The following is a 111250-nucleotide window of genomic DNA, read 5'->3' on the forward strand; positions in this document are numbered from 1 at the left end:
CGCTCACGGATCAGCGTCAGCGCAAACTCACGCACCGCGGGATCGATCCGGTTGTTGGACGGACGTCCGCGGGCCTTGTGCCGGATCGCTGCCGGACCATCGGCCTGGAACGTCTTCAGAAGCCGGTGAACCTGCCTTCGGCTCAGGCCCAAGACCGAGGCTGCCGCCACCGCAGACATCCGGCCTTGCACCACATCACTCAGGACTTCGATCCGGTTCAGCTCGCGCTCGCTCATGACCACCAATCCCACGGCCGCACTCCAATCCTGCCCATTCAGGGGAGTGTGACACTTCAGCTTTGCTCATGTGGGACATTCTAACTTGGCGCTTACAGACAGATTTCCCATAAGGTTGATTATGTAATATATAAGTGCGCCCGCCGGTCAGCTTTGCGCACGGCGCGCCGAATGGCTCTTGCGCAGCAATCCGTAGACCGCGCGCACCATCACGCTGCCCCAGAGCGCCAGCGTCAGCACCCCCAGCACCGCCGAACCCGGCCGGTCGAAGAAGGCCAGCAGGTCTCCCTGCGTGCTGATCAGCGACTGCATCAGGTTCTGCTCGACGATCTTGCCCATGACAATGCCCAGCACCGTCGGCGCGAGCGGCAGCCCGGAGGCGTTCATAATCGCCGCCAGCACGCCGAGCCCGATCATCACCAGCAGCCCCGACATGTCGTTGTTGATGGCGAAGGCGCCGAGACAGGCAAGGATCAGCAGCGTCGGTGCGATCACCGTGGTTGGCACCCGCAGCACCAGACCCGCCATGCGGATGCCGAGCCAGCCGAAGGGAATGAGCATGAGATTGGCAAGGAAGAACACGAGGAATACCGCGTAGACCATCTGGCCGTTCTCGAGGAACACCATCGGCCCCGGGTTCACGCCCTTGAGATAGAGCACCCCGATGGCGATGGCCGTGATGGTATCGCCGGGAATGGCGAAGACCAGCGCCGGGATCCATGCGCCCGCAAGCGCGGCGTTGTTGGCCGAGCCCCCCGCCACGATGGGCTCGATGTGGCCCTTGCCCCATTTCTCGGGCTCCCGCGTCGCGCGCCGTGTCACCGCGACGGAAATCCACGCCGCGATGTCCGCACCGGCGCCGGGCAGCGAGCCGATGGCCGTGCCCATGACCGAGCCGCGCAGCGAGGGCCACCAGTAGCGGCGCCCTGCCCGCCCGATCTTGGACAGCGCCGAGCCCGGCGCGCCCTCGGGCAGCTTGCGCACCGTGGCCTCCTGCGACAGCAGGCGCAGGATCTCGGGCAGAGCGAACATCCCGATCAGCGCCGGGATGAAGGAGATGCCTTCGAGCAGCGCCCAGGACCCGAAGGTGAAGCGGGGGAAGCCGGTGGTGTAATCCATGCCGACGCAGGCGATCAGCAGGCCGATCATCAGCGAAGCCATGCCCTTGAGCAGGTCGTCACCTGCCACCAGCACCGCGCAGCTGAGGCCGAGGCAGCCCAGCCAGAAGAACTCGAAGCTCGAGAAGGTCAGCGCGAAATTGGCCAGCAGCGGTGAGGCGGCGATCAGGATCACCGTGCCGATGATGCCGCCGATGGTGCCGAAGACCGCGGAGGCGCCGATCACGAACCCCGCCTCGCCCTTCTCTACCAGCGCGTTGGCGTCGGTCATGTAGGCGGCCGACGCGGGCGTGCCGGGAATGCGCAGCAACGCGCCGGGGATGTCGCCTGCGAAGATCGACATGGCCGCCGCCGAGACGATCGAGGCGATGGCCGCGATCGGCGACAGCAGGAAGGTGATCGGGATCAGCAGCGCCACCGCCATCGTGGCGGTGAGGCCGGGCAAGGCGCCGACCACGAAGCCGAAGAACGAGGCGACGACGATGGACAGCAGCGTGTCGGGGCTCGCCACCAGTACGGCGGCGCTTATCAGGTCCGAGAACATCACAGCACTCCCGTCAGCAGGCCCGAGGGCACCGGCACGCGCAGGAGCATCCGGAAAATCAGGTCGAAGGCGACCGTCAGCCCCACCGCCAGCGCCAGCGACATCACCGGGCGCCGGAACGCCGCCAGAAGGCCCACCAAGAGGATGACGAAGACAAGGATCTGGATGCCCACCGTCTCGCCGAAGAGCACGATGGCGAAGACCGAGGCGAGGATGTAGAGCGCCGCAAGCGTGCCGCGCCGCAGGGTGACGGCGTCGGGCATGGTCAGGAGTTTCGGCGCGCCCTCGGCCGTGCGCACGCCGCGCAGCACCAGCCCGCCGCCGAAGATCACCAGCCCGATGCCGGTGAGCCGCGGGAAGAGGTCGGGGCCGTAGCTCTGGCCCGCGACCTGCGGGAAGCTGCCCACGTGCCAGATCACTGCGACCCCGAGCAGCGCCAGCAGCGCTCCGATGGCCGTGTCATGGATTTGCATGGGTCAGCCTCCTTTTCAGTCGTCGCGATCCGCCCGCGTCACTTCTCGAGCTGGTCGAAGATCACCTGCATCTTGTCGAGATCCTCGGCCATGAAGGCCTCGAATTCGGCACCGGGGCGCCAGACGTGCTTGAACCCGCGCTCCTGCAGCGTCGCGACGAAGCTCTCGCTGTTTGCGGCGGCCTCGACGGCCTTGCTCAGCACCTCGAGCGCCTCGGGGTCGAGGTCCTTCGGCCCGGTCACCCCGTGCCAGAGACCGTAGGTATAGTCGATCCCCTGCTCCCGCAGCGTGGGCACCTCGGGGAAGATATCGACGCGCTCGGCGGCCATGGTGGCGAGCGGGCGCAGCTTGCCGCCCTCGACCAGCGCGCGGGCCTCGACCAGCGAGGCGGTGGAGAAATCGCTGTTGCCGGCGGCCACGTCGAGATGACCCTTGGTGCCGCCCTGCGTCGGTACCCAGATCACGTCGTCGGGCGACAGACCCAGCGCGAACATGAGCCCGAGGAAGCCCGCGTGCCAGCTTGCGCCCGGCGCGGCACCGGTGCCCTTGATGGTGCCGGGGTTTGCCTTGATCGCGGCGACCAGCTCTTCCATCGATTGGTAGGGCGAGTCCACGCTCACCGTCACGCTGCCGGGCAGTTCGTTGGTCTGGCCGATGGCGGTCATGTCCGCGTAGGTCAGCGGCGCCAGCCCCTGCGGCTTGTAGAGCGAAATGTCCGAGGCGATGAGCCCGATGGTGTAGCCGTCGGGACGCGCGCGCGCGATGGCGGTCTGGCCCGGAATGCCGCCGCCGCCGTCGCGGTTGACGACCGACACCGGCTGGCCGAGCTCCTTCTCGAGCTCCACCGCCAGCGTGCGCGCGACGATGTCGGTGCCGCCGCCCGCCGGGTACGGCACGATCAGCTGGACCGGACGCTCGGGGTATTCGGCGAAGGCGGCGCCTGCGACCATGGTGAAGCCGGCGATCAGCGCGGCGGCCCTGCGGCGGGTGGTGGTGAACATGGTGTGATCCTCCCTGTGATCTCTGGTCAGGACAATGTCAGCCCGTAGGTGTCGGCGGCCGTCCCGGCGAAGAACGCCCGGCGGTCGCGCTCCGGCAGTACCGAGGTGATCTCGATGAAATCCTCGATGAGCCGGGGAAAGCTGCGGAACATGCCGTCCACTGGCATGTTGCTCGCGAACATGGCGCGGTCGGCGCCGAAGAGGTCGATGCAGGTCAGGATGACCTCGCGCTGCGCCTCGGTGGTCCAGTCCTCGCCTCGCACGCCGAGCCCGCTTACCTTGATGCGGACATTGGGCGGGGCGGCGGCGGTGGCGAGCGCCTCGGACCAGGCCCTCAGAACGGCGGGCTCTCGGCTGCCGGGCACGCCCGCGTGGTTGATGATGATGAGCGTGTCGGGGAAGTCGCGGGCCAGGTCCGCCGCGTCGGGCAGATGCCAGAACGGCGTCTGCAGCTCGAAATGCAATCCGTGCGCAGCAAGCCCGGCGTAGCCGCGACGGAAGGTCGGGCAGTTCATCGACCCCGCGAGGTCATGGCCGCGCGACCACTCCCCTGCCGTGGCAAAAGCCCTGGGCTTCTGGCGCAGCGAGCGGACCAGCGGGAAGGCGGCCTGCGCTGCGATCAGGTCGTCGACGTCGGGCCGGTCGAACCAGACCTGCGCCGTCATCGCCGCCGGAAACCCCGTTTTTTCATTGAGTTCCGCGATCCAGCGGGCCTCTCCCAGCGGATCGTCGGGCGACCATTCCGCCTCCATGTGCACGGCGGCGGCGATCTGCCAGGGCGCCGCAGCGGCGCGGTAGTCGTCCGGCAGGAAGTCCGCCTTCACCGCGCTGTAGTCGCCGTAGCGGTGCGGATGCTGCACGCCCTCCATGAGCCAGGGGTGCTTGCCGAGCGACAGATCCCAGACATGGCAATGGGCATCCACGATCTGCATCGCATCGGTCTTTGCTTCGCTGGTCACAGTGCCTCCCTGCCCAGTGCGGGCGCCTCAGTGACGAGCTTTGCATGCAATATGGGGGATTTGTCAAAGATTTTTGAGGTTAAACCCGAAATTTGTGCAAAATTGAATGCACTCAGTCAGTTGGCTCGGGGGTCTCCAGAGCTTTGCGTGCAATTTTCCAACCTGCGCGGTGGTGCGCCCGGAGCAATTCCCGTAGAAGAGGACCCTGCCGCCGCCGCAGCGCCTCGAGAATCTGCGCGTGTTCGGCCACCGCCTGCGCCCAGCGGGCGTGATCGCGATTCCCCGCAAAACGGAACCGGCGAATGCGGGCGCTCTCGCTGGAATAGACCCGCGACAGCGCCTCGTTCTGTGCGGCGTCGATGATCTTCTGGTGAATGTCCTGGTTGATGTGGAAGTAATCCATCAGCTCGCGACGCTCGAAGGCCTCAACCATACGCGTGTCGAGCTCGGCGATTTCCTCGATCATCTCGGGGGTTGCGCGTTCGGCGGCACGCTCGGCGCCAATGCTTTCCAGTCCGATCAGGATCTCGAGCGAGTCCTCGACGTCCTCGGGCGACAACCTCACCACCGTCGCGCCCGCGTTGGGACGGATCGACACCAGCCCCTCGCCCTCAAGGATCTTGAACGCCTCGCGCAGTGGCGTGCGCGAGATCCCGAGCCGCTCGGTCAGGATACGTTCGTTGATCCGCTCGCCCGGAGGAATCTCGCCGCTGACGATCAGGTCGCGGAGAAAATTCGTCACGAAGGTCGATCGCTGCCCGCGCGGCCAGCCGGCGACCTCCTCGGACAACGCCTGCCACCTGTCTTCGCCCATGCCTGCCCTCCCTTATTGCATGCAATCAATCTAAAAAACCGCGTCGATTTGCGCAAGGCAGTTGACGAGCGTACTTTTGAATGCAATCACTGTCGAAATCGCCGATTCAGAGGGTCGGCTGAGGAGATTTCTCGCAGATTGCGCGCAATACGGTGCCCGGCACCGATCCCACGCGCATGCAATCGCCGCAGATCCGGGGACCGCGAATGAACTACAACGCCTATTTCAGCGCCGACAGCCGCACCGTCGAAGCCTGCATCATCGGCACCGGGGGCTTTGGCCGGAGCTTCCTGTCGCAGGGCCTGCGCGTGCCGCAGATGTCGGTGCGCATCGGCGTCGACGTGGACGCGGCCACCGCGGCGGCGGCCATGCAGGACGTGGGCATCTCTTGGGACGACATCCGGATCTGCGACGACGCCGAGAGCGCCCGCGCCGCCTTCGAGGACGGGAGTTTCGTGGCGGTGGGCGACTTCGCGCTCGTCGCGGACCTGCCCTTCGACGTCGCGGTCGAGGCCACCGGCCATCCGGTCCACGGCGCCCGCCACGCCGAGCTGGCCATCGCCGCGGGCAAGCATGTCGCGATGGTCTCCAAGGAAGTCGACAGCGTCGTCGGACCCGGCCTCGCCGCCATGGCCGCCGACAAGGGCGTGCTCGTGACGCCGGTGGACGGCGACCAGCCGAGCCTGCTGATCGGGCTCATCACCTGGGCCCAGGTGCTGGGCTTCGAGATCGTCGCCGCGGGCAAGTCCAGCGAATACGACTTCGTGCACGATCCCGAGACCGGCACCATCCTCTGCAACGGCGGCACCTACGAGGTGCCCGGGTTCGCGCCCTTCGCCCGCATGGGCGACCGCAGCGCCGCCGAGATCGTGGCGGCGAGGGCCGAGGCCGCAAGCGCCCTGCCCCAGCGCGCCGTGCCGGATCTCTGCGAGATGACCGTGGTCGCCAACGCCTGCGGCATGAGCCCCGACCGCCCCGACCTGCACTGTCCCATCGCGCGCATCGAAGAGGTGCCGACGATCCTCAGCGGCACCGAAGACGGCGGCATCCTGAGCCGCACCGGCGTGCTCGAGGTGTTCCATTGCCTGCGCGCCCCGGGCGAGATCAGCTTTGCGGGCGGCGTCTTCGTGGTGATCCGTTGCGACCATGCCGACACCTGGGAGATGCTGCGCGACAAGGGCCACGTGGTCAGCCGCAACGGCAAGACCGCCATGGTCTTCATCCCGCGCCACCTGCTTGGGCTCGAGGCCGCGACCTCGATCCTCGAGGCGGGCCTGCTGGGCGTCTCCAGCGGCGCGCCCGCGCCCGGCCACCACATCGACCTCGTGGCCCATGCCGACCGCGACCTGCCAGCCGGCCACCGGCTGGCCATGGGCGGCCACCACCATTCGATCGAGGGCGTCTCGGCCCGGATGATGCCCGCGGGCGCGCTCGACGGCGACAGCCCCGCGCCCTTCTACCTCGCCTCGAACTGCCGCCTCGCGCGGGATGTGGCGGCAGGAGAGCTCATCCGCATGCGCCATCTCGAGATCCCGCAGGACAGCGTGCTGGCCCGGCTTCGCGAAAGCCAGGACGCCCGCTTCTTCACAGCGCGCAAGAGCGCCTGACCGTACGACACCAAGGGAGGACCCGACATGACACTGACCCGACGCAATTTCCTGACCACTGCCGCCACGGCGACCGGCCTCATGGCCGCCCCGGCGATCCTGCGCGCGCAGGGCACGCTGGCGCTGCGCATGGGGCACCCGCACCCCGAGACTGACAGCTGGCAGGACACCGCGCTGTGGATGGCCGACACGCTCAAGGAAAAGTCCGGCGGCGAGATCACGCTGCAGGTCTTCCCCAACGGCCTGATCGGCAACGACCCCACCATGATCAACTCGGTCCGCGCCGGATCGCTCGACATCATGGTGACCGGCAACCCGTTCTTCACAAGCCTCGCGCCCGAGCTCAACGTGCTCGACCTGCCCTATCTCTTCCAGAACCGCGACCACGTGGCCCGCGTGCTCGACGGCGAGATCGGTGACCGTCTGCGCTCCGATTTCGAGGGCACCGGCCTCTTCGCGCTCTCGCTCTGGGAGACCGGCTGGCGCCACGTCACCAACAGCCGCCGTCCCGTCGCCACGCCCGAGGACATCAAGGGGCTCAAGATCCGCACCACGCCGAACCCGGCCCACATCGAGGCCTTCCGCCTGCTCGGCGCCGTGCCGACGCCGATGGCCTTCACCGAGCTTTTCACCGCGCTCGAGATGGGCGCCGTGGACGGGCAGGAGAACCCGACGACGCTGATCCTCAACTCGCGTTTCTACGAGGCGCAGAAGTACCTGTCGCTCACCCAGCACGCCTTTACCGCGGCGCCGCTGGTGACCAATGCCGAAAAGCTCGAGGCGATGGGCGAGGACCGCCGGACCCTGCTGATCGAGACCGCGCAGGAAGGTGCCAGGCGCCAGCGCGCGCTCAACGTCGAGCGTGAGGAAACCAGCCTCGCGACGCTCAAGGACGAGGGCATGGAGGTGGTCGAGGAACCCGATCGCGAGGCCTTCCGCGCCATCGTCGCCGACGAAGTGCAGGCCAAGTTCGCCTCGGAGTTCGGCAGCGATCTGATCGACCAGATCAACGGCGCCGCCGCCTGAACCGCAGACACGTGAAGACCAAGAGAACACCATGGACATCGTCGATCTGAGCATGACGGTCGGGCCGCACTTCCGCTGGGCCCCCGAGATTTCCGTCAAGGGTGACAAGAGCGCCGGAGACCAGTTCCGCGTGACCCGGCTCGCCACGACCTGCCATGGGTTCTCGCACGTGGACGCGCAGGCGCATTTCATCGCCGACGGCCCCACCATCGAGAGCACGCCTCTGGACCGGGTGGTGGGGCCGTGCCGTATCTTCGACCTCTCGGGCGTCCAGCCCGACGAGGAGATCGGCCCCGAGACCCTCGCCGCCGCCGATCCCGGCGGCAATCCGGGCGAAATCCTTCTGCTGGCAACGCAATGGGACACCAAGCGCGATTGCCAGACGCGCGAATTCTGGACCGAGGCGCCGTGGCTGAACCGCGCCGCCTCGGAATACCTGCTGGCGCTAGCGCCCACGGCGGTGGCGGTGGACTTCCCGCAGGATTACCCGATCCGGCTGCTCCTCGACGGCATCCGCGTGCCCGACGAGGAGCACGTGACCCATGACGTGCTGCTGCGCGCGGGCGTCACGCTGATCGAATACGTGGTGAACACCGCCGCGCTGAAGGGCAAGCGCACCTGGCTCTGCGCCGCCCCGCTCAAGGTCGGTAACGCCGACGGCGCGCCCGCCCGGATCTTTGCCATCGAGGACATGCCCGGCACCCCCGGCGGGGCGGCCTCCTGATGCAGCCGCCTCCCATCGTCACCGGCATCGTCCGCGCGGCCGACCTTGTTCTGGCCGCGCTCGAGGCGTTTCTCGTGTTCGTGCTCGCCGCCATGATCGTGCTGGTCTTCGGCAACGTCGTGCTGCGCTACGGCTTCGACAGCGGCATCACCGTGACCGACGAGGTCTCGCGCATGATGTTCGTCTGGATCGCCTTCGCCGGCGCCATCGCGGTGTCGCGCCGCCACCAGCAGCTGGGCGTGGATTTCGTCGTCGCGGCGCTGCCCGTGCTGCCGCGCCGGATCGTGCACCTGCTCGGCAATCTCGCGATCCTGTTCTGCTGCTGGGTGCTGGTCTCGGGCGCCTGGGGGCAGATGCAGCTCAACTGGATCAACACCGCTCCGGTCTCGGGCCTGCCCACGGCGCTCACCTATGCGGCGCCCTGGCTCGGGGGCATCGGCATCGGCTGCGTGGCCTTCGCCAACGCCCTCGGCGCGGCCTTCGGATACACCGCCGGCGCCATGGCCTCGGGGGAAGAGGACCACGGCGCATGACCACCATCCTGATCTTTCTCGTCGTCCTCATCGTGGCGGTCATCACCGGTGTGCCCATCGCCTTCGGCCTGATGCTCGCCGGGATCGGCATGCTGTGGCAGATGGGCTTCCTCGATTGGCAGTCCATCGCGCTGCAGATGACCAACAGCGCCGACAGCTTCCCGCTGCTCGCCATCCCCTTCTTCCTGCTCGCGGGCGAGGTGATGAACGCGGGCGGCCTGTCGAAACGGCTGGTGACCCTCGGGCTCGCGCTCGTCGGCCACCTGCGCGGGGGCCTCGGCTACGTCGCCATCGTCACCGCCGTTCTGCTGGCGAGCCTCTCGGGCTCGGCCATCGCCGACACCGCCGTGCTCGCGGGGATGCTGGTGCCGATCATGCGCAGCTCGGGTTACCCGATGGGCCGCGCCTCGGGGCTCATCGCCTCGGGCGGGATCATCGCCCCGGTCATCCCGCCGTCGATCGGCTACATCGTCTTCGGCGTCGCGGGAAACGTGTCGATCACCCGGCTGTTCCTGTCGGGCATCGTGCCGGGCGTCGCCATGGCGCTGGCGCTGACCGCGACCTGGTGGCTGATGTGCCGGCGCGAGAACATGTCGACCCTGCCGCGCAGGTCCGGTGCCGAGATCCGCACCGCGCTGGTCGACGCGCTGGTCGCGCTGATGCTGCCGGTGATCATCGTGGGCGGGCTCAAGTTCGGCATCTTCACCCCGACCGAGGCCGGTGTCGTGGCCTGTGTCTACGCGATCTTCGCGGGCGCCGTCATCTACCGCGAGATCAGCCTCAAGGCGCTCTACGACTGCATGATCAGCGCGATCCGCACCACCGCCGCCGTCATGCTGCTGATCGCCGCCGCCGGGATCACCGCCTATGCCATCACCATCGCCGGCGTACCGCAGCAGCTTGCGGGACTGCTCGGACCGCTCGCCCAGCACCAGGTGCTGCTGATGCTCGCCATCGTGCTGATCGTGATCGCCGTAGGCACAGCGCTGGACTTCATCCCGACCATCCTCGTGCTGACCCCGGTGCTGCTGCCCATCGCCAAGCAGGCGGGCATCGACCCGGTCTACTTCGGCGTGGTCTTCATGATGTCCGCCGCCATCGGCCTGCTGACGCCCCCGGTCGGCGCCGTGCTGAACGTGGTCTGCGCCGTGGCGCAACAGCGCTACTCGGACGTGGTTCGGGGCGTGTTCCCCTTCATCGTCGTCCAGCTTCTGCTGCTGGTCCTGCTGGTGCTGTTCCCGCAGATTGTCACCGTCCCCGGCCAGTGGCTTTACTAGGCGCAAACCGCCCCACTGGCCCGAACACCGGAGCGAACCCATGATCCTTGGCGCCATTGCCGACGACCTGACCGGCGCGACCGACCTGTCGCTGATCCTCTCCCGCAACGGCATGCGCGTCGTGCAGGTGATCGGCGTGCCCGACACGCTCGACACCGTCGCGCAGGATGCCGATGCCGTGGTGATCGCGCTCAAGTCGCGCACCAACCCAGCGGCCGAGGCCATCGAGATGTCGCTCGCCGCCGCCCGCGCGCTGCAGGCCGCAGGCGCAAAGCAGCTCTTCTTCAAGTACTGCTCGACCTTCGATTCCACCGACGAGGGCAACATCGGCCCGGTCGCGGCGGCGCTGATGGAGCATCTCGGGACCGCCACCACCATCGCCTGCCCCTCGTTCCCCGAGAACGGCCGCACGGTCTACAAGGGGCATCTCTTCGTCTTCGACCAGCTGATCTCGGACAGCCCGATGAAGGACCACCCGCTGACGCCGATGCGGGACCCGAACCTCGTGAGCGTGCTGTCGCGCCAGACCGACCGGCCCGTGCGGCTCGTTGCGCATGAGACCGTGCGCCGCGGCGCCGCCGCAATCGAGGCCGCCATCGCGCAGGAGCCCGGCATCTGCATCGTCGACGCGATCTCGGACGAGGACCTGCGCGCCATCGGCCGTGCCGTGGCGGAACTGCCGCTGGTCACCGGCGGTTCTGCCGTCGCCATGGGCCTGCCGGATGTCTACCGCGAGAAGGGCTGGATCACCCCCGCCGCCCCGGGCGAGGGCTTTGCCGCCCCCGAGGGCCGCGGCGTGATCCTCGCCGGGTCCTGTTCTGCCATGACCCGCCGCCAGATCGCCGCCGCCGAGAAGGCGGGCGTGCACATGCTTCGGCTCGACGCGCTCGAGATCGCCAGCGGCGCCACCACGCCCGAGGCGGTGGTCGCATTCGTCGAGGCGGCATCGCAGCGCTCGGACCTGCCGCCGCTGGTCTATTCCAGCGCCGATCCCGCCGTCGTGGCGCAGGCGCAGGACAAGCTCGGCCGGATGCGCGCGGGCGAGGTCGTCGAGGAGCTGCTGGCGAGCGTCGCCGCCTCCCTCGCCGCGCGCGGCTTCACCCGCTTCATCTCGGCCGGTGGCGAGACCTCGGGCGCGGTGGTCGCGGCGCTTGGGACCTCGGCCCTGCGCATCGGACCCGAGATCGACCCGGGCGTGCCCTGGGTCTCGGCGCTCGATGCGGATCGCCCGCTGTGCCTCGCGCTGAAATCTGGCAACTTCGGGGGCGAGGACTTCTTCCTCAAGGCATGGGAGATGCTGGCATGACCGCGACCCTATCCGAGGCCACCAAGGCCCGCGACCGCATCTGCGCCGTGGGCAAGTCGATCTTCGACCGCGGGCTGACCTTCGGCTCGACCGGCAACATCAGCGTGCGCCTTTCGGACGGCAGCATGCTGATGACGCCGACCAATGCCTCGCTCGGGGCGCTCGACCCCGCGAGGCTGTCGCGCTTCGACGCGGACGGCACCTTCCTCGACGGCGACAAGCCGACCAAGGAATCCTTCCTGCACATGTGCATGTACTGCCAGCGGCCGCATTCCAACGCCGTGGTGCACCTGCACTCGACCCATTCCGTCGCCGTCAGCGTGCTGGCCGAAGTGGACCCCGCGGACGTGCTGCCGCCGCTCACCGCCTATTACGTGATGCGCGTTGGCCGGCTTCCGCTGATCCCCTATTTCGCGCCCGGCGACGAGAAACTCGCCCGCGCGGTCGAAGAGCAGGCAGGCGACAACCACGCGGTGCTGCTCGCCAACCACGGGCCCGTGGTCGCGGGCGGTTCGCTGGAAGAGGCGCAATACGCGACCGAGGAACTGGAAGAGACGGCGAAGCTCTTTCTGATGCTGCAGGGCCACAAGACCCGGCCGCTGACCGACGATCAGGCCGACGCGCTGCGCAAGCGCTGACGCCCGCATCGCGAAACGGAAAAACCGCCGCGACGTCCCCGTCGCGGCGGTTTTCATGTCTACGGGACCAGGGCCTCAGCCGCCGAACATGCGCGAGCCGCCGCTGCCGCCGAAGCCGCCGCGAGACGAAACCGTCGCCGGCGTCAGCGGCGCCTTGCCCACGGTCGTGGGCGGCGTGCGGAACTGGCTCGAGCTCATGTTGCCGCGCCCGGCATTGGTCGAGAACGTCGAGGTGCCCGAGGCGTTGGTGAACCCGCCCTGCCCGTTGCGATAGAGCGGCTGCGACGCGGCAAACCCGCTGCGGCCGCTCATCATGTTGCCCAGCAGGTAGCCCATCATCAGCGGCATGAAGATGCTGCCCGAGCCGCCGCCCGCGGCCTGTGCCTCGGTCCCGCAGGACCCCTCGCCGTGCTCTTCCTCGCAGAGCTCGCGGCTGTCGTAGCGCGGCGCCGACTGCACGTGCAGCTCCTGCGCCTGCGCGAAGGCCGCATCGCAGTCGCTGGCCGACATCTCGGCGCTGGCGATCGAGGCGTCGCGGCAGCTCTGCAGGTCGGGGAAGGCCTGCGCCGTCACCTGTTCGTCGCGGCAGCCGGCCAGCGCAAAGGAGGCGGCGCCGAGGATGCCGACGGCAACGGTACGCGAGCGTTTTCTCTTGGGATGCGTCATGACAGGGACCTCCTAGCCCCGGATGAAATGCGGTTTGAAGCGCGACAGGTCCTGTGTGATGCGGGACCGGTCCTCGCGCAGGCCCATGCCGACGCAGGACTGCCCCACGATCCAGGCACCGACCACCGGCCGGAACCCGTCCATCACCGGCAGCGGATGATAGGCCTGAAGGATATGGGGATGATGGGCGTAGCTGTCATCGGGCGAGGCCTCGGTGACCGCGCCATTTTCGCGGATCGTGATCGAACTGCCCTCGCGCGAGAAGAGCGGCTTGCGCACCACCCGGTCCATGCCGGGCGCGTTCATGTCGGCGTCGTCCTCGAAGAAGGACGGCAGCAGGTTGGGGTGACCCTCGAACATCTGCCAGAGCACCGGCAGCAGGCCCTTGTTGGACAGCAGCGCCTTCCACGCGGGCTCCAGCATCCGCACGCCGGACGGGGCGACGTGGTCAGCGTAGGGATCGCGCAGCAGGTCCTCCCACGGGTAGAGCTTGAAGAGCGTGCCGATCACCCGGCTTTCGTCATCGACGAACTGCCCCTCGTCGCTGAGCCCGATCTTGTCGAGGTCGCAGTAATGCGCCCCCATTCCCGCCTCGCGCGCCGCCCAGCCGAGCATCTCGACGGTGGCGTAGTCCTCGGGCGCGCCGGCGACGGCGGTGAAGTGCAGCTGCTCGTCCTCGGCGAAGAGCTCGGCGAACCGGGCGACCAGCGCCTCGTGGATGCCGTTGAACTGGTCGTCGCCGGTGTGCAGCACGCCGAGCTCGAGCTGACCTTCCAGCCAGAGCCACTGGTACGAGGCGCTTTCATAGAGCGACGTCGGCGTGTCGGCGTTGTATTCCAGAAGCTTCGCGGGCCCCTGCCCGTCGTGCGCCAGATCGAAACGACCGTAGAGTTCGGGATCGCCGCGCCGCCAGCTGTCGCGCACGAGATCGCGATGCGCCTCGGGGATGGCGAGCCGCTCCATCAGCTCCTCGCTCTCGACGATGCGGTCCGCGGCCTCGCGGCACATGGCGTGCAGCTCGGTGGCCGGGTCCTCGATCATCGTCTCGACCTCGTCGAGCGTGAACCGGTAGGCCGAGGTCTCGTCCCAGTAGGGCTCGCCATGCATGTCCGCGAAGGTGAAGCCGAGTTCCTCGGCCTGCGCCCTCCAGCCAGGACGTTCCGGCAGGGTGATCTTTTCCATCTCTGTCCCGATTGTTGCGGTCTTGCCTTGGGGCCTTCCATACCGAAGGGGGCGGGCAAAAACCACCGTCCATCGGCGCCCTGCCCTGCGGTGAAGGCGGGTCGGAATGCCTTGCTGCGGGCGAGCGGCGGGCAGCAGAAAACCGCCGTCGCCCGGCGCCCGGGACGCGGCCCGCACGATTGTCGCTTCACGCTGCGCGCATGTCGTTTCCCAGCGTGTGCGAGTCGCGCGATTCCTGTCCAAATCACCGCAGCAGACCGGTAGCCCCGGGCGTGTGTTGGCGAACAGTTTTCGGCGGCAAGCGTCTGATAAAGAACGGATTCCGGTGCTTGCGGCTCTATGGAGGAGAAGAGACATGAGCAATATCGGTGTGGTCTACACGGGCCCCGGCAAGGTCGAGGTCCAGAAGATCGACGACCCGAAACTGCACGGGCCTGACGGTCGCAAACTCGAGCACGCGGTGATCCTGAAGGTCATCTCGACCAACATCTGCGGCTCGGATCAGCACATGGTGCGCGGGCGGACCACCGCACAGCCCGGGCTCGTGCTCGGTCACGAGATCACCGGCGAGATCGTCGAGGTCGGCTCGGACGTCGAGATGCTCTCGGTCGGCGACGTCGTGTCGGTCCCCTTCAACGTCGCCTGCGGGCGCTGCCGCTGCTGCCGCGAGGGCGACACCGGCGTCTGCCTCACGGTGAACCCCGAGCGCGCGGGTGGGGCCTATGGCTACGTCGACATGGGCGGCTGGATCGGCGGGCAGGCCCGCTACGTCATGGTGCCCTACGCCGACTTCAACCTGCTGAAGTTCCCGGACCGGGACCGCGCCATGGAGAAGATCCGCGATCTCACCATGTTGTCAGACATCCTGCCCACCGGCTTCCATGGCGCGCTGCAGGCGGGCGTGGGCGTGGGCTCCATCGTCTACGTCGCGGGCGCGGGCCCGGTCGGTATGGCCGCGGCTGCCTCGGCGCGCATCCTCGGCGCCGCGGTGGTGATGGTGGGTGACTTCAACAAGGAGCGCCTCGCGCATGCCGAGAAGGTGGGCTTCACCCCGGTCGACCTGTCGAAAAGCGACAACCTGCCCGAGATGATCGCCGAGATCACCGGCGCGCCCGAGGTCGACGCCGCCATCGATGCGGTGGGCTTCGAAGCCCGTGGCCACTCGGGCGGCGAGCAGCCCGCCATCGTGCTGAACCAGATGATGGAGATCACCCGCGTCGCCGGCGGCATCGGCATTCCCGGCCTCTACGTGACCGAGGATCCCGGCGCCGAGGACAAGGCCGCGCAGACCGGCAACCTGTCGATGCGCTTCGGCCTCGGCTGGGCCAAGGCGCAGACCTTCCACACCGGCCAGACCCCGGTGCTGCGCTACAACCGCCAGCTCATGCAGGCGATCCTGCACGACCGCCTGCCGATCGCCGACATCGTCAACGCGACGATCATCCCGCTCGACGAGGCGCCGCAGGGCTATGCCAGCTTCGACAGCGGCGTGGCGAAGAAGTTCGTGCTCGACCCGCACGGCCTGCTGGCCTCCTGACGCCTCGCTTGGATCCCGGGCCGCGTCAGGCCCGGGGCACAGCTGCGCCCGCCCCCCGCTGCGGCGAGGGGCGTCACGCCGGGCAAGGGCCCCGAGCCCCCCACGGACCCGACCCGCCCGAGGCGGGGCACCGCCCCCAGTCCCCGCTTCACCGCGCCGCGCGGCTTTTCGGTCGGGCCTCACTTCGGCACGCGCATTGCTTCACCGGCCGACGCGGAGCGCCTCGCCGCCCCGACGCAGGAGCTTCAGCGACCGGGTCTCGGGCCCCAGCGCCACGCTGTCGAGAGCGCCGCCAGAAATTGCATCGCAGAGCGCCTGCGCATCGTGGAACCCGCGCGAGATGTCCTGCCCGGCGAGCGGCCCCAGGGCACAGCCCGGGCCTCCGGCCATCGCCCAGCCGTGCAGGCGCCCGGCGGGCAGCATCCCCCTCGCCGCCCCTGCCCCGACCGCAATCCCGCCGCGCAGCTCAGTCGCCATGGACGGAAGCTGCGCCGCCGCGAGGTCGTGCAGCGGACCCGCGCCGCCGTCGCGCACGGCAGGCCCGGCCATCACCGCGCAGGTGAGCCCCTCGCTGCTCGGGATCAGCCCGCCCCAGACGCCCTTGCCGTGATGCCAGCGCAGCCCGCGCGGGCTCGCACCCCGGACATACTGATAGAGGCAATCCGCCGAGCGGTGCGCCTCGGGCCGCTGCCGGTCGGTCGTGATGACGAGGCCCGCGGTCACGTCGTCTTCGGGACCGTCGCCGCGGCTCACCCGCAGGCCACTCACCGCGCCGCAACTGTCGAGCAGCACGCCCCGGACCGCGGTCTCGTAGCTGAACGCCACCCCCGCCTGCCGTGCCGCCTGCACGAGGAAGGTCTTGAGCAGCTGCCGGCTCGGCGCATAGATCGCGCGGCCCCGGCCGATGAGCGGCATGTCGATGGCGAGATCGCCATGCACATGGGTGGTTCGGGTGATCGCCTGCGTGCCGGCGCCCTGGATCGCCTCGAAAAGCCCCCAGCGCCGCAGGAAGCGCACCGTGCCGGGCAGCAGCCCCACCGGCAGCGCAGGAGCGATCTGGTGCCGCGTCTTCTCGATCACCAGCACCCGCAAGCCCTGCCGCGCCAGCAGCATCGCCGCCGCACATCCCGCCAGCCGGGTGCCCGCCACGATGGCATCGTAGGATCGTCCATATGTCATCTTTGCCTGCCGTCGGTAGGCCCGCCGGCGACCGCGCGCCGGAGGGCAAATACTGAAAGAACTTGTCTTCCCCGCCTGTGGCGGGGCCCTGAAATCCGAACGCGGGCGCGGGGGCCACGAACGGAAGGGGAAACGCCGGGGGCTCGCAAAGGTTGCCGCCCGGCGGGCTGTTTCCCATGCGACGACGCAGCAAAAGCCGCCCCCGCGAATGGCTATGGCATCGCGAACGGGTGGCCGAGCGCCTCGGAGAGCGCCCCGAACACGCGGCTGGCCGGAGAGGCGCAGGCAATGCCCGTCGGGTTGTCGGGCAGCACCGCCTCGTCGCCGCAGTCGCCCGAGGGGATGTCGCTGTTGGCCTGCACCACCACGGTGATATCGGTTGTCGTGTCGTAGAACACCGTCGTGTTGTAGCCCGGCAGCTCGCCGGTGTGGCCGATCCAGCCGTCCACGCACCCCATCGCAAGGCCATAGCCTGCGGGCTCGGGGAAGGAACGCAACCGCTCCTGCTGGGTCTCGGGGCCGAGCAGCCCCCGCCCGGTGCCAAGCGCCTGTCCGTAGACCAGCAGGTCGCCGAGGGTCGAGACCATGCCGCCCGCGGTCCAGCCCCAGGACGGGTTCCAGTGCGTGGCGTTGGACGGCGCCTCGGGCGTCGCCGCGTTGCCCTGCAGGGTGAAGCCCTGCGGGAAGGGCTCGGGCAGCGCGGTTTCGGCGCCGGGCCAGAACGTCCCCCCGAGCCCCAGCGGCGCGAAGACCCGCTCGGCGAAGACCTCGCCTATGGGCTGCCCGGTCACCTGTTCGATCACCATGCCGAGCAGCACCGTGTTGGTGTTGGAATAGTCGAACTCCGCACCGGGGGCGAAGATAGGCGAGCCCGGAATGGCGAAATCCACCAGCTGCCCGGGCGTGTAGGTGAGCGCCGGATCCTCGAAGAAGCGGTCGAGGAAGGCGTCGGCGCGGGTGTAGCTGAGCAGCCCGCTGGTCATGGTCGCCAGCTGGCGCAGGCGGATGCGGTCGCCGTTGGGCAGGCTCTCGACGTAGCGCCCGATGGGATCGTCGAGCGACAGCGCCCCGTCCTCGGCCAGCTGCAGGAGCACGGTGCCGGTGAAGGTCTTGGTGACCGAGCCGATGCGGGTGTGCATGCCCACTTCCATGGGCGCGCCGCCGTCGGGATCCGCCGCGCCCCAGGCGCCGGTCCAGATCCCCTCGGGCGTCATGACACCGGCGATGATGCCGGGCGTCGCCGCCTCGGGGAAGGCGGCGCGCACCGCTGCCTCCAGCGCTTCGGCCTGCTCCGGCGGCACGGGCGGCAGGCCCGAGGATACTGCGGGCCGGGCGCTGACCGCGACCGGGTCCGCCACGCAGGCGCCCGCCTTTGCCATGCCGCCCGTCAGCAGCATCGCCATCGCCCCGCCCGCGACCGCCCGCGAAAGCCGCCCTACTGATACGCCCGGTCCGATACTCAACATCTGCTTACACCCCATCCAGCTCTCGTGCCGGATCCCTGTCTTGCGCAAGAGCGGGCGCCTTCAAAGTAGCGTCGGGTTCAATTTTGGTATAACGTTCATACCGGCCGGCGTTTTCCTACTGCGCCCACGACACCGATCACGTTGTAACGCAGGAAAATCAACCGGGTATGGTTTCGGAAGACATCGCACTCGACCTTTCCGGCGGCGCCCTGTTCCGCGGCGGTCGCGCTGTCGGGCTGCGACCCAAGACCCTGGCGGTGCTTGCGGCTCTCATCGAACGGCAGGGCGAGGTCGTAAGCCAGGACGATCTGCGCCGGATGGTCTGGGGCAGCGGCCACGGCAGCCAGGCAGGCCCCAAGCAATGCATCCGCGAGCTGCGTCACCTGATCGGCGTCCTGTTCGACGACGGCGACGCGGGCGCCGGGCTGATCGAGACCGAGGGCCGCCGCGGCTACCGCCTGACCCGCCCGATCCCGACCCACGGCGACACCCCCGGCCCCGCGCAGCGCTCTGACGCGCTCTGCGTCGGACGGCAGGCCGAGCTGGCGGTCCTGCTCGACGGCGCCGAGGCCTGCTGGCGCGGCCACCGTGCGCTGGCGCTTGTGGCGGGCGAGGCGGGGGCGGGAAAGACCCGCCTGCTGGACGCCTTCACCGCCCGCCTGCCGACCCACAGGCCGCTCTGGGTCGCGCGCGGGCAGGCCATCGTGCACCCCGGCGCGCGCGAGCCCTACGGGCTGCTGCTCGACGCGCTCGCAGGGCTCTCCACCGGTCCCGAGGCCGAGACGCTGGCGCGGCATCTCCGGCGGGTGGCGCCGTCCTGGGCCGGGCAGCTATCGGGCGCGGGCACCCGCACACAGGGCGGACCCGTCGACACCGACACCATGCGGCGTGAGTTCTCCGACCTGATGGAGCGCCTGACCCGCACCCGCCCCGGCGTGCTGGTGCTCGAGGACCTGCACTGGGCCGATCCCAGCACGCTGGCGTGGCTCGCGCAGTGGGGCATGCAGCAGCGGCCCTCGCGGCTGATGGTGATCGGGACCTACCGCGACGACGCGCTCGACCGGTCCCGCGATCTGGCCGACAGCCTGCGCCAGCTCGCCCGCCAGCCGGGCACCCGCGGACTGACACTTGGCGGGCTCTCCGAGGCGGCGGTCTCGGACTACCTGAGGGAACGCTTTCTGGGCAGCGCCTTTCCGACCGCGCTGGCAGGGGCCCTCGCGCGCCGCACCGAGGGGCACGCCATGCTCGTCGCTTCCGCCGTCGAGCACTGGCTGGCCGAGGGCGCCATCCGGTCATCCGGCGACGGCTGGGAGCTGACGCGGGATCCAGACGAACTCGCGGGCAGCATCGCTCAGGACATGCGGGCACTGATCGAAGAGGACCGCGTTGGCCAGCTCCACCCCGAGGAGCGCACTCTTCTCGAGGTGGCGAGCGTGGCCGGGCCCAGCTTCTCGGCCATCGACCTCGCCGACGACCGCGAGGCGCTGGAAGAGGCCGAGCGCCAGCTCGAGCACCTCGCCCGCAACCGTCGCTTCATCGAGCACGCGGGCGTCAGCCGGCGACCGGACGGCACCCATGCCACGCGCTTCGCCTTCCGCCACGCGCTTCACCACGAGGCGCTCTACGCGGCGATGCCCGCTGCCAACCGGCAGGGCACCCACCGCCGCATCGGGTTGCGGCTCGAGGCCGGCTATCGCGCTGCGGTCAAAGAGGTGGCGCCGCTGCTGGCCGATCATTTCGAACGCGGCGCCGACTGGCCGCGCGCGGTGCAATACCGCACGATCTGTGGCGAGCGGGCGCTGGCCCGCGGTGCCGTGCCAGAGGCAGCGCAGCAGTTCCGCACGGCGCTGGACCTCTGCCGCCGCCAGTCCCACGGCACGCCCTCCACCTCTGCCGAGCGCGGGAATTGCGAGTTGCGGCCGCTGCTCGGGCTCGGGGCAGCGCTCATCGTCTCGGACGGGTTCATCAGCGAAGAGCTGCGGACGGTCTACCGCCGCGCCAGCGCGCTCGCAATGGAGGCCGGCGATGTCGACGGCGCCATTCCCGTGCTGGCCGGGATCTGGAACGACCACGTCTCGCGCGCCGATCTTGCCCGCGCCGGGGAACTGGCTGCGAACCTGCAGGCGCTGTCGTCCCGCGCCTCCGGCGAGCTTGCCATGGCGGCGCACAACATCGTGGGGCAGACCCACTTCTTCAGCGGTGCCCTGACCGATGCCCTGCCGCAGATCCGCGCGGCGCTGGCGCTCCGCGAACGGGGACTGCAAAGCGGTGCGAACCACCTCTTCGGCGAGGATCCCGAGATCGTCTGCCATCAGTACGCGGCCTGTGTGCACGAGGTGCTGGGCCAGGAGACCAAGGCCGAGAGCCACGTCGCCATCGGCCGCAGACTCGCCGAGGAGCGCGGGCAGCTGTTCGGACTGGCGCAGATGCACTGGGGCGGCGCCGTCTGCGCCCGGATGCGCGGCGACGTTGCGCTGTGCCGGGTCCGCGCCGAGGCACTCACCACGCTCTGCCGGGCCGAGAACATCCCCTTCTGGTCGCCCGCCGGGCTGATGCTGACCGGCTGGGCGCGGGCCATGGGCGGCGATCCGAAAGGGGCCGCGCTGATCGACGAGGGCCTCGCCGAGTACGAGGCGCTGCAGGCGCGCCTGACCTTGCCCTTCTGCCTCGGCCTCGCCGCGGAGGCCGCCGTGGTCGGTGGCGCGCCCGCCGAGGCACGACTCCACCTGCGCCGCGCCATGGCCATTGTCCGGGGCACCGGCGAGCGCTGGTATCACGCCGAGCTCCACCGTCTTCGCGCCCGGCTCCTGCTGTCCGAGGCCCGCCCGGACCTCGCCCGGCTGGCGCTTCAGCGGGCGCTGCAGATCGCCCGTGCGCGGGGCGCCGCCGGTTTCGAGTCCCGTGCCGCGCTTCAGCTTCGCGAGTTCTGAGAGCGACTGAGCGACTGAGGCTCGCGCGCGTGAGACCCACGCGCGGCGGCACTGGGGACCCCCGGGCGCGGCGTCGGCGTCACTTCGAGGCGGCGCTCACAGTCATGCGCCTCGGGGCCGCAAGCTGTTCGAGGGCGCCGCGCCAGCCGCCGTGCTCGGAAACATCGGTGCCGCTTTCGACGCCGATGGGCTCGTAGATGAACCCGACCTCCTCGGAGCCATCCTGCAGCGCAACGGAGCCGAGGCCCAGCGGCGCGGGGATCCCGGCAAGGAAGCGGCCCGCCGCAGGCAGCGGCAGCGCCCAGAGCCCGCCCGCGATCGCCCGGCTACCCTGCGCCTGACGGCTGAGCCCGGTCCGTTGCGGCGGGCCGCCCGCCAGCGCGCAGAGCTTGTAGGAGGGCGCCGTCAGGCAGGAGCGCAGGAAGCGGGCGCCGAGCGGCACCAGCTCGCGGTTCAGCGCCATGCCCGACATGGGCGCACCACTGACGAAGATCGCGAGCTCTTCCGGCCCGGCCTCGCCCGAAGGCGGATGCGCCGCGGGCCGCGCCCAGCCGGTGGCGCCCATTGGCCCGTCCTCGAGCTGCATCGCTGCGGCTGCGAGCTGACCGAGCGCACCGGCATCTCGACGTGATGATCTGCCTCACGGTGGTCGCGCGCCGCCTCACAGTCACCGCCTCGGTCGTGACGCACAACGCCTACTGCCGGATCTACATGCTGCCGGTCGGGATCGCGCACAGGATCACCGTCGGGCGCCATATCCGGCATCTGCGCCAGACGGTGCAGGAGCGGGCGGCCCGCACCGGGTCCGCGTGACCGCCAGCAAGACGCTGGCCATCATTGTATAAAATGTCTATGCTCCGACAGCCGATCCAATGGCAGTTCCGGAGCCCGCACGCGATGAAGCAACCGAAAGTAGCCGCCTCGACCAACGCGTCCCTGCTGGACGGCGACGTCGTAGCGCAACGCGAGGCCTATCCCACGCTTCACGCCCGCATCCTCGACTCTCTGCGCGAGGACATTCTCTCCGCCGCGCTTCCCGAGGGCACACCGCTGCGGCAGGACCAGCTGGCCGCGCGCTACGGCGCGAGCCGCATCCCCGTGCGCGAGGCCCTGCTGCAGCTCGAGGGTGAAGGCCTGGTGCGGCAGCAGGCGAACCGCGGCTACACCGTCTCGAAGCTCTCGCTCGCCGAGATCAGCGAAGAGTTCGACCTGCGAGCCATGCTCGAGTCGGACCTGATCATGCGCGCGATCCCGCACCTGAAGCGCAAGCACTTGGCGGACGCCAAGGAAGTACTTGATAGACTTGAAGGAAATCACCACGATACGGTGGATGCGCGGGAATGGGGCGAACAGAACTGGCTGTTTCACCGCATCCTTCTCGAACCCGCCGGCCGCGACCGGACCATGCGCATCATCCAGACCCTGCACCGCAGCGGCGGGCGCTACGTGCGCATGCACATGAGCCTGACCGACAGCACCAAGCGCGGCGCAGACCGGGAGCACCGCCGCCTGCTGCGCGCCTGCGCCGAGCGCGACGTGCACGAGGCACGCCGCGTCATGTCCGAGCATATCCTGCTCGCCCGCGACGAGCTCATGGTGGTGCTGGGCGACCGCCGCTGAGCACTCGACCGGCGGCGCAGCCCGGGGCCAATCGGATCGCGCGGGAATCCCAGCCCCTCAGCGAAGAGACCAGATTACGGCCCCTCCGCCCCATTGGAGAGGCCGCCGAGAAGCGATTCCGGCCCCAAATCCCTGCGATACCCGGCTCCCGACGCCGGAGCCCCCCGAACTTCCGCCGAATTGCACATATTTTCGGCAGAAATCTGTGGTAAATTCGCATCTTTTTCCGGGCACGAAAATTTCCTCTTTCCCAGAATTGTATAAAACGTAGCGTAAACCCATACCACGGCTGCCGCGGCCCTCCGACACGCTCGCCGGCCGCACCTCTCTGAAATCACCCCGCCGCCCGGCCATGCCGGGCGCCCCGGGGTCATGCCGAATTGCAAAGGAATGCCCCGATGACGGTCCAGGACCACAATGTTGCAGAACTCGAAACCTGGCGGGACGGGGTGCGGACGCAGATGCGGACCTCGGCCCTGACCTCGGCGCACCAGCTCTGCATCTTCGAGCAGTGGTGCGACGCCGGCCTCGGCGCTCCGATCCACGAGCACGCCGTCGAGGAAGTTCTGGAAGTCATTGCAGGCACAGCAGAAATCTGGCTCGACGACGCCTCCTTCACGGTCACCGCAAACCAGTCCGTGCTGATCCCCCGCGGCGCGCGCCACGGCTTCAAGAACATCGGCGAGGACGTGCTGCACGTCCGCGCGACGCTCGCCGCCGCGGTGTTCGAGGCCAGCTACGACGACCGCGCCGAGCTGTCGCGCCGCTACGCGCCCAAGCGCTGACCCAACCGAGCCCGGGAGAAACGCGACATGACCATCCGCAAGGCTGCAATTCTGGGATCCGGCGTGATCGGGAGCTCGTGGGCGATCGTATACGCCCGTGCCGGCCTCGACGTGGCGATCTACGAGCGCAGCGACGACTTCCGCGCCACCGCCATGGAGCGGCTGCGCACCACCACCGAGGACTCGGCCTCGCTTCTCGCTGACACCGACACCGTCGACGCGGTGCTCGCCCGGATCAGCCTGCACGACAGCCTCGAGGCCGCCGTTGCCGGGGCCGATTTCGTGCACGAGTGCATCGAGGAGAAGCTCGACAGCAAGAAGGCGATCTTCGCCGCGCTGAACGACTGCGCCCCCGAGCGCGCGATCCTCGCCACCACCACCTCGAGCTTCCCGGTCTCGCATTTCGCGCAGGACCTGCCCTGCCGCGACCGCTGCATCGTCGCACACCCGGCGACGCCGCCGCACCTGCTGCCGGTGACCGAGCTCTGCCCCGCGCCCTTCACCGCCGATTGGGTGATGGAGGAGACCACCGCCTTCATGCGCGCCTGCGGCCAGACGCCGGTGCACATCCGCAAGGAGGTCGAGGGCTTCGTGCTGAACCGGATGCAGGCGGCGCTGGTGGTCGAGATGCTCACGCTGTTGCGCGACGGGCTGATCGACCCGCGCGACATCGACGCCATCATCAGCCAGGGCTTCGGGCTTCGCTGGGCCTTCCTCGGGCCGCTCGAGGGGGTCGATCTCAACGCGCCCGGCGGCATCCGTCAGTATCTCGAGCGCTACGGCTTCCTGTTCACTGACCGCGCCAGGGATTACGGGCTCGGCGACATTCTCCCGCCCGAAACCGTGGACGCGCTCGAGGCCTACACCCGCGGCCGCATCCCGGTCGAGGCGCTGCCCGAGAAGGTCGCGTGGCGCGACCAATCGATCCTCGCGCTGCGGGCGCTCAAGGCCGAACGCGGCAGCGTGGACCGGGCATGAGCGCAGCAGCGGCAGATCCCGTGTGGCGCGTCGGGCTGATCGGCTACGGCGCGATCGGGCAGTCGGTGGCGCGCCTGCTGCTGGCGCAGCCGGGCCACGCGCTGGGAATCGTCACCCGCAGCGTGCCCGCGGGCGGGTTCGGACCGGGCGCCGAGGCGCTTGGCGATCTCGAAGCGCTGCTCGACTGGCGCCCGGACGCGGTGATCGAGGCGGCCTCGGCCGACGCCTTTGCCGCCTTCGCTCCCGCTTGTCTCGCGGCCGGCATCGACATCGTCGCGGCGTCGGTCGGCGCCCTGCAGGACGCGGCGCTGCATGAGCGCATCAAGTGCCTCTGCGACCGCACCGGCAGCCGGCTGGTGGTGCCCTCGGGCGCCGTGGGCGGCATCGACCACATCGCCGCCGCCGCGCTGCGCCCGGAGACCCGCGTGACCTACATCTCACGCAAGCCGCCCGCCGCCTGGGTCGCGGAGCTGGCGACGCTGGGCCTGTCCGAGGCCGCGCAGAAAGGCCCCGTGACGCTGTTCGAGGGCGACGCCCGCGAGGCCGCCGCGCGCTATCCGAAGAACCTCAACGCGGGGCTGACCATCGCGCTCGCGGCGGGGTTCGACCGCACAAGCGTGCAGGTCCTCGCCGATCCGGCGGCGACCGGCAACACCCACGAGATCCGGATCGAGGGCCCGCTCGGCGACAGCGCCATGCGGTTCTGCAACGCCCCCGATCCCGCCAACCCGAAGACCTCGGCGATCACCGCCTACAGCCTCGTCGCCGCCACGCTGCGCCACTTCGGAACACTGCAATGACGACCGGGGGCGCCGCGCCAGGGGTGGCCCCGCCCCTCACGACCCAACCAAAGCAAAAGACACCAACAGGAGAGACACCCATGAACAAACTGGTTCAGACCACCGCGGCCACGGCGCTTGCCGTCTGCGTCGCCGGCACCGCCTCTGCGCAGGACACCGTCGAGCTGAGCATGGCCACGCCGTGGGCCGGCGGCCACTGGCTCGAGATCGGTGCCAAAAGCTACGCCAGGAACGTCGAGGACCTGACCGAGGGCCGCGTCAAGATCAACGTCTTCCCCGCCGGCGCGCTCGGCCCGGCGCTCGACGTCACCGAGACGGTGCAGATGGGCATCGCCGACATGGGCCACGCCTGGGGCGGCTACGACTGGTCGGTGGACCGCACCAGCGCGCTCTTCGGCGGCTGGCCGGGCGGCCCGACCCCGGAAGAATACATGATGTGGATGTATAACGGGAACGGGCTCGAGCTGTGGAAAGAGTGGCGCGCCGACGTGTTCGACGTGGTCGCCATCCCGTGTGGCGTGACCGAGACCGAGGTCTTCATGCATTCGCACAAGAAGGTGCAGACGCCCGAGGACCTGCAAGGCCTCAAACTGCGCACCTCCTCGGCCTGGGCCGAGATCGCGCCGAAGCTCGGCGTCTCGACCGTCACCCTGCCCGGCTCCGAGGTGTTCTCGGCGCTCGAGCGCCAGGTGGTGGACGCCATCGAATGGGGTGGCCCGGGCGGCAACCTGCAGGAAGGCTTCGACAAGATCGCACCCTACATGATGATGCCCGGCGTGCACTCGCGTGCGGCCGTGCATGATTGCATCTTCAACGAGACCGCCTGGAACAAGATCCCCGAGAGCGACCAGAAGCTCATGGAGATCGCCGGCCGCCTGACCATGCTCGACACCTACCTCGGCTATGCCGAGATGGACCTTGCCGCTTTCGAGACGCTGAAGACCGAATCCCCCGTCGAGATGGTGAAGATCGACGAGAGCCTCGTCGAGGCCGCAACCGCCGCGTCGAACGAATGGGCCGTCGAGCAATCCGCTTCGAACGAGTGGTTCAAGAAGGTCTACGAGGACCAGTCCGCCTTCCTCGAAGGTCTCTCGGGCCTCTCCGAGTTCCGCTTCGCGCCGGGCTCCCGCTAAGTCCTGACCCCGGGCGCGGCACCTCCCGCCGCGCCCGGATCGCCCCACCGTCCCCGGCGGGCCACCCGCCGGATGTTTCCGTTCGCCCAGCCCGCGCACCCGCTCGCGCCGTGACGGGTGAACACTCAACGACGATCTGCCCCGGACCCGAGGAGCCCGCCTTGAGGACACTCATCTCCATCATCGAAACCATATCGCTCTGGTCCGGACGGATCGCGGCGCTCCTGCTCGTGCCGCTCGTCTTCGCCATGGTCTACGAGGTCGTCAGCCGCTACGTCTTCTCCGCGCCAACCCAGTGGGCGTTCGAGATCAGCTACATGCTCATGGGCACGATCTTCACGCTGGGCCTGTCCTACTGCCTGCGCAACGACGCCCACGTGAACGTCGACATCCTGCCCTCCCTGCTGCCCGCCCGCGTCAACGCGGTGATCGAGGTGCTGGCCTTCGGCGGCATGACCGTTCTGCTGGTCTGGCTCACCATCACGCTGGGCGAGGGCGTGGCCCGCACCTATCGCACCGGCGAGGGCTCGGGGCTGTCGGCGTGGAACCCCAAGGTCTGGCCGTTCCGGCTGGTCTACACCGTGGGCTTCGCGCTGTTCTCGCTGCAGGTCTTCGGGCGGTTCCTCGAGGCGCTGCTGGTGCTTTCGGGCGGCAAGCCGCCCAGCCACCCCGACGCGACCGTCGACGAAAAGGCGGGGGCCGCGTGATGGGAGACGCCGTCCTTCTGATGTTCCCGGCGCTGATCGTGCTGATCGCGCTCGGCATCCCGATCGCCTTCTCGATGATGCTGGTGGCCGCGATCTTCGGCTTCATCCGTTTCGAGGATATCGTCTTCCGCCAGTTCGCGCAGCGCGTGGACGAGGTCGCCTCGAACTACGTGCTGGGCGCCATCCCGCTCTTCATCTTCATGGGCGCCATCCTCGAGCGCGCGGGCATCGCCGAGCGCCTGTTCGACGCCATCTACATGTGGACCCGCCGCCTGCCCGGGGGCCTCGCCGTCGCCGCGCTGGTGATGTGCACGATCTTCGCCGCCGCCTCGGGCGTCGTGGGCGCCACCGAGACACTGGTGGGGATGCTGGCGATCCCCGGCATGCTCAAGCGCAAGTACGACAACTCTCTGGTTGCTGGCACGATCTGCGCCGGCGGCTCTCTGGGCACGGTGATCCCGCCGTCGATCCCGGTGATCGTGCTGGCCCCGATCATGACGCTGCCCGTGGGCGACCTGATGGCGGGGATCCTCGTGCCGGGCCTGATGATGGCGGCGATGTTCTCGCTCTACATCATCCTCTCGGCCACGCTGAAGCCCGAGCTTGCGCCGCGCGACACCGATCCAGACACCCACACGCTCGGCGAGAAGATCACCTTCACGCTCAAGGCGCTGGTGCCGCCGGTGGTGCTGATCGCGCTGGTGCTGGGCACGCTCTTCAGCGGACTCGCGACGCCGACCGAGGCCGCCGCCTGCGGCTCCTTCGGGGTGCTGGTACTGGCCGCCTTCTACCGCCGCCTGACGTTCAGGATGCTGCTCGCGGCGTCGCTGCAGACCGTGTCGCTGACGGCGATGATCCTCGCCATCGTGCTGGCAGGCGTGATGTTCTCGGGCGTGCTCTTCGCCTCGGGCGGCATGATGGCCATCCGCAGCTTCCTCGACAGCTTCGGCTTCGAGGCCGGGGGCGTGATCGCGCTGATCCTGATCATCACCTTCGTGCTGGGCTTCGCGGTGGAGCTGACCTCGATCGTGCTCATCATGACCTCGATCTCGGTGCCGATCCTCAATGCCTACAACGTCGACCTGCTGTGGTTCTCCATCGTATTCCTGATCACTTTGCAGACCAGCTACCTGACCCCGCCGATGGCACCGTCGATCTTCTACCTGCGCGCCATCGCGCCGCCTACAATGACGCTGAAGCAGATGTACTGGGGCGTCATTCCCTTCATCTGCTGCCAGCTGATCGTCCTGGCGCTGGTCATCCTGTTCCCCGCGCTCGCGACCTGGATGCCCAAGCTGATCTACGGCTGACGCCCCTGCCTGCCCGGTCCCGGCAATTTTCGCCGGGACCGTCCCCACCCACGCCACCACTCACACCGAACACCCACGCCGCCACTCACGCCGAACACCGGAGCCACCATGATCTACGAGGAACGCGACTACGCGATCAAACCCGGCAAGCTGAACACCTTCGTCGGGCTCTATCGCGACTACGGTGTCGAGATTCAGAAGAAGTATCTCGGCACCTTCATCGGCTACTTCACCACCGAGATCGGCGAGCTGAACCACGTCGTCGCACTCTGGAGTTACGAGAGCCTCGACCAGCGGGCCGAGATGCGGGCGGCGATGCTTGCGGACCCGGAATGGTCCGAATACCTCGCGCGGGTCGACGGGCTGCTGCAGACCCAGAACACCCGGATCCTCACGCCCACCAGCTTCTCGCCGCTGCAATGACCCCGCTCACGGTCGAAACCGGCGACGGCGCGGTCTTGAAGGTGCGCCGTCAGGGCCGCGGCGCGCCGGTGGTTCTGGTCAGCGGGCTGGGCGGGACGGCGGGGTTCTGGGACCCGGTGATCGCGCGGCTGCAGGACCGGTTCGAACTCATCACCTTCGACCAGCGCGGCATCGCCGGCTCCACCCGCGGCAGCGCCCCGGTGAACATCGCGCAGTTGGCCAGGGACGTGCTGACGATCTGCGACGCGCTGGAGCTGAGCCGCGCCGCCTTCCTCGGCCACTCGACCGGCGGCTGCATCGTGCAGACCATCGCCGCAACAGCGCCCGAGCGGGTAGAGCGGCTGGCGCTCAGCGCCGCGTGGCTGAAGCCCGGCAACTACCTGACCGCGCTCTTCGAATTCCGCCTCGGGTTGCTGCACCGCGATCCCAGGGCCTACGCCGAGAGCGCCGCGCTGCTCTCCTACGCGCCGGGCTGGCTCGAGAGCCACTGGGACAAGTACGAACGCGCCACCGCCAACCCGCCCGCGGACCCCGGGACGCAGGCCATCGTGGCCGAGCGCATCCGCGCACTGCTCGATTTCGACGGCAGCGACCAGATCGGCGCGGTGACCGCCGAGACCACCATCATCGGCGCGCAGGACGACATGATCGTGCCCGCCTTCCTGCAGCAAGAACTCGCGCGCCACCTGCCCGGTGCCGCGCTGCGGATGCTGCCCGACGGCGGCCATTTCTACCCCGCCTCGCGCACCGATGCCTTCGTCGCGATCGCGACCGACTGGCTGGACGCCCCACTGACATCTGAAAGGACTGAACGATGAGACTTGCCGGGAAAATCGCCGTGGTGACGGGCTCGGCCTCCGGGATCGGGCACGAGACCGCGAAGCTCTTTGCCGCCGAGGGCGCCCACGTGGTCGTCGCCGACCGGGACGCCGACGCCGCCGCCAAGGTGGCGCTCGAGCTGGCCGCCGATGGGGCCGCTGCCGAGGCGGTGGCGGTCGACGTCTCGCAGGAGGATCAGGTCAAGGCGTTGCTCGACGGGGTAAAATCCCGCCACGGACGGCTCGACATCCTCGTCAACAACGCCGGCTACGGCTTTGCCGGCACCGTGGCCGACACCTCGGTCGAGGACTGGGACGCGCTGTTTGCCGTCAACGTGCGCGGCGTGTTTCTCGGCTGCAAGCACGCAGTGCCGATCTTCGCGGCGCAGGGCGGCGGCATCATCGTCAACACCGCCTCGGGCGGCGCCATCGTGGGCATCGCCAACCGCGCGGCCTACACGGCGTCCAAGGGCGCGGTGGCGGCGCTGACCCGCGCCATGGCCATCGACCACGCCGACGACATGATCCGGGTGAACTGCGTCGCGCCGGGCACCATCGAAACCCCCTATTTCACCGAGATCTTCGCCAAGTCCCCGGACGCGGCAGCACTGCGCAAGGGGCTCGAGGACCGGCAGGTCATGGGCCGCCTCGGCCGCCCGGAAGAAATCGCCCGGGCGATCCTCTTCCTGGCAAGCGACGATGCCACCTTCTGCACCGGCTCGACGCTGGTGGTGGACGGCGGCTGGACGATCCGCTGAGCACCTAGCCGATCGCCTCGGCGCGGGCCACGATGGCGTCGTGATCCGACAGCGGGGTGCCGTCGGGACCCGGCGAGGGCCGGATCTCGACCGTTTCCAGCGTCAGGCCGCGGGAGAGGAACCAGTCGAGCTTCATCGCGCGCTCGGGGAAACGGGCGATGAGGCTCGGACAGGTGGTGGGCGTGTCCTCGGGCCCGCCATGGACCTCGAACCCAGCCGCGCGGGCGATATCGAAGAGCCCCTCGGCCCGCCATTCGCAGCCGTTGTGGTGGCCGGTGTTGAGATCGCCGCATCCGAGAACAACGCGGGGCGGACAGGGTTGCCGTCATGCGCCGCGAGCCAAGTCAACTCCTTGTCCAGCCAGATCAGTAGCGACCCGCGATTGCGAAGCGAAGCCGTGTAGCTCGACCAGTTCGTCGCGCGCTAGCGGGCGGCTGCAGGCTTGCTCTTGCACCCTGTCTAAGCGCATGGATTCACGATGTGAGTCCTTCGCAGACAGAGTTCTGCAACAACGCCCCGCCGCTTTCGCCGATATCGGGCTGGAACGCCGTGACGTAGACGAGGCCTTTGACGTCAGGATCGACGCCGGCTTCGGCGATGACGCCGCCGCCGTAGGAATGCCCAACGAGCAGCACTGGTCCGTCCTGGACGTCCAGGCTTCGCCGGACCGCCGCGACATCGTCCTCGATGGAGGTCATCGGAAGTTGCGTGACGGTACCGTCGTAATTCCGGGCGATCAGCCGGTCGTAGACCCCTCGCTAGGTGCTCCCATCGACGTTCCCGCCATGGGCCAGAACGACGTTGTGAACGTCAGCGACGGCTGTGGCGGACAGCGCCATCATGGTGCCGAGCGCCAGGCTTCCGGCCAGGAAAAGGGTGCGAAGGTTGGTCATTGTCGGTGCCTCTGCAGATTTTTGAAATCGATGTCAGAGACGAGGTAGCTGCAGCGACATCCGATCACTAAACCGCTTTTAGAGATACGGCTTATCAGCCAGGAGGGCCTTGTCGCACAAATCGGCTGAGGGCCGGTCTTCCCTTTTCCATGGCCGGAGTTATCCTACGAGGACAGTGACGGGTAGTCCGAGCGCGGTGTAGCCCGCGTTTGCCGGTCGGCGGCGCTCACCATGTCATTTCAGGATCAAACCAGATCGTCAGCGATCCGCGAAGCTTCAACGCGTCATTGTCAGCCAACCAGTTCGTGGTCTTCTACTTCGTAGCGGCCCAACTGCTCATGCCACTCAGCTACCACACTGGATTCACAAGATGAATCCCTCAGCCGAATTGTGCAACAAGGCAGTGTTGCGCTCAGAAAACGCCTCGAAAATGCCTTGGATGGAGATCCCCGGCGAGGTCTTCCGTGAAAAGATGATGGAGGAAATGGGACGACGCCCCTACCGTCGCAGGTGATGTGAGTCGCGCTTCAGGGAGCGCGCACAGGCTGGCGCTTTATGCAATCCGCTGGACCGAAGCGTGCGACCCAGAAGCAAAGGCCGACTGCGGCACCTGACGTCTCACGCGACGAGATCACCGCCCATGAAAAAGGCGGCCCCTTTTCCGGGGGCCGCCGCATGTTTCAGGTCGGTGCCTGTCCTAAGACCGCGCCTCAGCGCGGCTCGCTCGCCAGTCCGCGCCAGATCGCGACGCACATCAGCAAGAGCACCACGGTGAATGGAAGGCCCGTCGAGATGACCATGGATTGCAGCGACTTCAGACCGCCCGAGGACAGCAGCAGCACGATCGCCACCACGCCTTCGAACAGGCACCAGAACACCCGCTGCGGCACCGGCGCATCGACCTTGCCACCGGCGGCGATGGTGTCGATCACCAGCGAGCCGGAGTCGGACGAGGTCACGAAGAAGACGATCACCAGCACGATGCCGATCATCGAGGTGATCGAGGTGAGCGGCAGCGCGTCGAGCATCGAGAACAGCTGCAGCGGAAGCTCGGCGTCCTTGGCGGCGGTGTAGCCGTCGCGGACCACCTGGTTGATCGCCGAGCCGCCGAACACCGACATCCAGAGCACGCAGACCAGCGAGGGCACCAGCAGCACGCTCACGATGAACTCGCGCACGGTGCGGCCACGGCTGACGCGGGCGATGAACATGCCCACGAACGGCGACCAGGAGATCCACCAGGCCCAGTAGAACGCCGTCCAGCCCTGGGCGAAGTTGACGTCCTCCCGGCCCACCGGGTTCGACAGCGCCGGGAGGTACTCGAGGTAGGCCAGCAGGAAGTCCCAGGTGTCGGTCAACAGCAGCATCGTCGGGCCGGCCAGCAGCACGAAGAGCAGCAGCAGGCAGGCGAGGCCCATGTTGATCTCGGAGAGCAGCTTCACGCCCGCCTCGAGGCCCCGCATCACCGAGAACAGCGCGATCGAGGTGATCACGATGATCAGGATGATCTGCGAGGTGTTGCTGACCGGCATGCCGAAGAGCTTGTTGAAGCCGGCATTTGCCTGCGCCGCGCCGAGACCGAGCGAGGTGGCGAGGCCGAACAGCGTCGCGAAGACCGCGAGAATGTCGATGATGTGGCCGGGCCAGCCCCAGACGCGCTCGCCGAAGATCGGGTAGAAGGCCGAGCGGATGGTCAGCGGCAGGCCCTTGTTGTAGCTGAAGAGCGCGAGGCTCAGCGCGAGGATGGCGTAGATCGCCCAGGGGTGCAGCGCCCAGTGGAAAATCGAGGCCGCCATGCCGAGCCGGATCGCCTCGGCCTCGGAGGTGGCGGCGCCGAGCGGGGCCCAGTCTGTGCGCATGCCGCCGTCGCCGATGGCGGCGCCGCCCAGCGACGAGGAGAAATGGCTCAGCGGCTCGGAGACGCCGTAGAACATGAGGCCGATGCCCATACCGGCCGCGAAGAGCATCGAGAACCAGCTGGCGTAGCCGAAGTCGGGGGTGGCGTCGCGACCGCCGAGGCGGATCTTGCCGTAGGGGCTGACGACGAGCACGAGGCAGAGCAGGACGAAGATGTCCGCGGCGCCGAGGAAGAACCAGTCGAAGCCCTGCGTGACTTCCGAGAAGATGGCGCTGAAGAGGCTGCCCGCGAGGTCCGGAAGCGCGATGGTGAAGACCACGAAGGCGATGACCGCGAGGGCGGAGATCAGGAAAACAGGGTTGTGAACGTCAAAGCCGAAGGGCCCGACGTTGCCTTCGATGTTGTCCTGGCCGACCGTGTACTCTGTGTCGATGAGGCCTTCCGGCGGGGCTTCGGGCGCCCCGGACAGGTTGGTTTGGTCTGTGGTCGCTTCATTGGTCAAGAATGCCGCTCCTGTGTTGGGACGAGGACGTTCCCTCGGGATCGTGCCCGGTACGCCGGGCCTCGCAGTTATGGCTCATGGGAAACACGGTGCGCGGCAGGTCTGCCGCCCACGTCCACAGGACCCGCCTGACCGGCGCGGGGGCTCTCGGGGCACTCCCGAAAGCGCTCTGCCTTAGCGGGTATTCCTGGGGTCTTCCCCACAATCTCTGCGGTATCCACGAGCAGGGCCCGTCAACATAGAACCCGTGCGACAGCTCGTCGGTATTACCACGACACGGACATGCCGGCGCGGGCCGGAGCGGGGTCAGCCCGTCGGGTCAGGGTGAGTCGGATCTCGGAAAACGGGCAATCACCGTCGCAGGACTCGCCCGGAGGTGTTTCGAACGCCCGCTTCACGGGCAAAATGGAAACACCGGGGCCTGCGCCCTGCCCGATACGCGATTTTTCGGAGCGAATGCAAGGGCTCAGGCTCCCGCACCCGCGCGTCTGACGCCAGGTCTTGGCGTCTCGCGCCGTGCCTGAGCCTCAGCGCGTCACGCGGCCAATGATCGGAGCGGTTGGTCGCAGCAAGGGGCTGCCGTGCAGGCGGTCAGGCGTCGGACGGGCTCTGGTTGTCGATGAGCCACTGCCGCACGGTCTCGAGCTTGTGCTCGAGGTGCATCTTCAGCACCACCGACAGCCGTTCGCCGTCGCGGGTCTCGAGGCATTCCATGATCTGCTCATGCTCGTCCGTGGCCTGCGCCCAGCGGTCCTGCGTCATGTTGGCCACGTAGCGGGCCCGGCGCACACGCGCGGCGAGCGAGCGGTACTGGATGGCCAGCGTCTCGTTGCGGGCGGCCTCGAGGATGGCCTCGTGGATCCGCTGGTTGACCTCGAAATACTTGGCGAGTTCGCGCTTCTCGTAATGCTTCACCATCTGGCGGTGCAGCACCCGGATGCGGCCGATCTCGTCATCGGTGATGTGCTTGCAGGCAAGCTCTCCGGACAGCGCCTCGAGCGCCCCCATCACCGGGAAGACCTCGTCCAGATCCTCGGTGGTGATGCGGCTCACCCAGGCGCCGCGGTTGGGCTCGAGCGACAGAAGCCCCTCGGTCGCCAGCACCTTCAGCGCCTCGCGCAGCGGGGTGCGGGACACGCCGTAGAAGGTGCAGAGGTCCTTTTCTGGCACGCGGATCCCGGCGGCGAGATCGCCGTTCACGATCTGCTCGCGAATCGCGTCGGTCAGTTCCTCGTGCAGCGATTTCCTGCGGAAGGCGGGCTGTGTCGAAAGAGCGGTCGTCATCTCTGGTCACCTATTGTGAATCTCTGGCCCCCACGAACAGGCGCAAACCCATCCCGCTGTGCATTCATAATTATTCATTTTTATGTCGCACGACAAGCCGTAACCTTTTCCCTGTCATACCAGCGAAAATCCCACAGGTCATCTTAGCTGTTGACACATGTCCGCCCAAACTGCATTCATAATTCATAATTGCCGACGCGGGGATGTCTCCGGCTGTGGCGCAAGGGAGGAACAGAGATGACACACAGGGCAGGACGCCATTTCCTTCAGATCCCCGGGCCGAGCCCCGTTCCGGATCGGGTACTGAGAGCGATTTCCGCGCAGACGATGGACCACCGCGGGCCGGAGTTCGCCGAGGTGGGGCGCAAGGCGCTGGACGGCATGAAGACGATCTTCAAGACCGACCAGCACGTCTTCATCTACCCCTCCTCGGGCACCGGCGCGTGGGAGGCCGCTCTGGTGAACGTGCTGTCCGAGGGCGACCAGGTCCTGATGTACGAGACCGGCCATTTCGCCACGCTGTGGAAGAAGATGGCCTCGAAGCTGGGCGTCGAGGCCGAGTTCATCGAGGGCGACTGGCGCGGCGGCGCAGATCCCGACCGGATCGAGACCCGCCTGCGCGAGGACAGCGAGCACAAGATCAAGGCGGTCTGCGTGGTCCATAACGAGACCTCGACCGGTTCGGTCTCGCCCATCGCGCAGGTGCGGCAGGCGATCGACGCCGCCGGGCACCCTGCGCTGCTGATGGTCGACACGATCTCGGGTCTGGCCTCCATCGACTTCCGTTTCGACGAGTGGGGTGTGGACGTGGCGGTGTCGGGCTCGCAGAAGGGGCTGATGCTGCCGCCGGGCCTGTCCTTCAACGCGGTGAGTGAAAAGGCCTTCGAGCATTCCAAGACCGGCGGCATGCGCCGTTCCTACTGGGACTGGCGCGAGATGGCGGCGATCAACCCGACCGGCTATTTCCCCTACACCCCCGGCACCAACATGCTCTACGGCCTGAACGAGGCCATATCGATGCTGCACGAGGAAGGGCTCGACAACGTCTTCGCCCGTCACCAGCGGCACGGGGCGGCGACCCGCACCGCCGTACGGCACTGGGGACTCGAGGTGCTCTGCCGGCAGCAGGGGCAGGAAAGCGGCGTGCTGACCGCCGTGCTCATGCCCGAGGGGCACAGCGCGGATGCCTTCCGCGCAACCGCTCTGCGCCACTACGACATCTCTCTGGGCAACGGTCTGTCCAAGGTTGCCGACAGGGTCTTCCGCATCGGCCACCTCGGTGACATCAATGACCTGACGCTTGCGGGCACGCTCACCGGGGTCGAGCTTGGCCTGAGGAAATCCGGCGTCCCCCACAAGGAGGGCGGTGTCGCCGCCGCGATGGCAGAGCTGGAGCAGACCCGCTTCGAGACGATCGCGGCCGAGTGACGGCTTGCCCGGCGTGCCCGCGATGCCGGGCACCGCATATCCGGCGGAGAGCAGCCGCCGGATATGGGAGGCTTTCGGCATGGAGGTGCCGCGCCGTCCCGTTCACCCAGGGAGGAGAGACCACATGACCCAACTGGCACGACATCACCTGCGCGCGGCCGTGGCCGTTGCGGCAGCGGTACTGACCGCAGCCCCGGCCCTTGCCGCGGACTACCCCTCGCGCACCGTCGAGGTGATTCACCAGTACGGCCCCGGCGGCGGCACCGACCGCTTCATCCGCGCCATCGCCGAACCGATGCAGGAGGCCACCGGCCAGAGCTTCGTGCCGATCTCGATCGCCGGCGGCGGTGGTGTCCCGGCCTATGTCACCTTCCTGCAGCGCCCCGCCAACGGCTACACGCTGGTGTCGCTCAGCCCCGATGACGTGATCAACCACGCGCTTGGGCGGATCGACCTGACGCAGGTCCTGCCGCTGGTGCGCATCCAGTACGACCAGGGCCTGCTGCTGGTCTCCAAGGACAGCGAGCTGAAGTCGCTCGACGACGTGCTCGCCGCCGAGGCGGCAAGCCCGGGCGGGCTCAAGGTCGGCGTCACCGGCTCGGCCGGCTTCGACGACGCGCTGATCGGGCTCTTCAACGAGAAGGCCGGGACCGAGCTGGCCACCGTGCCCTTCGGCGCGGCAGAGATGGTCTCGAATACGCTCGGCGGCCACCTCGACATGATGTACGAGGAATACGGTCCCACCCGCGGCCTGATCGAGTCCGGCGACCTGATCCCGCTCGTGTTGTTCTCGGACGAGCGGCTGGCGGAACTGCCCGACGTGCCCACAGCCAAAGAGCTGGGCTACGATGTCACCCTCGGCCGCTGGCGCGGGTTCGGCATCAAGCCAGACACCGACGCTGCCGAACTCGAGACGCTGGTCTCGCTGTTCCGCGACGCCGCCGCCGACGAGGGCTACAAGAAGGTCGAGGCCGAGAGCGCGCTGCAGTACCGCTCGGAGTTCATGGGGCCGGAGGAGTTCCAGACCTTCCTCGACAAGGAAATCGAGACCTATTCCCAGATCATGAACCAGCTCGGTTACTGACCGGCCGGCGCGGCGTGCCTCTCGCAGAGGCACGCCCCAGCCGTGGGAGGGGCTGGCGCAATGCTACACAAACTGTCCGAAGTGGTCGTTTTCGCGGCCATGACCATCGCCTCGGTGGCACTCTGGTTCACCGCCGACGCGCTGCCGGTGTCCAGGCGCTACGAGCAGGTGGATTCCGATCTCTGGCCCAAGCTGGTGTTCGGTGCGCTGGCGCTCTGCTGCGCGGTGCATCTCGCGCAGAAGGTCGCGGGGCTCATCGCCGCGCCCTCGGGCGGGCCGCGCTCGGAAGACGAGGCCATCGAGGCCTACACGCCCGACGGCTACTACCTGCGGCTCGTGCTCACCGGCGCGCTGATCGTGGGCTACTTCATCGCCCTGCAATATATCGGTTTCCTGCTCGCCACGATGATCTTCCTATGGGTCGGATCGTGGATCCTGCCCTACCGGAACACCCTCGCGAAGCTGGTCTTCGCGCCGGTCTTCACCATCCTGCTCGCGGCCTTCTTCAGCTACGGGCTGTCGCTGTCGCTGCCCCGTGGCAGCGGGATCTTCTACGAGCTCAGCCAGGCGCTCTTCTGAGCCCCAGCACGGGAGTATACCATGCTTGATGCATTCGTTTCCGCCGCCGGGTACATGGTCGGCAACCCCATGAGCTTCCTGCTGATCATCTTCAGCGTGGTCTGGGGCATCGTCTTCGGCGCCGTCCCCGGGCTCACCGGCATCGTGGGGGTCGCGCTGCTCATCCCCTTCACCTTCGCTTTCGACCCGACCGAGGGCATGCTGCTGCTGGGCGGGGTCTACGTGGGCTCGACCTTTGGCGGCTCGATCTCGGCGATCCTGTTCAACACCCCCGGCTCGCCCGAGGCGGCCTGCACCTCGCTCGACGGCTACCCGATGGCCAAGCGCGGCGAGGCCGGCAAGGCGCTGGGGATCGCGCTTGCGGCCTCGGCGGTGGGCGGCATCTTCGGCACGCTGGTGCTGATGTTCGCGGCGCCCCCGCTGGCGCGGCTCGCGCTCGAGTTCGGCCCGGCGGAATACTTCGCGCTCGCCGTGCTCGGCATCACCGCGATTGCCTCCATCGGGGGCGGCTCGCTCATCAAGGGACTGATCGCGGGCCTTCTGGGGCTGGCCGTGGCGCTCATCGGGCTCGACCCGCTGACCGGCGTCGCGCGCTTCACCTTCGGCAACATGATGCTGCTGACCGGCGTGAGCTTCATCGCCGCCATCATCGGGATCTTCGCGCTGGCCGAGGTGCTGCAACGCTTCGCCGACGGCCCGCCCAAGGGCGAGCAGATGGCGCAGGTCTCGACCCAGCTGCCGAGCCTGGCGGAGTTCCTCGCCACCAAGGTCACCCTGCTGCGCTCGTCGGTCATCGGCACCGTCATCGGTGCCCTGCCCGGCGTCGGCGCCACCACCGCGGCGTTCATCAGCTACTCCGAGGCCTTCCGCTGGTCCAAGCGCCCGGAGCTCTTCGGCAAGGGCTCGCCCGAAGGCATCGCGGCCCCCGAGGCAGGCAACAACTCCGCCGTCGGCGGCTCGATGATCCCGCTGCTGGCGCTGGGGATCCCCGGCTCGGCCACCACCGCGGTGATGATCGGCGGCCTCACCATCCACGGCATCGTGCCGGGGCCGATGCTGATGCAGAACAACTCGGACCTCGTCTACTCGGTGTTCATCGGGATGCTGCTCGCCAATGTCCTGATGCTGGTCTTCGGTCTGCGGGCGGCGAGGCTCTTTGCGGTCGTGCTCAAGGCGCCTTACCAGCTCGTGGGGCCCGCCATCGTGGTGCTCTGCATGACCGGGGTCTTCGCGCTCAACAACAACGTGTCGGACGTGGCGGTGATGCTGGTCTTCGGCGGCGTGGGCTTCTTCCTCAAGAGCTACGGCCTGCCGGTGGCGAGCTTCATCATCGGGTTGGTGCTGGGTCCCATAGCCGAGGTCAGCCTGCGCCAGGGACTCATCCTCGCCGACTACGACATGATGGCCCTTGTCACCCGGCCGATCGCCGGCACGCTCCTGCTGCTCTCGGCCCTGTCGCTGGTTTACGGCATCTGGGGGAAGCTCCGCCGGCCGCCCTCGGACGGTCCGGGCAACGCGCAACCCGAAGCCAGCTGAGCCCACGCTCGCGTCACGCGCGTCCTGCCTGAATTCCCTGCCGTCCGGGCCCATGCCGGCCCGGACCCGCCCCTCTCACGCCCGCTCTCCAGGAGGCCACACCATGAACGCACCCATGCCTCAGCGCACCACCCCCGCCGCCCGCGCGGTGGCCAGGTCGCAGGCCTTCGAGAAGGCCCTCTCGGCGGCGATGGAGGGGGCCACGGCTTTCGGTGCCTTCGCCCGGGGCCGCTATTCCACCGATGCCTCGATCTACCAGATCATGCCCACGGGCGTGGCCTATCCCAAGTCCGCCGACGACATCGCCGCGGCGCTGCAGATCGCGGCCGAGCACGGCGTGCCGGTCATCGCCCGCGGCGGCGGCACCTCGCAGAACGGCCAGCCCATCGGGCGCGGGCTGATCCTCGACATGTCGCGGCATTTCAACGACCTGATGGACTACGATCCCGCCGCGCGCACCGTCACCGTCCGTCCCGGGATGGTGCTGAACACGCTCAACGACCGGCTGCGGCAGGATGGGCTCTTCTTCCCGGTCGAGCCCTCGACCGCCTCGCGCTGCACCATCGGCGGCATGTGCGGCAACAACTCCTCCGGCGCCCGTTCGCTGCGCTTCGGCAAGACCGTCGACAACGTGCTCGCCATGGAGGGCCTGCTGCACGACGGCGACACCTTCCGGCTGGATGCCGCGCCCTGGTCCGAGAATGCCTCGCCCCGGATGCGCGAGATCATGAGCAGCCTCACCGCACTCGCCGACACCCACCGCGACCGCATCGAGGAGATCTTCCCCAAGGTCCAGCGCCGCGTCGGCGGTTACAACCTCGACGAGCTGCTGCCCGCGCAGCCCAACCTCTCGCGCCTGCTGGTGGGCTCCGAAGGCACGCTGGCGGTCAGCACCGCGATCACGCTGAAGCTTTCGCAACTCCCCAAGCACCGGGTGATGGGCGTCTGCCATTTCCCCGACTTCCGCTCGGCGATGGAGACGACGCAGCATCTCGTGGCGCTCGGCCCGGTCGCGGTCGAGCTGGTGGACAACAACGTGCTCGTCATGGGCGCCGACATCCCCGCCTTCGTGCGCACCATCGGCGACATCACCAAGGGTACGCCCAACTGTCTGCTGCTCTGCGAATTCGCGGGCGACGATCTGGACGCGCTGAAGATGGACCTCAAGCGTCTCGAGCAGTGCATGGCCGATCACGGCCACCCCGATGCGGTGGTTGAGGTGGTCGAGCCGCACCGGCAGAAGGCGGTCTGGGGCGTGCGCGAGGCCTGCCTCAACATCATGATGTCGATGAAGAGCGAGGGGAAACCCGTCTCCTTCATCGAGGATTGCGCCGTCCCGCTCGAGCATCTCGCCGACTACACCGACGGCATCACCGACCTCTTCACCCGCCACGGCACGCGGGGGACGTGGTACGCCCACGCCTCGGTCGGCTGCCTGCACGTGAGGCCGATCCTCAACATGAAGACCGAGGAAGGTGCGAAGACCATGCGCGCCATCGCCGAGGAGGCCGCCGAGCTCGTGCGCAAGTACAAGGGCTCGTTCTCGGGCGAGCACGGCGACGGCATCTCGCGCTCGGAATACGTCGAGCCGATGTTCGGCAGCGAGCTCACCCGCGCCTTCGAGACGGTGAAGGACAGCTTCGACCCCGAGAACCGCCTGAACCCCGGCAAGATCGTGCGCCCGCTGCGGATGGACGACCGCGACCTGATGCGCTTCAAGCCCGGCTACAAGACCAGTCTTCCCGCCGAGCCCGCGCTCGACTGGTCGGACTGGGGCGGCTTCGGCGGCGCGGTCGAGATGTGCAACAACAACGGTACCTGCCGGAAGCTCTCGGGCGGGACCATGTGCCCGTCCTACCGCGCCACCCGCGACGAGCAGCACCTGACCCGCGGCCGGGCCAACACCCTGCGGCTCGCGATCTCGGGCCAGCTGGGCGAGGACGCCTTTACCTCGACCGAGATGAAGGAGACCCTGGATCTCTGCGTTTCGTGCAAGGGCTGCAAGCGCGACTGCCCGACCGGCGTCGACATGGCGCGGATGAAGATCGAGGTCCTGCACCATTACCACAAGCGCCACGGCCTGCCCCTGCGCGAGAAGCTCATCGCCCACATGCCGCGCTACGCGGCGCTGGCCTCGCGCTTTGCGCCGCTGGTCAACCTGCGCGACAAGGTGCCGTTCATCGCCAAGCTGTCCGAGCAGTGGCTGGGATTCTCGGCGAAACGCACCCTGCCGCAGTGGCGCAAGCCCTGGGCCGAGGACCGCGCGCCCGCCAACCTGCGTGACGTGAAGGGCGACGGGCGCGACATCGTGCTCTTCGGCGACACCTTCAATCGCTACTTCGAGTCCGAGAACCTCGAGGCCGCCGAGCGCGTGCTGCTCAAGGCCGGCTACCGGCTGCATCGCGTGGTGGTCGAGGGCAGCAGCCGTCCGATGTGCTGCGGGCGGACCTACCTCGCATCGGGCCAGACCGACGAGGCCCGCGCCGAGCTGCGCCGCACTCTGGGCGCGCTCAAGCCCTTCGTCGAGGCAGGCGCGCGGGTCGTGGGGCTCGAGCCCTCGTGCATGTTCACCTTCCGCGACGAGATGACCGCGCTGCTGCCCGGTTCCGAGACCGGCTTCATGGCAGGCAAGGCGCTGATCTTCGAGGAATTGCTGGCCGAGGACATCGCCGCCGGTACGCTCGTGATGCCGGTGGGCGACGCGGGCGGACAGGTGGTGCACGTGCACGGCCACTGCCACCAGAAGGCCTTCGGTGCCATGGGCGCGGTCGAGACCGTTCTGCGCGGGGTTCCCGGCCTCGACGTGCGGATGATCGAGAGCTCGTGCTGCGGCATGTCCGGGGCCTTCGGCTACGCCGCCGAGAATTACGAGGTCTCGATGAAGATGGGCGAGGCGGCGCTGCTTCCGGCGGTGCGCGAGGCTGCCCCGGATGCGCTGATCGTGGCCGACGGCACCAGCTGCCGCCACCAGATCCACGACGGCGCCGCGCGCGAGGCGATCCATGTCGCCCGCGTGCTCGACCGATACCTGCAATGATACCGGCCCGTCCCCCCCACCCGGAAGTCTGCGTCATGTGCCTTCGGGCCCCGACCATCATTGCCGGCCCGACGAAGCCGCCCAAGGGATGCGACGCCCCCGCGATCGTGCGCCGCGCCGCCAACACCTGTGGCGTGGCCCTGGGCGTGGTGGCGGGCAAGGTGTGCCGCATCGGTCATCCCGGCAGCCTGACCGGGGTCATGAGGCCTTCGAGGCTGGCCAGGCTCGAGGGGTGCATGGCCGAGATCGGCTCGGGCGTCGCTGCCGCGCAGGAATTCTTCCGCAGACACCCCGCCACCACCGCCAGAGAGGTCGCCTGATGAACGCCCCAACGATGATCATCCCCACCTATGACGACATGCTCGCCGCGCACGAGCGGATCAGGCCGCACATCCGCCGCACGCCGGTACGCACGTCGGACTATCTCAATGAGCTGACCGGCGCCGAGCTCTTTTTCAAGTGCGAGAACTTCCAGGAGCCCGGCGCCTTCAAGGTGCGCGGTGCCGCCAACGCGGTCTTCGGCCTCTCCGAGACACAGGCGGCAAAGGGCGTGGCGACGCATTCCTCGGGCAACCACGCCTCGTGCCTGAGCTATGCCGCCATGCTGCGCGGCATCCCCTGCAACGTGGTCATGCCGCGCACCGCGCCACAGGCCAAGAAGGACACCGTACGCCGCTACGGCGGGCGGATCACCGAATGCGAGCCCTCGACGTCTTCGCGCGAAGAGACCTTCGCCCTGATCCAGGAAGAGACCGGCGGCGATTTCGTCCACCCCTACAACGACCCGCGCGTCATCGCCGGGCAAGGCACCTGCTCCAGGGAATTCATCGAGCAGACCGGCGGGCTCGACATGGTGGTGGCGCCCATCGGTGGCGGCGGCATGATCTCGGGAACCTGCCTGACGCTCTCGACGCTGGCGCCCGAGTGCCAGGTCATCGCCGCCGAGCCCGAGCAGGCCGACGATGCCTATCGCAGCTTCAAGGCCGGTCACATCATCGCCGACGACGCGCCCAAGACCATCGCCGACGGGCTGCTGGTGCCGCTCAAGGACCTGACCTGGCATTTCGTCTCGAACCACGTGTCCGAGATCTACACCGCCTCGGACCCCGAGATCGTCGACGCGATGAAGCTGATCTGGAAGCATCTGCGCGTGGTCATGGAGCCGTCGAGCGCCGTGCCTCTGGCCATCGTCCTCAAGAACCCCGACGCCTTCCGCGGCAAGCGCGTGGGCCTCGTGATCACCGGCGGCAATGTCGATCTCGACCGCCTGCCCTGGCTTGCCTGAGCCGCCCCGCGACTTTCCGAGTCATTCCGAGACACCAAAGGGAGACACCCCGATGAAAGACATAGCCGATTTCGACCAGTACGACGTGGGTTTCGACATTCCGGCCAAGCCCGGCATGGACGAGGCGGACATCCAGACCCCCTGCCTCGTGCTCGACCTCGACGCGCTCGAGCGCAACATCAAGGTGATGGGCGACTATGCCAAGGCGCACGGCATGCGCCACCGCGTGCACGGCAAGATGCACAAGTCGGTGGACGTGGCGAAGCTGCAGGAAACGCTCGGCGGCGCCGTCGGCGTCTGCTGCCAGAAGGTCTCCGAGGCCGAGGTCTTTGCGCGCGGCGGCATCAAGGACGTGCTCGTGTCCAACCAGGTGCGCGATCGGCAGAAGATCGACCGGCTGGCGCAGCTGCCCAAACTCGGCGGCCGGATCATCGTCTGCGTCGATGACGTGGACAACGTGGCCGAGTTGTCAGAGGCGGCGGTCAGGCATGGCACCGAGCTCGACATCTTCATCGAGATCGACTGCGGCGCCGGGCGCTGCGGCGTGTCCTCCACCCCCGCGGTGATCGAGATCGCCAAGGCCGTCGAGGCCGCGCCCAACCTCAGTTTCGCGGGCATTCAGGCCTATCAGGGCGCGATGCAGCACATCGACAGCTACGAGGCGCGGAAAGAGAAGCTCGACACCGCCATCGCCATGGTCGAGGACGCCGTGGCCGGGCTCAAGGCCGAGGGCATCGACTGCGAGCTGGTCTCGGGCGGCGGCACCGGGTCCTATTATTTCGAGAGCAACTCGGGCGTCTACAACGAGCTGCAGTGCGGCTCCTACGCCTTCATGGACGCCGACTACGGCCGGATCCTCGACAAGGACGGCAAGCGCATCGACCAGGGCGAGTGGCAGAACGCCTTCTTTATTCTCACCCAGGTCATGAGCCACGCCAAGGCCGACAAGGCGATCTGCGACGCGGGGCTCAAGGCGCAGTCGGTGGACTCGGGGCTTCCGGTGATCTTCGGTCGCACCGATGTCGAATACGTCAAGTGCTCGGACGAGCACGGCGTGATCTCGGACCCCGAGGGCGTGCTCAAGGTGGGCGAGAAGCTGCGGCTGGTGCCGGGCCACTGCGACCCCACCGCCAACGTGCACGATTGGTACGTGGGCGTCCGGAACGGCAAGGTCGAGACGGTCTGGCCGGTCTCGGCGCGCGGCAAGGCCTACTGAGCCCACGCGCCTTTGCAGATAGGGGCAGGCCCGCGAGGGGCCTGCAAGCCGCCCGTGTGCAGGCCACCCTTTGCCCGTTGCACACGGGCGCACCACATGACGACAGGAGAGCAACGATGCTGATCGTTCCCGAGCGCGAGATCGGCGCGCTGATGACGCGCGCCTCGGCCTTCGAGGCGGTGGAGAAGGTCTTCGCGGCCATGGCCTCGGGCGAGGCCTACAATTTCCCGGTGATCCGCGAAGCCATCGGGCACGAGGACGCGCTCTACGGCTTCAAGGGCGGCTTCGACCGCGCCGGGCTGACGCTGGGGCTGAAGGCGGGGGGCTACTGGCCGAACAACCTCGAGAAGTTCAGGGTCATCAACCACCAGTCCACGGTGTTTCTCTTCGATCCGGACACCGGCAAGGTCGCGGCCATGGTCGGCGGCAACCTCCTGACCGCGCTGCGCACCGCCGCTGCGTCGTCGGTGTCGATCGCGCATCTGGCGCGCAGGGACGCGAAGGTCATGGGCATGGTCGGCGCCGGGCATCAGGCGACGTTCCAGCTGCGCGCAGCCCTCGAGCAGCGCCCCTTCGAGAAGGTCATCGGCTGGAACCTTCACCCCGAGATGCTGCCCAACATCGAGACCGTCGCCGACGAGGCCGGCCTGCCCTTCGAAGCGGTGGCGCTCGAGGGCATGCGCGAGGCGGACGTGATCGTGTCGATCACCTCGTCCTTCGCGCCGAGCCTGATGGCCGCCCACGTGAGCCCCGGCACTCACCTCGCCTGCATGGGCACCGACACCCGGGGCAAGCAGGAGGTCGAGGCCGCGCTGCTGGCCGTGGCCACCGTCTTTACCGACGAGGTCGCCCAGTCGGTCAGCATCGGCGAGGCGCAGCACGCGGTGGCCGAGGGGCTGATCTCGGAAAGTGACGTCCACCAGATCGGTGCGGTGATCAACGGCAGCCACCCGGGACGCCGCTCGGACGAGGAGATCACGCTCTTCGACGGCACCGGCGTGGGGCTGCAGGATCTTGCGGTTGCGGCTGCGGTGGTAGACCTAGCAGTGGAGAAGGGCATCGCCATCGAGGTCGATGTCTGACCCCAGCTCATGAGGCATCGCAATGGCACGTCCCGTCCGCATCTTCATCAATGGCTTCGGTCGCATCGGCCGCACTGTCTTCCGACAGGTGGTCACCGGCAGCCGCCCGGTCGAGATCGTGGGCATCAACGACGTGGCGCCGCTCGAGACCTGCGCCTACCTGCTGCGCTATGACAGCGTCTATGGCCCCTTCCCCGCCCCGGTGGAGACGGCCCCAGATGCGCTGATCGTGGCCGGGGGCCGCGTGCCCTTCCACGCGGTGACCGACCTGCGCGAGCTCGATCTCACGGGCGTCGACGTGGTGCTGGAATGCACCGGGCGGGCGAACCGCCGCGACGTGGCCGAGGCCGGGCTCGACGCCGGTGCGGCACGGGTGCTGATCTCGGGGCCGTCGAAGGTGGCTGACCTGACCGTGGTGCTGGGCGCCAGCGACGCGCTGCCCGAGGGCGTGCGGATCGTGTCGAACGCGTCCTGCACCACCAACGCCATTGCGCCGCTGCTGCGGGCGCTCGACGAGTGCTCCGGCATCGCGCGGGCGCATGTCACGACGGTTCACTGCGCCACCGGCAGCCAGCCCACCGTCGACCGCCCCGGCGAGACGCTCGAACGCAGCCGCGCGGCCAACGAGTCCATCGTGCCCACCTCGACCAGCGCCGCCGCGCAGGTGGCGAACGTGCTGCCGGGGCTCGCGGACCGGCTCAGCATCGCCGCCGTGCGGATCCCGTCGATCTCGGTCTCGGCGGTGGATGCGGTGATCCAGTTCACCACGCCGCCCGCTGACGTCGAGGCGCTGCTCGACCGGATCGCCGACGGACAGGTCATCGGTTCCTGCGCCGATCCCTGCGTCTCGTTCGATTTCCGCGGCCGGCAGGAGAGCCTGATCCTCGCCCGGACAGAAACCCAGTCCGTGGGGCCCGACCAGCTGCGGATCTTCGGCTGGTACGACAACGAATCCGGCTTTTCCGCGCGGATGCTCGACATGACGGAGCGCCTCGCCCTGCCGTCCTGACACCAAGGAGACACCCATGGCCCTCGACAAGACCACGCCCCCGCCCGAACAGCAGGCCGCGCTCGACTACCACGCCTTCCCCACCCCCGGTAAGCTCGAGATCCGCGCGACCAAGCCCATGGCCACGGCGCGGGATCTGTCGCGGGCCTATTCTCCGGGCGTCGCCGATGCCTGCATGGAGATCGCGCGCGACCCGTCGCTGGTCACCCGTTACACCGCCCGGCGAAACCTCGTGGCGGTGGTCTCGAACGGCAGCGCGGTGCTGGGGCTCGGCAACATCGGGGCGCTGGCCAGCAAGCCGGTGATGGAGGGCAAGGCGGTGCTCTTCAAGAAATTCGCCAACATCGACTGCTTCGATCTCGAGGTGAACGAGACCGATCCCGAGGCACTGGCCGACTGGGTCTGCAAGCTTGAACCCACCTTCGGGGCCATCAACCTCGAGGACATCAAGGCGCCCGACTGTTTCGTGGTCGAGCGGATCTGCCGCGAGCGCATGGGCATCCCGGTGTTTCACGACGACCAGCACGGCACCGCCATCGTGGTCGCCGCCGCCGCCCAGAACGCGCTGCACATCGCGGGCAAGGAGCCGTCGGCGGTGCGGCTCGTGGGCATCGGCGCGGGGGCTGCGGGCACCGCCTGCCTCGCGATGCTTGCCAATCTCGGCATCCCCGAGCGCAACATCACCGTCTTCGACAAGGATGGCGTGCTGCACCCGGGCCGCGACGACCTCGCCCCCGAGCAGCGCCGCTTCGCCCATGCGCCCGAGGGCACCACGCTGACCGAGGCACTGACAGGCGCCGACATGGTGCTGGGCGTTTCGGGACCCGGCGTGCTCACGCCCGAGATGGTCGCGGGCATGTCCGAGCGGCCGGTGATCCTCGCGCTCGCGAACCCGGTGCCCGAGATCATGCCCGACCTTGCCCGCGCCGCCGCCCCCGGCGCGATGATCGCCACCGGCCGGTCGGACATCCCGAACCAGGTCAACAACGTGCTCTGCTTCCCGTTCATCTTCCGGGGCGCGCTCGACGTCGAGGCGACCGAGATCAACGACGCCATGAAGCTCGCCTGCGTCGACGCCATCGCCTCGCTTGCCCGCCAGACCACCACCGCCGAGGTGGGCGAGGTCTACCAGGACGAGACGCTGAGCTTCGGTCCCGACTACCTGATCCCCAAGCCCTTCGACCCGCGGCTGCTGCCCACCATTGCCGTGGCCGTGGCGCGCGCCGCGATGGAAAGCGGCGTGGCGCGCCGGCCGCTGGATCTCGACGCCTACCGCGAGAGCCTCGAGGCGCAGGTGTTCCGCTCGTCGCTGACCATGCGCGGCGTGACCGAGGCGGCGCGCCGCTCGCGCCGGCGCATCGTCTTTGCCGAGGGCGAGGATCGCCGGGTGCTGCGCGCGGTGCAGGGGCTGGCCGAGGACGGCATCCACACGCCGATCCTCGTGGGCCGCCCGGACGTCATCGCGCAGCGGCTCGACCAGATGGAGCTGCCGGTGGTGCCTGGGCGCGACTTCGAGATCGTGAACCCCGAGAGCGACGAGCGCTACACCGATTACTGGCGCGACTACCACGAGTTGATGAAGCGGCAGGGGGTGACGCCGGACCTCGCCCGCGCCATCCTGCGCACCAACACCACCGCGATTGCCGCGCTGATGGTGCGCAGGGGCGATGCCGACAGCATGATCTGCGGTACCTTCGGGCAATATTCATGGCATCTCAACTACATCCGGCAGGTTCTTGAGACCGGTGGCCTGTCGCCCGCTGGGGCGCTGTCGCTCATCATCCTCGATGATGGGCCGCTGTTCATCGCCGACACCCACGTCAGCTTCGAGTCCGATGGCGCCACGCTTGCCCGCACCGTCGAGGCCGCCGCCCGGCACGTGCGGCGCTTCGGGATCGAGCCGCGCATCGCGCTTTGCTCGCGCTCGCAGTTCGGCAATTTCGACTGCCGCTCGGGAATGGCAATGCGCGAGGCGCTGGCGATCCTCGACGCCAAGGGCGTGGATTTCGAATACGAGGGCGAGATGCACACCGAGCTTGCCCTGAACCCCGAGCTGCGCGAGCGGCTGCTGCCGGGCAACCGGCTGACGGGGCGCGCCAACGTGCTGATCTATGCCAACACCGACGCGGCGGGCGCGGCGCGGGACCTGCTCAAGGGCGTGGCCGAAGGGCTCGAGGTCGGGCCGATCCTGATGGGCATGGGCAACCGCGCCCATATCGTGACCCCCGAGGTGACCCAGCGCGGGCTCATCAACATCGCGACGCTCGCCAGCGCCGACGTGGCAAGCTACGGCTGAAACGAAAGCGCGCCGCCGGCTCTGAGGCCGACGGCGCGCGGGCTGCTCGATTTTTCTTGGGATGTCAGGTCCCGGACCAGACCGGCTTGCGCTTGCCGAGGAAGGCCTCGACGCCTTCGCGGAAGTCCCGGCTTCCGTAGATCCGGGCGATGGTCGCGGCATCGTCGGGGACGTCGCCCACAAGATTGCGGAACATCTCGCGGCAGGCGCCGATGGTCAGCGGCGCGGCCTTGCAGAGCCTGTCCACCGTGCGCGCGACCTCGTCCTCGAGCGCGTCGGCGGGCACACAGGCGGTGGCAAAGCCCAGCCGGTGCACCGTTTCGCCGTCGAGCGCCAGCGACAGCAGCAGCATCTGCTTGGCCGGACCCTCGCCGAAGGCCCGGACCAGCCGCGCGACGTTGGCCTGCGACAGACAGTTGCCCACGGTGCGCGCGATGGGCACGCCGAACCGCGCCTCGGGGGTGACGATGCGCAGGTCGCAGGCGGCGGTGATCACCAGCCCCCCGCCCATGGCCGGGCCGTCCACCACCGCGAGCGTGGTCGCGGGCAGCGCCTCGACCCGGCGAATGGCGGCGTCGATCCGCTTTTCGTAGGTGACGCCGTCCTCGCCGCGCTCGAAGGCAGTGAATTCCGAGATGTCGGTGCCCGCCACGAAGGCGGCGCCCCTGCCCCGGAAGACGATGGCCCGCAGGTCGGGCTGGGCCTCGAGCGTATCGCAGATCTCGCCCAGTTGCCGGTACATCTCGAAGGTCATGGCGTTGCGCGCCTCGGGCCGGTCGAAGGTGACGGTCGCCACGCCCGCCTCGACCGCCAGCCGCACGTCGCCCCGGCTGTGCAGCGTGTCAGCCATTGGACACCTGCCTTTCGCCGAGGCTGCGCAGCTCGGCCAGGATCTCGTCGCGGTGCTCGTCGAGCAGCGGCGGGTGGCGGCGCACCTGCTGCGGCGTACCGCGCAGCTTGACCGGGAAGCCGATGTTCTTGACCTCGCCTTCGACGGGGTGCTGGATCGGCATCACCATGTTGCGCTCGTCCGCGTGCGGATTGTCCAGCGCCTCGGCGTAATCGAGGATCGAGCCCGCCGGGATGCCCGCCTCGAGCAGCGTCTCGACCCAGTGCTCGCGGGTCTGCCCGGTGAAGGTGGTTTCGAGTTCGGCGATCAGCGCATCGCGGTTGGCAAGGCGCAGGGCGTTGGTCTCGAACAGCGGATGCACCGGCAGGTCCGGGCGCTCCATCACCTCGCAGAGCTTGCGGAAGGCACGGTCGTTGTTGGCGCCCAGCACGAAATGGCCGTCCTTGGCGCGCACCGCCTGGTAGGGTGCCGCCATGCGGTTGGCGGTGCCGATGCGCTGCGGCACGTTGCCGGTGCCCCAGAAATCGCAGATGTCCCAGACCGCGAACGACAGCCCCGCCTCGTAGAGCGAGGCGTCGATGAATTGCCCCTGCCCGGTGGTCTGTCGCCCGATATAGGCGCTGAGGATGGCGTAGACGGCAAAGAGCGAGCAGCCGATGTCGGCCACCGGCACACCGGATTTCGCAGGCGGCCCGTCGGGGGCGCCGGTGATCGACATGACCCCCGAGGCCGCCTGCGCCATCAGGTCGAACCCGGGGCGCTTCCACCACGGGCCGGACTGGCCGAAGCCCGAGATGCTGGCGTAGATCACGCCGGGGTTCACCGCCTTGATGGTCTCGTAATCGAGCCCCATGCGGGCCATGGCGCCGGGGCGGTAGTTCTCGACGATGACGTCGGCGGTCTCGACGAGGCGCAGGTAGGTCTCGCGCCCTTCCTCGGACTTCAGGTCCAGCACGATGGAGCGCTTGTTGCGGTTCATGTTGAGAAAGCCGAGGCTGTCGTCGCCCTTGAGCTTGAAGCCCATGGAGCTGCGGGTCTGGTCGCCGGTGGGCGGCTCGACCTTGATCACGTCGGCGCCGAGGTCGCCCAGCAGCATGCAGGCGAAGGGTCCCGCCATCACCTGGCTCACGTCGAGCACGCGGATGCCTTCGAGCGGAAGCGGCGTCTTGGACTGGCTCATGGATATCTCCTCCGGAGTTGAATGTGTGAGGGGGCCGAGGCCGGCCCGCTCAGTAGACGAGGTTCACCAGTGCCAGCGAGATGCCGGGGAAGTAGGTGCAGATGATCAGCAACGCGAGCAGCGCGCCGATGAAGGGCAGGTTCGCCTTGGTCGTGGCCCAGATGTCGGCGCGTGCGATCGAGCAGGCCGCGATGAGCACCGAGGCAACCGGGGGCGTCTGCTGCCCGATGGCGAGGTTCAGCGTCACCACGAGGCCGAAGTGCACCGGGTCGATGCCCGCGGCGAGCACCATCGGCATGACGATGGGCACCACGAGGATGATCGCCGCGGCCGAGTGCAGGAACATGCCAAGCGCGAGGAAGGCGAAGTTGAGCATCAGCAGAATGAGGTACTTGTTTTCGGTCACGCCGCCGATGGCCTGCGCCAGCTGCTGCGGAAGCTGTGCCTCGGTCAGGAAACCGCCGATCAGGTACGACGCCGCCACCAGCAGCATCACCACCGCGGTCTGCAGCCCGCTGTCGACCAGCGCCTTGTAGAGCGCCTTGATGTCGAACTCGCGGTAGATCACGCCCGAGATGAACAGTGCCGCCACCACCGCGAGGCCCGCACCTTCGGTCGCGGTCACGATGCCGCCGAAGATGCCGCCGAGGATGATGACGGGCAGCATCAGCGCCCAGCCCGCTTCCTTCAGCTTCACCCAGACGTTGCGGGCGCTGAAGCGCTCTTCCACGGGGAAGTTGTAGCGCCGGGCTTGGATGTAGGCCGCGATGGCAAGGCAGATGGCACCGACGATGCCGGGGCCGAAGCCCGCGACGAACATCTTCACCACCGATTGCTGTGCCATCACCGCGTAGAGGATCATCGGGATCGACGGCGGCAGGATGATCGCGAGGCTCGAGGCCGAGGAACAGATCGCCGCAGAGAACTCCTTGGAATAGCCCTTCTTGCGCATCGCCGGGATCAGGATCGAGCCAAGCGCCGCGACGCCCGCGACCGCAGAACCCGAGATCTCGGCAAAGAACATCGACGCGCCGATGCAGACGAACGAAAGCCCGCCGCGGATGAAGCCCACGAGCGCCGAGGCGAGACCGATCAGCCGCTTCGAGATCGACGAGGCGTTCATGATGGCGCCCGCCAGCACGAAGAGCGGGATCGCCAGCAGCGGGAAGCTCGAGGCACCCTCGAACATGGTGAGCGCGAGGTTGGGCAGCATGTCCGCCCCCTGCACCGTCACCACCGCCGCGATGGCGACCAGACCCAGCGCCACGGCGATGGGCACGTTCAGAAGCGAGAGGCCGAAGAGCCCGAAAAGCATGTAGCCGATGGTCATGACGCGTCTCCGAGGCGCGGTTCGCCGTGGGCGGCGCGGTGGGTCTCGTGGGCGGGGCCCTCGTCCTGCTCGGCCTCGAGCTCAGCCAGCGCCTCGCGCACCTCGTGGTCGACGAAGCCCGAGCCGCGGGCATCGCGCATCACTTCCGGCAGGCGCAAGGCCTCGGCCAGCATGAAGAGCACGGCCCCGAGTGGGATGATCGACTGGGTGAGCTGCACCGAGACCGCCGGCAGCGTCACCAGGGTCATGCCCTCGAGAATGAGCAGCACTTCGAGCCCGGCATAGGCCATGAGGCCGAAGAACAGGAAGACGCAGGCCTCGGAGAACACCGTGGCGGCGACGCGCATGTTGGGCGGAAGCGCGTTGACGACGCCGGGAAAGCCGATGTGCGCGCCCTTCAGCGCGGCGAGCGCGCTGCCGAAGTAGGTCATCCAGACCAGGCCGATGGAGGCGACCTCGTCATACCAGACCAGCGGGCTGCCGGCGTAGCGGAAGAGGGTTCCGCAGACGATAAGGATGGTCAGGGCCGCGACGATGGCGGCCGTGATCACCTCGAGCAGGGTTTCGAACCCCTGTCTCAGGCTGTTGAGCGATAGCATGTGTCTCTCCGGGGGAATTCGCTACGTGCCACGGGGCCGGCACCCCTCGGCGCCGGCCCCGCGACGTCAGGCTCAGTTCGTGGCGGGGGCGAGGTTGCGGGCCTGTTCGACCAGCTCGGCACCACCTTCGACGCTGTTGGCGAACTCCTCGTAGACCGGGGCCGAGGCGTCGATGAAGGCCTGCAGGTCGACCTCGTTCACCTCCATGCCCGCTTCCTTGAGCTTGCCGAGCAGCTCGGTGTCGAGGCGGGCGGCGATCTCGTAGACCACCGGCTGCATCTCCTGCGCGGTCTCGGTCAGGATCTGCTGCACCTCGGGCGAGAATTTCGAGAACGACCGGCCGGCGGTCACGTAGCCCGGCGTGTAGACGTGGTTGCTGATCGAGAGGTACTTCTGCACCTCGTAGAAGCGCGCCGGGTAGATCTGGGCGTAGGGGTTCTCCTGCCCGTCCATCACGCCGGTCTGCAGGCCCACGAACACCTCGGAGAAGGCCATCGGGCTGGGGCTCGCGCCGTAGCTCTCGAACATCTTCACGCGCCATTCGCTGCCCGGAACGCGCAGCTTGATGCCCTTGAGGTCGGCGGGCGTGACAATGGGCCGGCGGTTGTTGGTGATCTGGCGGAAGCCGTTCTCCCAGACGCCGATGACGTGGTAGCCGGCCTCTTCGGCCTTGGGCACAAGCGTCGGCATCACGATCTCTTCGCTGATCCTGGCCATGTGCTCGCGGCTCTGCACGAGATAGGGCATCTCGAAGAGCCCGAACTCGGAGACCATCGTGGACATGATGCTCGACGGCAGCGCCAGGTCGACGGTGCCGAGCTTCAGTTTCTGCAGCATTGCCTTGTCATTGCCGAGCTGGCTCGAGCCGTAGACGATGACCTTGCCCTGATCGCCGAGCTTCTCGTTGGCGCGCTTGGCGAACTCGGTGGCGCTGAGGTCCATCAGCGAGCCCGGCTCACCCACGTGCCCGAACTTGATCTCGGTCTGGGCCGCGGCGGCTGTTGCAAGGCCGAGGCTGGCCACGAGGGCTCCGACCAGCAGGTTACGACGTTTCATGACTTTCTCCTCCCATGGATGCGGTCTTTCACCGCGCAGGACGCCAGTGCGCAGCCCTGCAACGAAGGCGTGCGCGGTCTGTGCCGCCTGTGGCGACACATGCCCCGAACCGGGCGGCGTCTTGCCCGACCCCGGGGCAGAACTCGAATGATGTGCAACGGCAGGCGTGCCGTCACAGGCACCGGAACGTCAGCCGCCCCGGCGAGTCTTCACATGAAATGTGCAGTTGCCTCTCGGCGCCGCGGGATGCGGCGTCCGGTCTTCTCTCCCGTTCGCTCCGGATGGACTCACTCCTCTTGTTCGCCCTCCGAATTGCATTCTGAATATTGTATTAAGTATGTATTGGTCAACTGAAACTTGACCGCCCCTGCCCCACAGCCTTCGCTGCGACCGTTTCTCCGGCGCGTCGTTGACGTCGGAAGGGGGGGTCAGGACGGCTCAGCCGTCGCGCACGGCCAGCGCGCTCAGCGAGAACCAGCGCGAGAAGGCCGCCACGTGCGGCCGGTCGCCTTCGAGCACGATGTCGCGCCCGCGGAGCGCCGCCTCCAGCGGCAGGTGGCCGAGCCAGATCCGCGTCATCGTGCGGATCCCGGCGGTGACCGTCAGGTCGGTGTCATAGCCCGGGTCGCGCAGGCAGATCTCGACCTCGCCGTCGCGGAACAGCAGCCAGAAGCGGGACGTCCGGGCGGGCACGCCGAGGAAATGGAAGCAGACCGTGAACTGCCGGTCGGTCGGGATGCCCTCGTGCGTGGCGCGGCGCCGGATGTTCCACATCAACAGGTCGGGATCGAGATTCTCGTCTTTCGTCATGTCGTCGCGGCTGTGGGCCTGTGCCCAGCGGCCCATGCTCTCGAGCACCGGGAACAGCGCGCGGCCGGCCTCGGTCAGGCCGTAGACGTTGCCCTTGCCAGTTTCGGCGGGGATGCAGGTGACGATGCCGCCCTGCTCGAGCTCCTTCAGGCGCTGGGACAGCAGGGCGCTGGAGATCCGGGGCAGGCCCCGGCGCAGATCGGCGTAGCGGCTGCTGCCGAAGTAGAGCTCGCGCACGATGAGCGGGGTCCAGCGCGTGGTGAGCACCTCGGACGCCCGCGCGATCGGGCAGAACTGACCGTATCCCTGACGTGTGCCCATGTGTCGAAGGCTACCGTGGCACCCGGCCGACGCTCAACTTCATTTTCTGAACTTGATCGGGTTTTGTCCCGGGCGACAATGGGGCCTCCATTTGGGCCGGGCCAGCGACGGGCCCGGCACGGGCAAGGGAGGGGACGACCATGGACACCGACACCAAGTTCGACGCCTGGACGGCGGGGCAGAGCTACGAGCATTACATGGGCCGCTGGAGCCGCCTCGTCGCGGCGCGGTTCCTCGACTGGCTCGAGGCGCCGGAGGGCGCCGACTGGCTCGAGCTCGGCTGCGGGACGGGGGCGCTGACCTCTGCCATCCTCGAGCGGTGCGCGCCGCGGACGATCCTCGCGACCGACGCCTCGGCCGCGTTCGTCGCCCACGCGCGGCAGGCCATCGACGACCCGCGCGCACGCTTCGAGACCGCCGCGGCGCAAGAGCTGCCCGCAGGGGATGGCAGCGTCGACGTGGTGACCTCGGGGCTGGTGCTGAACTTCGTGCCGGATCGCGTGGCGGGTCTGGCCGAGATGCTGCGGGTTCTGCGCCCGGGCGGGCTGCTCTCGTTCTATGTCTGGGACTACCCGGGCGGCGGCATCGGCTTCATCGACGCCTTCTGGAAGGCCGCCGCCGCGCTCGATCCCAAGGCCGCGGAGCTCGACGAGGGGGCGCGCTTCCCCTTCTGCAACGCCGACGGGCTGGCGGCGCTCTGCTCCGACGCGGGCATCGGGGACGCCGAGATCACCGTCATCGAGATCGATACGCCCTTTCCCGGGTTCGAAGCCTTCTGGCAGCCCTTCACCCTCGGCGCCGGCCCCGCGCCCGGCTATTGCCTCAGCCTGCCGGAAGAGGACCGCAGGGCGCTGAAATCGCTGTTGGAAAGCCAGCTGGGACCGGAAGGGTCTGTGGCCCTGCGCGCCCGGGCCTGGGCGGTGAAGGCGCGGCGCCCGTGACGCGCCCGCGCTGGTGCAGCCTGCCGGGCTCCGCTCATCCAAGGCGCCGGCCTTGCCAGATGCGGCCATCGGGGCGATCCTGAAGGGACTCAGGGCCCGCCGTGCCGGAGGAGCGCACCCGGGCCCGCATGGGCCAGGGAGGGCGCCGGAATGACCGTCTATTTTCTTGTCGACATCAGGGATGTGAGCAACACGGAGAAGCTCGCCGAATACCGCGCAGGCGTGCTTGCCACCGTCGAGGCGCATGGCGGGCGATACCTCGTGCTGGGCGGGCCCGCAGACGTGGTCGAGGGGACATGGAGAATCGGCACGCCGGTGTTGCTCGAGTTCCCGTCGCGGATCGCCTTCGACGGCTGGTACCATTCCGAGGAATACGCGCCGTTGCGCAAGCTGCGCCTCGACGCGACCTCGGGCGCCGCGCTCTGGATCGAGGGCTGCAAGCACCCGCCCGCCGCGCTTCTGCCGGGCTAGGCTCAGCATGGATCGCGCTGGCAAGCAGTCATGTCGATTACCGCGAAGATCGGCAGTGCGCCGCAGACCCTGAACGAGTGGGTCAAGAAGGCCGAGGTCGACAGCGGCAAGCGCGCGGGCATCCCGCCCGACATGGCAGAGAAGATGAAGGCGCTGGAACGGGAGAACCGGGAGCTGCGCCAGGCAAACGAGATCTTGCGCAAGGCGAGCGCATATTTTGCGATGATCGAAGGCAGCAGCGGCATCGCTTCGAGCGCTGCCTGAAATGCTCGACCGCCGGTCGAAGTGATGGTCGGGTTCCGCCATTGCCGGCAGGCGTTTGCTTGCAAACGCCGAGAGGGACGATCAGCGTGAGGCGCACGGGGTCGAGCCGATCTGCAGAGTTCTGCCGATCGCCCCATCCACCTACTACGATCACCTGGCGAGGCGGGCAGGCCCTCACCTTTTGTCATCGACGCCTACGCACGCCGGATCGTCGGTTGGCGGGCGAGCCAGACCGCGCGCCCAGGCTTTGTGCTCGATGCCCTCGAACAGGCTGTCTATGATCGCCGCCCGGTCAAGGGCGCGGGGCTCGTCCACCATTCCGACCGCGGGTCGCAATACCTGTCCATTCGCTACCCCGAGCGGCTGGGCGAGGCCGGCATCGAACCATCCGTGGGAAGCGTCGGCGACAGCTACGACAACGCGTTGGCCGAGACGATCAACGGCCTGTTCAAGGCCGAGGTCATCCACCGTCGTGGGCCGTGGCGCAACGTCGAGGCCGTCGAATATGCCACCCTCGAATGGGTCGACTGGTTCAACAACCGCCGCTTGCTCGAGCCGATCGGCGGAAGCAGAGGCAAACTTCTACGCCGCTCTGGAAACTGAAGACATAGCCGCGTAACTAACCCAAATCAGCCTCCGGAAAACCCGGCGCGGTTCACTTTGCGGAGAATTGGACGGTTATGTAAAAGGCTCCATGCTTACTTTCAGACCCTCAACAGATCAGGACTTACCGCGCGTCATGGAGATATGGCGCCGGGCGGTCGACGCCACTCATCACTTCCTTGCGCCCGTCGACAGCTCTGCCATTGAGGCCAAGCTTATGGAGCTCTTCCCACAGCTGAGCCTGCAACTTGCGGTCGGTGCCGACGACACGCCGCAGGGGTTCATGTTCGTGCATGACGGGCACCTCGAGGCACTGTTTATTGACCCGGATCAACATGGAAAGGGGATCGGCAAAGCCTTCATATCGCGAGCCATCGCCGCCCATCCTGAGCTGACAACCGATGTGAACGAACAAAACCCAGAGGCGCTCGCGTTCTATGAGCATGTCGGTTTCGTCCGCACCGGAACGTCTTCCCATGATGGTCAGGGGAGGCCTTATCCACTCATACATTTGCGGCATCAGTCACAAATGTGAGCGGCGGCCCCGTCGCCTTGCTGTCGGACACTGCGTTTCTCGTCCTCGTGTGGCGAATGACGGGAAGGTCCGCACTGCCGACCTTGGGTCGTTGGAAATGCTGCGGCGTGGATGAATGGCCGCTTCGGCGACGCTGCGCTGCGGTACAGGCGGTTGCTTCGGACGGCCGAATTGGGCCGACACCAGGCATGTCTGTAACGCTGAAGATGTTAGGCCCGGCAGATAGGCCGCCGGTATGCAGCGCCTTTGCGCCGCGTGATTACCTTGGCCTCTTTTCAGCTCTCAACGCTGTCGATGGAGCATGATGGAGCCCACGGCAAGAGAGAGGCCAAAGTAATCACTCACGGTACTTTCTGCGTGTCATGGAAAAAGGGGTCGTCGGCGTTCTTCAGGCTACAGACATTTCCGTCTGGATCGGTAAAGGAACCAGTGACGCCCCAGCTGTGATGCTTCGTTTCAACATCGATGCCCTGGGCCTCTAACATGATCGCTGCCGCGGCGACGTCAGGGACATTGAATCGTATGACGGTCGGGTTCTCGGACCGGTTCTTCCGTCGGTCTTGGGCGGCGCCTCCGCTCTCGATCATGAGGTACGCGGCCCCGAAGCGGAGGCAGCAAAGCCCCTCTTTCTCGTACCACAAAGGTAGGCCGAGCTTTTCACGATAGAACGCGACGCATTCGTCAAACTTCTCGGTAAACAGTATGACCCCGTAGCATTCCACTTGACCTGCCAGCGTTTCGTTCATCGCAACCAATCCCAAGCTCCTGAAAGAACCCGCTCACCTCGTGAGTTCAGGTCCGGAATGAACCCGTGCCAGTACGGGCAACCTGACGCGTTTGCTATCTGACGACGTATTCGAGCACGAGACAACCAATGCGCCCACCATCAGCATTTTTCGCCCGCAAAGACGGCGCGATAGGCAGCTGATGCTCACCACGAACGCCAACTCGGCGATTGAACAGAAACCAGCAGCTTGGACTTCCGCAACTTGAACGGGTCCCACTTGGCGGAAACCGCCACGCAGGTGTATACCAACCCATGTGACTCTCATCGTTTGAGAAATCCCCAAGTGGGACGGCTGATGGAAAAGTGGGCGGGGTGGGTCCCAGTTCCTGGACATCGCGAACGCCTCAAACGGGCCCTTCAACGCCCTCTCCAGAGCCCCTTAAACGCTAATTCACAAGGGCTTGCGCAACCCTGCCCACGACGCCCCGAAATGTCGGCCGAACAGCCCAGATCGCCTCATTCGGCCCAGTTTGCCGCCCTGCTGTAAAACTCGATCGACCTTGCGACGCCCCCGGCGCCCCCCCCTCAGCGCCTTGATTTCATAGCCTTTCGGCGTCCTCCGGGAACCTCGGGCCTCTTACGGTATCCACTGTAATAATGAGTGTCATCCAACACCCGCGATCCTCCGCAGCAGGGGGGACGTGCCGCAGACCGAGGGGCTGACGAGGACCACGAACTCACTGTCGATGAGGTTCAGGTCAATGTCGTGCAGGATCCGGGTCTCGCCGAAGTCCTTGTGAAGGTTGGCAATCGTCAGGTTAGCCATGAGATGGCTCCCGCGGTCTTGAAGGTCTTGGTGCCGGCCACGACGCCGCGCCCGGAGATCTCGGGCAGGACGGGCGGCGGGCAGCAGCATGGGGAAGAAGAAGCCCCCGGCCGAGACCGCCCTGCCCTGCTATCTGCGCGCCTGAAGCTGTCCGTGGTCGCCGTGCAATCCCCGTCTCGCGCCTGTCCCGGCCCCCGGTCAGTGTGATCCGCGCGGACTGTCATTGGCCCGCGGGGTGCGCCGGCCGCGTCATGTCTCTGCGTGGTAAACCTGCGGCTTGCATGGATTTCTTGACCGGACGCGCCTCATTCCTGACGCTTGGTCACATCCGGGCGTTGGCGATTGGCAGAAGATGTGCCCGCCTCAGACCTTTTCCCGGACACGAGCAAACGCGGCGCCGCTGCCGCATCCGGCGAGACAAACAGGCCGTGGCGAAGCAAGCGCAACTGATCACATCCGTAGGCTCCGGCTTCGACGACTATCTCCCGGCCTTTGGCGGTGAGCTGTCCCGCAGGCCGCAGTGTTCCGACACCGGGTGTCGCCGCCTTGGTGACCTATGAGGGCCGCGGCGACGCGGGTTATGACTGGCCGCAGGACGCCGAGTTCGCGACCGGCATCATCCTCAACGACGCGCGGCGGCGATGCGGCACGGCGTGGCATCTGGAAACGCTCAGCTTCGCCCGACCCGCGCAGCGTCTGCGCCGGCTCGAGTCCCGGGGGGGCACAGCGTCCGGGTCGCCGCCGACGAGACCGGGGTCTCGTTCTCCGCCGAACTGCCCGAGCAGCGCAATTCGCAGGCCGACCCCGGCCCTGCCGCCATCCTGCGCGACCACCTCGACCGACCGATCACCGGCATCGCCCTCGATCTCGGTTTCAGCGAAGCCAGCACCGTCTCGCGCCTCTTACGCGCCAGGCTGGACCTCAGCCCGATCCGGCACCGGCAGCAGGAAGGCCGGCGCCAGGCTCTCCGGACCTGCGGTCTAGTCCTCCCCGTTCCCCGCATCGTCTCCGTGCGTGTACTTCCGCCCGAACGCCGTGAGCGCACCGCGCAGGCCGCGACCGGCGCGGCTGGCTTCCTTCCGCACGCCGCTCGTCCGCGCCTCGATCCGCAGCCGGTTTCGCTGGGTGTCGAGCGCAGGGCCGATGAGGCTGTCGATGCGGGCGCGCAGACGGTCGACGTTCCAGTCGGGCTCGGTGAGGACCACGGGGATGGTGTTGGCGGTGGCACGTGCATCGGCAATGTCCGTCTGCACCGCCGCGACGACCTCGGTGATGCGCTGCATGGCGTCGCCGGTGAGATGGCCCTCGGGCAAGGGCCATGTCGGCAGCAACTCGTCGATGCAGGAGACCGCCACCACCACCGGTGGCATCCGGCGCCGCGGATCGTCCGAGACGATCCCGCGCAGCATCGCGATGGTGGCGCGGTCGATCTCGCGGGCGGGGCGGTTGGCGCGCACGGTCCAGACGATGAGGTCGGCGCGCGCCAGCTCGTCCGCCACCTTCCGTGCGAGCCGCGACGAGCCATCGAGTCCGGGCATGTCGAGCAGCATTGTCTCGACCCCTTCGAAATCGGTGGGGTAGGTCTTGGGCGCGTCGGTGGTGGGGATCACGTCGACCTCGGCCAGATCGGTGCCGAGCAGCGCGTTCACGAGGCTCGACTTGCCGGCGCTGATCTGCCCGGCGACAGCGATGCGCAGCGGCATGTCGCTGGCCGCCAGCCGCGCCCGGTCGAGATCGCTCGAGGCGAGGCCAAGGTCCAGCAGCTCGGAATCCGAAAAGCGCAGCCGCCCGGAGTAGAGCTCGACCGCCGCCGCCGCCACCTCCTCGAGCAGCAGCGCCTGCAGGATCGCGGTGCCCTCGCTGGTCACGAAGGAGGAATGGCCCTCGGCAATGACCCCCTCGATCTCGCGCAGGACGGCGGTGGGCAGGGACTTGACCGCGCGGATCACCCGCCATGCGTTCCAACCGTGCTTCGTCACCTTCATCGCGACGTCGCGGCGGCGCCAGAGCCAGAGCAGCGTGCCCACCGAGATGCTGTCCGAGAACGGCACCTTGTCGCGGATGTCCGAGCGCAGGCGCACGGCGACACGGTCAATGAGCAGCAGCGCCTCAGGGACGGTGAAGTCGAGCACGCCCCTGTCGCCCTTGCCCGAGGCCTCTGCGACGCGGCGCACCACCTCCTGCGCGATCGGCTGCAGCTCGTCCCATGGCAGCGGACCCGAGGTCTTTTCCTCGATAAACAGCTGCGCGGCCTCGAAGGCGGCGACCTCGGGCGCGTTCCACGACGGATCGACCCGCGCGTGCAGCTGGTCGGGGCGCGGCGCCCGCCCGGCCTCGCGCCCCCGCATCCAGAGCCGCGTGAGCCGGATGAGCGCAACCAGCCCCCCGAGCGAGATCGAGGCCACGATGAACTCGATCAGCCAGCCGTGTTCGACCATCCATGCGAAGCCGGCGAGCATCGAGGCCACAAAGGGCAGCGCGAGGGCGATGACTGCGAGCAGGCGGTCCCAGCGCAGCAGCGCCGGGCGGAGGCGCTCAGTCAGCTTCATCCGAAGACCTCCTGAACGCCCGCTGGTAGACCTTGCGCAGTTCCTCCTCGCTGGGCGCACTGCCATGCGCGCTCCGGTAGAGATAGTAGGCCGCGGCCCGGCCGAGCGCGTAGGTCGTGGCGAAGCTGATCGCCCCCGCGGTGGCCGCCCCCACGGTCTGGCCGTAGACCGGAATTAGCTTCGCCAGCTCGCGCAGGCCGAAGTTCGTGGCATAGCGCGCGCCGACGCTGACCCCCATGGTGCTGAGGAAGGCCGCGGCGATCTTGCGATCCCATTTCACCCCGTAGCGCAGGCCCAGCTCGTGCAGCATCTTGAGCTGCGTCGCGGGCACCGCCACCAGGCCGACGACCGGCGCGAGATCGCTGGTCAGCGCGACACCGGCGTAGGACAGGACGCAGCGCTTGTGCCTCTGGAATTCCAGATGCTCTGCGTCGCCGGCGCGGGATTTCTCGAGCAGCAGCCCCGCCGCCGGCAGTGCCTCGAGCAGGTGTCCCCTCAGCGCGTCGAGCCCCTCGACATCGGTCGCCTCGCTCGGAGCCAGCGAGAGGCTGACCGCGGGAAGCTCGCGCCCGGCAGCCCGGTTCATCCTCGCGGCAATGGTGCGCTCGGCGCGCTCGCGCGCATCCGGGTCGGGCACCAGATCCTTGCCGGTGAGCACGAGGATGGCGCGCATCCGGCTGTCCGAACCGGCGATGTCCGAGACCGCATCGGCGAGCATGCCCTGCACCGGATCGTCGAGCCGGCAGACGATCAGCAGCACGTGGCTGCGGTCAAGACAGGCGGCGAGGTCCTCGGCCGGATCATAACCCGCCTCGCCCAGGCCGCGGGTGTCGAGGAACCGCACGAGCGGCTGTTCGGGCGGAAAATCGTAGCTGCGTGCGGTGCGTGTGCAGGGCTGGAACCCGTTGCCGATCTCGACGTCCGACTGCTCGGTGAGGGCCCCGACCAGCGACGACTTCCCCGCGCCGGTCTTGCCCAGCAGCCAGACCACCGGCAGCACGATCTCGTCGTTTCCCTCGGGTGTTGGACGCCTGGAGCGCCTGAATAGTCGGTTCAGCATCTCGGTTCCGATCCGCGGCTCGCCTCGTCCGCCTTGCCGGAACGTTCCGCCAAAAAGCCGCTCATTTCAACATGATCTGTCGGAGTGGCTGAGCGGATCGCTTCGGGCGTGACATCTTGCTCTCACCGCCTTCGATACAGTGACGACACAGCGCTTGCGAATCCCAAGGCGCGCCAAGCAGTCCGACTGAAGTCGCGCAGTTTACCGGGAAACGGCCAGCAGCGTGACGCCTCCTGCGCCATATTGAGCGACTTCTCGAAACTAGGTGTTCCCATTTGCCCAAGACGCCGTCTTCGCCAAATTTGAGGCAAGGAGACCATGATGAGAAATTAGGATTTCAGTGATGGGTCAATCGGGGTGACCTGCTCCCGCGAAATCCCTCATCGTAGTGTAGAGTCTGAGCCAACTTGCGCTGCTCCCTAACCTTGGACCGCCGAATTCTGGAGTTTTTCGGCCTGGTCATGGCGACGGGCTGGCTGCGCCGCCGGGATAATGCAGGGCGATCGGGAGGTTGTATCCGATGGCGCTGTGGGGTCGGTCTTCGTTATAGTGTCTACGCCAATCCTCCAGTTCTTCTTGCGCGTTCGCAAGGCTCATGAACCAGTGCGCGTTCAGGCATTCCGACCGGAGCTTGCTGTTGAAGGCCTCAATGAAGCCATTGTCGGTTGGCTTGCCAGGGCGTGAGAAGTCCAAAGTGACCTCGTTGGCATAAGCCCACAGGTCGAGATCGCGAGAGATAAATTCGCTGCCATAACCTGTCGGCAGCGCTTGTTCCCGACGTGCTACGGCATCCAATTCGCAAAGCAGCCCCGAAACCGAAATACTGCCTACTCCAGGCCCATGCGCTTCGGCATGATCTGCAAAGCCAACGGCATTGAGCATCGCCTCACGAAGCCCAACCATCCTTGGGGTTGGGAGGATTGGGAAGCAGTCCCGGGCACTGTTTCTCCGACAAACGGTCAGGTTGAGCGGATGAACCGAACGATCAAGGAGGCCACCGTCGGGCGTTTCCACTACGATAGCCACGACCAGATCCGCACCCACCTCGCGGACTTCATCGCTGCCCACAATTCCGCTCGCCGGCTCAAGTCGCTCAGCGGTCTCACACCTTGTGAATACGTCTGCAAGGTCTGGATTTCAGAGCCGGACAGATTCATCTTAAACCCGATCCACCAAATGCCGGGACTGAACACCTAACGGGCGACTGTGCGCAGAAGCCGGGTCGTGGCCCCTACCAGTTCATCCCATTTGCCTGAAACCCTCATTGATCGCTTCGAAGGGCAGCATGATCGAGCCAAACCGCGTCGGAAATCCGCGGGCGGCGGAAAAAACTGACAACTCTTCCCACGGAGCGGCAAAGACCTGCTCCTGCCCATGCAAAAGGTCCCAGAGTGCCGCCCCGGCCGCAGCCACTTCGGCCCGGCACTGACCGACGGCGACTTCGGTGACGAGGCCCAGCGAGGCCATGCCCAGGGTGCAGGCCCGCGACCGCCAGCCAAGAGCGCTGATGCGGCCCTGCTCGCGCATCAGGTCCAGGGTAATCATGCTGCCGCAAACCTGGCTTCTGCGGGAAACCGTAGCCTCCGGGTTCTTCAGCCGCCGATCGGAACGCACCCGAGCGGCAAGCTCTCGGATGCGCGGTCTGTAGAGTGCGGCCAGTTCCGCCTCATTCATAGACACGGTCAATCCACGTCGGGCTCGGGCGTCACCTGACGGCCCAGCACGGCAAGAAACTGAAGCGCAAAATGCAGCCCTCGCCGCACATCCTCGTCGCCTGCCGCCCGCAGCAGACCCAGCCGCGACGGCACTGGCGCGGTCGCCGCCTGATTGGCCGCATAACGCGCAGCATTGCCGAGCGCCCACGCGGTACCGGTGATGTCTTCATACGCGGTCATCATCTTCTGGATCATGGCATCATCCGCCATGTCCACACCGTCCGAAGCGAGCGACATCAGATCGATGACATTGTGCAGGCGTCGGCCTTGGATCAACGGTGCGAGCTTGTTGGCAAGATCGATCAGGCCCTCCTCCGTCGCTGCGTCGGAAAAGGCGCTCTCTTGATTGATGCGCTCGAGCAGCGGGGTTTCCGCGCCGTTTGCTGTGGGGTTCGCCATGGCGCCCTCCTGTTCTTAAGCTTCAGATCTCAGATGATGCCGCGCGCGACAGACCAATAGATGCCGCGGTTGAATGCCTTGCGCAGCAGTCCGCCGACCTTGGTCGGCGGCGTCGGATACACATCCTCATCGTAGTTGTAGAAAAGCGGCATGCCCGCTTCCAATCCCATCTGCGCCACGGCCTGCACCTTGCCGTCATAGTGCTCGACGATGCGGCCCAGCCGCATATCCCCGGCGATATTGTTGACGATCACCGGGCACTGGTTGTGGCAGGAGCCGCCGGCCTTGGAGATCGGCAGATCGACCGTATCGCCCATCACGTAGGCATTTGGATAGCCTTCGAGTTGCAGCGTGTCCCGGTCGGTTGGCAGCCAGCCCTCGTTGTTCGCCGCTTGCGAGAGACCGCTGTTGATCACCGCATCCACAGCGCGGATCGGCGGGGTCGACATCAGAATGTCGAACTCTTCTTCCTCGCCCTCTCTGGAGATCGCGACCTTGCGTTCCGGATCGACCTTGGCCAGCGTGAAGCTACGCTTGTATTTGATATCGCGCTCTTCGAAGATCGGCGGCAGGACAGAACACACCTCTTCCTGCATGAACAGGCAGTTGCGCAGAAGCTGAGAAACGGTCGGATAGGTATAGACGATCTCGATCTGGTCGCGCACACCCTTGCGGCGCAAATACTCGTCGAGCATCAGCGTGGTTTCCATCGGCGCGATGCCGCATTGGTGCGGGACGTTCGGCGTTTCGGGGAAGTTCACGGTGACAAACACCCGGCCCTTTTCAAGCGTCAGCAGTTTGTCCGATAGTTTCCGGGCCGGCTCGTATTGATAGAAATAGTCTCCGCCTTCCTTCAGCCCCTCGATCCGTTCAGGCGCGGGCAGACAGCCGGTGGAAACCACGATGTAATCGTAGCTGATCGTCTTGCCGCTGGCGGTCTTCACCTTGGAGCCCTTGAAATCGAAGGCTTCAACCTTGTCGAGCTGAAAGTCGATCTCGGGACGCAGAAGGGACTGCTGTTTCCTGCGCAGTTCACCTTTAAAATACATGTCAAAGGCAACATACATGAACGCCGGCTTGTAGTAGTGCCACGGATTGTCCGAAAGCATGGTCACCTTGACCTTGCCGTTTGCGATCTCTCTGTAGAACTTGGTGACAAGGCTGTTTGCGGTCATCGTACCGCCGATACCGCCACCGACCACGAGTATATGCTTTTGCATGATCCCTCCCCTGGAATACTGGAACCCTCCACCCACCAGTGCAGTGGACTTCGGACCAGGGGTCCAAATACGAGCAGATTTGGCTTGCGACCAAGCACCAACCTTTCCATTTTGGAAAACAGGGGTGCGTGGGAGGGGCCAAAAAATGAACGACGCCATCAGCTCTCAGCAAGAGCCCGACGCGATGCGGGCGGCGGTTCAGTCACAGATCATCGACTGTCTCAACCGGTTCTATGCGATGGAATCGGGGATGTGGGGCAAGCCGCTCGACAGCCTGATCATCCGTACGGTTGTGCAGGGCCGGATGCAGGGCAAGCTCTATGATTTTTCGGCTCTGTCAGAGGCGCTCGACCTTCCGATCAGCACCCTACACCGCAAGATCAACAGCTTGGTCGAAAGCGGCTACCTGCGGCGCGAGCCCGTCGGAAAATCGATCTATATCGCGCCAACCGAGCGCACCTCGGTCAGGTTCGATGAGTCTTTCGAGGCGATGGTCACGACCCTGCGGCGGCTCTACCGAGGCGAATACAACTTCGACGGCGCGCCGAACCTCTGCGACGAGCCATGAGCGCCCCCATAAAGCCGGATGCTGACGTAAGCGAGAATGTGCTCTGTGCCGATCTTCGACGAGAAGCAGATCAGAGGTATTCAAACGGAAACAGCATGCGCCTGAAGTCAGGGCGAAGGCAGCGCTTAAAGCGCTTGTCCGTTAATCTGTCATGGTCGGCCGTTCCAGATCGATCCCGTCCCGAGAGTGGATCTGCCTTTGGCCACGGCGCTCTTCCACGGAATGCTCCCGTGCCGTTTCATCTCGACAGGACGTTGTTGCGCGACGCATGCCTGAGACCTGATGGCCCCTTTCGCCGCCGGCGTCATGCCACGCGGACGATTCCAGCGGTGCCCGGCGCATTGAACCGGTTGATGAGGAAGCGGTTGATAAGGGCGATGCGGATCTGGATTTCGGCGGTTTGTCGGCCCGGGTCTCTTGACGCGACGCGCTCGCCGAAGGCCTTGAGGCACCGCATTTTCGCCTCGATCCGGCTTCGGACGTGGCATCCGGTTCATCCCCTGCCCTCTCGGTGACTGCGTGCACTCATCGAGAGGGGCGGCCGGGGTTGCCGTCATGCGCCGCGAGCCAAGTCAACTCCTTGTCCAGCCAGATCAGTCGCGACCCGCGATTGAGAAGCGAAGCCGTGTAGCTCGACCAGTTCGTCGCGCGATAGCGGGCGGCTGCAGGCTTGCTCATCCACCCTGTCTAAGCGATTGGATTCACGAGGTGAATCCTTCGCAGACAGAGTTCTGCAACAACGCCAGCTCGCTGGAAGAACAGGTGCGCAACGCTTTCGCGGAAGGTCACACCGCCGAGACCGCCCGTCAAGCATGGCCAATCAGTGCTGGCGCGACATGGCGCTTTCAAGCTTCGCGGGAACTGGGGACTTGTATTGAGTGACAGCAGTGTTGCTGATCACGGGCTGATTCCTCGACGGCACCATCGCGGGTTCGTCGCCGTTCCTGGCTGCTCGGTACGCTCGCTCGAGCTGACACTAGGCCCATTCGTGCCGCGACTCGCCAAGGCCGGCTCGTCCGCTCGGGATACTGCGCGTTGCCCTGCCTCGTGCCCGCGATCGCCCTGGCTTTCCCGACCGATATGCACGGGATTCATAACTCTCAACAAATGAAGGGCTACACGATCCTGAGCGAAACACTCGCCTTGCGCGGGCAGAAAACCCGACCGAAACGATTGGCATCCGATCCCGACAATATCAATCAACCATTTGTTTTTATTCGGTTTTATCTTGCCAACTCCGCGAGTTGCAACCATATCCCCTTCATGGCGAGGGACGCTGGACCACGGCCCTTACCAACAGAGATACATAGGAGAAAGCCATGTCCAACGAGCATAACTGCGCAACCTGTGCCTTCTTCGAAGACCACAAGGCGAACACCACTGCGGTTCCGGATGATGCCGGCCTCTGCCGCTTCAACCCGCCGGTCACCCAGCCCGAAGCCAACGCCCGCGGCCTCTGGCCGGTGGTGAAATCCGACGACTGGTGCGGCCACTTCGAAGCCGAAGCCGCCTGAGCGGCCCGGAACAGGGCGACGCCATCCATCCCCCCAGCAAGGCAGCCCGCGCGGGCGACCCAGCAAGGCAGACAGACAGCCAAGCCGAAGAGGAAGAGCGGATCGACGATCCGTCCTTTCTTGCGTTTCAGGTCGCGAAAAGCCAATGCCATGCGCCAGCGGCAAGGCGGCCTTGCAGCCGCGTCCCTTGTTCTGCACCGCAGCACTGCGTAGGTAGGGGCAACGGCGCAGCGATGTGCCACAGAGTTTCCTGGGGTTCTCTCCTCCTCCCTGAGCCCCGGAAATCAGCGGCGACCCTCTCTCCTCCTCCCTGAGGGTCGCCGCGCCCCTACCCTCCCCCTCGCATTCACCAGCAGTCCGCCCCCTTGCATATGCCCTGCGCATGAAAAGACCCGCCTGGCACACGGGCCGGGCGGGTCTGTCTGTCGTGGTCAGCGTCCCTCGAGGGATCAGGCGGCGGTGCTGCGGTCCATGCGCTCGCGCTCGGCGGAGACCGCCTCGAGGTACAGCTCCGGATCATCGTCCGAGCCGCAGACCTTCGTCGCGATGTCGAAGTCCGACATGCCACGCAGCAGCAGAAGCTCGACCTTGTTGGCCTGCTCGCGGTTCAGAAGGTTCATGGTGTCCTCTCCCTTGGCTTCGGTCGGCACAGGCCCCCAGAGAGGGCGGGACGGCCGTCCATCGGTGTCATCCAGTTGTTCGGATCCCCGCCCGAGTGCGCGGCGGGTGCCTCTTCTTAGCACAGTCCGGTAGCGCAACCAAGCGGCATGACCGGGCGTTGCCCGGGACGTTGCGACACAGGGTCGTACATCGCCAGATCGCCGGACGGGCAGATGCTCAGGAAGTGAGCAAAAGATGAGCGCCGGATATGCCAATTGGTCGCATATGGCGGGTTTCACCACCCGCTGCCATTGCGCCGCCTTCTGACACCTATATCTCGGTAAGAGAGACGCCCGGTCGCCCCACACCTCCCCTGGAGGCGACCGGTTCCAGACTGGATGGGCCTTTACTCTTTCGCGCCATCCGTCTTCAGGGTCGGCCCGCCCTCCTCCTCCCGGCGGGTCGACCACGAATTCCCTTGCGCGTGCTACGTCACATGACAACGGGCTCCGTGTCCAGAAAATTCGACGCTGCGTTGCGGCGCAGTCGCAGTCACTCGCGTCAGCCGGCAATCACCCAGACGAAAAGACCCCCGACGCGGTACGCGCCGGGGGCCGGTCTTGCGTTGCGATCGCCTCGCGGGATCAGAAGAACGACAGGTCGTCCACCATGTCCTGCTTGTCGGTCACCCCGTCGAGCGCCACGATCCGGCCTCCGCCGAAATCGAAAATGGTGTCGCCGGAGCTGTCGTCGGCGAAGGTGTTCACCACCTGCTGCGCCGTCATGCCACCGCCCCAGAGCGTTGCGTCAAGTCGCAGCGTGTCGATGTCGTCCTGGAAGTCGAGGATGGTATCCACCTCGGAGCTCAGCCCGAAGATGAAGGTGTCGGCCCCGGAACCGCCAGCGACGGTATCGTTGCCACCATTGGCCCGGATGATGTCGTTGCCCGACCCGCCGAGGATGGTGTCGTCGCCATTGGCACCGGCCAGCACGTCATTGCCCGACCCACCCTCGATGCTGTCGAGCGTCGAGGTCGACGCGGGGTTGCCACCCGAGTAGCCGGTGATGGTGTCGTTGCCGCCACCGCCACGTAGCGTCTGGAAGTTGCCGCCACCGATGATGATGTCGTTGCCGCCACCGCCTTCGATGGTCACCGTGTTGATGCTATTGGCGTCGAGGACATCCCCGAAGGCGGAACCGACCAGCCGGTCGAAACCCTCGAGAATGTCGCCGTCGGCGTGGCCGCCGGTGTTGGTGGCGGAGTTCATCAGCACCTGCACCCCGGCGTTGGAGTTGGCGTAGCTCACCGTATCCTTGCCGTTGTTCCCCACGAGGCTGTCTGCCCCGGCGTTGCCCGCGATCACGTCGTCGCCGAGCCCACCGATGATGGTATCGTCGCCAGCCGCGCCCGCGAGCACGTCGTCGCCGTTGCCGCCTTCGATCACGTCCGCTGTCGAGGTCGAGTTGAAGTTGGCACCGGCATAGGCGGTGATGGTGTCGTTGCCGCCGCCACCGCGCATGGTCTGGGTGTTGCCGCCACCGATGATGCGGTCATTGCCGCCGCCGGCTTCAATCGTGGTCAGGTTGCGGTTGTTGGCGTTGATCACGTCATTGAAGGACGAGCCCACGACGCGCTCGAAGCCGGTGATGAAGTCGCCCTGCGCATGGCCGCCGGTGTTGGCACCGGATTCCAGCAGCACGTTCACCGCGGCGTTCGAGTTGGCATAGCTGAGTGTATCCCGGCCGTTGCCGCCTTCCATGCTGTCGGCACCTGCGTTGCCGGCGACCACGTCGTCGCCGAGACCGCCGATGATGGTGTCGTCGCCCGCCGCACCGGCCAGCACGTCTCTGCCCGAACCGCCGTCGAGAAAGTCCGCGACGCTGGTCGAATTGAAGTTCGCACCGGCATAGGCGGTGATCGTGTCGTTGCCACCCTGGCCACGCATGGTCTGGGTGTTGGCACCACCGATGATGCGGTCGTTGCCGCCACCGGCTTCGACCGTGGTCAGGTTGCGGCTGTTGGCGTCGATGGTGTCGGCGAAGGCCGAGCCCACGATGCGCTCGAAGCCGGTGATGAAGTCACCCTGCGCGTGACCGCCGGTGTTTGCGCCGGTCTCGAGCGTGATGTTGATGCCGGCGTTGGAGGCGGAGTAAGACAGCGTGTCGCGGCCGTTGTTGCCGAACATGCTGTCCGCGCCCTGGGCGCCCGCGATCACGTCATCTCCGAGCCCGCCGATGATGGTGTCATTGCCGAGGCCGCCGTTGATCGTGTCCGCGCCTCCACGGCCGTTGATGCTGTCGTCCCCGCCGTTGCCAAGGAAGATGTTGTCAGCGCCGTCGCCGAAGAGGTTGTCATGCTCGTTCGAGCCGAAGACGTTCTCGACGCTCTGGATATCGAACGAGGCGCCATAGGCCGTACGTGTCGAAGTATAGAGATAGTCATAGGTCTCGGTGGCAAGATCGACGAGCATCCCGAGCGTGCCATAGGTCGTGCCCGAGAAGTCCGCGGTATCCCTTCCGGCGCCACCGAAGAAGTTGAAGCTCCAGCCGATGCCGGTCTGGGCGACGGTGTCGTTGCCGCCACCGCCGGTGATCGTGTCGCCGTCCTCGTTGAGCCCGCCGAGGTGGTTCACGAGGTCGTTGCCGGCCCCGAGGATGAGCTCGTTGTTCTCAGTCACGGCGTCGGTCACGGTATCGTCACCCGCGGTGCCGATCGCGTTCTCGAAGCTGATCATCTGCTCCGTGTTGGCGTTGGTGTCGGTTACGAGCTCCGCGGTCAGGTCGATTTCGAGGCCGTTTTCACCCGAATTCGAGAAGTCGATCCAGTCATTACCGGAGCCACCGTCATGCAGGTCGGAGTTGATCGCCGACGAGACGCGCAGCGTGTCGTTGCCGGCATCGCCGAAGTAGTTGCGGATGGCACCGAGCTCGGTGATGTCGTCATTCCCGGCGCCGCCACGGACGTCACCAGCGCCGCTGTCGACGGTGAAGGTGTCGTTGCCGACCGTGCCCGCCCAGTAGTCGAACTGAGAACCGGACAGCGGCATATCGCCCTCGCTCGCGGCATCGCGGACGTCGAGGATCTGGGTGTAGATCCGGCTGTTGAGCGTATAGGTCACCTGCACCCGGCCATCCGCGAGTAGCGTCGCATCGGGCTGCGAGGCGTTCGCCTCGTCGGAGATGACGAAGTTGCTTCCGACCTGCGCACCGCTGGCGTTGAAACGCTGCGCGATGAGCTGGTCGAGCGTGTCCTCGTCGTAGATGACCATGAAGCCGCCATCGTCGAGCGCGACCACGACCGGCTCGTTGGCATCGTCGACCCCGCCGAGGTTGGACACCACGATGACGCCCGACGTGGCAGACCCGGACGCGTCGAAGACCTGTGCGAGAATGTCATCGTCGGTGTCGAAGTTGCGCCACGCCACGACGAAGCCGCCACCCGCGAGCGCCGTCACCGACGGATCGTAGTCAAGCTCGGAGTCCCCGGCGGTGCCGGCGATCGAGGTGATGCTGAGCACGTTGGCACCGGTGGGGCTGAGGATCCGGATGACGATGTCGGTATCGCCGGTGCCATTGTTGCGACCGGCCGCCACGACGTAGTTGCCGTTCGAGAGCACATCGATGTCGATGTAGGGATAGGTGGTGACCGAGCCGCCGCCGAGGATCAGGGTCGCGGCCCCGGTGAAGGACTCGGTGTCGGAGTTCCAGATCCGGGCGTAGACGTCGCTCTCGGTGGCGCTCTCCTGCTGCGACCAGATCACCATGGCCGAGGTGCTGCTCGACACGGCGATCTCGGGCACGAAGCCGTTGGGCACCCCGTTGCTGCCATCGAAGAACGCGTAGGCAAGGGCCTCCTGCACGCCTTCCGCATCGAACTGACGCACGCGAATGTCGTCGAAGCTGCCGGTGTCGACCTCGTGCGCGATCAGGAAGCCACCGTCGGGCAATGCGGCGACGGCAGGGAAATCGTCAGCGTTGTCGGTCTCGCCGAGATAAAGCTCGGCCGAGACGACGTTGCCGAACGGATCGAGGATGCGGCCCCATACGTCGTAGTCGCCGTCGTCAAAGGCAGTCCAGACGATGAGGACGTTGCCGTTGGACAGCTGGACGACGTGGGAGTCGGCGTCGGTGCCTGAGCTCGTGCTGGGAATGAGTGTCTCGGGGAGCCAGGCGACTGGGGTATTGGGCATATCAAAATCTCCATAAAAAATTGCGCGTGGCGCCATGGGCGGTACGCACACCTGCAGTCACTGGGTAACAGGGAAGAGTCGACTTGCCGCCTAAAACGGGTGTGGTCGCCGGGGACTCAAAGGCGACGGGGGCTCTGTAATAGGCTAAAAAACTCTCCTACCGCTAATGTTGATCAGCCTAACACGCGCGTGATTGACCTGCATAGCCCTTCGAGCGTGTTGCTTTCCGTACTTGACAGGCGTTTTTTCTCAACAAAGTCTCTGCGCTCGCGCGCCGGGAACGACCGCCACATGCGGGCCTCAAAGCCGCAGAAATTCCAGCGTAATTACATGATAATATTCGGTTCGTCCGCGCATTCGCCTGACCGCCCTGGGATCGGGCCGAATCGCCGTCCGGTATTCACGCACCACCGCAGCCGCGAAGTTGACGCGACACCGCCCGCGCGCGGCCATCGGCGATGGTTCGCGGAGGATTCGCCCGCCAAAAAATCTGACGCGAAAGAGCGTCTGCCGCGACTCTCCTCACATCCAAGTGAGCCGCCCCGGCGGGCCGCCGGGGTTGACCGCAGCGCCAATATCGTTACCTAGGCAATCATTAGCAGGGTAACGTATCACGCCATGACCGATCCGGTTCACAAAGACTTCCTGCCCGCGGTGTTCGGGCTCGTGCGGGGGATCCGCAAACGCTTCAACGCGCGCGCCGCAGCGATGGAGATGACCTACGCCCGAGCGCAGGCCCTGCTGCACATTTCCGCCTGCGAGGGGCTCAGTCAGGCCGAGCTTGCCGAACGGCTCGAGATCCGCACGCCGTCGATGAACCGCACGCTCGACCATCTCGAGGCGGCGGAGCTGATCGAGCGGCGCAGCGATCCCGACGACAAGCGCCTGCGCCGGCTGTTCCTCACCCCGCAAGCCCATGCCAAGGCCGAGCGCATCGTGGGCTTCACCGAAGAACTGCGCCGCGAGGTCTACCACGACGTCACGCCCGAAGAGCTTGCGCAGGCGCTCGAGACGCTGCGCCGGATCCAGCAGAACCTAGACCGGATGGAAGGCTGATGTCCGAGAGCTCCGCCACCCCCGGGGCAGCCGCGACGCCGCCCCGCCCCGCCTTCGTGCCGAAACCGCCGCTGCTCGCGGCGGCCTACATGCTGGCGTCCACCTTCATCGCGCTGTCCCAGTCGCTCGGGCAGGGGTTCCTGTCGGCCAATCTGACTACCCTTGGCGGCGAGCTCGGCGCCACCCAGACCGAAACGATGTGGCTGATGGTGGTGTTCATGGCGCCGCGGGCGGTGCTGCCGCTGATGCTCATCAAGATCCGCATGCAGTTCGGCCTGCGCCGCTTTGCCGAGGTCTCGATCATCGTCTACGTGGCGGTGGCGCTGCTGAGCCTGCTGGCCACCGACCTGCGCTCGGCGCTGGTGGTCGAGCTGCTCTCGGGTATCGCCGCCGCGCCGCTCTCGACGCTGGCCTTCCTTTACATGCTCGAGCCCCTGCCCCCCGAGAAGAAACTGACCATCGGCCTGCCGCTGGCACTGACCATGATCTCGCTCGGCACGCCGCTGGCAAGGGCGATCAACCCGCTGATCCTCACCGACGGCAGCTGGACCAACATCCTGATGCTGAAGCTCGGCATGTCGATGATCTGCCTGGTCCTGGTCTACCGCCTGCCGCTGGTGGCTGCCGAGACCATGAAGGTGATCAAGGGCATGGACCTCGTCAGCTTCGGGCTGATCGCCGCCTCGTTCGGCGGTTTCGTCGCCTGCTTCACCACCGGCGCGACCTACTGGTGGGTCGAGGTGCCGTGGCTCGGGCAGGCCATCGCCGCAAGTATCGCCGCCCTTGTCCTCGCGCTGGTGATAGAGCTGCACCGGCGCACGCCGCTCCTCGACGTGCGCTGGCTGACCTCGCCCGCAATGCTGCACCTGACCGCGGCGCTGCTGATCTTCCGCATCATCCTCTCCGAGCAGTCGTCTGGCGCGCCGGGGCTCTTCCAGACGCTGGGCTTCGCGCAGGAACAGGTCGCGCCCCTGTTCTGGGCAATTGCCGCCGCGACCCTTGGCGGCGGCATCGCCTGCGCGCTGGTGCTGCGGCCCGACCGGGTGCCCTTCATCCACGTGGGTGCGCTGCTGCTGATCGCCGCCGGCGCCGGCATGGACGCGCATTCCAACAGCGGCCTTGCGCCCCGCGACCTTATCCTGAGCCAGAGCCTCATCGGTTTCGCCTCGACGCTGTTCCTGCCCTCGGCCATGGCCACGGGGCTGCTGACCGCGCTCAGCAAGGGCCCGCAGTACCTGCTGAGCTTCATCATCGTGTTCCTGTCGAGCCAGATCCTTGGCGGCACCATCGGGGCCGGGCTGTTCCGCAGCATCGTCACGGCACGCACCGCCGCCCACGCGGAGTGGATTGCCGAAGAGCTGACCACCGGCGACCCGCTGGTCAGCGCCCGGATCTCAGGCCTCGCGCAGCAGCTCTCGGCGCAGCTGACCGATGCCGCCCAGCTCAAGGCGCAGGCCGCAGCGCAGCTTGCGGCCACCGTCCAGCGCGAGGCGACCGTCGCCGCCTACAACGACGTGTTCGCCGCCATCTCCTTTCTCGCCCTCGCAGCCCTCGCGGTGCTGACGGGCCATATTCTCCTGAACTTCCTGCGCGCCCGGATGGCTCCCCCCGTCCCCGCCGCGCATTGAGGACCCTCCGATGAACGTACTGAAACACCACGTCCCCACCTTTCTCATCGTCCTGCTCGGCGTGCTGGGCATCGGCCTCGTGCTCTGGGCCTGGCACCTGCCGCCCTTCGACGGCGCCGAGGTCCGCACCTCGAACGCCTACGTGCGTGGGCAGGTCACCACGCTGTCGGCGCAGGGCGCGGGCGAAGTGACCGAGGTTCCGGTCTCGGATTTTGCCACCGTCGCGAAGGGCGAGGTGCTGGTGCAGCTCGACGACCGCAGCGCCCGACAGGCGCTGGCGCAGGCCGAGGCGCAGCTTGCGTCGGCACGCTCGGCGCTCGAGGCCAACACCCAGTCGATCCGCTCCGCCGAGGCGACGCTGCAATCGCGCGAGGCCTCCGCACGGGCCGCCAAGGCCGCGCTCGACACCACGCAGGCGTCCTGGACCCGGCTGCACAAGCTGCAGGAAAAGGGCGTCGTCTCGACCAGCGATGTCGAGGACGCCGACCTCGCGCTGCGTCAGGCCGAGGCTTCGCTGACCGAGGCCAGCAGCAACACCGACGTGGCGCGCGAGGCCGTGGCCTCGGCCAAGGTGCAGACCGACACGCTCAACGCGCAGATCTCGAGTGCCGAGGCCGCCGTCGCGCTGGCGCGCATCGACCTCGAGCACCGGGTGATCCGGGCGCCCTCGGACGGGCGACTGGGGCAGATCGGCGTGCGCGTCGGGCAATACGTGACCGCCGGCACCGCGCTGGTGTCGCTGGTGCCGCCGAAGGTCTGGGTCATCGCCAACGTCAAGGAGACCGAGTTTGCCGATCTCCGGCAGGGGCAGCGGGTCAGCTTCACCGTCGATGCCCTGCACGATCGCGCCTTCGCCGGGCATATCACGCAGTTCTCGCCCGCCACGGCGTCGGAATACAGCGTGCTCGGCAACTCGACCGCGACCGGCAACTTCACCAAGATCGCCCAGCGTCTGCCGGTGCGCATCGAGATCGACCCCGACCAGCCCGGCGGCGCCGAGCTTGCCCCCGGCATGTCGGTGGTACTGCACGCGCCCCGGCAGGAGTCCTGACCGGCCGGCAAGGCAGCGCCGCTCAGTCGAGCGGCACGCCCACGTGGTCCTTCAGCGTCTTGAGCACGATCTCGGAGCGCACCTGCGCTACCTGCGGGTGCGGCAGCAGCTTGAGGTGGATGAAATCGGCGAAGGCCTGAAGGTCGGCCACCCGGATGTCGAGGATGTAATCCGCATCCCCCGACACCGAGAAGGCGGCGCAGATCTGCGGATGGGTCGCCACGAAGCGGGCGAAATCGCTCTCCATGTCGGCGCCGTGGCTGCGCAGGTTTACCCGCGTCACTGCCCGGAGGCCGAAGCCCAGCCGCGCCGCGTCGAGCCGGGCGCCGTAGCCGCGGATGATCCCCGCCTTCTCGAGCGCGACGCGGCGGCGTGAGATCTGGCTGGCCGACAGGTTCACCACCTCGGCCAGCGCCGCGTTGGTGAGCGATGCGTCCTCCTGAAGTGCCGCGAGAATTGCATGGTCGAATTGATCTATGCGCATTTCGTGCACCCCTCCCCCGTTTTCACCAGAGTCTCATGCATGAAGATGCGTCCGCAAGACACATTATGCGCGCACCCTGCATCGCGGCGCTGGCATGCTGGTGCCAGACACGCATTCCACGAGGAGGAGACGCGCAATGGGACCCTTCCCGCACGACGCCCCGAAGGCCACGATCAGCGACCGCAACCCCGCCGGCACCGATGGTTTCGAATTCGTCGAGTTCGCCCACCCGGAGCCCGGGGTGCTGGACACCATCTTCCGGCAGATGGGCTTTGTGCCCGTGGCAAAACACCGAACCAAGGAGATCACGCTCTACCGGCAGGGTGACATCACCTACGTCCTGAACGCCGAGCCCGACAGCCAAGCAGCGCAGTTCGTGCGCGATCACGGCCCCTGCGCCCCGGCCATGGCCTGGCGCGTGGTCGACGCGCAGCACGCGCTGAAGCGCGCGCTGGAGCTCGGCGCCACCGAATACACCGGCGCAGGCAAGTCGCTCGACGTGCCGGCGGTCGTGGGCATCGGCGGCTCGCTGCTCTATTTCGTCGACACCTACGGCGACAAGGGCAGCTGCTACGGCGACGAGTACGACTGGCTGGGCGAGACCGACCCGCGCCCCGAGGGCTTCGGCTTCTACTACCTGGACCACCTCACCCACAACGTGATCCGCGGCAACATGGACACGTGGTACCGGTTCTACGCCGAGACCTTCAACTTCCGCGAGATCAAGTATTTCGACATCAAGGGCAAGCAGACCGGGCTGGTGAGCCGGGCCCTGACCTCGCCCGACGGCAAGATCCGCATCCCGATCAACGAGAGCACCGACGAGCATTCTCAGATCGAGGAGTACCTGCGCGAGTACAAGGGCGAAGGCATCCAGCACATCGCCATCGCGACCGAGGACATCTACGGCAGCACCGACCGCATCGCCGACGCCGGGATGGAGTTCATGCCCGCCCCGCCCGCGACCTATTACGAGATGTCGCATCGCCGGGTGAAAGGCCACGAAGAGCCGCTCGACCGGATGCAGGCGCGCGGCATCCTGATCGACGGCGAGGGTGTGGTGGATGGCGGCATGACCCGCATCCTGCTGCAAATCTTCTCGAAGACCGTGATCGGCCCGATCTTCTTCGAGTTCATCCAGCGCAAGGGCGATGACGGCTTCGGCGAGGGCAATTTCAAGGCGCTCTTCGAGTCGATCGAGGAAGACCAGATCCGCCGCGGCGTGCTGAAGAGCGAACCCGCCGAGTGATCTTGCCTGACACGGCCTGATGACCTGACAAGATGTCCTGCAAGGGGCGCCCGCGCGCCCCTTGCCCTTGCCGGAGTGCCCGATGGCCTGGACCGACTATTCCTCCGCCCCGCCCGCGGGCACCCCCGTCTGCGCCTCGTCCAAGGTGACCGGCACCCTGACGCTCGAGGTCTCGAGCGAGGCGGGCCGTTTCCCGATGATCCTCGTGCAGAGCCCCGACGGCCTGCGCGGCTACGTCAACGCCTGCCCGCACCAGTACCTGCCGCTCGACTATCGCGGCGCACAGCTTTTGTCGGCGGATGGGACCATGCTGCTTTGCACCGCGCATGGCGCCCGCTTCGACGCTTCCAGCGGCGCGGTGATCGGCGGTGCCGACTGCGGGCTCGACGCGGTGCCGCTCTGCGAGCGGAACGGCCAGATCCTGATCGGCGACTGACCCGGGCTGAGCCGGGCGCTCAGCCCACCACCCCACCCTCGCGGGCCCCCTGCATGGCCTGACCGAGACGCAGCACCTCGGCACCGCGGTCGCTGTCCCGAAGCAGCCGCACGACCTCGTCGGCGCGCTGCGGCAGGTGCAGGAAGTAGCCCTGCAGGTAGTCGACCCCGGCACGCTCCAGCACCCTGAGCTGCCCCTCGGTCTCTATCCCCCCCGCCACCACCGCCCGGCCATCCGCCTGCGCCGTCTCGACCAGCGAGTGGATGATCGAGCGCGCCGTGGCGTGGCTCTCGCAATCGCGGATCAGCGAGCGGTCGAGCTTGATGATGTCGCAATCGCTCCGCGCGAGGCTGGCGATGCACGCGTAGCACGAGCCGAAATCGTCCAGCGCCACCGTCACCCCCGCCTCGCGCAGCCGTGCGATGTTGTCGAGGACGGCCCGGCTCTGGCTCAGCGACTCGGAGTCGGTGATCTCGATGAAGAGCCGCGCGGTCGGCATGCTCCGCCCCAGCAGCTCCGCCAGCACCCGCTCGGCGAAGTCGGGGCGCTCGAACTCCCAGGGACAGATGTTCACCGAGACCGCGATCTCGGCGGGCCAGTCCGCCGCCAGTTCGATGGAGCGGTGGAGCACGTGCTCCCCGATCTCGCCCAGCAGCCCCTCGGAAGTGCCAAGCTCGATCACCTCGCGCGGATTCACCGGCCCCAGCACCGGGTGACGCCAGCGCAACAGGCTCTCCATCGCGCGGATCCGGTAGTCGCCACCCGAGACGATGGGCTGGAACTCAAGCTCGATGCCACCGTCGCGCAGTGCCGCGCGCAGATCCTCGGCCAGCCCCATGGACCGGCGTTTGCGCTGCGCCAGCCCCTCCGAGAAGAACCCCACCTGCCCACGCCGCTTGGCCTTGTTCGCCCGGAGCGCCAGCTCGGCCTCGCGCAGCAGCTCGGCGATCTCCTTTCCGCCCACCGGCCCACAGGAGGCGCCCAGGGTGCAGGTCAGCCCGAAGACCCGGCCGTCATGCACGAAGCTCTCATTGAGCACCGCCTGCATCTCGGCACCGCGGCGCTCGAAGGCACGGCGCGAGGGGAAGAGCCCGGCGAAGAGGAATTCGTCCCCGCCCTTTCGGCAGGTCACCCCGGTGGCGCCGGCGAAGGACGCCAGCCGGCAGGCCATGGTGGTGAGCAGCGCGTCGCCCACCGCGTAGCCGAAGGTGTCGTTCGACCACTTGAGATTGTCCGCGTCGACGAAGAACACCCCGAGTTGACTGTTCGATGCCCCCGCCTGCGCGCCGCCGCAAAGCGCCGCGACCCGCGTCAGGAATTCACGGTAGTTCGGCAGCCCGGTCATGGCGTCATGGCTCGCGAGCCTCTGCACCTCCGCCATCGCGGCGGCCTCGTCGGTGACATCCTTGATGTAGCCGTTGAAGTAGACGCCCTCGCGCCCCTCGAGCGTGGCGCAGCGTCCGCCGATCTCGAGCGTGCGGGGCCGCGACACGCGACCCTCGTCGCCCACCCTGAAGCAGAAGCTCTCCGGCGGCGCGGCTTTCCGGCGCGACAGTTGCGCCAGCGTACACCGGTCGGCGTCCGTCACGCCCCCGAGCCGCGACAGCTCGAGCAGGGCCGACAGGTTGCGCGGGTGGCCGGGCATGGCATCGACCCCGAGGATGCGGCGCACCGGCACGTCCGAGGTCACCAGATCGAGGTTGCCCCGGGTCTGCCAGATGCAGTTGTCGTGGCGCTCGTGATCGTTGCCGATCAGCAGGTCGAGCAGCGAGATCTGCGATTCCGCCCGCAACTTCTGCGCGTACTCGTGCGCGAAGATCCGGAGCTGCCGGTGCAGCGCCGCGGTGATCATCAGGAAGAACGAGCAGGTGATGAGCAGGAAGGGGACCGCCAGCGCTGGCAGTCCGATGAAGATCGCCGGCGGCACCGCGACCGCGAAGACCGCGACGTAGGCCAGCGCCGCGAGCGGCACCGGGTACAGCGCCAGCCCGCCGGCCGCGATGATGCCGCTGGTGAGCGCTCCGATGAAACCGATCTCCTCCAGCGAATTGTGGGAGACGAATTTGAGCAACGGATAGGTCCAGACCAGCCCGAGCAGCATCGAGAACACCACCAGCTTGCCGATGCTGCCGGCGCTGGCGGTATGCCGCTTTTGCCGCTGGTGCACGAAGCGGTGCCGGTAGGCCGCCCGCGCAATCATCAGCAGCACCAGCACGACCCACGCCATGTCGACCGAGTTCAGATGGCCAGCGCGCGCTTCAAGCAGCACATAGGAGGAAACGTTGACGAGGTTCGCGAACATCACCAGCGGCGTCAGCGAGGTGATGGCCGCAAGCTGGTGTTTCCGCAGCAGCGGCAGAAAATCGTCCGGCAGCGCCTCGGCCGAATCCAGGCCTCGCAGCACGATCCGGTCTGACCAGGCACCGAGCCTGTTATAGAGCCACTTCATGTATCTCCGACCCAGAATCCCCTGCACTCTGGACGTCAGCCTTTCTTAAACTCGGTTAACATCGCGTTAAATTCTGCCCGGCTGCGCGAATCCTTTCAGCAAATCGCGCACGCGACCCGGACCGATCAACCCTTGAGTGCGTCGATGAACAGCTCGAAATGCCTTTTGGCGAGAACCGAGGCCAGCGCCGACGAGCTGTCGCGTGGCGAGATCAGCGCCATCGTGAGATCCGGCAGCGCCGCCCCGCGCAGCGGCAGCGCCGCCAGCCCCGCCCCCGCGCCCTCGAAAGCATCGGGGCAGACCGCGATGACCCCATGGCCGCAACCCTCGCGCACCAGCTGGCGCAGCAGCTCGAGACTGTTCGAGGTCATCACCGGCGCCAGCTCGACCCCGGCCCGGGCCGCGGCGATGTCGAGCACGTCGCGCAGGTGGCTCGTGGCGTCCGGGACCAGAACGGGGCGCGAGAAGAAACGGTCGAGAGACACGCTCTTGCGGCCGTCCTCGGGCATCAGCGCGAGCACCCGGAAGGGCAGCTCGCGCAGGACCGAGACCCCCGGCAGCGGGCGCGGGCTGAAGGTCAGGCCGAAATCCGCCTCGCCCGCGATGACCATCTGCCGGACCCGGTCGGACTCGGCCACCCGAACCGAGGTGAAAATGCGGGGGTTCTCGCGGAGAAAGCCGCTCAGCGCCTGCGGCAGGAAGCTCGTGACCGCCTCCTGCGGCACCGCGATGCGCACCTCGCCCCGGCGCAGCCCCTTCAGTTCCTCGATCTCGAAGGCGGCGGCGCGCATGTCCTTTTGCCAGGCCCGCATCCGGTACATGAGCAGTTCCCCCGCCGAGGTCAGCCGCACACCGCGTGGGTGACGCTCGAACAGTGGAACACCCAGTTCCTCCTCGGCGCGGAGCAGCTGCTTGTCGATGGCCGAGGCGGAAACGTTCAGAACTTCTGCCGCACGACGGATGCTGCCGAGCCGGGAGATCTCTTCCATATAACTGAAAAACCTTGTGAAAAAGACCCGCTGCATGCCCGATCGCCCTGTTTCACCGACCTCCCGCGGGCATCTTCCCAGAGCGTTGAGAAAAATTCAACGCTGTGTTGGATTCTTGGCGTTTGTAACGGCTCCGTGACCGGGCCATCCTTCGCCGCAACGCAGCAGTCCCACTCACGGAGCCGCCCTTGCGCCTGATCGCGCCCGACTATTACGACGTCGACATCGCCGGCGAGACCACCTCGCTGCCGATGCTCCAACTCGACGACCAGCGCGCCATCGCGCTGCTCATGGACATCGACATGGGCCTCGCCTTCGCCGACCGCGTGGGCCGGGCACTGGCCGCGCGCTTCGCCGCCATGACGCCCGAGATCGTGGTCGGCAGCGCCACGCTGGGCATCCCGGTGGCGATGGAGGTGAGCCGCCACCTCGGGCTCGACAAGTACCTGATCCTGCAGAAGTCGCCGAAGTTCCACCTTGCCGACGCGCTCGAGGAGCCGGTGCGCTCGATCACCTCGGACAAGCCGCAGCGCCTGCTGCTCGACCGCCGCCAGATCCCGCTGCTGCAGGGGCGTCGCGTGGTGGTGGTCGACGATGTGATCGCCACGGGCGCCAGCATGGCCGCCGCGATGCGGCTGGTGCGCCGGGCGGGCGCCACGGTGCTCGGGGCCGGCACCATCCTGACCGAGGGCATCGCCTGGCGCGAGGCGCTGGCCGAGGACGCCGCGCTGGTGCAGCGGCTCGGGCGGATCCCGCAATTCCGCGTCGTCGACGGCGAGGCGCGCCTCGACCCCGCCAGCGTCGAGGCAGAGATGACCCGCCCGGAGCCCGTTTCGGGCTGATCTCGCCGCGCGGCAGACGGTCGGGGAGGAGGCCAGACGCCGCGCCACATCGCAACCACCGTCCCGCGTGCCATGACGGTGCCGGGTCGCAACCAGAGGGGCACCCGGCCCCCGCCTCACCGCAAACCGACAGGGATCTGACCCATGACAACCCAAACTCTCCCCAAGGACAGCGGCTCGTCGCTGTTCCCGCTCGTCCTCTCCATCGTCGCCGCTGCCGCCACCGGCGTGCTCTGGGCCTACGCCAACCCGATCCAGCTGGTGCCCGGCGTCATCCAGTGGCGAATCTTCGCCTTCCTGCCGCCGCTGATCGGCATCCTGCTCGGCTGGAAGAGCGGCTTCATCTGCGGCTATCTCGGCACCATCGTCTGGTCGCTGCTCGCGGGCACCTTCATCCCCGCGCATTCGCTGATCGTCGACGGCATCATGGTGGGGCTCACCGGGCTCGTGCCGGGGCTGCTGTTCAACCCGGCCACCACCACCTTCGACAAGTCTGCGCTGGTGCGCATCGCGCTGGTCTGCCTCGTCGTCGGCCTCGTGATGGTCGCGGCGGTTTCGGCGAGCCTCGCCTTCCTCGGCATCTTCCCGTTCTGGTGGGCGGTCGGCTACCTCGGACTCTCGGACATCGTGCCGATGCTGATCGGCACGCCGCTGCTCGTGGTGCCAGCGCTCAAGATCCTCAACGCGGCACACCCGGCGAGCTTCAAGCGCTTCTGATGCTGCTCGCCGCCGACAAACTCACGCTGGGGTTCGGCACGTCCGAACCCCTTCTCCGCGACGCGACGCTTGCGCTCGCGCCGGGCGGGCGCCTGCTGGTCTGCGGCGCCACCGGCAGTGGCAAGACGACGCTGATGATGACCCTCGCCGGCGTCATCCCGCAGATCACCCCCATCGCCCGTTACGAGGGCCGTGTCGCGCTGAACGGCGAGGACGTCGCCACGCTGCTCCGCGACGCCCTGTTCTCGCGCGTGGGCTACGTGGCGCAATCGGCCGAGGACCAGCTCTGGGATCTCTCGGTCGAGGACATCATCGCCTTCCCGCTCGAGAACCGCGCCACCCCGCGCGACGAGGTGCGGGCACGGGTCCGCTACCTCATGGAGGATCTCGAGCTCACCGAGCTTGCCGGCCGGCGGGTGCTGACCCTGTCCGGCGGAGAGCGGCGCATGGTCGTGCTCGCCGCGGCGCTGGCCTCGCGGCCCGAGCTGCTGGTGCTCGACGAACCCACCACCGGCCTCGACCCGGCGGCGCGCGAACGGCTCTGCCGGGCGCTGGAACAGGCCGCCGAGCATGTCTCGGGCGTGGTGATCGCCGAACAGGATCCCGCGCATCTGGCCCCGGTCACGCAAAGCCTTGCGCTGATCGCCGAGGGAACGCTTTCCGCCGTCACCCCGCTGGCGCCCGCGCTCGACGATGCGGCGCTCTGGACCCGCGCCGGGCTGCTGCCGCCGCGCAAGCCCTCGGGCCTGCGCCCGGCGGTGACGCCGGGTCGCGAGCTGCTCCGCGTCCGGGGCCTGCAAACCAGGCTTGCCCGCGCCTCGGGCAAGCCGGTGCTTGACGGGCTCGACCTGACGCTGCGCGCGGGCGAGGTGCTGGGCGTGATCGGCCGCAACGGCGCCGGCAAGACCACCCTGATGAAGTCGGTGCTGGGCCTGATGCCCGTCGCAGCGGGCGAGATCGCGCTCGACGGTCAGGCCGCGCAGGGCTGGACCACCGCCCGCCGCGCCCGCCACATCGCCTACGTGCCGCAATCCATGCGGCAGATCCTCTTCCACATGACCGCCGCCGAGGAGGTCGCCTTTGCCCGCTCCATGGGCGAGGGCCACGAGGATACCGAGACCGTGCTTGCCCGCTACGGGCTCGGCGGACAGGGCGAGACCAACCCCTTCGCGCTTTCGGCCCGCCAGCAGGGGCAGCTCGGCCTTGCCTGTGCCGAGGCCTCGGGCGCCGCCATTGCCATCGTCGACGAGCCGCTGCTGGCGCGCGATCTGGCCGGGCGCGCATTGCTCGAGACCTTCCTCGGGCGGATGACCTCACAGGGGCGCGCGGTGATGCTGATCTCGCATGACCTCGAGCTGGTCGACGACGTGGCCACCCGACTGGCGCTCGTGGGCGAGGGGCACATCCCCTATGACGGTCCGGTCGGCGAGGGTTGGCAGAGCCGCGCCTTCGCGGCGCTCGGCTGGCCCGCCCCCTATGGCACCGCACGGGAGTCCGCCGCATGAGCCGCCTGCACGACCTCAATTTCTTCGTGAAGCTCGGCACCGCCTTCGCGCTGATGATCGTGGCCTGGCTGGCCCCCGACTGGCGCTGGGGCATCCCCTTCGCGGCGCTGGTGCTGGCGCTTCTCTGGGTGACGCGGGTGCCCAAGCTCGGCGGCTACCTCAAGGGCGCGGGGCTGCTGACGCTCATGGTCATCGTGAGCTGGATGATCAACCTGCTGCTGCAGGGCATCGCCCCGCTCGACGCGCTGGCCATCGCCGCCAAGATGGCCGCCCGGCTGGTCGCCACCACGGCGCTCTTCTACTTCGTGATGGAGACCTCGACCCCCGGCGCAATCCTCGCCGCCTGCTCCGCCGCGCGGCTGCCGGCGGTGGCGACGCTGGTGCTGTCGCTGCTCTTCGGCATCATCCCGATGCTGCGCGACGAGTTCGAGCGCATCGCCGACGCGCAGCGCGCCCGCGGCATGGAGATTGACGACGTGAGCTTCCTCAAGAAGCTGCGTTTCGCGCTCGCCCGCGGCGTGCCGCTTCTGGTGCAGGCGATCCGCACCGCCCACGCCATCAGCTTCTCGCTGACCCTCTATGGCTTCGACCTGTCCCGCAAGCGCACGACGTGGCGCGACGTGGGCCTGATGGTAGAGCCCCGCATGACATGGAAGGACCCCATCCGATGACGGACCAAGCCGGACGCCAGACCTGGCGCGTCGATGTCGAGGGCTACCCGCTCGACCTGCCCATCGTGCCGATCAACCCCGAGTTCGCCATTTCGCTGATGATGGTCATCGACCTCGGCGTGACGTTCGGCGAGCACATAGGCAAGGAATTGGCCCGCAAGATCGCGCCGCTTCAGCCGGACATCATCGTGGGACCCGCGACGCTGGGCATTCCCGTCGCCATCGAGGTCACCCGGGCGCTCGGGCTCGACGACTACGTCGTGCTGCAGAAATCGCCCAAGCTCCACCTCGGCGACGCGCTGGTGCAGACGCTGACTTCGATCACCTCCAAGGGCGAGCAGCGCATCCTGCTCGACCGCGCGGCGATCCCACTGATCGAGGGCAAGCGCGTGGTGGTGGTCGACGACGTGGTGGCCTCGGGCTCGAGCCTCAAGGGCGCGCTGGACCTCGTGCGGCAGGCCGGCGGCAACGTGGTGGGCGCGGGCGTCATCCTCACCGAGGCGCAGGACTGGCGCGAGACGCTGGGCGCCGATGCCGAGACGCTGGTCTCGCTCGCGCATATCCCGCAGTTCGCCCCCGGTGCGGACGGGGTCTGGCAGCCGATCCCCGGCACCTGAAGGGCCCCTGCCCCGCCGCTCGCGACCATGCCGCGAAGCTGCAAGCACCTATCGGCCCGCTTCATGAATGGCCCCGGTGCCGGGCAACGGCCTGCCCGGCCCGCTCGCGCGGGATGAGTGTCCAGGCCAGCATGAAGGCGAGAATGAGCAGCGCGGCGCCGGCGATCAGCACCTCGTGACAGGCCCGCACGAAATCCTGTGTCGGGGTTCCGTCGCCCTTCGCCAGCGCCGTCACGGCAACCAGCAGCGCCAGCCCGAAGGCGAGGCTCATCTGGTGCGCCACGTTCACGAGCCCCGATGCCGCGGCCGCGTCGTCCTTGCGCGTCCTGGCGATGCCCGAGGTGGCGAGCGCGCCGGAGCCGAGCCCCGCCTGCAGCGGCGAGAAGCCGTGGGCGCCCTGCAGGAACTGCCTGGCGAAGAAAAAGACCCCCACCATCACCGCGAAGTCGAGAAAGCGCGCAGCAGCCCCCCCCGCCCTGCCACGATTCGATGTGATCACGGGCCCTGCCGCCTCTGTCCGATCCCGCGCCTCGGCCTCTTTCGGGCGCAACAAACGCGAAATGCATGACATTTCTTCAACAAGTCAGCGACTTATCCACAGCCGGTGATCCAAAGCCTGAAGCTGCGCATGGGGTCCGCTCGGCTTATGCGCGAAAAAACTGTTGTCTGGCGATGAGTTGCGTGTCATGAGTTCTGTAGTCGCAAGATTGCGAAATTCCCGCGGTTTAGCGACAAAACCCCGAAGACCCACCAAGAGGTCGCGAGAGCAGTATGGATACGACAACCGAGATTTCCGAATCCAATTCGATCGCGGCCTTCATCGCCGCAAACGCGACCCGGCTTTCGGAGGCGCTCAATCATCATATGCGCAACAGCTTTCAGCCCGAAAGCCGAAAGACGCTGCGCAAGTTTCATCCGGCCGAGGTCTCGGAGCTGACCGGCATCAGCATGTCGAACCTCCGCACCCGGCACCAGGACGGAGACTTCCCCGAGGTCGAGACCGACTCCCGCGGGCGAAGGCTCTATTCCGCCGAGGAAATCGAGCAGATCCGCCACGTCATGGCCCGCACCGGCCGCAACGGCGACGCCTATCTTCCCGGTCGGCGCGAGGACGACAAGCTGCAGATCATCTCGATCGTCAACTTCAAGGGCGGCTCGAGCAAGACCACCACCGCGATCCACCTCGCGCAACGCTATGCGCTGCGCGGTTATCGCGTTCTGGCCATCGACATGGACCCGCAGGCGAGCCTCACCACCATGTTCGGCTACCGACCCGAGATCGAATTCGCCGAAAGCGGTACGGTCTACGACGCACTGCGTTACGAGGACCCGGCACCGTTGAGCCAGGTGGTGCGGAAGACCTACTTCCACAACCTTGACCTTGCGCCAGCGGGCCTCCTGCTCTCGGAATACGAGACCGAGACCGCCTATGCGCTGCAGCACAAGATCGACCCGCCCTTCACCCAGCGGTTGGCCATCGCCCTGGACGAGATCGAGGACCGCTACGACCTCGTGATCATCGACTGCCCGCCGCAACTGGGCTTCACCACGATGACCGCCCTTCTGGCGTCGACGGGGCTTCTGATCACGGTTGTGCCCAGCATGCTCGACGTGGCATCCATGGCGCAATTCCTTGAAATGGCAGGAGAAACTGTCCGCACGCTGGAAGAGGCGACCGGCCCCATCGACTGGAACTTTCTGAAGTTCCTGGTGGCCCGCTACGAGCCCACGGACGTGCCACAGTCGCAGATGGCAGGCTTCCTGCGGTCGATCCTGCTTGACCAGGTGCTGACCACGCCGATGCTGAAATCCACCGCGATCTCGGATGCCGGCATGACCCAGCAGACGATCTACGAGCTCGATCCCGGGCAGGTGGTGAAGAAGACGCTCGACCGGATCATGGAAAGCGTCAACGGCGTCGCCGACGAATTCGAGAAGACGATCCAGCAGGCTTGGGGACGGGAGGTCGACTGATGGCACGCAGGAACCTGTTCCAGCCCCCTCCCCTGCCCTCCGCCTCGGCGCCGGAACCTGCGCCGGCCGAGAGCAAGCCGCGCTTCCCTAACACCGGCGCAATGAGCGGCGTGAAGTCGACGCTCAAGGACCTGTCGAGCAACGCCGTGCGCGAGATCGCCGTCGAGACCATCGAGGAAGGCGGCCCCAAGGACCGGCTGGCCTTCTCGGACGCGGACGTGGCGCAGCTGGCGGAGAGCATCCGGCAGCACGGCCAGCAGGTGCCCATCATGGTGCGCCCGATCACCGAGAAGCCGGGCTACTACCGCGTGGTCTACGGCCGCCGGCGCCTGCGGGCGCTGCGCACCCTCCGCATCCCCGCCAAGGCATTGGTACGCTCGCTCAGCGACGAGGAGGCGATCCTTGCGCAGGGCCAGGAGAACTCGCAGCGGCTCGACCCGAGCTTCATCGAGAAGGCGCTTTTCGCCGCCGAACTCAGCGACAGCGGCTACGAGCCCGCAGTGATCCTCGACGCGCTCGCCATCGACCGGCCGATGCTGTCGCGCATGACCAAGGTGGCGCGCACCATTCCCGAGGCAGTGGTGCAGCTCATTGGTTCGGCGCATGGCATCGGGCGCCGGCGCTGGGAAGAGCTCGCCGACAAGGTGCGCGGCCATGACGTCGATCTGAAGCAGGTCGCGGATGGGGCGGACCTTGGCGCGGTAGCGACCTCGGACGACCGCTTCGCGCGGGTGAGCGATGCCGTGACCGCGCTGCTGTCTGCAGTGCCCGAGGCCAAGACGCCCCCCTACCCTGCCCGCGCGTTCCGCCATCGTGACGGAACGCCGCTGGCCGAGGTCAAGGAAACCGCGCGCGCATTGACTTTGAAGGTGTCCAAGAGCGATCAGCCCGACTTTGCCCGCTGGCTGCGGGACAATGCGGAAGCCGAGCTGACGCGTCTCTACGAGGCATGGCGGTCGGACAAGACGTCCGGCTGACCCGACAACGAGCAGAAACCACAACAGACAGGAGCACGACCAGCAGCCCGAAAAAGAGAGAGCCCCCCAAGGTCACCCCCGGAGAGCCCAATCTGTGCTTAGCACCCTCAGATTTACCAGCTTCTCCCACACAGTCAACAACAACCGAATCGGTTGAACGAAGAATTGCGGCCTTTTCACTGAAAAAGCCGTGAGCGCTTCGTCGTGCGGTGGGGACTTTCCCGATCAGGTTGCCGTGACAGGCACATGACATTCATTCAGGCATCCGCGCCCACCGGGCAGCGGAGTGTTTCCCCGTTGTCCGCGGACAACGGCTACCCGGACCGTCACATCGTGATGGAGACGCTGCGAACGGCTGCGCCGCTCCTGGGGCTTCGCGCCCCGGTGCTCGCGACACTGGACGCCCTGCTCTCCTGCCTCCCCCCGAAGCGGACGCACCACACAGTCTTCGCCTCGAACGCGACGCTGACGTTCCGGCGCAACGGCATCTCGGATCGAACCCTGCGGCGGCACGTGGCGCTCCTGCAGGACGCCGGTCTGCTGACGCGCCACGACAGCCCCAACCGCAAGCGCTACTCCCGTCACAACCGCGAAGACGGCATGGCTCTGCGCTTCGGCTTCGACCTCACCCCGCTCTTTCGGCGCATGACCGAGCTCGTACGTGTCGCCTGTGACGCCCGAACCCTGCAGGAGCGCATAGCCTACCTCACCTGCAAGATCCGCGCCGCCGCCAACGACCTTCTGATGTCCGACCCAAAGCACGAGGCCGCAGCCCTTGCTCGTGCCGCCCTGCGTCGGAAGCTCACGGTCTCGGAGTGCGAAGCCTTGCTCGAGGGGCTCGAACAGACCCCCGCCGAGGGGGCATCGGATCCCGGTGAGACGATGGATATGACCGGCAGAAACGGCCAAAATGTCCGGCACCATCAGAACTCAACAAAAGAAAATATTGATAGAACCGCAGAGACCAGCACGCAGCCCTCGCGACAGGACACCAGCCCTCCGGACCAAGGGAGAGAAATCCCGGTGAACGAGATCGTCCGGCTCTGCCCGGAGGCAGCGCAGTTCGAGCAGGCTCCGACAGAGACCGTTGGCGATGTGGTCGCCCATGCGAGGTTCCTTGCCCCGATGATGGGCATCGACGCCTGCAGCTATGATGCCGCCAGGTCCCGGCTTGGAGAGACCGGGGCCGCGTTGACGGTCTGGGGGCTGATGCAGATCCAGCACCGCATCCGTAAGCTCGGAGCTTATTTCCGCTCAATCACCAGCGGCGCCAGAAGCGACGGTTTCGACCCCATCGGCCTGATCCTGTCTCTGGATCGCGAGCGCATACCCACGACCTGAGGGGCGGACATTGTCCGCGGACAACACGGCTTGTCCGGTCCTCCCGACAGCGCCGATGTTGCGACCTAGGGCTGTGTTCCGGGGGCCCACGCCATCCGGTAGACTTCCGGGAACACCAAACGAAGAGGGGCATGACATGCAGGCGCATCCGCATCTTTCGCCCGCAGTTCCGGGATGACCGCGGCCATCGACATTGCCGGCGCCACGCTGCGCGCAGACGATCTGTCCCAGCTCCGTGCGCTGGTCGAGGCAGGCATTTCCACGAGCCTCCCGCGCCGCGTTCTGCTCGTCGCGGATTTCCGCCCCTCGATGCTGCAGGGTCGGAGCCGGGCCTTCCGCTCCGTCGCCGCGGCCGAAGCACTCACGGTGCTCGGCTGGCAGGTGTCCGAGGCCGGTGGCTCCGTCGGGCTGATGACGCTCGGGACCGGGGCGCCGGTTCGGGTGCCGCTGGACGCGGGAGCCGAGGGCATGCGGCAGGTGGTTTCGGGATTTGTCCGCGGACACGAAGCAGCCGCCGCTCATGCCACCGCCGGCTGCCTTGACGACGTGCCGCTCGACCGGCTGCTCTCGGATCTCGACCTGAGCGGGGACGAGATCCGCGCTGTCGTCATCGCCTCCGGCTTCGAGTTTCCCGGTGGAGGATGTGCCGCGCTGCTACAGGCGCTGTCCGCCAAACACCCCGTCCGGTTGGTCCATGTTACCGATGCCGCCGAGGCCGACGAAACAACGGGACAGGGCAGGGCGCTCGGACTGCCAGTCGTGACGCTCGACGCCGGGCTTCTGCCCGAAGCCATGCCGTCCGTTCTCGCCGAAGTGTTCCGGTAAGCGGGCTTTTCCGACCCTGATGACCCGCCAGAACGCCGAATTGACGACGTTCTGCCCGCCTAAGATGATCCCCAAGTCAAATAAGACCTCAGTTTGTCCATTATGAGGTCGTTTCTCCCGCGATGGACCCCAAACGCAGCCGATACTTACGGCTGCATTGCCAGAATCCTGCTCTGCCCGCACCCTTTGGCGCGAGAGCGCCTTGGGAAGGGCGCGTCTCTCAGGGAGGAGTGAAACGAAGATGGGAATTCTAGGAAAGCTCTTTGGTGGCGATGAGGGAACCCCTCCGCCGTCCTATTCACATGTGAAAATTCACCCCCAGGTGGACAACGGCGTGGGTTCGGCCACGCCCGGTTTCTCGGGGGGAACACTGAAATGCAAGTGCGCGACCAATCCGGTCGTTGTCGTCGTGAGTGCGCAGACCGCGCATAACCATGTCTGCGGCTGCACCAAGTGCTGGAAACCCGACGGCGCGATCTTCAGCCAGATCGCGGTGGTCTCGCGCGACAAGGTCGAGGTGACCGAGAACGCGGACAAGCTCGAGATCGTTGACCCCAGCGCCGCCATCCAGCGCCACGCCTGCAAGGAGTGCGGCGTGCACATGTATGGCCGGATCGAGAATACCGGCCATCCGTTCCACGGCCTCGACTTCGTGCACACCGAGCTCTCGACCCAGAAGGGATGGTCGCCGGCGGAATTCGCGGCCTTCGTCTCATCGATCATCGAGTCCGGTGTCGATCCCTCGCGCATGGACGAGATCCGCGGCCGGCTGCGGGCGCTTGGGCTCGAGCCCTACGACTGCCTTTCGCCGCCGCTGATGGACGCCATCGCGACGCACGTGGCCAAGACGAGTGGCGCGCTGAAGTGACGCCGCGCGGGCATATCCGGCCCCGCCGGGGTCGCGCTTCGCGCCCCACCGAGTAGGGGGCGTGCGCGGCCAAACGCGATGCGGGATATGCTCGACGCACCATGTCCGGGGACAGGCCATGGGCCGGTCCGGCCCCGCGAAAAACTCGCCCGCCGGGCCGGACCGGAACAACACCGTTGCGCGAACGAAAATTTCTGCGTTAACCTCCCGGAGGGAGGACATTTCAATGAAGGACATGAACGACGCCCCGTCGGTCGGCATGATCCGATCCGTCGTGATCGTTGACGATCATCCGCTCTACAGCGACGCCCTGGCCGCGGCGCTTCAGCTCGTGTTCGAGGGGGTGAAGGTTTCGAAGGCGCAGACTCTTGGCGCCGCGCTGGACCTGATCGAGTCGGGCGAACTTCCCGACCTCGTCATGTTCGACCTCAAGCTTCCGGACGTCTGCGGCATCTCGGGCTTCCAGCGTCTGCGGGCCGCGCTGCCCGATGCGCCCATCCTCGTCATCTCGTCGCTGACCTCGGTGCAGGTGGTGCAGGCCCTGATGGAGGAGGGGGCCGCCGGATTCCTGCCCAAGGACGCCTCGGCGCAGCTTCTGCGCGCCGCGCTGCAGGAGATCGCCTCGGGCCGGAAATACGTGCACTCAGGATACCAGAGCTGCCCCGTCGCCATGGGCCCCGAGGATCGCTTCGACGCCTCGCACCCGAAGCTGGCGGAACTCACGCCGCAGCAGAAGCGCATCATGAAACTGATTTGCGCAGGCAAGCCCAACAAACAGATCGCCTATGAGTTGTCCCTTGCCGAGGCGACGGTGAAGGCCCACATCACTGCGCTGCTGCGCCGTCTCGGGGTTCAGAACCGGACCCAGGCCGCGGTGCTGGTGGAGAGCGCGCAGCCCGCAACGGCCATCGGGTCGGGCGAGGCGGACGCGCAGGCCTTCCTGAGCCACTGACGCCATGATCCAGGACCGGACGCGCCCGCGCTTCGTGCAGATTGCCGTCTCGCGCGCGGCGGGCGCTGCCGCCGCGGTGGACGAGGCGCTGGCAGGCATCGACCTTGCCGAGGCGTGCTTCCTGCTGGCCTTCGTGCCCGAGGGGCTCAACCTTGGCCGCGTCGCCGAGGCGCTCGAGAGCGGGGCAGGGGGGGTGCCGGTCTTCGGCTGCACCACCGCGGGCACCATCACCACCGAGGGCTACGAGACCGAGGCGCTGCTGATCCTCGCCTTCCCGCGCGAGCACTTCCGCTGCGCCTCGATGCTCATCGAGCCGCTGAAGCCGATGACGATGAAATCCATCGCCGCCGACGTGCGCGCCCATGCGGCCCGCTTCAGGCGCACCGCAGGGTGGAACCGGCTGGCGCTGATCTTCGCCGACGGGCTCTCCAAGCAGGAGGACCTGCTGGTCGCCACGCTCGAGGCGGCGCTGGGGGAGGTGCCGGTGTTCGGTGGCTCCGCGGGCGACAACCTTGCCTTCCGCGAGACCTTTGTCCTGCACGAGGGCGGCTCTCACACCAACGCGGCGCTGCTGCTGCTGATCGAGACCGACCTCGGCTTCCAGGGGCTGGGGTTCGACCACTTCCTGCCCACCGGCTGCCAGGTGGTGGTGACCGAGGCGCTGCCGGACGAGCGGCTGGTGCTCGAGATCAACGGCGCGCCTGCCGCGCTGGAATATGCCCGGATCGTCGGTTGTCCGGTCGAGGATCTCTCGCCGCAGGTCTTCGCCGAGAACCCGATGCTGGTGCGGCAGAACATGAACTACCACGTGCGCGCCATCCACGACGCTCCGGGGGCCCACGCGCTGAGCTTCCTCGGGGCCATCGACGACGGGCTGATCCTGACGCTCGGGCGGGGCAAGGAGATCATCGAGACCCTGCGCTCGGAGCTCGACGTGCGCGGGCCGCATGACGAGGCGCCGGATTTCGTGCTGGGCTTCGACTGCGTGCTGCGCAAGCTCGAGATCGAGCAGAAGCAGCTCTCGGGTCCGGTCAGCGAGATCTTCCGCGACCGCCGCGTCGTCGGTTTCAACACCTACGGCGAGCAGCATTGCGGCGTGCACGTGAACCAGACCTTCGTGGGCGTCGCCTTCTTCGACCCGGCGCAGAGGGAATTCGCATGATCGATCCCGACGAACCGCTCGAGACCCAGGTCGCCCGTCAGGCCAAGATCATCGACGCGCTGATGCGCCGCGCCAACCGCCAGCACGAGGTCGGCGGCTCGGCCTATGGCGCCTTCCAGTCCGCCATCGCGCTGCAGGGGCAGATCTGGGCCAAGACCCGCGACCTCGAACGCACCACCGACGAGCTGCGTCACGCCCGCGACGACACCCAGCGCATGCGCAAGAACCTCGCGGATGCGCTGTCGGCCATGGACGGCGGCGTTGCGCTTTTCACCGCCGGGCGGCTCGAGGTCTGCAACGACATCTTCCTGAAGCTGTTGCCCGACGTGTCCGAGCGGCTGCAGCCGGGGCTCACGGTCGAGGACTGTTTCGCCGCCATGTCCGAGAGCCGCCACCTGTCGAGTGTCGAGGGCAACTTCGACGCGGCGCTGGCGCAGGCGCGGCGGGGCAGGGTGGGCACGTCGGTGGTCTCTCTGGTGATCGAACTCGCGGGCGATCGCTGGTACCAGATCAACCTCCAGCGCACGAGCGCCGAGAACCTCGTGCTGCTGCTCACCGAGATCACCCCCATCGTGCGCCGCAACCGGTCCGAGAAGGAAAGCCTGATCGATCGGCAGGCGGACTACCTGCAGGCGGTGTTCGAGAACATGACCTCGGGGGTCTGCACCTTCTCGCCGGCGGGCGAGGTGATGATGTACAACCAGCAGTTCCGCCAGCTGCTGGGGCTGCCCTACACCATGCTGCAACACGGCACCGACCTGCAGCGGCTGCTGGACTTCGTCGCCCAGCACCGGCTCATCGCCGAGGCCGCCGAGCACGACATCCACCACTGGCTCGACCGGCTCGAACGGCAGGGCCGGCTGCGGCGGCGGGTGCGCCACGCCACTGGACGGATGCTGGACCTGCACGCCCACCGGCTGCCGGACGGCGGCGTGCTGCTCGAGCTCAAGGACGTGACGCTCGAGAGCCGTGCCACCGAGATGCTTGAGAACCGCGTGACCGAGCGCACCGCCGAGCTGACCCGCGCCAACGCCCAGCTGCGCGAGCAGTTCGACGAGATGGCGAGGGTCGAGGAAGAGCTGCGCGTCGCCAAGGAGCGCGCCGAGGCCGCGGTGTCCTCGAAGACCCGTTTCCTCGCCGCGGCGAGCCACGACCTGCTGCAGCCGATCAACGCCGCGAAGCTGTTGATCGCGACACTGATGGACACGACTGCCGACACGCGCTTCGCCCCTATGGTTGAGCGCCTCGACGGTTCCTTCTGCTCGATCGAGCAGCTGCTGCATTCGCTGCTCGACATCTCGCGGCTCGAAAGCACCGATCAGGCGCTGACCCCGACCGAGGTCTGTCTTGGCGCGCTGATGCGCTCGGTCTGGGAGGACCAGACTCCGCTGGCGCAGCGCAAGGGGGTGCAGCTCGACGTGGTGCCGAACATGTGCTTCGTGCGCTCGGACCCGGTCTACCTGCTGCGCTCGATCCAGAACCTCGTGGTCAACGCGATCCAGTACACCGCGCCCGGCGGCCGGGTGCTGGCCGGATGCCGGCGTCGCGGGAACACGGTCGAGCTGCAGGTCTGGGACACAGGCATCGGGATCTCGCGCAAGGACCAGAAGCGCATCTTCGAGGAATTCGCGCGGGCCGACAACGTGCCGCTGGGTTCGGGCGTGGGGCTCGGGCTGTCGGTGGTCGACCGCACCTGCCGCCACCTCGGGCATAAGGTGCGCGTTCGATCGAAACCCGGTGTGGGCTCGGTCTTCTCCATCGAGATGGAGAGGGTGGCGGGCCGCGTTGTCGACGAGCAGGAGGGCTGCAACGTCGCGACCCCCGCAGAGTGCGAGATGGACCACATCGTGCTGGTGATCGAGAACGACCCGGACGTGCTCTTCGCGCTTACGGGAAAGCTCGAACAATGGGGGGCAAGCGTGCTGGCCGCGCGCTCGCTCGACGAGGCGCTGGGGCATGTGCGCGACATGGGCATGGCGCCGGACATCATCCTCGCCGATTACCAGCTCGACAATGGCGAGACCGGCGACCGGGCGATCCGCGCGCTGCGCGACGAGACCGGCGTGCGTATCCCGGCCATCATGATCACCGCAAACCGCGGCAATGCGCTTCTGAAGAAGGGCGCGACCGAGGGGTTTTCGGTGCTTACCAAACCGGTGCAGCTGTCGCGGCTGCGTCCGCTGATGGAATGGAAGATCCGCTGGCAGGCCCCGGAGGAGGCGGCGGAGTGAGCGCGTTCAGAGTGTGGGGGCGGAGTTGGTCCGTGGATGGTGAGCGGGGCAGGGGGGCGCTGCCCCCCGTCCGCGCAGGCGCGGACTCCCCCGGGATATTTCGGGCCATTGGAAACACGCGCCCGCACCGACAAAAGTCGGCAATGACAGGCGGGGCAGGGGGGGTAGGCTCGGGCCAGGGAGGATTCGAACCATGCGCAAGACACTGGCCCTGATCGCGGCCGTGGCCTGTCTCGGGCTGCCCGGCTGGGCGGCGACCACCGAGGCGACCCAGACCTTCGACCTGCTGTTCCGGCAGGGCACACTGGATGAGGTCGGCCGCGACGCGGTTCTGCACTACAACCGTACCGTCACCAACGCGGCCAAGCCCGAGGCGGCCGAGCGCGACACCGGCGCCGTGGCGTTGTCCTTCGAGGACGGACCGCAGGCGCTGCAGGCGAACTTGCAGTTCCTGCAGGACGGCAAGCACCGCAATCTCGGCAGCTTTCCCGCCAGCGTCGGCAACCCGATGATCATGTATTTCTACGAGAGCGTGATCCGCGACATGGCCGAGACCGCCGGCGGCTCGCCCTTCTACATCCGCAACCGGGTGAAGGAGGCACTGGTGCAGCCCGCCGAGATCGTCACCGGCGAGGCCAGCTTCGGCGGGTCCGAGGTGCCGACCCAGACCGTGATCCTGCGGCCCTTCGAGGGCGATCCGAACGCCGGGAAGATGCAGGGCTTCGGCGGTCTCGAGCTCAGCGTCACCATGTCCGAGGAGGTGCCAGGCTGGTATCTCAGCCTCGTTGCCACGGCGCCGGGGGCCGATGGCGCGCCGGGAGCCTATGTCTCGGAGCTGCGCTTCGACACGGTCGCGGCGCAATGATCCGGCTGGCGACGGCGCTTCTGCTGCTGGCCGGGGCGGTCCAGTCCGCTTCGGCGCAGGGCGTGGCGGAGCGACTCAACGACTACCCGACCGAGGCGCGGGCGGACTACGTCTTCGGCTGCATGGCCGCCAACGGCCAGAGCCGCGACGTGCTGCGCAAGTGCTCCTGTTCCATCGACGAGATCGCGACGATCCTGCCATACGACAAGTATGTCGAGGCCGAGACGGTGCTGTCGATGCGGCTGACCGGCGGCGAGCGCATGGCGATCTTCAACAGCTCGGTCGCGGCGAACACCATCGTGGCCGACCTGCGACGGGCGCAGGCCGAGGCCGAGGTGGTCTGTTTCTTCTGACCCCTGTGCGAGACGCCGGGGGCTTTAGCCCTCGGCCTTCGGCAGCTCGCTCTCGAAGCGGTTGCCCTCGGTGTCGGTGGCCAGGACCCGCAGCGTCTCGGAGCCATTGTCGGCATAGGAGAAGCGGAAGCTCGGGTTCTCGCTGATCGAGATGCCGCCATCCATCGAGAACAGCATCTCATTGCCCTGCCAGACCTCGAGGTGGTCGACGAAATGCGCGGGGATGAAAAGTTGGGTGATCTGATCGCGCTGCAGCCCCGAGTAGTTCGGGTGCCGGATCATGATCTGCGCCTCGCGCCGGGGTGTCGAGATCGCCGGGGCCGCGTCCCCGAAGAGCCGCAGCTTCATCTGACCGATGCCGGCAAGCGCCTGCGCCGGGTCCTTGGTGGCGGGTGCCGAGCAGCCGCCCGAGGCCTTGATGAAACGCCCGTCCATGCGCAGCCCCTCGGGGGTGCCGGCGATGACCCGCACGTTCGAATACTGGTTCACCCGGATCCGCATCTCGAAATCCACCGGCGCCATGGCGCTGCCGAAGGCGAACTCCGCGGCCACCGGCGAAGGATTCTCGTCGATCACGACGGTCGCCGTCTCGATGGCCAGCGCATCGTCGGTCTGCACGATGTGGATGGGCACGGTGGCCGCATCCTCGGCGCGGTAGGGCGCCTCGATGGTGAAGAGCCCGGCGGCGGGGGCGATGTCGGCGTCGCCGACGACATCGCCGCGCAGCTCCTCCCAGGTCGGGCTGTCGGTCAGCGGGTTGGTCTCGGCCGCGGCGAGCGGTGCCGCCAGCCACAGGGCCAGCAGGGTGGCGGATTTCCAGGTCCGGTCCATGCCTCTCCTCCTCGCATGGGATATCGCGCGAGTGTGCCACATCTTCCGGAGTCGCGATACCGAGCGGATCGTCGGTGTGGATCACGGTGCCGTGCGGCGCGAGGCTCCCGGCGGGAGGATCGGGCATGTTCGAAGCGGTGATGTTGGTCTGCGCGCTGGAGGGCCCGCCGTGCCGTGACGCGCTGTTGCCAGGGTTCGAGGCGGAAAGCGCCGAGGCCTGCGTCGCGTTGCTGCGTCGCGGGGGCGCCCCCGCCGGTGCCCGTTGTCGCGGGGCAGGCGAGGCGCTGGCGATGGACGAGGTGGCGCCTGGCGTTTTCGTGCACCGAGGTCTCGTCGAAGAGCCCGACGCGTCCAACCGGGGAGACGTCGCGAATCTGGGCTTCGTGGTGGGCGAGCGGTCCGTGGCGGTGATCGACACCGGCTCTGCGGCGTGGATCGGCGAGGCGCTCTGGCGTGCGATCCGGCAGCGGAGCGAGCTTCCCGTCAGCCACGTCGTCCTGACCCATGTCCACCCGGATCACGTCTTCGGCGCTGGTGTCTTTGCCGGGGCCGAGGTGGTGGGGCATGACGGGCTGGGGCGGGCGCTGGCGGAGCGGCAGGAGAATTACCTCGAGAGCTTTTCGCGGCTCCTGGGCGACGCCTTCCTCGGCACGACCGCGCCCGTGGTGGACCGCGAGATCGCCGAGAGCGGAGAGATCGACCTTGGCGGGCGGGTGCTCGAGCTGCGGGCCTGGCCGACCTCGCACACCAGCACCGACCTCACCGTTGTGGACCGCGCCACCGGGACGCTCTTCGCCGGGGACCTTGTCTTTGATGAACATATCCCGGCGCTCGACGGAAGCCTGCGCGGCTGGCAGGCGGTGCTGGCGGATCTGCAGGGCATCGAGGCCGCGCGGCTGATTCCCGGGCATGGCGGGCCGGTGCTCGAATGGCCCGAGGGCGGCGAGCCGATGGCGCTTTATCTCGACCTGCTGGCCTCGGACACCCGCGCCGCCATCGACGCGGGCGAGCGGCTTGCCGGGGCGGTACAGCACATCGCGCAGGGCGAGGCCGGAGCGTGGCAGCTCTTCGAGGCCTTCAACGCCCGCAACGCCACGGTGGCCTTCACCGAGCTGGAATGGGAGTGACCTCCACAAGGGACGCGGGCACGCCCAAAGGCGCCAGCCCTTCATCTTGCCAGACAAACTCCCGCCGGAGGCATCCGGCGTCCGGGTCCCCGCGCGGCATCAGCCCCCGTCGGGCTGACCGGCCTCGTGCAGCATCTGCGCGATGGCGTAGAGCCGCTTCTCGAGCAGCTGCGGTGTCTCGCAGAGATAGGTGATGGTCCGCTGGCGGTCGGTGAAGATTCGCTGGTCCCAGTCCACCTGTTCCTCAAGCGCATCGACCCGGTCGTAATCCGGCGAGTCGGTCGCCATCTGCGCGTCCATCTCGGCGCGGGCGCCGTCGATGCGCTCCGACAGCGCGATCTGGCTCAGCGAGAACTTCCCGATTCCGTCGATGATCCGGGTCCGCCGGTGCGACAGCGTGTCGAAGACCCGGCTGAACACCTCGCCCATCAGCGCCTGATCGTGCCCCTGCGAGTCGGCGAAGCTCTCGACCTCGGCCCGGGCGCTGTCGAGATCGACCCGGCGCAGCACGAGGGTCTCGGCCAGCTCTTCTGCGGCACGGTCCCGGTCGTCTTCCAGGGCCATCTCCTCAAGCGGCGCAGGCCACATCAGCCCGGGCGACAGACGGTCTACCTTGCGCTGGATGCAGGGCCAGCTCGGGTCCGAGAAATCGGCCGCGGCAAGGGGTGTTGCACAGGTGATGAGCAGCACACCAATCGTGATAAAGCGATATGTCCACATCGTTCTTTCCTCCCTCGGCCAACTATGAAACAGCGTGCGCGCGAGGTCCATTCCGGGGAATACCCACCATTGGCTGTATTGTTCGGTATGCAACCGCGCACCCATACTCTGGGCAAACGCCGCAGAGCGTCAGAAACGTTGTCTAGTCAGGAGGGAGCCTGCATGCGCACCCGTGCAGCCGTGGCCTTGGAAGCCGGCAAACCGCTCGAAATCATGGAAGTGGAACTCGAAGGCCCGAAGGCCGGTGAGGTCCTGGTCGAGATCAAGGCCACAGGCCTCTGCCATACCGACGAATTCACCCGCTCGGGTGCAGACCCCGAGGGGCTCTTCCCCTGCATCCTGGGTCACGAGGGCGCCGGCGTCGTGCTCGAAGTGGGCGAGGGCGTCACCACGCTGAAGCCCGGCGATCACGTGATCCCGCTCTACACCCCCGAGTGCCGTGAGTGCGCGTCCTGCCTCAGTGGCAAGACCAACCTCTGCACCGCGATCCGCAACACCCAGGGTCAGGGCCTGATGCCGGACGGCACCACGCGCTTCAAGATGCTCGATGGCACGCCGATCTATCACTACATGGGCTGCTCGACCTTCGCGAACCACACCGTGATGCCCGAGATCGCGCTGGCAAAGGTCCGCGAGGACGCGCCCTTCGACAAGATCTGCTACATCGGCTGCGGCGTCACCACCGGCATCGGCGCGGTGATCAACACCGCGGGCGTCGAGATCGGCTCGACCGCGGCGGTCTTCGGCCTCGGCGGCATCGGCCTCAACGTGATCCAGGGCCTGCGCATGGCGGGCTGCGACATGATCATCGGTGTCGACCTGAACGACGACAAGGCCGAGATGGCGAAGAAGTTCGGCATGACCCACTTCGTCAACCCGTCCAAGGTCGAGAACACGGTTGCCGAGATCGTCAACCTCACCAAGCGCGGCATCGACCAGATCGGCGGCGTGGATTACTCGTTCGACGCGACCGGCAACGTCAAGGTCATGCGCGACGCGCTCGAATGCTCGCACCGCGGCTGGGGCGTGTCGGTGATCATCGGCGTGGCACCTGCGGGCGCGGAAATCAGCACCCGTCCGTTCCAGCTTGTGACCGGCCGCGTCTGGAAGGGCACCGCCTTCGGAGGCGCCAAGGGCCGCACCGACGTGCCGAAGTTCGTCGACTGGTACATGGACGGCAAGATCGAGATCGACCCGATGATCACGCACAAGCTCACGCTCGACGAGATCAACCACGGCTTCGACCTCATGCACGAAGGCAAGTCGATCCGCGCGGTGGTCGAGTACTGATGGAGATCGTTTCCGAAAACCGGAGCTTCGGCGGAACGCAGGGCGTCTACCGCCACGCTTCGGAAACCTGCGGCTGCGACATGACCTTCGCGGTCTACCTGCCGCCGCAGGCCAAGGTCGGCCCCGTTCCGGTGCTGTGGTATCTCTCGGGTCTCACCTGCACCCACGAGAACGCCATGACCAAGGGCGGTTTCCAGGAACACGCGGCGAAACACGGCCTTGCGGTCGTGTTTCCCGACACCTCGCCGCGCGGCGAAGGTGTTGCCAACGACGAGGCCTATGACCTCGGGCAGGGGGCCGGGTTCTACGTCAACGCCAAGCGCGACCCGTGGAAGCCGCACTACCGGATGTACGACTACGTCGTCTCCGAGCTGCGCGGCATCGTGTCGGGTATGGACGGCATCGGCGATCGCCACGGCATCACCGGCCACTCCATGGGCGGACACGGGGCGCTGACCATCGCCATGCGCAACCCGGAGCTGTACGACAGCCTGTCGGCCTTCGCTCCGATCGCGCATCCCACCCAGTCGGACTGGGGGCGCAAGCAGCTCTCGGCCTATCTCGGCGACGACGAGGGCTGCTGGGCGGAACACGATTCCACGCTGCTGCTGGAGGAGCACGGCTGGAAGAGCGACATCCTCGTGGACCAGGGGGCGAGCGACCAGTTCCTCGACCTGCTGAAGCCCGAGGCACTGGCCGCGGCCATCGCAAAACGTCGGCAGCCGGGCACCGTCCGGATGCAGGCGGGCTACGACCACTCGTATTTCTTCGTGAATTCGTTCGCGGGGGATCACGTGGCCTGGCACGCCGAAAGACTGAAGTAGCAAGAGCCCGATTAAGGGGGGAGGAAAGTAATGATCGACAAACTGCTCGCGACTGCGTGCCTTTTGAGCCTGTCGGCCGGGGTTGCCTTGGCCGACGGCGACGCGGCGAAGGGCGAGAAGATTTTTCGCAAATGCGCGGCCTGCCATGCGGTGGGCGAGGGCGCTGAGAACAAGGTCGGCCCGGAGTTGAACAACATCCTCGGGCGCGGCATCGCGGCAGAAGCCGATTTCACCTATTCGGACGCGCTCACCGCGCTGGCGGAAGCCGAAGGCGAGTGGACGCCCGAGAAACTCGCAACCTTCCTCGAGAAGCCGCGCGACTATGCCAAGGGCACGAAGATGTCCTTCGCCGGCCTGCGCAAGGAAGACGAGCGGGCAGACGTGATCGCCTACCTGGCGACCTTCCAATAGGAGCGAAAGGAGAGACAGCGACAGCAGCTCAGATGGAATTCCGGATCCGGCGGGAGGAATTGAGGCGCCGGTCCGGTGTGGCCCGAAACGGTGGGGTCCCCGATTGGGGAGACACACCCGGGGCAGCAAGGCGGCATTGCCGCATATCCAAGGGAGAAGGAAATGAAGAGACTGACGCTCATGACGTCAGGGGTCGCCCTGTTCGCAGCTTCGATGGCGATGGCGAACGACGACCTCATGGCCCAGATGGACAACGCCTCGCAATGGGCGATCCAGACGGGCGACTATTCGAACCAGCGCTATTCCGAACTGGACAAGATCAACAAGGACAACGTCGGTGACCTCCAGGTCGCATGGACGTTCTCCACCGGCGTCCTGCGCGGCCACGAGGGCTCGCCCCTTGTCGTCGGCGACACCATGTTCGTGCACACCCCGTTCCCGAACATCGTCTATGCGCTCGACCTGAACGAGCAGGGCAAGATCAAGTGGCGCTACGAGCCCAAGCAGGATCCGAACGTGATCCCGGTGATGTGCTGCGACACGGTGAACCGTGGCGTCGCCTATGCCGACGGCAAGATCTTCCTGCACCAGGCGGACACCAAGGTCGTGGCGCTCGACGCCGAGACCGGGGAAGTGCTCTGGGAAGTGATGAACGGCGACGCCTCGAAGGGCGAGACCAACACCGCCACCGTGCTTCCGGTCAAGGACAAGGTGATCGTCGGCATCTCGGGCGGCGAATTCGGTGTGCGCGGCCATGTGACCGCCTACAACATGGAAACCGGCGAGCAGGAATGGCGGGCCTATTCCATGGGTCCCGACAGCGACATCCTGATGGACCCCGAGAACACCACGCATCTCGGCAAGCCGGTGGGCGCGGACTCGGGCACCAACACCTGGGAAGGCGACCAGTGGATGATCGGTGGCGGCACCACCTGGGGCTGGTATTCCTATGACCCCGAGGCCGACCTGATCTACTACGGCACCGGCAACCCCTCGACCTGGAACCCGGCGCAGCGCCCGGGCGACAACCGCTGGTCGATGACTGTCATGGCGCGTGACCCCGACGACGGCATGGCCAAGTGGGTCTACCAGATGACGCCCCATGACGAGTGGGACTTCGACGGCGTCAACGAGATGATCCTCACGGATCAGGAGATGGACGGCGAGATGCGCAAGCTTCTCACCCACTTCGACCGGAACGGCCTGGCCTACACCCTGGACCGGATCTCGGGCGAACTGCTCGTGGCCGAGAAGTACGACCCGGCGGTGAACTGGACCACCGGCGTCGACATGGACCCCGAATCCGAGACCTTTGGTCGCCCGGCGGTCGTCGCCGAGTACTCGACCGAGCAGAACGGCGAGGACGTCAACTCCACCGGCATCTGCCCGGCGGCGCTTGGCACCAAGGACCAGCAGCCTGCATCCTTCTCGCCCAAGACCGGCCTGTTCTACGTGCCGACCAACCACGTCTGCATGGACTACGAGCCGTTCCGCGTGAGCTACACCGCAGGTCAGCCCTACGTGGGTGCGACGCTGGCGATGTACCCGGCCCCCGACAGCCATGGCGGCATGGGCAACTTCATCGCCTGGGACAACCTCGCGGGCGAGATCAAGTGGTCGATCCCCGAGCAGTTCTCGGTCTGGTCGGGCGCTCTGGCCACCGCGGGCGACGTGGTGTTCTACGGCACGCTCGAGGGCTACCTCAAGGCCGTGGACTCCGAGACGGGCGACGAACTGTACAAGTTCAAGACCCCCTCGGGCATCATCGGCAACGTGATGACCTACGAGCATGACGGCAAGCAGTATATCGGCATCCTCTCGGGCGTCGGCGGCTGGGCCGGCATCGGACTGGCGGCAGGTCTCACCAACCCCAACGACGGGCTCGGTGCGGTCGGCGGCTACTCCGCGCTCTCCGACTACACCGCGCTTGGTGGTCAGCTGACAGTCTTCGCCCTTCCCGACTGATCCGCAGCCATCAACCGGGCCGGGGGAGTCTTCGGACACCGCCGGCCCGACCCTCACAGATTTCCAGGACATCTCACATGACCCGACCCCATATCCTTCTCGCGGCGACTGCAGGACTCCTGTCGGCTACCGCCCTGTGCGCGGCAGACACCGTGTCGATGGACGACCCGAACATTGCAGTGGGCTACGAGGAAGACGGGCGCTATTACACCGAGGACGGCGTACCCACCTTCAACGTGGCCGAGGATGGCACCGTGGACTGGCCGACCTTCTCGGGCTTCCGCCGCTACCACGCAGAATGTCACGTGTGCCACGGCCCCGACGGCGAGGGCTCGACCTACGCGCCCGCGCTGAAGAAGTCCGCCCTCACCATGGATTATTACGATTTCGTCGACGTCGTCACCAACGGCCGGCAGAAGGTCGGCGCGGCCGAGAACTCGGTGATGCCCGCCTTCGGCACCAACCCGAACGTGATGTGCTACCTCGACGACATCTACACCTACCTGAAGGCGCATGGCTCCGAAGCCATCGGACGCGGACGCCCTGCCAAGAAGGAAGCCAAGAGCGATGTCTTCTCCGAGAATGAAAACGCCTGCATGGGGTCGTGACCGGCGCCACCTTCTCGCGGTGGCGCTGACGGCCCTGATGGCCTTCAATGCAGGGCCGGGCGAGGCGCAAACCTCTGATCTTGTCTCCCGGACGTCCTTCAGGGTTTGCGCCGACCCCGCCAACGATCCGATGTCGACCGAGGACGGCTCGGGCTTCGAGAACGCGCTGGCCGAGCTCATCGCGTCGAAGCTCGAGCTGCCGGTGAGCTACACCTGGTATCCTATGGCGACGGGCTTCATCCGCAACACGCTGAAGGCGGGCAAATGCGACGTGGTGATGGGCTACGCGCAGGGGCACGAGCTGGTGCTGAACACCAACCACTACATGACCTCGACCTACGTGCTGGTGGTGCCGAAGGACGGCGCGCTGGCCAAGGTGCAGCGTTTCGCCGACCCGGCGCTCGCCGAGGCGCGCATCGGGGTCATCGCGGGCTCGCCGCCGGCGACGCACATGGCCAAGGCCGGGCTCATCGGCAAGGCGCGGCCCTACCACCTCGTGGTCGACCGCCGGCACGAGAACCCCGCCGCCGACATGCTGAACGACCTCGCCGCGGGCGAGATCGACGCGGCCGTGCTCTGGGGCCCGATCGGAGGCCCGCTGGTCAAGCGCGACCACCCGGATCTCGCGGTGATCCCGCTGCTGCACGAGACCGCCTTCCCCAAGCTCTTCTACCGCATCACCATGGGGGTGCGGCAGGGCGAGAAGGTCTGGCAGCGCAAGCTCAACTCGCTGATCCGCCGGCATCAGGACGAAATCGACCACCTGCTTGCGGATGCCGGCGTGCCGCTGGTGCGCGACATGGGCGACGGCATGCTCGAGGTCGGCCAATGAGGCGCGGGGCGGCGGTGCTGTTCGCGCTGCTGCCGGTCCTCGCTCCCCTTGCCGCCGTGGCGCAGGCGCCCGAGCCCGACGGCTACCGCATGGAGGAGTACCGCGCCCCGGTCCCCGCCACCCTGGCGGGTGCCACAGTGGTCGGCCCCGAGGAGGCGCATGCGCTCTGGCAGGCGGGCGAGACGGCGTTCATCGACGTGCTGCCACAGGCACCGCGCCCGCCGAACCTGCCCGAGGACACGATCTGGCGCGACAAGCCCCGCGAGTCCATCCCCGGCGCGACCTGGCTTCCCAACGTGGGCTACGGCGCCATCGCCGAGGTGACCGAGACATACTTTCGCGACGGCCTCGCCGCCGCCACCGACAGCGACCTCGCACACCCGGTGCTGTTCTTTTGCCTCGAAGACTGCTGGATGAGCTGGAACGCCGCCAAACGTGCGCTCGGCTTCGGCTACGAGACGGTCTACTGGCTCCCCGAAGGCACCGACGGCTGGACCCTCTGGGACTACCCGACCGAACGGGTGACCCCTCGTCCGGATTGACCCTCACTGCCTGCCTGGCGCCGCTGAAATGCCATATGGCGCGAAATCGACGGCCACCCCGGGATCCGGCCCCGTCCTGCATCTTGCCAGCTAAACTCCGGGGGTGAGGCGCAAAGCGCCGAGGGGGCAGCGCCCCCGTCTTCCCTGACCTCCATTCGAAAATCTCAGTACCCCGCGAGGTCCTTCTCCGCGGTCGTGACGGTCCCCGAGGTGTCGGTCATCGTCACCCCGACGCGTCGGGTGGCGCCTGGGACCGAGAGGCTGATCTGCGGGTTTTCCGAAAGCGAGATGCTGCCGGTCATCTCGACATAGCCGCCGCCGTCGGTGGCGATGTCCAGGGTCTCGACGTAGCGCATGGGAATGAAGAGCAGGGTGATCTGGTCCATCTGCATGCCCGAATGCGACGGGTGCGAGATGTCGACGTCGAGCCGCCGCGGGCCCTGCGTCAGGCCGGCCAGCCGGTCGCGCAGGTCCTCGTCCCGCGTGACCGAGAGCACCATGTCTCCGAGCGTCGCCAGCGCTTCCTCCGGGTCGCTTCCGGGGGGCGCGGCGCAGGCACCCTGGCCCGAGGTCTTCACGTAGGCCTCGGTGACGAAAAGCCGCCCGTCGGTGGTCTCGGCGATCACGTGCACCGGGGTCGGGCCGTTGATGCGGAAGGTGGTCTCGAAGAAGAACCGCGGCTGCGGCTGCCTCAGCGCGAAGACCGCGGAGACCGGCATCGGGTTCTCGTCGATCACCACCGAAACGGCGGCGATCGCGGCGCCGTCGGGTGCCGCCACCTGCGCCGCGATGTCGGTGCGCGAGTCATTGGCAGTGCGGTAGGGCGTGTCAAGCGCGATCACCCCGTCGCCGGGCAGCATCGGGCGGGCGCCGTAGAGCTGGTCCCGGATCGAGTCCCAGGCCTCGCCGGCCGAGGCGGTTCCGGCGGCAAGGCCGAGCAGCAGCGCGAGCGACATCTTCATGGCAGGACTCCAGGCGGGTTTCCGGGCAGGATGAACGCGCCGAAGGCGCGGGGGCCGTCGCAAGTCTCGTAGGTGGCGGTGACCTCGAGCGTGCGGGCGTCGATCAGGCTGAGGCTGTTGTCGAACCAGTTGGCAACGGCCACATGCCCGTCGCCGGTCGCGGCGATGCCCTCGGGGTACTCGCCCACGTCGATGGTCGCCAGCGCGCTGAGGTCGCCCAAGTCGAACACCGTCACGGTGCTGGCGTACTGGTTGGTGACAAACGCGCGACCGGCAGCGAACCCGACGCCGTAGGGGCGATCGCCCACCGGAAGGGTGGCAAGCACCTCGCCCAAGGGCGCGTCGAGCACCGTGACGTCGTTGCTGCCGACGTTGCCCACGAAGAGCCGCCCGTCGGGGGCGAAGCCGAGGCCGAAGGGGCGGGTGCCGACGCCCACCACCCGGGCGACTGTGAGCGTTTCGGTGTGGTAGATCCGCACCGCGTCGGCGTCGCGCTCGGCCGCGGCGAGCCATGCGCCGTCGGGCGACACGGCCAGCCCGGCGGGGGCGGCATCGGCGGGCAGGGTGGCCAGCGTCTCGAGCGTCTCGGACGAGAGCACCCAGAGCCGGGCGTTGTACCAGTCCGAGACGAAGATCCGGCCCCGGGCCGGGTCAACGGCGACGCCGATCGGGCCGCCGTCGAGCCGGGTCTCGGCCAGCACTTCGCCCGCGGTCGAATAGCGGCGCACCTGCTTGCTGCCCGGCGACACGACGAAGACATCCCCGTCGGGGACCACTGCCACGCCCGCGGGCTTTCCGGGAACGCTCCAGCGGGCGCGCTCCTCGCCGGTGACAAGGTCGAGGACGCTCAGCGCGTCGCCGTTCTGGCAGGTTACGAAGCCGGTGTCCGCCGCCGCGGGAAGCGCGGCAGCGGCCATCGCGAGGGCGAGCGCGAGGCCCGCGGGGGCGTCAGGACGCGGGCGCACCGAAGCGCTCGACCAGCGCGTCGAGCCCGGCCTTGTAGACCCCGCCGACCGCTTCCAGCGCCGCCTCGTCGCTGAGCTCGGGGGGCGGATCGTTGTTGGGATAGCCGCGGTAGAAGGCGCCGCGCCACTCGACCACCGAGCCGCCGCCGTCCCGCGCCGTCACCGTCAGATGCGACGAGTAGTTGGTCACCGGCAGCACTTCCACCGCGACATCGGTGATGCGGTAGGAATAGGTCATCTTCGACGCGTCGTACTTGTAGAGCACCTCGGCGATCTTCGGGCCCGCATCGCCCTGGTCCGAGAGGTAGAGCACGCGGGTGGCGTCGATCTCGTTGCCGCCTTCGCCGGTCTGCGAGACCACGGCCGGATGCCAGCTCATGTCCTGGAAATCGCCGATCACGGCCCAGACATCGGCGGGTTCGGCCGCGACCTCGACGCTCGTCGTCAGCTTCTGGCGGGTCGGCCCGTGGGCCAGCGCCGCGCCGGGAAGCAGCGCCGCGGCCGCCCCCGTCATCAGCAGGGTTCGTCTGTTCATTCTTCCTCCTCCTTGAAGAACGTGTTGTCGAGAATGTAGCTCATGCCGCGCCGCCAGCTCTCGTCCGTGTTGGACCGGATGTCGACGACGCGTCCCTTCACCATGTCGCCGGTCTCGGCGCTGCGCATCTGCAGGTTCATGGTCAGGATCAGGTTCGAGACCTTCTGCACTTCTCCCACCAGCGAGTAGTCCGCCCCGAGCTTGGTGGCCATGCGGGTGTCGCAGCCGTAGCACTTGGCGGGGTTGACGATCCGGTCGCGCTCGGTGGCGACCGGCTCCAGATCGGCGAACTCGTAGCCCTCGGCGGTGAACCGCGTGCGCACCAGATCCTCGAGCATGGCGATGCGGGCGATTTCCGCGGGATCCTGCCCCAGCTCGGCGGTCTGCAGCGAGCTGTCGAGGAAGGTGATCCCGAAGAACGCTACCGTCTC

At 67.3% G+C, this 111250-nt stretch carries 106 protein-coding genes, 7 pseudogenes and 1 other annotated feature (1 of these 114 cut by a window edge); of the genes and pseudogenes, 67 read left to right on the top strand and 46 right to left on the bottom strand.

The genetic code is table 11. The features are described from left to right. From BLQ77_RS19630 to BLQ77_RS19655, 6 genes are all read right to left on the bottom strand, one after another. The coding region (locus BLQ77_RS19630; RefSeq protein WP_242661783.1) for a helix-turn-helix domain-containing protein at positions 1–251 on the bottom strand (251 nt) is incomplete at its 3' end. A gap of 132 nt (positions 252–383) precedes the next feature. Further along, entirely contained in the window at positions 384–1898 is a 1515-nt protein-coding gene (locus BLQ77_RS19635; protein WP_089962320.1) for a tripartite tricarboxylate transporter permease, read from the bottom strand. Then, positions 1898–2371 (bottom strand): tripartite tricarboxylate transporter TctB family protein, encoded by a 474-nt coding sequence (locus tag BLQ77_RS19640; RefSeq protein WP_089962322.1) that lies wholly within the window; start codon positions 2369–2371, stop codon positions 1898–1900. The genes BLQ77_RS19635 and BLQ77_RS19640 overlap by 1 nt, the downstream gene beginning before the upstream one ends. A gap of 38 nt (positions 2372–2409) precedes the next feature. Further along, positions 2410–3372 (bottom strand): tripartite tricarboxylate transporter substrate binding protein, encoded by a 963-nt coding sequence (locus BLQ77_RS19645; RefSeq protein WP_089962325.1) that lies wholly within the window; start codon positions 3370–3372, stop codon positions 2410–2412. 26 nt (positions 3373–3398) lie between these two features. Further along, on the bottom strand, positions 3399–4331 hold the full coding sequence (locus BLQ77_RS19650) for an amidohydrolase family protein (RefSeq protein ID WP_089962327.1): 933 nt from the start codon (positions 4329–4331) through the stop codon (positions 3399–3401). Positions 4332–4443: 112 nt separating this feature from the next. Continuing rightward, positions 4444–5145 carry a GntR family transcriptional regulator gene (locus BLQ77_RS19655; protein WP_008887502.1) on the bottom strand — a complete coding sequence of 234 codons (702 nt, stop codon included), beginning with the start codon at positions 5143–5145 and terminating at the stop codon, positions 4444–4446. 206 nt (positions 5146–5351) lie between these two features. Here BLQ77_RS19655 and BLQ77_RS19660 point away from each other — a divergent pair, with 206 nt between their 5' ends. The 7 genes from BLQ77_RS19660 to otnC are packed head-to-tail and all read left to right on the top strand — an operon-like array spanning position 5352 to position 12256. Further along, positions 5352–6752, top strand: a complete 1401-nt coding sequence (locus BLQ77_RS19660) for an NAD(P)H-dependent oxidoreductase (protein WP_089962329.1) — start codon at positions 5352–5354, stop codon at positions 6750–6752. Between the two features lie 27 nt (positions 6753–6779). Continuing rightward, positions 6780–7778 carry a TRAP transporter substrate-binding protein gene (locus BLQ77_RS19665; RefSeq protein ID WP_089962331.1) on the top strand — a complete coding sequence of 333 codons (999 nt, stop codon included), beginning with the start codon at positions 6780–6782 and terminating at the stop codon, positions 7776–7778. A gap of 31 nt (positions 7779–7809) precedes the next feature. Next, positions 7810–8502: a cyclase family protein gene (locus BLQ77_RS19670; RefSeq protein ID WP_089962333.1), complete on the top strand. Its 693-nt coding sequence runs from the start codon at positions 7810–7812 to the stop codon at positions 8500–8502. Continuing rightward, complete coding sequence (locus tag BLQ77_RS19675) at positions 8502–9035, top strand: TRAP transporter small permease (protein ID WP_089962336.1); 534 nt, start codon at positions 8502–8504, stop codon at positions 9033–9035. The genes BLQ77_RS19670 and BLQ77_RS19675 overlap by 1 nt, the downstream gene beginning before the upstream one ends. After that, positions 9032–10312, top strand: coding sequence for a TRAP transporter large permease (locus BLQ77_RS19680; protein ID WP_089962337.1), 1281 nt, complete (start codon positions 9032–9034; stop codon positions 10310–10312). Before BLQ77_RS19675 ends, BLQ77_RS19680 begins: the two co-directional genes overlap by 4 nt. A 40-nt stretch (positions 10313–10352) precedes the next feature. Further along, positions 10353–11618 carry a 3-oxo-tetronate kinase gene (gene otnK, locus BLQ77_RS19685; protein ID WP_089962338.1) on the top strand — a complete coding sequence of 422 codons (1266 nt, stop codon included), beginning with the start codon at positions 10353–10355 and terminating at the stop codon, positions 11616–11618. Further along, positions 11615–12256 (top strand): 3-oxo-tetronate 4-phosphate decarboxylase, encoded by a 642-nt coding sequence (gene otnC, locus BLQ77_RS19690; RefSeq protein ID WP_089962341.1) that lies wholly within the window; start codon positions 11615–11617, stop codon positions 12254–12256. Before otnK ends, otnC begins: the two co-directional genes overlap by 4 nt. Positions 12257–12331: 75 nt before the next feature. Here otnC and BLQ77_RS19695 read toward each other — a convergent pair whose 3' ends face one another. Beyond that, positions 12332–12922 (bottom strand): DUF1190 domain-containing protein, encoded by a 591-nt coding sequence (locus BLQ77_RS19695; RefSeq protein ID WP_089962344.1) that lies wholly within the window; start codon positions 12920–12922, stop codon positions 12332–12334. A gap of 12 nt (positions 12923–12934) precedes the next feature. Beyond that, positions 12935–14104 carry a glutathionylspermidine synthase family protein gene (locus tag BLQ77_RS19700; protein WP_089962347.1) on the bottom strand — a complete coding sequence of 390 codons (1170 nt, stop codon included), beginning with the start codon at positions 14102–14104 and terminating at the stop codon, positions 12935–12937. 355 nt (positions 14105–14459) lie between these two features. On the opposite strand from BLQ77_RS19700, the gene fdhA reads away from it, so the two are divergent. Next, positions 14460–15641 (top strand): formaldehyde dehydrogenase, glutathione-independent, encoded by a 1182-nt coding sequence (gene fdhA, locus BLQ77_RS19705; RefSeq protein WP_008887486.1) that lies wholly within the window; start codon positions 14460–14462, stop codon positions 15639–15641. A 201-nt stretch (positions 15642–15842) separates the two neighbouring features. Here the strand turns inward: fdhA and BLQ77_RS19710 are convergent, their stop codons facing one another. Beyond that, positions 15843–16820 carry an NAD(P)/FAD-dependent oxidoreductase gene (locus BLQ77_RS19710; protein WP_089962350.1) on the bottom strand — a complete coding sequence of 326 codons (978 nt, stop codon included), beginning with the start codon at positions 16818–16820 and terminating at the stop codon, positions 15843–15845. A 212-nt stretch (positions 16821–17032) separates the two neighbouring features. Continuing rightward, the gene (locus tag BLQ77_RS19715) at positions 17033–18223 is read right to left on the bottom strand and encodes a serine hydrolase domain-containing protein (protein WP_089962354.1); all 1191 of its coding nucleotides are present in this window, start codon (positions 18221–18223) and stop codon (positions 17033–17035) included. Positions 18224–18453: 230 nt separating this feature from the next. On the opposite strand from BLQ77_RS19715, the gene BLQ77_RS19720 reads away from it, so the two are divergent. Further along, positions 18454–21216 carry an ATP-binding protein gene (locus tag BLQ77_RS19720; protein ID WP_089962356.1) on the top strand — a complete coding sequence of 921 codons (2763 nt, stop codon included), beginning with the start codon at positions 18454–18456 and terminating at the stop codon, positions 21214–21216. A gap of 79 nt (positions 21217–21295) precedes the next feature. Here the strand turns inward: BLQ77_RS19720 and BLQ77_RS19725 are convergent, their stop codons facing one another. After that, the gene (locus BLQ77_RS19725; RefSeq protein WP_089962358.1) at positions 21296–21781 is read right to left on the bottom strand and encodes an allophanate hydrolase-related protein; all 486 of its coding nucleotides are present in this window, start codon (positions 21779–21781) and stop codon (positions 21296–21298) included. Between BLQ77_RS19725 and BLQ77_RS19730 the strand changes: the two genes are divergently transcribed. The 11 genes from BLQ77_RS19730 to BLQ77_RS19780 all read left to right on the top strand — a co-directional run bounded on the left by BLQ77_RS19730 (position 21781) and on the right by BLQ77_RS19780 (position 30548). Continuing rightward, entirely contained in the window at positions 21781–22029 is a 249-nt protein-coding gene (locus tag BLQ77_RS19730) for a DUF2867 domain-containing protein (RefSeq protein WP_278184714.1), read from the top strand. The genes BLQ77_RS19725 and BLQ77_RS19730 overlap by 1 nt on opposite strands. A gap of 84 nt (positions 22030–22113) precedes the next feature. Continuing rightward, complete coding sequence (locus BLQ77_RS19735) at positions 22114–22836, top strand: GntR family transcriptional regulator (RefSeq protein ID WP_089962606.1); 723 nt, start codon at positions 22114–22116, stop codon at positions 22834–22836. Positions 22837–23234: 398 nt separating this feature from the next. After that, entirely contained in the window at positions 23235–23621 is a 387-nt protein-coding gene (locus tag BLQ77_RS19740; protein ID WP_089962362.1) for a cupin domain-containing protein, read from the top strand. Positions 23622–23648: 27 nt separating this feature from the next. Further along, entirely contained in the window at positions 23649–24599 is a 951-nt protein-coding gene (locus BLQ77_RS19745) for a 3-hydroxyacyl-CoA dehydrogenase (RefSeq protein ID WP_089962365.1), read from the top strand. Then, entirely contained in the window at positions 24596–25399 is an 804-nt protein-coding gene (locus tag BLQ77_RS19750) for an aspartate dehydrogenase (protein WP_089962368.1), read from the top strand. Before BLQ77_RS19745 ends, BLQ77_RS19750 begins: the two co-directional genes overlap by 4 nt. Before the next feature lie 80 nt (positions 25400–25479). Then, a complete protein-coding gene (gene dctP, locus BLQ77_RS19755) occupies positions 25480–26532 on the top strand; it encodes a TRAP transporter substrate-binding protein DctP (RefSeq protein ID WP_089962370.1) in 1053 nt (350 codons plus the stop codon). 161 nt (positions 26533–26693) lie between these two features. After that, the gene (locus tag BLQ77_RS19760; protein WP_089962373.1) at positions 26694–27239 is read left to right on the top strand and encodes a TRAP transporter small permease subunit; all 546 of its coding nucleotides are present in this window, start codon (positions 26694–26696) and stop codon (positions 27237–27239) included. After that, entirely contained in the window at positions 27239–28549 is a 1311-nt protein-coding gene (locus tag BLQ77_RS19765; protein ID WP_008887371.1) for a TRAP transporter large permease, read from the top strand. The genes BLQ77_RS19760 and BLQ77_RS19765 overlap by 1 nt, the downstream gene beginning before the upstream one ends. Before the next feature lie 108 nt (positions 28550–28657). Then, complete coding sequence (locus tag BLQ77_RS19770; protein ID WP_089962375.1) at positions 28658–28972, top strand: NIPSNAP family protein; 315 nt, start codon at positions 28658–28660, stop codon at positions 28970–28972. Continuing rightward, a complete protein-coding gene (locus BLQ77_RS19775) occupies positions 28969–29790 on the top strand; it encodes an alpha/beta fold hydrolase (RefSeq protein ID WP_089962378.1) in 822 nt (273 codons plus the stop codon). Before BLQ77_RS19770 ends, BLQ77_RS19775 begins: the two co-directional genes overlap by 4 nt. Next, positions 29787–30548, top strand: a complete 762-nt coding sequence (locus tag BLQ77_RS19780; protein ID WP_008887504.1) for an SDR family oxidoreductase — start codon at positions 29787–29789, stop codon at positions 30546–30548. Before BLQ77_RS19775 ends, BLQ77_RS19780 begins: the two co-directional genes overlap by 4 nt. 4 nt (positions 30549–30552) lie before the next feature. Here the strand turns inward: BLQ77_RS19780 and BLQ77_RS29690 are convergent, their stop codons facing one another. The 7 genes and pseudogenes from BLQ77_RS29690 to BLQ77_RS19805 form a co-directional block, all read right to left on the bottom strand. Next, positions 30553–30684 (bottom strand): hypothetical protein, encoded by a 132-nt coding sequence (locus tag BLQ77_RS29690; RefSeq protein ID WP_278184715.1) that lies wholly within the window; start codon positions 30682–30684, stop codon positions 30553–30555. Positions 30685–30830: 146 nt separating this feature from the next. After that, positions 30831–30995 (bottom strand): annotated as a pseudogene (locus tag BLQ77_RS19790) (IS5/IS1182 family transposase); the annotation flags it as partial. A 26-nt stretch (positions 30996–31021) separates the two neighbouring features. Then, a complete protein-coding gene (locus BLQ77_RS29065) occupies positions 31022–31246 on the bottom strand; it encodes an alpha/beta fold hydrolase (protein WP_207545860.1) in 225 nt (74 codons plus the stop codon). Positions 31247–31306: 60 nt separating this feature from the next. Continuing rightward, positions 31307–31441, bottom strand: a complete 135-nt coding sequence (locus BLQ77_RS29695; RefSeq protein ID WP_278184716.1) for a hypothetical protein — start codon at positions 31439–31441, stop codon at positions 31307–31309. A gap of 229 nt (positions 31442–31670) precedes the next feature. After that, positions 31671–31781: pseudogene (locus tag BLQ77_RS29435) on the bottom strand (IS5/IS1182 family transposase); the annotation flags it as partial. 370 nt (positions 31782–32151) lie between these two features. Next, positions 32152–33768, bottom strand: coding sequence for a BCCT family transporter (locus BLQ77_RS19800; RefSeq protein WP_375360211.1), 1617 nt, complete (start codon positions 33766–33768; stop codon positions 32152–32154). 624 nt (positions 33769–34392) lie between these two features. Beyond that, positions 34393–35085 carry a GntR family transcriptional regulator gene (locus BLQ77_RS19805; protein WP_008887533.1) on the bottom strand — a complete coding sequence of 231 codons (693 nt, stop codon included), beginning with the start codon at positions 35083–35085 and terminating at the stop codon, positions 34393–34395. A 237-nt stretch (positions 35086–35322) separates the two neighbouring features. On the opposite strand from BLQ77_RS19805, the gene BLQ77_RS19810 reads away from it, so the two are divergent. From BLQ77_RS19810 to BLQ77_RS19860, 11 genes are all read left to right on the top strand, one after another. Further along, positions 35323–36513, top strand: a complete 1191-nt coding sequence (locus tag BLQ77_RS19810) for a pyridoxal-phosphate-dependent aminotransferase family protein (protein WP_040384839.1) — start codon at positions 35323–35325, stop codon at positions 36511–36513. A gap of 124 nt (positions 36514–36637) precedes the next feature. Next, positions 36638–37597 (top strand): tripartite tricarboxylate transporter substrate binding protein, encoded by a 960-nt coding sequence (locus BLQ77_RS19815; protein WP_089962380.1) that lies wholly within the window; start codon positions 36638–36640, stop codon positions 37595–37597. Positions 37598–37657: 60 nt separating this feature from the next. Next, positions 37658–38176, top strand: a complete 519-nt coding sequence (locus tag BLQ77_RS19820) for a tripartite tricarboxylate transporter TctB family protein (RefSeq protein ID WP_089962382.1) — start codon at positions 37658–37660, stop codon at positions 38174–38176. Positions 38177–38197: 21 nt separating this feature from the next. Then, positions 38198–39712 carry a tripartite tricarboxylate transporter permease gene (locus tag BLQ77_RS19825; protein ID WP_089962385.1) on the top strand — a complete coding sequence of 505 codons (1515 nt, stop codon included), beginning with the start codon at positions 38198–38200 and terminating at the stop codon, positions 39710–39712. 103 nt (positions 39713–39815) lie between these two features. Continuing rightward, complete coding sequence (locus tag BLQ77_RS19830; RefSeq protein ID WP_089962387.1) at positions 39816–42749, top strand: FAD-binding and (Fe-S)-binding domain-containing protein; 2934 nt, start codon at positions 39816–39818, stop codon at positions 42747–42749. Positions 42750–42784: 35 nt separating this feature from the next. Continuing rightward, positions 42785–43069 carry a hypothetical protein gene (locus BLQ77_RS19835; protein ID WP_089962389.1) on the top strand — a complete coding sequence of 95 codons (285 nt, stop codon included), beginning with the start codon at positions 42785–42787 and terminating at the stop codon, positions 43067–43069. A gap of 14 nt (positions 43070–43083) precedes the next feature. Continuing rightward, positions 43084–44034 carry a beta-hydroxyaspartate dehydratase BhcB gene (gene bhcB, locus BLQ77_RS19840; RefSeq protein WP_207545865.1) on the top strand — a complete coding sequence of 317 codons (951 nt, stop codon included), beginning with the start codon at positions 43084–43086 and terminating at the stop codon, positions 44032–44034. Between the two features lie 52 nt (positions 44035–44086). Continuing rightward, positions 44087–45250 carry a 3-hydroxy-D-aspartate aldolase BhcC gene (gene bhcC, locus BLQ77_RS19845; RefSeq protein ID WP_089962394.1) on the top strand — a complete coding sequence of 388 codons (1164 nt, stop codon included), beginning with the start codon at positions 44087–44089 and terminating at the stop codon, positions 45248–45250. 116 nt (positions 45251–45366) lie between these two features. Continuing rightward, positions 45367–46332, top strand: coding sequence for an iminosuccinate reductase BhcD (gene bhcD / locus BLQ77_RS19850; protein WP_089962397.1), 966 nt, complete (start codon positions 45367–45369; stop codon positions 46330–46332). 22 nt (positions 46333–46354) lie between these two features. Then, positions 46355–47341, top strand: a complete 987-nt coding sequence (locus BLQ77_RS19855) for a type I glyceraldehyde-3-phosphate dehydrogenase (protein ID WP_089962399.1) — start codon at positions 46355–46357, stop codon at positions 47339–47341. Positions 47342–47357: 16 nt separating this feature from the next. Further along, positions 47358–49637 (top strand): NADP-dependent malic enzyme, encoded by a 2280-nt coding sequence (locus BLQ77_RS19860; RefSeq protein ID WP_089962401.1) that lies wholly within the window; start codon positions 47358–47360, stop codon positions 49635–49637. Positions 49638–49701: 64 nt separating this feature from the next. On the opposite strand, the gene BLQ77_RS19865 is transcribed toward BLQ77_RS19860, so the two are convergent. From BLQ77_RS19865 to BLQ77_RS19890, 6 genes are all read right to left on the bottom strand, one after another. Beyond that, a complete protein-coding gene (locus tag BLQ77_RS19865) occupies positions 49702–50487 on the bottom strand; it encodes an enoyl-CoA hydratase (RefSeq protein ID WP_089962404.1) in 786 nt (261 codons plus the stop codon). Further along, positions 50480–51667: a CaiB/BaiF CoA transferase family protein gene (locus tag BLQ77_RS19870; RefSeq protein WP_089962406.1), complete on the bottom strand. Its 1188-nt coding sequence runs from the start codon at positions 51665–51667 to the stop codon at positions 50480–50482. Before BLQ77_RS19870 ends, BLQ77_RS19865 begins: the two co-directional genes overlap by 8 nt. Before the next feature lie 49 nt (positions 51668–51716). Then, the gene (locus BLQ77_RS19875) at positions 51717–52997 is read right to left on the bottom strand and encodes a TRAP transporter large permease (RefSeq protein ID WP_207545861.1); all 1281 of its coding nucleotides are present in this window, start codon (positions 52995–52997) and stop codon (positions 51717–51719) included. Beyond that, complete coding sequence (locus BLQ77_RS19880; RefSeq protein ID WP_089962411.1) at positions 52994–53596, bottom strand: TRAP transporter small permease; 603 nt, start codon at positions 53594–53596, stop codon at positions 52994–52996. Before BLQ77_RS19880 ends, BLQ77_RS19875 begins: the two co-directional genes overlap by 4 nt. 72 nt (positions 53597–53668) lie before the next feature. Further along, on the bottom strand, positions 53669–54652 hold the full coding sequence (locus BLQ77_RS19885; protein WP_008887352.1) for a TRAP transporter substrate-binding protein: 984 nt from the start codon (positions 54650–54652) through the stop codon (positions 53669–53671). Between the two features lie 438 nt (positions 54653–55090). Then, positions 55091–55783, bottom strand: a complete 693-nt coding sequence (locus BLQ77_RS19890; protein WP_089962414.1) for a winged helix-turn-helix transcriptional regulator — start codon at positions 55781–55783, stop codon at positions 55091–55093. A 140-nt stretch (positions 55784–55923) separates the two neighbouring features. On the opposite strand from BLQ77_RS19890, the gene BLQ77_RS19895 reads away from it, so the two are divergent. The 5 genes and pseudogenes from BLQ77_RS19895 (at position 55924) to BLQ77_RS19910 (ending at position 58597) form a co-directional block, all read left to right on the top strand. Continuing rightward, entirely contained in the window at positions 55924–56724 is an 801-nt protein-coding gene (locus BLQ77_RS19895) for a class I SAM-dependent methyltransferase (protein ID WP_089962416.1), read from the top strand. Positions 56725–56874: 150 nt separating this feature from the next. After that, a complete protein-coding gene (locus BLQ77_RS19900; protein ID WP_089962418.1) occupies positions 56875–57195 on the top strand; it encodes a DUF1330 domain-containing protein in 321 nt (106 codons plus the stop codon). Between the two features lie 30 nt (positions 57196–57225). After that, positions 57226–57459 (top strand): hypothetical protein, encoded by a 234-nt coding sequence (locus BLQ77_RS29980; RefSeq protein WP_207545862.1) that lies wholly within the window; start codon positions 57226–57228, stop codon positions 57457–57459. Beyond that, positions 57405–57595 (top strand) — a sequence feature (AL1L pseudoknot). Its footprint overlaps the gene before it by 55 nt. Next, positions 57562–58062, top strand: a pseudogene (locus BLQ77_RS29985) (DDE-type integrase/transposase/recombinase); the annotation flags it as partial. (Overlaps the previous feature by 34 nt.) A 91-nt stretch (positions 58063–58153) precedes the next feature. Then, positions 58154–58597, top strand: a complete 444-nt coding sequence (locus BLQ77_RS19910; protein WP_089962421.1) for an acetyltransferase — start codon at positions 58154–58156, stop codon at positions 58595–58597. Positions 58598–58938: 341 nt separating this feature from the next. Here the strand turns inward: BLQ77_RS19910 and BLQ77_RS19915 are convergent, their stop codons facing one another. From BLQ77_RS19915 to BLQ77_RS19930, 5 genes and pseudogenes are all read right to left on the bottom strand, one after another. After that, a complete protein-coding gene (locus BLQ77_RS19915; RefSeq protein ID WP_131822043.1) occupies positions 58939–59343 on the bottom strand; it encodes a VOC family protein in 405 nt (134 codons plus the stop codon). A gap of 645 nt (positions 59344–59988) precedes the next feature. Next, entirely contained in the window at positions 59989–60150 is a 162-nt protein-coding gene (locus BLQ77_RS28880) for a hypothetical protein (RefSeq protein WP_165617159.1), read from the bottom strand. Positions 60151–61130: 980 nt separating this feature from the next. Next, positions 61131–62699 (bottom strand): GTPase family protein, encoded by a 1569-nt coding sequence (locus BLQ77_RS29890; RefSeq protein ID WP_207545863.1) that lies wholly within the window; start codon positions 62697–62699, stop codon positions 61131–61133. Beyond that, entirely contained in the window at positions 62686–63759 is a 1074-nt protein-coding gene (locus BLQ77_RS19925) for a YcjF family protein (protein ID WP_089962430.1), read from the bottom strand. Before BLQ77_RS19925 ends, BLQ77_RS29890 begins: the two co-directional genes overlap by 14 nt. 459 nt (positions 63760–64218) lie before the next feature. Then, positions 64219–64509: pseudogene (locus BLQ77_RS19930) on the bottom strand (integrase core domain-containing protein); the annotation flags it as partial. Between the two features lie 96 nt (positions 64510–64605). Between BLQ77_RS19930 and BLQ77_RS19935 the strand changes: the two are divergent. Further along, a pseudogene (locus tag BLQ77_RS19935) lies at positions 64606–64956 on the top strand (integrase core domain-containing protein); the annotation flags it as partial. A gap of 42 nt (positions 64957–64998) precedes the next feature. Here the strand turns inward: BLQ77_RS19935 and BLQ77_RS19940 are convergent. The 3 genes from BLQ77_RS19940 to BLQ77_RS19950 all read right to left on the bottom strand — a co-directional run bounded on the left by BLQ77_RS19940 (position 64999) and on the right by BLQ77_RS19950 (position 67093). Next, positions 64999–65304 (bottom strand): hypothetical protein, encoded by a 306-nt coding sequence (locus BLQ77_RS19940; RefSeq protein WP_242661784.1) that lies wholly within the window; start codon positions 65302–65304, stop codon positions 64999–65001. 137 nt (positions 65305–65441) lie between these two features. Then, positions 65442–65873: a DUF1641 domain-containing protein gene (locus BLQ77_RS19945; RefSeq protein ID WP_089962434.1), complete on the bottom strand. Its 432-nt coding sequence runs from the start codon at positions 65871–65873 to the stop codon at positions 65442–65444. Positions 65874–65902: 29 nt separating this feature from the next. After that, entirely contained in the window at positions 65903–67093 is a 1191-nt protein-coding gene (locus BLQ77_RS19950; protein WP_089962437.1) for an NAD(P)/FAD-dependent oxidoreductase, read from the bottom strand. A 145-nt stretch (positions 67094–67238) separates the two neighbouring features. Here BLQ77_RS19950 and BLQ77_RS19955 point away from each other — a divergent pair, with 145 nt between their 5' ends. Next, on the top strand, positions 67239–67661 hold the full coding sequence (locus tag BLQ77_RS19955; protein ID WP_089962439.1) for a helix-turn-helix domain-containing protein: 423 nt from the start codon (positions 67239–67241) through the stop codon (positions 67659–67661). Positions 67662–67965: 304 nt separating this feature from the next. On the opposite strand, the pseudogene BLQ77_RS29445 reads toward BLQ77_RS19955, so the two are convergent. Then, a pseudogene (locus BLQ77_RS29445) lies at positions 67966–68154 on the bottom strand (IS5/IS1182 family transposase); the annotation flags it as partial. Between the two features lie 38 nt (positions 68155–68192). Beyond that, positions 68193–68339 (bottom strand): annotated as a pseudogene (locus tag BLQ77_RS29450) (IS5/IS1182 family transposase); the annotation flags it as partial. 641 nt (positions 68340–68980) lie between these two features. On the opposite strand from BLQ77_RS29450, the gene BLQ77_RS19965 reads away from it, so the two are divergent. Then, entirely contained in the window at positions 68981–69175 is a 195-nt protein-coding gene (locus tag BLQ77_RS19965; protein ID WP_089962441.1) for a hypothetical protein, read from the top strand. 449 nt (positions 69176–69624) lie between these two features. On the opposite strand, the gene BLQ77_RS28885 is transcribed toward BLQ77_RS19965, so the two are convergent. Then, positions 69625–69795, bottom strand: coding sequence for a hypothetical protein (locus tag BLQ77_RS28885; protein WP_008887484.1), 171 nt, complete (start codon positions 69793–69795; stop codon positions 69625–69627). 624 nt (positions 69796–70419) lie between these two features. Continuing rightward, positions 70420–73965 (bottom strand): beta strand repeat-containing protein, encoded by a 3546-nt coding sequence (locus BLQ77_RS19970; protein ID WP_089962443.1) that lies wholly within the window; start codon positions 73963–73965, stop codon positions 70420–70422. 618 nt (positions 73966–74583) lie between these two features. Between BLQ77_RS19970 and BLQ77_RS19975 the strand changes: the two genes are divergently transcribed. The 3 genes from BLQ77_RS19975 to BLQ77_RS19985 are packed head-to-tail and all read left to right on the top strand — an operon-like array spanning position 74584 to position 77700. Next, entirely contained in the window at positions 74584–75021 is a 438-nt protein-coding gene (locus BLQ77_RS19975) for a MarR family winged helix-turn-helix transcriptional regulator (protein WP_008887459.1), read from the top strand. Continuing rightward, positions 75021–76649: an MFS transporter gene (locus BLQ77_RS19980; RefSeq protein WP_089962445.1), complete on the top strand. Its 1629-nt coding sequence runs from the start codon at positions 75021–75023 to the stop codon at positions 76647–76649. Before BLQ77_RS19975 ends, BLQ77_RS19980 begins: the two co-directional genes overlap by 1 nt. 10 nt (positions 76650–76659) lie before the next feature. Continuing rightward, the gene (locus tag BLQ77_RS19985; RefSeq protein WP_089962447.1) at positions 76660–77700 is read left to right on the top strand and encodes an HlyD family secretion protein; all 1041 of its coding nucleotides are present in this window, start codon (positions 76660–76662) and stop codon (positions 77698–77700) included. A gap of 22 nt (positions 77701–77722) precedes the next feature. On the opposite strand, the gene BLQ77_RS19990 is transcribed toward BLQ77_RS19985, so the two are convergent. Beyond that, positions 77723–78184, bottom strand: a complete 462-nt coding sequence (locus tag BLQ77_RS19990) for an Lrp/AsnC family transcriptional regulator (protein WP_008887448.1) — start codon at positions 78182–78184, stop codon at positions 77723–77725. Between the two features lie 136 nt (positions 78185–78320). Between BLQ77_RS19990 and hppD the strand changes: the two genes are divergently transcribed. Together hppD and BLQ77_RS20000 are read left to right on the top strand one after the other, a co-directional pair. Next, positions 78321–79433, top strand: a complete 1113-nt coding sequence (hppD, locus tag BLQ77_RS19995; protein ID WP_089962449.1) for a 4-hydroxyphenylpyruvate dioxygenase — start codon at positions 78321–78323, stop codon at positions 79431–79433. A gap of 82 nt (positions 79434–79515) precedes the next feature. Beyond that, positions 79516–79869 (top strand): Rieske (2Fe-2S) protein, encoded by a 354-nt coding sequence (locus BLQ77_RS20000; protein WP_089962452.1) that lies wholly within the window; start codon positions 79516–79518, stop codon positions 79867–79869. Between the two features lie 19 nt (positions 79870–79888). Here BLQ77_RS20000 and BLQ77_RS20005 read toward each other — a convergent pair whose 3' ends face one another. Beyond that, positions 79889–82318 (bottom strand): putative bifunctional diguanylate cyclase/phosphodiesterase, encoded by a 2430-nt coding sequence (locus BLQ77_RS20005; protein WP_089962456.1) that lies wholly within the window; start codon positions 82316–82318, stop codon positions 79889–79891. A gap of 125 nt (positions 82319–82443) precedes the next feature. Continuing rightward, positions 82444–83307 (bottom strand): LysR family transcriptional regulator, encoded by an 864-nt coding sequence (locus BLQ77_RS20010; protein ID WP_242661785.1) that lies wholly within the window; start codon positions 83305–83307, stop codon positions 82444–82446. Positions 83308–83495: 188 nt separating this feature from the next. On the opposite strand from BLQ77_RS20010, the gene BLQ77_RS20015 reads away from it, so the two are divergent. The 5 genes from BLQ77_RS20015 (at position 83496) to BLQ77_RS20035 (ending at position 87659) form a co-directional block, all read left to right on the top strand. Then, positions 83496–84149, top strand: coding sequence for a phosphoribosyltransferase family protein (locus BLQ77_RS20015; protein ID WP_089962461.1), 654 nt, complete (start codon positions 83496–83498; stop codon positions 84147–84149). Between the two features lie 144 nt (positions 84150–84293). Beyond that, positions 84294–84866: an aminotriazole resistance protein gene (locus BLQ77_RS20020; RefSeq protein ID WP_089962464.1), complete on the top strand. Its 573-nt coding sequence runs from the start codon at positions 84294–84296 to the stop codon at positions 84864–84866. Continuing rightward, positions 84866–86371, top strand: a complete 1506-nt coding sequence (locus BLQ77_RS20025) for an ABC transporter ATP-binding protein (RefSeq protein WP_089962467.1) — start codon at positions 84866–84868, stop codon at positions 86369–86371. Before BLQ77_RS20020 ends, BLQ77_RS20025 begins: the two co-directional genes overlap by 1 nt. Beyond that, positions 86368–87042, top strand: coding sequence for an energy-coupling factor transporter transmembrane component T family protein (locus BLQ77_RS20030; RefSeq protein ID WP_089962470.1), 675 nt, complete (start codon positions 86368–86370; stop codon positions 87040–87042). The genes BLQ77_RS20025 and BLQ77_RS20030 overlap by 4 nt, the downstream gene beginning before the upstream one ends. Continuing rightward, positions 87039–87659 carry a phosphoribosyltransferase family protein gene (locus BLQ77_RS20035; RefSeq protein ID WP_008887539.1) on the top strand — a complete coding sequence of 207 codons (621 nt, stop codon included), beginning with the start codon at positions 87039–87041 and terminating at the stop codon, positions 87657–87659. The genes BLQ77_RS20030 and BLQ77_RS20035 overlap by 4 nt, the downstream gene beginning before the upstream one ends. Before the next feature lie 61 nt (positions 87660–87720). Here the strand turns inward: BLQ77_RS20035 and BLQ77_RS20040 are convergent, their stop codons facing one another. Further along, on the bottom strand, positions 87721–88158 hold the full coding sequence (locus BLQ77_RS20040) for an MFS transporter (protein ID WP_089962473.1): 438 nt from the start codon (positions 88156–88158) through the stop codon (positions 87721–87723). A gap of 272 nt (positions 88159–88430) precedes the next feature. Between BLQ77_RS20040 and repA the strand changes: the two genes are divergently transcribed. The 10 genes from repA (at position 88431) to BLQ77_RS20090 (ending at position 99207) form a co-directional block, all read left to right on the top strand. Next, positions 88431–89633, top strand: coding sequence for a plasmid partitioning protein RepA (gene repA / locus BLQ77_RS20045; protein WP_089962475.1), 1203 nt, complete (start codon positions 88431–88433; stop codon positions 89631–89633). Then, complete coding sequence (gene repB, locus BLQ77_RS20050) at positions 89633–90610, top strand: plasmid partitioning protein RepB (protein ID WP_089962477.1); 978 nt, start codon at positions 89633–89635, stop codon at positions 90608–90610. The genes repA and repB overlap by 1 nt, the downstream gene beginning before the upstream one ends. A 246-nt stretch (positions 90611–90856) precedes the next feature. Continuing rightward, positions 90857–91951, top strand: coding sequence for a plasmid replication protein RepC (gene repC, locus BLQ77_RS20055; protein ID WP_242661786.1), 1095 nt, complete (start codon positions 90857–90859; stop codon positions 91949–91951). Between the two features lie 174 nt (positions 91952–92125). After that, a complete protein-coding gene (locus tag BLQ77_RS29080; RefSeq protein WP_089962479.1) occupies positions 92126–92776 on the top strand; it encodes a DUF58 domain-containing protein in 651 nt (216 codons plus the stop codon). 241 nt (positions 92777–93017) lie between these two features. Then, positions 93018–93644 (top strand): S-(hydroxymethyl)glutathione synthase, encoded by a 627-nt coding sequence (gfa, locus tag BLQ77_RS20065; RefSeq protein ID WP_089962481.1) that lies wholly within the window; start codon positions 93018–93020, stop codon positions 93642–93644. 226 nt (positions 93645–93870) lie between these two features. Beyond that, positions 93871–94596 (top strand): response regulator, encoded by a 726-nt coding sequence (locus tag BLQ77_RS20070; RefSeq protein ID WP_089962484.1) that lies wholly within the window; start codon positions 93871–93873, stop codon positions 94594–94596. Between the two features lie 4 nt (positions 94597–94600). Further along, positions 94601–95758: an FIST N-terminal domain-containing protein gene (locus BLQ77_RS20075; RefSeq protein WP_089962487.1), complete on the top strand. Its 1158-nt coding sequence runs from the start codon at positions 94601–94603 to the stop codon at positions 95756–95758. Then, complete coding sequence (locus BLQ77_RS20080; protein ID WP_165617161.1) at positions 95755–97989, top strand: hybrid sensor histidine kinase/response regulator; 2235 nt, start codon at positions 95755–95757, stop codon at positions 97987–97989. Before BLQ77_RS20075 ends, BLQ77_RS20080 begins: the two co-directional genes overlap by 4 nt. A gap of 193 nt (positions 97990–98182) precedes the next feature. Further along, positions 98183–98854 carry a hypothetical protein gene (locus BLQ77_RS20085; RefSeq protein ID WP_008887420.1) on the top strand — a complete coding sequence of 224 codons (672 nt, stop codon included), beginning with the start codon at positions 98183–98185 and terminating at the stop codon, positions 98852–98854. Then, complete coding sequence (locus BLQ77_RS20090; protein ID WP_008887526.1) at positions 98851–99207, top strand: hypothetical protein; 357 nt, start codon at positions 98851–98853, stop codon at positions 99205–99207. The genes BLQ77_RS20085 and BLQ77_RS20090 overlap by 4 nt, the downstream gene beginning before the upstream one ends. Before the next feature lie 24 nt (positions 99208–99231). On the opposite strand, the gene BLQ77_RS20095 is transcribed toward BLQ77_RS20090, so the two are convergent. Further along, the gene (locus BLQ77_RS20095) at positions 99232–100038 is read right to left on the bottom strand and encodes a quinoprotein dehydrogenase-associated SoxYZ-like carrier (RefSeq protein ID WP_089962489.1); all 807 of its coding nucleotides are present in this window, start codon (positions 100036–100038) and stop codon (positions 99232–99234) included. Between the two features lie 125 nt (positions 100039–100163). Between BLQ77_RS20095 and BLQ77_RS20100 the strand changes: the two genes are divergently transcribed. Then, entirely contained in the window at positions 100164–101165 is a 1002-nt protein-coding gene (locus tag BLQ77_RS20100) for a quinoprotein relay system zinc metallohydrolase 2 (RefSeq protein ID WP_089962491.1), read from the top strand. A gap of 99 nt (positions 101166–101264) precedes the next feature. On the opposite strand, the gene BLQ77_RS20105 is transcribed toward BLQ77_RS20100, so the two are convergent. After that, positions 101265–101885 carry a hypothetical protein gene (locus BLQ77_RS20105; protein ID WP_089962493.1) on the bottom strand — a complete coding sequence of 207 codons (621 nt, stop codon included), beginning with the start codon at positions 101883–101885 and terminating at the stop codon, positions 101265–101267. Positions 101886–102047: 162 nt separating this feature from the next. On the opposite strand from BLQ77_RS20105, the gene BLQ77_RS20110 reads away from it, so the two are divergent. The 7 genes from BLQ77_RS20110 (at position 102048) to BLQ77_RS20140 (ending at position 108357) form a co-directional block, all read left to right on the top strand. After that, entirely contained in the window at positions 102048–103175 is a 1128-nt protein-coding gene (locus BLQ77_RS20110; RefSeq protein ID WP_008887464.1) for an S-(hydroxymethyl)glutathione dehydrogenase/class III alcohol dehydrogenase, read from the top strand. Continuing rightward, positions 103175–103999, top strand: a complete 825-nt coding sequence (fghA, locus tag BLQ77_RS20115) for an S-formylglutathione hydrolase (protein ID WP_008887450.1) — start codon at positions 103175–103177, stop codon at positions 103997–103999. The genes BLQ77_RS20110 and fghA overlap by 1 nt, the downstream gene beginning before the upstream one ends. A gap of 30 nt (positions 104000–104029) precedes the next feature. Continuing rightward, entirely contained in the window at positions 104030–104410 is a 381-nt protein-coding gene (locus BLQ77_RS20120) for a c-type cytochrome (RefSeq protein WP_008887421.1), read from the top strand. Positions 104411–104572: 162 nt separating this feature from the next. After that, complete coding sequence (locus BLQ77_RS20125) at positions 104573–106375, top strand: methanol/ethanol family PQQ-dependent dehydrogenase (protein WP_089962496.1); 1803 nt, start codon at positions 104573–104575, stop codon at positions 106373–106375. A gap of 77 nt (positions 106376–106452) precedes the next feature. After that, positions 106453–106983 (top strand): c-type cytochrome, methanol metabolism-related, encoded by a 531-nt coding sequence (locus BLQ77_RS20130; RefSeq protein ID WP_040384849.1) that lies wholly within the window; start codon positions 106453–106455, stop codon positions 106981–106983. A 37-nt stretch (positions 106984–107020) separates the two neighbouring features. Further along, positions 107021–107815: a substrate-binding domain-containing protein gene (locus tag BLQ77_RS20135; RefSeq protein WP_207545866.1), complete on the top strand. Its 795-nt coding sequence runs from the start codon at positions 107021–107023 to the stop codon at positions 107813–107815. Next, on the top strand, positions 107812–108357 hold the full coding sequence (locus tag BLQ77_RS20140; protein WP_089962499.1) for a PQQ-dependent catabolism-associated CXXCW motif protein: 546 nt from the start codon (positions 107812–107814) through the stop codon (positions 108355–108357). The genes BLQ77_RS20135 and BLQ77_RS20140 overlap by 4 nt, the downstream gene beginning before the upstream one ends. A gap of 164 nt (positions 108358–108521) precedes the next feature. Here BLQ77_RS20140 and BLQ77_RS20145 read toward each other — a convergent pair whose 3' ends face one another. The 4 genes in view from BLQ77_RS20145 to BLQ77_RS20160 are tightly spaced (each overlapping or abutting the next) and all read right to left on the bottom strand, a layout consistent with a single transcriptional unit that may run on beyond the window. Beyond that, the gene (locus BLQ77_RS20145; RefSeq protein ID WP_089962501.1) at positions 108522–109319 is read right to left on the bottom strand and encodes a quinoprotein dehydrogenase-associated SoxYZ-like carrier; all 798 of its coding nucleotides are present in this window, start codon (positions 109317–109319) and stop codon (positions 108522–108524) included. After that, positions 109316–110284, bottom strand: coding sequence for a Vgb family protein (locus tag BLQ77_RS20150; protein WP_089962503.1), 969 nt, complete (start codon positions 110282–110284; stop codon positions 109316–109318). The genes BLQ77_RS20145 and BLQ77_RS20150 overlap by 4 nt, the downstream gene beginning before the upstream one ends. After that, positions 110268–110819, bottom strand: coding sequence for an SRPBCC family protein (locus BLQ77_RS20155; RefSeq protein WP_089962506.1), 552 nt, complete (start codon positions 110817–110819; stop codon positions 110268–110270). The genes BLQ77_RS20150 and BLQ77_RS20155 overlap by 17 nt, the downstream gene beginning before the upstream one ends. After that, positions 110816–111250, bottom strand: partial view of a DUF3280 domain-containing protein gene (locus BLQ77_RS20160; protein WP_089962508.1) — the 3' portion only. Its footprint extends 57 nt past the window's final position; the window shows 435 of its 492 coding nt (coding positions 58–492); the start codon falls outside the window, past its right edge; the stop codon is at positions 110816–110818. Before BLQ77_RS20160 ends, BLQ77_RS20155 begins: the two co-directional genes overlap by 4 nt.

Origin of the sequence: Salipiger thiooxidans, from assembly GCF_900102075.1 — a bacterium.
Taxonomy (GTDB): Bacteria; Pseudomonadota; Alphaproteobacteria; order Rhodobacterales; family Rhodobacteraceae; genus Salipiger; species Salipiger thiooxidans.

What these genes read in the sequence shown, in the direction of transcription:
- BLQ77_RS19770 (WP_089962375.1), top strand. Translation starts at nt 28,658, where the DNA reads ATGATCTACGAGGAACGCGACTACGCGATCAAACCCGGCAAGCTGAAC.
- BLQ77_RS20030 (WP_089962470.1), top strand. Translation starts at nt 86,368, where the DNA reads ATGAGCCGCCTGCACGACCTCAATTTCTTCGTGAAGCTCGGCACCGCC.
- BLQ77_RS19805 (WP_008887533.1), bottom strand. Translation starts at nt 35,085, where the DNA reads ATGACGACCGCTCTTTCGACACAGCCCGCCTTCCGCAGGAAATCGCTG.
- BLQ77_RS19735 (WP_089962606.1), top strand. Translation starts at nt 22,114, where the DNA reads ATGAAGCAACCGAAAGTAGCCGCCTCGACCAACGCGTCCCTGCTGGAC.
- BLQ77_RS19885 (WP_008887352.1), bottom strand. Translation starts at nt 54,652, where the DNA reads ATGAAACGTCGTAACCTGCTGGTCGGAGCCCTCGTGGCCAGCCTCGGC.
- BLQ77_RS19900 (WP_089962418.1), top strand. Translation starts at nt 56,875, where the DNA reads ATGACCGTCTATTTTCTTGTCGACATCAGGGATGTGAGCAACACGGAG.
- BLQ77_RS19750 (WP_089962368.1), top strand. Translation starts at nt 24,596, where the DNA reads ATGAGCGCAGCAGCGGCAGATCCCGTGTGGCGCGTCGGGCTGATCGGC.
- otnK (WP_089962338.1), top strand. Translation starts at nt 10,353, where the DNA reads ATGATCCTTGGCGCCATTGCCGACGACCTGACCGGCGCGACCGACCTG.
- BLQ77_RS20110 (WP_008887464.1), top strand. Translation starts at nt 102,048, where the DNA reads ATGCGCACCCGTGCAGCCGTGGCCTTGGAAGCCGGCAAACCGCTCGAA.
- BLQ77_RS20075 (WP_089962487.1), top strand. Translation starts at nt 94,601, where the DNA reads ATGATCCAGGACCGGACGCGCCCGCGCTTCGTGCAGATTGCCGTCTCG.
- BLQ77_RS20155 (WP_089962506.1), bottom strand. Translation starts at nt 110,819, where the DNA reads ATGAACAGACGAACCCTGCTGATGACGGGGGCGGCCGCGGCGCTGCTT.
- BLQ77_RS19665 (WP_089962331.1), top strand. Translation starts at nt 6,780, where the DNA reads ATGACACTGACCCGACGCAATTTCCTGACCACTGCCGCCACGGCGACC.
- bhcC (WP_089962394.1), top strand. Translation starts at nt 44,087, where the DNA reads ATGAAAGACATAGCCGATTTCGACCAGTACGACGTGGGTTTCGACATT.
- BLQ77_RS19715 (WP_089962354.1), bottom strand. Translation starts at nt 18,223, where the DNA reads ATGGCGATGCTGCTGACGGGCGGCATGGCAAAGGCGGGCGCCTGCGTG.
- BLQ77_RS19640 (WP_089962322.1), bottom strand. Translation starts at nt 2,371, where the DNA reads ATGCAAATCCATGACACGGCCATCGGAGCGCTGCTGGCGCTGCTCGGG.
- BLQ77_RS20005 (WP_089962456.1), bottom strand. Translation starts at nt 82,318, where the DNA reads ATGAAGTGGCTCTATAACAGGCTCGGTGCCTGGTCAGACCGGATCGTG.
- BLQ77_RS19835 (WP_089962389.1), top strand. Translation starts at nt 42,785, where the DNA reads ATGTGCCTTCGGGCCCCGACCATCATTGCCGGCCCGACGAAGCCGCCC.
- repC (WP_242661786.1), top strand. Translation starts at nt 90,857, where the DNA reads ATGACATTCATTCAGGCATCCGCGCCCACCGGGCAGCGGAGTGTTTCC.
- repB (WP_089962477.1), top strand. Translation starts at nt 89,633, where the DNA reads ATGGCACGCAGGAACCTGTTCCAGCCCCCTCCCCTGCCCTCCGCCTCG.
- BLQ77_RS20085 (WP_008887420.1), top strand. Translation starts at nt 98,183, where the DNA reads ATGCGCAAGACACTGGCCCTGATCGCGGCCGTGGCCTGTCTCGGGCTG.
- BLQ77_RS20120 (WP_008887421.1), top strand. Translation starts at nt 104,030, where the DNA reads ATGATCGACAAACTGCTCGCGACTGCGTGCCTTTTGAGCCTGTCGGCC.
- hppD (WP_089962449.1), top strand. Translation starts at nt 78,321, where the DNA reads ATGGGACCCTTCCCGCACGACGCCCCGAAGGCCACGATCAGCGACCGC.
- BLQ77_RS19910 (WP_089962421.1), top strand. Translation starts at nt 58,154, where the DNA reads ATGCTTACTTTCAGACCCTCAACAGATCAGGACTTACCGCGCGTCATG.
- BLQ77_RS19655 (WP_008887502.1), bottom strand. Translation starts at nt 5,145, where the DNA reads ATGGGCGAAGACAGGTGGCAGGCGTTGTCCGAGGAGGTCGCCGGCTGG.
- BLQ77_RS19740 (WP_089962362.1), top strand. Translation starts at nt 23,235, where the DNA reads ATGACGGTCCAGGACCACAATGTTGCAGAACTCGAAACCTGGCGGGAC.
- BLQ77_RS19970 (WP_089962443.1), bottom strand. Translation starts at nt 73,965, where the DNA reads ATGCCCAATACCCCAGTCGCCTGGCTCCCCGAGACACTCATTCCCAGC.
- BLQ77_RS19965 (WP_089962441.1), top strand. Translation starts at nt 68,981, where the DNA reads ATGTCCAACGAGCATAACTGCGCAACCTGTGCCTTCTTCGAAGACCAC.
- BLQ77_RS19775 (WP_089962378.1), top strand. Translation starts at nt 28,969, where the DNA reads ATGACCCCGCTCACGGTCGAAACCGGCGACGGCGCGGTCTTGAAGGTG.
- dctP (WP_089962370.1), top strand. Translation starts at nt 25,480, where the DNA reads ATGAACAAACTGGTTCAGACCACCGCGGCCACGGCGCTTGCCGTCTGC.
- BLQ77_RS20135 (WP_207545866.1), top strand. Translation starts at nt 107,021, where the DNA reads ATGGCCTTCAATGCAGGGCCGGGCGAGGCGCAAACCTCTGATCTTGTC.
- BLQ77_RS19720 (WP_089962356.1), top strand. Translation starts at nt 18,454, where the DNA reads ATGGTTTCGGAAGACATCGCACTCGACCTTTCCGGCGGCGCCCTGTTC.
- BLQ77_RS19660 (WP_089962329.1), top strand. Translation starts at nt 5,352, where the DNA reads ATGAACTACAACGCCTATTTCAGCGCCGACAGCCGCACCGTCGAAGCC.
- BLQ77_RS19830 (WP_089962387.1), top strand. Translation starts at nt 39,816, where the DNA reads ATGAACGCACCCATGCCTCAGCGCACCACCCCCGCCGCCCGCGCGGTG.
- BLQ77_RS29065 (WP_207545860.1), bottom strand. Translation starts at nt 31,246, where the DNA reads ATGACCTCCATCGAGGACGATGTCGCGGCGGTCCGGCGAAGCCTGGAC.
- BLQ77_RS20090 (WP_008887526.1), top strand. Translation starts at nt 98,851, where the DNA reads ATGATCCGGCTGGCGACGGCGCTTCTGCTGCTGGCCGGGGCGGTCCAG.
- BLQ77_RS19945 (WP_089962434.1), bottom strand. Translation starts at nt 65,873, where the DNA reads ATGGCGAACCCCACAGCAAACGGCGCGGAAACCCCGCTGCTCGAGCGC.
- fdhA (WP_008887486.1), top strand. Translation starts at nt 14,460, where the DNA reads ATGAGCAATATCGGTGTGGTCTACACGGGCCCCGGCAAGGTCGAGGTC.
- BLQ77_RS19975 (WP_008887459.1), top strand. Translation starts at nt 74,584, where the DNA reads ATGACCGATCCGGTTCACAAAGACTTCCTGCCCGCGGTGTTCGGGCTC.
- BLQ77_RS20080 (WP_165617161.1), top strand. Translation starts at nt 95,755, where the DNA reads ATGATCGATCCCGACGAACCGCTCGAGACCCAGGTCGCCCGTCAGGCC.
- BLQ77_RS19645 (WP_089962325.1), bottom strand. Translation starts at nt 3,372, where the DNA reads ATGTTCACCACCACCCGCCGCAGGGCCGCCGCGCTGATCGCCGGCTTC.
- BLQ77_RS19980 (WP_089962445.1), top strand. Translation starts at nt 75,021, where the DNA reads ATGTCCGAGAGCTCCGCCACCCCCGGGGCAGCCGCGACGCCGCCCCGC.
- BLQ77_RS19680 (WP_089962337.1), top strand. Translation starts at nt 9,032, where the DNA reads ATGACCACCATCCTGATCTTTCTCGTCGTCCTCATCGTGGCGGTCATC.
- BLQ77_RS19820 (WP_089962382.1), top strand. Translation starts at nt 37,658, where the DNA reads ATGCTACACAAACTGTCCGAAGTGGTCGTTTTCGCGGCCATGACCATC.
- BLQ77_RS19950 (WP_089962437.1), bottom strand. Translation starts at nt 67,093, where the DNA reads ATGCAAAAGCATATACTCGTGGTCGGTGGCGGTATCGGCGGTACGATG.
- BLQ77_RS19875 (WP_207545861.1), bottom strand. Translation starts at nt 52,997, where the DNA reads ATGACCATCGGCTACATGCTTTTCGGGCTCTTCGGCCTCTCGCTTCTG.
- BLQ77_RS19865 (WP_089962404.1), bottom strand. Translation starts at nt 50,487, where the DNA reads ATGGCTGACACGCTGCACAGCCGGGGCGACGTGCGGCTGGCGGTCGAG.
- BLQ77_RS19870 (WP_089962406.1), bottom strand. Translation starts at nt 51,667, where the DNA reads ATGAGCCAGTCCAAGACGCCGCTTCCGCTCGAAGGCATCCGCGTGCTC.
- BLQ77_RS28885 (WP_008887484.1), bottom strand. Translation starts at nt 69,795, where the DNA reads ATGAACCTTCTGAACCGCGAGCAGGCCAACAAGGTCGAGCTTCTGCTG.
- BLQ77_RS19985 (WP_089962447.1), top strand. Translation starts at nt 76,660, where the DNA reads ATGAACGTACTGAAACACCACGTCCCCACCTTTCTCATCGTCCTGCTC.
- bhcB (WP_207545865.1), top strand. Translation starts at nt 43,084, where the DNA reads ATGATCATCCCCACCTATGACGACATGCTCGCCGCGCACGAGCGGATC.
- BLQ77_RS19890 (WP_089962414.1), bottom strand. Translation starts at nt 55,783, where the DNA reads ATGGGCACACGTCAGGGATACGGTCAGTTCTGCCCGATCGCGCGGGCG.
- BLQ77_RS19675 (WP_089962336.1), top strand. Translation starts at nt 8,502, where the DNA reads ATGCAGCCGCCTCCCATCGTCACCGGCATCGTCCGCGCGGCCGACCTT.
- BLQ77_RS19915 (WP_131822043.1), bottom strand. Translation starts at nt 59,343, where the DNA reads ATGAACGAAACGCTGGCAGGTCAAGTGGAATGCTACGGGGTCATACTG.
- BLQ77_RS29690 (WP_278184715.1), bottom strand. Translation starts at nt 30,684, where the DNA reads ATGAAGCTCGACTGGTTCCTCTCCCGCGGCCTGACGCTGGAAACGGTC.
- fghA (WP_008887450.1), top strand. Translation starts at nt 103,175, where the DNA reads ATGGAGATCGTTTCCGAAAACCGGAGCTTCGGCGGAACGCAGGGCGTC.
- BLQ77_RS20025 (WP_089962467.1), top strand. Translation starts at nt 84,866, where the DNA reads ATGCTGCTCGCCGCCGACAAACTCACGCTGGGGTTCGGCACGTCCGAA.
- BLQ77_RS29080 (WP_089962479.1), top strand. Translation starts at nt 92,126, where the DNA reads ATGACCGCGGCCATCGACATTGCCGGCGCCACGCTGCGCGCAGACGAT.
- BLQ77_RS20035 (WP_008887539.1), top strand. Translation starts at nt 87,039, where the DNA reads ATGACGGACCAAGCCGGACGCCAGACCTGGCGCGTCGATGTCGAGGGC.
- BLQ77_RS20105 (WP_089962493.1), bottom strand. Translation starts at nt 101,885, where the DNA reads ATGTGGACATATCGCTTTATCACGATTGGTGTGCTGCTCATCACCTGT.
- BLQ77_RS20000 (WP_089962452.1), top strand. Translation starts at nt 79,516, where the DNA reads ATGGCCTGGACCGACTATTCCTCCGCCCCGCCCGCGGGCACCCCCGTC.
- repA (WP_089962475.1), top strand. Translation starts at nt 88,431, where the DNA reads ATGGATACGACAACCGAGATTTCCGAATCCAATTCGATCGCGGCCTTC.
- BLQ77_RS19855 (WP_089962399.1), top strand. Translation starts at nt 46,355, where the DNA reads ATGGCACGTCCCGTCCGCATCTTCATCAATGGCTTCGGTCGCATCGGC.
- gfa (WP_089962481.1), top strand. Translation starts at nt 93,018, where the DNA reads ATGGGAATTCTAGGAAAGCTCTTTGGTGGCGATGAGGGAACCCCTCCG.
- BLQ77_RS29980 (WP_207545862.1), top strand. Translation starts at nt 57,226, where the DNA reads ATGTCGATTACCGCGAAGATCGGCAGTGCGCCGCAGACCCTGAACGAG.
- BLQ77_RS29695 (WP_278184716.1), bottom strand. Translation starts at nt 31,441, where the DNA reads ATGACCAACCTTCGCACCCTTTTCCTGGCCGGAAGCCTGGCGCTCGGC.
- BLQ77_RS19825 (WP_089962385.1), top strand. Translation starts at nt 38,198, where the DNA reads ATGCTTGATGCATTCGTTTCCGCCGCCGGGTACATGGTCGGCAACCCC.
- BLQ77_RS29890 (WP_207545863.1), bottom strand. Translation starts at nt 62,699, where the DNA reads ATGAAGCTGACTGAGCGCCTCCGCCCGGCGCTGCTGCGCTGGGACCGC.
- BLQ77_RS20020 (WP_089962464.1), top strand. Translation starts at nt 84,294, where the DNA reads ATGACAACCCAAACTCTCCCCAAGGACAGCGGCTCGTCGCTGTTCCCG.
- BLQ77_RS20130 (WP_040384849.1), top strand. Translation starts at nt 106,453, where the DNA reads ATGACCCGACCCCATATCCTTCTCGCGGCGACTGCAGGACTCCTGTCG.
- BLQ77_RS28880 (WP_165617159.1), bottom strand. Translation starts at nt 60,150, where the DNA reads ATGGCTAACCTGACGATTGCCAACCTTCACAAGGACTTCGGCGAGACC.
- BLQ77_RS20145 (WP_089962501.1), bottom strand. Translation starts at nt 109,319, where the DNA reads ATGAAGATGTCGCTCGCGCTGCTGCTCGGCCTTGCCGCCGGAACCGCC.
- BLQ77_RS19700 (WP_089962347.1), bottom strand. Translation starts at nt 14,104, where the DNA reads ATGGAAAAGATCACCCTGCCGGAACGTCCTGGCTGGAGGGCGCAGGCC.
- BLQ77_RS19990 (WP_008887448.1), bottom strand. Translation starts at nt 78,184, where the DNA reads ATGCGCATAGATCAATTCGACCATGCAATTCTCGCGGCACTTCAGGAG.
- BLQ77_RS20100 (WP_089962491.1), top strand. Translation starts at nt 100,164, where the DNA reads ATGTTCGAAGCGGTGATGTTGGTCTGCGCGCTGGAGGGCCCGCCGTGC.
- BLQ77_RS20140 (WP_089962499.1), top strand. Translation starts at nt 107,812, where the DNA reads ATGAGGCGCGGGGCGGCGGTGCTGTTCGCGCTGCTGCCGGTCCTCGCT.
- otnC (WP_089962341.1), top strand. Translation starts at nt 11,615, where the DNA reads ATGACCGCGACCCTATCCGAGGCCACCAAGGCCCGCGACCGCATCTGC.
- BLQ77_RS20125 (WP_089962496.1), top strand. Translation starts at nt 104,573, where the DNA reads ATGAAGAGACTGACGCTCATGACGTCAGGGGTCGCCCTGTTCGCAGCT.
- BLQ77_RS19815 (WP_089962380.1), top strand. Translation starts at nt 36,638, where the DNA reads ATGACCCAACTGGCACGACATCACCTGCGCGCGGCCGTGGCCGTTGCG.
- BLQ77_RS19670 (WP_089962333.1), top strand. Translation starts at nt 7,810, where the DNA reads ATGGACATCGTCGATCTGAGCATGACGGTCGGGCCGCACTTCCGCTGG.
- BLQ77_RS19880 (WP_089962411.1), bottom strand. Translation starts at nt 53,596, where the DNA reads ATGCTATCGCTCAACAGCCTGAGACAGGGGTTCGAAACCCTGCTCGAG.
- BLQ77_RS19725 (WP_089962358.1), bottom strand. Translation starts at nt 21,781, where the DNA reads ATGGGCGCCACCGGCTGGGCGCGGCCCGCGGCGCATCCGCCTTCGGGC.
- BLQ77_RS19860 (WP_089962401.1), top strand. Translation starts at nt 47,358, where the DNA reads ATGGCCCTCGACAAGACCACGCCCCCGCCCGAACAGCAGGCCGCGCTC.
- BLQ77_RS19710 (WP_089962350.1), bottom strand. Translation starts at nt 16,820, where the DNA reads ATGACATATGGACGATCCTACGATGCCATCGTGGCGGGCACCCGGCTG.
- BLQ77_RS20070 (WP_089962484.1), top strand. Translation starts at nt 93,871, where the DNA reads ATGAAGGACATGAACGACGCCCCGTCGGTCGGCATGATCCGATCCGTC.
- bhcD (WP_089962397.1), top strand. Translation starts at nt 45,367, where the DNA reads ATGCTGATCGTTCCCGAGCGCGAGATCGGCGCGCTGATGACGCGCGCC.
- BLQ77_RS19810 (WP_040384839.1), top strand. Translation starts at nt 35,323, where the DNA reads ATGACACACAGGGCAGGACGCCATTTCCTTCAGATCCCCGGGCCGAGC.
- BLQ77_RS19940 (WP_242661784.1), bottom strand. Translation starts at nt 65,304, where the DNA reads ATGATTACCCTGGACCTGATGCGCGAGCAGGGCCGCATCAGCGCTCTT.
- BLQ77_RS19925 (WP_089962430.1), bottom strand. Translation starts at nt 63,759, where the DNA reads ATGCTGAACCGACTATTCAGGCGCTCCAGGCGTCCAACACCCGAGGGA.
- BLQ77_RS19745 (WP_089962365.1), top strand. Translation starts at nt 23,649, where the DNA reads ATGACCATCCGCAAGGCTGCAATTCTGGGATCCGGCGTGATCGGGAGC.
- BLQ77_RS19635 (WP_089962320.1), bottom strand. Translation starts at nt 1,898, where the DNA reads ATGTTCTCGGACCTGATAAGCGCCGCCGTACTGGTGGCGAGCCCCGAC.
- BLQ77_RS19780 (WP_008887504.1), top strand. Translation starts at nt 29,787, where the DNA reads ATGAGACTTGCCGGGAAAATCGCCGTGGTGACGGGCTCGGCCTCCGGG.
- BLQ77_RS19955 (WP_089962439.1), top strand. Translation starts at nt 67,239, where the DNA reads ATGAACGACGCCATCAGCTCTCAGCAAGAGCCCGACGCGATGCGGGCG.
- BLQ77_RS19765 (WP_008887371.1), top strand. Translation starts at nt 27,239, where the DNA reads ATGGGAGACGCCGTCCTTCTGATGTTCCCGGCGCTGATCGTGCTGATC.
- BLQ77_RS19895 (WP_089962416.1), top strand. Translation starts at nt 55,924, where the DNA reads ATGGACACCGACACCAAGTTCGACGCCTGGACGGCGGGGCAGAGCTAC.
- BLQ77_RS19695 (WP_089962344.1), bottom strand. Translation starts at nt 12,922, where the DNA reads ATGACGCATCCCAAGAGAAAACGCTCGCGTACCGTTGCCGTCGGCATC.
- BLQ77_RS20095 (WP_089962489.1), bottom strand. Translation starts at nt 100,038, where the DNA reads ATGGACCGGACCTGGAAATCCGCCACCCTGCTGGCCCTGTGGCTGGCG.
- BLQ77_RS20010 (WP_242661785.1), bottom strand. Translation starts at nt 83,307, where the DNA reads ATGGAAGAGATCTCCCGGCTCGGCAGCATCCGTCGTGCGGCAGAAGTT.